109 protein-coding genes and 1 pseudogene (1 of these 110 cut by a window edge) are annotated in these 114,058 nt (G+C 67.3%); 45 read left to right on the top strand and 65 right to left on the bottom strand.

Going from position 1 to position 114,058, the window contains the following annotated elements; all coding sequences use genetic code 11:
• From AC0NZN_RS09485 to AC0NZN_RS09425, 13 genes are all read right to left on the bottom strand, one after another.
• Positions 1-511: the 5' portion of a peptidoglycan-binding domain-containing protein gene (locus AC0NZN_RS09485; protein ID WP_474592048.1), read on the bottom strand. 599 nt of this gene lie to the left of the window's left edge; the window shows 511 of its 1,110 coding nt (coding positions 1-511); its start codon is at positions 509-511; its stop codon lies beyond the left edge, outside the window.
• Positions 512-605: 94 nt separating this feature from the next.
• Entirely contained in the window at positions 606-2,129 is a 1,524-nt protein-coding gene (locus AC0NZN_RS09480; protein ID WP_474592047.1) for a DivIVA domain-containing protein, read from the bottom strand.
• 239 nt (positions 2,130-2,368) lie between these two features.
• Positions 2,369-3,562 (bottom strand): Gfo/Idh/MocA family protein, encoded by a 1,194-nt coding sequence (locus AC0NZN_RS09475; RefSeq protein ID WP_474592046.1) that lies wholly within the window; start codon positions 3,560-3,562, stop codon positions 2,369-2,371.
• Positions 3,563-3,588: 26 nt separating this feature from the next.
• The gene (locus tag AC0NZN_RS09470) at positions 3,589-4,443 is read right to left on the bottom strand and encodes a carbohydrate ABC transporter permease (RefSeq protein ID WP_474592045.1); all 855 of its coding nucleotides are present in this window, start codon (positions 4,441-4,443) and stop codon (positions 3,589-3,591) included.
• A gap of 4 nt (positions 4,444-4,447) precedes the next feature.
• Complete coding sequence (locus tag AC0NZN_RS09465; protein ID WP_474592044.1) at positions 4,448-5,398, bottom strand: carbohydrate ABC transporter permease; 951 nt, start codon at positions 5,396-5,398, stop codon at positions 4,448-4,450.
• A gap of 3 nt (positions 5,399-5,401) precedes the next feature.
• The gene (locus AC0NZN_RS09460; protein WP_474592268.1) at positions 5,402-6,667 is read right to left on the bottom strand and encodes an ABC transporter substrate-binding protein; all 1,266 of its coding nucleotides are present in this window, start codon (positions 6,665-6,667) and stop codon (positions 5,402-5,404) included.
• A 210-nt stretch (positions 6,668-6,877) separates the two neighbouring features.
• Complete coding sequence (locus AC0NZN_RS09455; RefSeq protein WP_474592043.1) at positions 6,878-7,873, bottom strand: LacI family DNA-binding transcriptional regulator; 996 nt, start codon at positions 7,871-7,873, stop codon at positions 6,878-6,880.
• Between the two features lie 227 nt (positions 7,874-8,100).
• Entirely contained in the window at positions 8,101-9,033 is a 933-nt protein-coding gene (locus AC0NZN_RS09450) for an N-acetylglucosamine kinase (protein WP_474592042.1), read from the bottom strand.
• Entirely contained in the window at positions 9,030-9,914 is an 885-nt protein-coding gene (locus tag AC0NZN_RS09445) for an N-acetylmuramic acid 6-phosphate etherase (RefSeq protein ID WP_474592041.1), read from the bottom strand. The genes AC0NZN_RS09450 and AC0NZN_RS09445 overlap by 4 nt, the downstream gene beginning before the upstream one ends.
• A gap of 34 nt (positions 9,915-9,948) precedes the next feature.
• On the bottom strand, positions 9,949-10,833 hold the full coding sequence (locus AC0NZN_RS09440; protein ID WP_474592040.1) for a carbohydrate ABC transporter permease: 885 nt from the start codon (positions 10,831-10,833) through the stop codon (positions 9,949-9,951).
• The gene (locus AC0NZN_RS09435) at positions 10,830-11,705 is read right to left on the bottom strand and encodes a carbohydrate ABC transporter permease (RefSeq protein ID WP_474592039.1); all 876 of its coding nucleotides are present in this window, start codon (positions 11,703-11,705) and stop codon (positions 10,830-10,832) included. Before AC0NZN_RS09435 ends, AC0NZN_RS09440 begins: the two co-directional genes overlap by 4 nt.
• Positions 11,705-13,057 (bottom strand): ABC transporter substrate-binding protein, encoded by a 1,353-nt coding sequence (locus AC0NZN_RS09430; protein WP_474592038.1) that lies wholly within the window; start codon positions 13,055-13,057, stop codon positions 11,705-11,707. The genes AC0NZN_RS09435 and AC0NZN_RS09430 overlap by 1 nt, the downstream gene beginning before the upstream one ends.
• A gap of 42 nt (positions 13,058-13,099) precedes the next feature.
• Positions 13,100-14,209: an enolase C-terminal domain-like protein gene (locus tag AC0NZN_RS09425; protein ID WP_474592037.1), complete on the bottom strand. Its 1,110-nt coding sequence runs from the start codon at positions 14,207-14,209 to the stop codon at positions 13,100-13,102.
• Between the two features lie 134 nt (positions 14,210-14,343).
• On the opposite strand from AC0NZN_RS09425, the gene AC0NZN_RS09420 reads away from it, so the two are divergent.
• Positions 14,344-15,123 carry a FadR/GntR family transcriptional regulator gene (locus tag AC0NZN_RS09420; RefSeq protein WP_474592036.1) on the top strand — a complete coding sequence of 260 codons (780 nt, stop codon included), beginning with the start codon at positions 14,344-14,346 and terminating at the stop codon, positions 15,121-15,123.
• 52 nt (positions 15,124-15,175) lie between these two features.
• Here the strand turns inward: AC0NZN_RS09420 and AC0NZN_RS09415 are convergent, their stop codons facing one another.
• From AC0NZN_RS09415 to AC0NZN_RS09400, 4 genes are all read right to left on the bottom strand, one after another.
• Positions 15,176-16,744, bottom strand: coding sequence for an SLC13 family permease (locus AC0NZN_RS09415; protein WP_474592035.1), 1,569 nt, complete (start codon positions 16,742-16,744; stop codon positions 15,176-15,178).
• Between the two features lie 56 nt (positions 16,745-16,800).
• A complete protein-coding gene (locus AC0NZN_RS09410) occupies positions 16,801-17,175 on the bottom strand; it encodes a hypothetical protein (protein WP_474592034.1) in 375 nt (124 codons plus the stop codon).
• 63 nt (positions 17,176-17,238) lie between these two features.
• On the bottom strand, positions 17,239-17,895 hold the full coding sequence (locus tag AC0NZN_RS09405) for a DUF1254 domain-containing protein (protein ID WP_474592033.1): 657 nt from the start codon (positions 17,893-17,895) through the stop codon (positions 17,239-17,241).
• Positions 17,892-18,500: a DUF1214 domain-containing protein gene (locus tag AC0NZN_RS09400; protein ID WP_474592032.1), complete on the bottom strand. Its 609-nt coding sequence runs from the start codon at positions 18,498-18,500 to the stop codon at positions 17,892-17,894. Before AC0NZN_RS09400 ends, AC0NZN_RS09405 begins: the two co-directional genes overlap by 4 nt.
• A gap of 149 nt (positions 18,501-18,649) precedes the next feature.
• On the opposite strand from AC0NZN_RS09400, the gene AC0NZN_RS09395 reads away from it, so the two are divergent.
• Entirely contained in the window at positions 18,650-19,717 is a 1,068-nt protein-coding gene (locus AC0NZN_RS09395; RefSeq protein ID WP_474592031.1) for a magnesium and cobalt transport protein CorA, read from the top strand.
• A gap of 94 nt (positions 19,718-19,811) precedes the next feature.
• Here AC0NZN_RS09395 and AC0NZN_RS09390 read toward each other — a convergent pair whose 3' ends face one another.
• The 3 genes from AC0NZN_RS09390 to AC0NZN_RS09380 are packed head-to-tail and all read right to left on the bottom strand — an operon-like array spanning position 19,812 to position 28,373.
• The gene (locus AC0NZN_RS09390) at positions 19,812-20,252 is read right to left on the bottom strand and encodes a hypothetical protein (protein WP_474592030.1); all 441 of its coding nucleotides are present in this window, start codon (positions 20,250-20,252) and stop codon (positions 19,812-19,814) included.
• A 32-nt stretch (positions 20,253-20,284) separates the two neighbouring features.
• Positions 20,285-21,187 carry a L,D-transpeptidase gene (locus tag AC0NZN_RS09385; protein ID WP_474592029.1) on the bottom strand — a complete coding sequence of 301 codons (903 nt, stop codon included), beginning with the start codon at positions 21,185-21,187 and terminating at the stop codon, positions 20,285-20,287.
• Between the two features lie 19 nt (positions 21,188-21,206).
• Complete coding sequence (locus AC0NZN_RS09380) at positions 21,207-28,373, bottom strand: DUF7507 domain-containing protein (RefSeq protein ID WP_474592028.1); 7,167 nt, start codon at positions 28,371-28,373, stop codon at positions 21,207-21,209.
• Between the two features lie 229 nt (positions 28,374-28,602).
• Here AC0NZN_RS09380 and AC0NZN_RS09375 point away from each other — a divergent pair, with 229 nt between their 5' ends.
• Together AC0NZN_RS09375 and AC0NZN_RS09370 are read left to right on the top strand one after the other, a co-directional pair.
• The gene (locus AC0NZN_RS09375; RefSeq protein WP_474592027.1) at positions 28,603-30,066 is read left to right on the top strand and encodes a glutamate-cysteine ligase family protein; all 1,464 of its coding nucleotides are present in this window, start codon (positions 28,603-28,605) and stop codon (positions 30,064-30,066) included.
• Between the two features lie 322 nt (positions 30,067-30,388).
• Positions 30,389-31,519 (top strand): ROK family transcriptional regulator, encoded by a 1,131-nt coding sequence (locus AC0NZN_RS09370; RefSeq protein ID WP_474592026.1) that lies wholly within the window; start codon positions 30,389-30,391, stop codon positions 31,517-31,519.
• Positions 31,520-31,577: 58 nt separating this feature from the next.
• On the opposite strand, the gene AC0NZN_RS09365 is transcribed toward AC0NZN_RS09370, so the two are convergent.
• The 12 genes from AC0NZN_RS09365 to manD form a co-directional block, all read right to left on the bottom strand.
• Positions 31,578-33,392 (bottom strand): class I mannose-6-phosphate isomerase, encoded by a 1,815-nt coding sequence (locus AC0NZN_RS09365; protein ID WP_474592025.1) that lies wholly within the window; start codon positions 33,390-33,392, stop codon positions 31,578-31,580.
• On the bottom strand, positions 33,389-34,357 hold the full coding sequence (locus AC0NZN_RS09360) for an ROK family protein (RefSeq protein WP_474592024.1): 969 nt from the start codon (positions 34,355-34,357) through the stop codon (positions 33,389-33,391). Before AC0NZN_RS09360 ends, AC0NZN_RS09365 begins: the two co-directional genes overlap by 4 nt.
• A gap of 31 nt (positions 34,358-34,388) precedes the next feature.
• Positions 34,389-37,514, bottom strand: coding sequence for a glycoside hydrolase family 38 N-terminal domain-containing protein (locus AC0NZN_RS09355; protein WP_474592023.1), 3,126 nt, complete (start codon positions 37,512-37,514; stop codon positions 34,389-34,391).
• A 72-nt stretch (positions 37,515-37,586) separates the two neighbouring features.
• Positions 37,587-38,423 carry a carbohydrate ABC transporter permease gene (locus AC0NZN_RS09350; protein ID WP_474592022.1) on the bottom strand — a complete coding sequence of 279 codons (837 nt, stop codon included), beginning with the start codon at positions 38,421-38,423 and terminating at the stop codon, positions 37,587-37,589.
• Positions 38,420-39,364, bottom strand: coding sequence for a carbohydrate ABC transporter permease (locus AC0NZN_RS09345; RefSeq protein ID WP_474592021.1), 945 nt, complete (start codon positions 39,362-39,364; stop codon positions 38,420-38,422). The genes AC0NZN_RS09350 and AC0NZN_RS09345 overlap by 4 nt, the downstream gene beginning before the upstream one ends.
• A 124-nt stretch (positions 39,365-39,488) precedes the next feature.
• Positions 39,489-40,790: an ABC transporter substrate-binding protein gene (locus AC0NZN_RS09340; protein ID WP_474592020.1), complete on the bottom strand. Its 1,302-nt coding sequence runs from the start codon at positions 40,788-40,790 to the stop codon at positions 39,489-39,491.
• A 105-nt stretch (positions 40,791-40,895) separates the two neighbouring features.
• Positions 40,896-43,052: a DUF5054 domain-containing protein gene (locus tag AC0NZN_RS09335; protein ID WP_474592019.1), complete on the bottom strand. Its 2,157-nt coding sequence runs from the start codon at positions 43,050-43,052 to the stop codon at positions 40,896-40,898.
• A gap of 655 nt (positions 43,053-43,707) precedes the next feature.
• A complete protein-coding gene (locus tag AC0NZN_RS09330) occupies positions 43,708-44,169 on the bottom strand; it encodes a nucleoside deaminase (protein ID WP_474592018.1) in 462 nt (153 codons plus the stop codon).
• A complete protein-coding gene (locus AC0NZN_RS09325) occupies positions 44,166-45,611 on the bottom strand; it encodes a purine-cytosine permease family protein (protein ID WP_474592017.1) in 1,446 nt (481 codons plus the stop codon). The genes AC0NZN_RS09330 and AC0NZN_RS09325 overlap by 4 nt, the downstream gene beginning before the upstream one ends.
• A gap of 172 nt (positions 45,612-45,783) precedes the next feature.
• The gene (locus tag AC0NZN_RS09320) at positions 45,784-47,097 is read right to left on the bottom strand and encodes a mannitol dehydrogenase family protein (RefSeq protein WP_474592016.1); all 1,314 of its coding nucleotides are present in this window, start codon (positions 47,095-47,097) and stop codon (positions 45,784-45,786) included.
• Positions 47,098-47,153: 56 nt separating this feature from the next.
• A complete protein-coding gene (gene uxaC / locus AC0NZN_RS09315; protein ID WP_474592267.1) occupies positions 47,154-48,563 on the bottom strand; it encodes a glucuronate isomerase in 1,410 nt (469 codons plus the stop codon).
• 5 nt (positions 48,564-48,568) lie between these two features.
• Positions 48,569-49,807, bottom strand: coding sequence for a D-mannonate dehydratase ManD (manD, locus tag AC0NZN_RS09310; RefSeq protein ID WP_474592015.1), 1,239 nt, complete (start codon positions 49,805-49,807; stop codon positions 48,569-48,571).
• Positions 49,808-49,887: 80 nt separating this feature from the next.
• Between manD and AC0NZN_RS09305 the strand changes: the two genes are divergently transcribed.
• The 9 genes from AC0NZN_RS09305 to AC0NZN_RS09265 all read left to right on the top strand — a co-directional run bounded on the left by AC0NZN_RS09305 (position 49,888) and on the right by AC0NZN_RS09265 (position 59,276).
• On the top strand, positions 49,888-50,592 hold the full coding sequence (locus AC0NZN_RS09305) for a GntR family transcriptional regulator (RefSeq protein WP_474592014.1): 705 nt from the start codon (positions 49,888-49,890) through the stop codon (positions 50,590-50,592).
• Complete coding sequence (locus tag AC0NZN_RS09300; protein WP_474592013.1) at positions 50,589-51,299, top strand: alpha/beta hydrolase; 711 nt, start codon at positions 50,589-50,591, stop codon at positions 51,297-51,299. Before AC0NZN_RS09305 ends, AC0NZN_RS09300 begins: the two co-directional genes overlap by 4 nt.
• A 307-nt stretch (positions 51,300-51,606) precedes the next feature.
• Positions 51,607-52,875 (top strand): ABC transporter substrate-binding protein, encoded by a 1,269-nt coding sequence (locus AC0NZN_RS09295; RefSeq protein ID WP_474592012.1) that lies wholly within the window; start codon positions 51,607-51,609, stop codon positions 52,873-52,875.
• A 73-nt stretch (positions 52,876-52,948) separates the two neighbouring features.
• Positions 52,949-53,848, top strand: coding sequence for a carbohydrate ABC transporter permease (locus tag AC0NZN_RS09290; protein ID WP_474592011.1), 900 nt, complete (start codon positions 52,949-52,951; stop codon positions 53,846-53,848).
• Complete coding sequence (locus AC0NZN_RS09285; protein ID WP_474592010.1) at positions 53,848-54,792, top strand: carbohydrate ABC transporter permease; 945 nt, start codon at positions 53,848-53,850, stop codon at positions 54,790-54,792. The genes AC0NZN_RS09290 and AC0NZN_RS09285 overlap by 1 nt, the downstream gene beginning before the upstream one ends.
• A 3-nt stretch (positions 54,793-54,795) precedes the next feature.
• On the top strand, positions 54,796-56,736 hold the full coding sequence (locus AC0NZN_RS09280; protein ID WP_474592009.1) for a DUF8034 domain-containing protein: 1,941 nt from the start codon (positions 54,796-54,798) through the stop codon (positions 56,734-56,736).
• Positions 56,733-57,521, top strand: coding sequence for an RraA family protein (locus AC0NZN_RS09275; RefSeq protein WP_474592008.1), 789 nt, complete (start codon positions 56,733-56,735; stop codon positions 57,519-57,521). The genes AC0NZN_RS09280 and AC0NZN_RS09275 overlap by 4 nt, the downstream gene beginning before the upstream one ends.
• Complete coding sequence (locus AC0NZN_RS09270; protein WP_474592007.1) at positions 57,491-58,429, top strand: aldo/keto reductase; 939 nt, start codon at positions 57,491-57,493, stop codon at positions 58,427-58,429. Before AC0NZN_RS09275 ends, AC0NZN_RS09270 begins: the two co-directional genes overlap by 31 nt.
• Complete coding sequence (locus AC0NZN_RS09265) at positions 58,422-59,276, top strand: amidohydrolase family protein (protein WP_474592006.1); 855 nt, start codon at positions 58,422-58,424, stop codon at positions 59,274-59,276. Before AC0NZN_RS09270 ends, AC0NZN_RS09265 begins: the two co-directional genes overlap by 8 nt.
• A gap of 1 nt (position 59,277) precedes the next feature.
• Here AC0NZN_RS09265 and AC0NZN_RS09260 read toward each other — a convergent pair whose 3' ends face one another.
• From AC0NZN_RS09260 to AC0NZN_RS09235, 6 genes are read right to left on the bottom strand one after another with little or no spacing between them, the layout of a single operon-like run.
• Positions 59,278-60,021 (bottom strand): GntR family transcriptional regulator, encoded by a 744-nt coding sequence (locus AC0NZN_RS09260; protein WP_474592005.1) that lies wholly within the window; start codon positions 60,019-60,021, stop codon positions 59,278-59,280.
• A 22-nt stretch (positions 60,022-60,043) separates the two neighbouring features.
• Positions 60,044-60,433, bottom strand: a complete 390-nt coding sequence (locus tag AC0NZN_RS09255; protein ID WP_474592004.1) for an L-rhamnose mutarotase — start codon at positions 60,431-60,433, stop codon at positions 60,044-60,046.
• 5 nt (positions 60,434-60,438) lie between these two features.
• Positions 60,439-61,317: a 2-hydroxy-3-oxopropionate reductase gene (locus AC0NZN_RS09250; protein WP_474592003.1), complete on the bottom strand. Its 879-nt coding sequence runs from the start codon at positions 61,315-61,317 to the stop codon at positions 60,439-60,441.
• A complete protein-coding gene (locus AC0NZN_RS09245; RefSeq protein WP_474592002.1) occupies positions 61,314-61,988 on the bottom strand; it encodes a bifunctional 4-hydroxy-2-oxoglutarate aldolase/2-dehydro-3-deoxy-phosphogluconate aldolase in 675 nt (224 codons plus the stop codon). The genes AC0NZN_RS09250 and AC0NZN_RS09245 overlap by 4 nt, the downstream gene beginning before the upstream one ends.
• A gap of 10 nt (positions 61,989-61,998) precedes the next feature.
• The gene (locus AC0NZN_RS09240; protein ID WP_474592001.1) at positions 61,999-63,150 is read right to left on the bottom strand and encodes a hypothetical protein; all 1,152 of its coding nucleotides are present in this window, start codon (positions 63,148-63,150) and stop codon (positions 61,999-62,001) included.
• A complete protein-coding gene (locus AC0NZN_RS09235; RefSeq protein WP_474592000.1) occupies positions 63,131-64,372 on the bottom strand; it encodes an enolase C-terminal domain-like protein in 1,242 nt (413 codons plus the stop codon). The genes AC0NZN_RS09240 and AC0NZN_RS09235 overlap by 20 nt, the downstream gene beginning before the upstream one ends.
• Positions 64,373-64,500: 128 nt before the next feature.
• Between AC0NZN_RS09235 and AC0NZN_RS09230 the strand changes: the two genes are divergently transcribed.
• On the top strand, positions 64,501-65,289 hold the full coding sequence (locus AC0NZN_RS09230; protein WP_474591999.1) for an NAD-dependent epimerase/dehydratase family protein: 789 nt from the start codon (positions 64,501-64,503) through the stop codon (positions 65,287-65,289).
• Positions 65,290-65,304: 15 nt separating this feature from the next.
• On the opposite strand, the gene AC0NZN_RS09225 is transcribed toward AC0NZN_RS09230, so the two are convergent.
• Positions 65,305-66,258 (bottom strand): phytanoyl-CoA dioxygenase family protein, encoded by a 954-nt coding sequence (locus AC0NZN_RS09225; protein ID WP_474591998.1) that lies wholly within the window; start codon positions 66,256-66,258, stop codon positions 65,305-65,307.
• An 86-nt stretch (positions 66,259-66,344) separates the two neighbouring features.
• Here AC0NZN_RS09225 and AC0NZN_RS09220 point away from each other — a divergent pair, with 86 nt between their 5' ends.
• On the top strand, positions 66,345-67,277 hold the full coding sequence (locus AC0NZN_RS09220; RefSeq protein WP_474591997.1) for a helix-turn-helix domain-containing protein: 933 nt from the start codon (positions 66,345-66,347) through the stop codon (positions 67,275-67,277).
• On the opposite strand, the gene AC0NZN_RS09215 is transcribed toward AC0NZN_RS09220, so the two are convergent.
• Both AC0NZN_RS09215 and AC0NZN_RS09210 read right to left on the bottom strand, forming a co-directional pair.
• Positions 67,197-67,946, bottom strand: a complete 750-nt coding sequence (locus tag AC0NZN_RS09215) for an SDR family NAD(P)-dependent oxidoreductase (RefSeq protein WP_474591996.1) — start codon at positions 67,944-67,946, stop codon at positions 67,197-67,199. The two genes, AC0NZN_RS09220 and AC0NZN_RS09215, sit on opposite strands and share 81 nt — an antisense overlap.
• Entirely contained in the window at positions 67,939-68,802 is an 864-nt protein-coding gene (locus AC0NZN_RS09210; RefSeq protein ID WP_474591995.1) for a fumarylacetoacetate hydrolase family protein, read from the bottom strand. The genes AC0NZN_RS09215 and AC0NZN_RS09210 overlap by 8 nt, the downstream gene beginning before the upstream one ends.
• Positions 68,803-68,959: 157 nt before the next feature.
• On the opposite strand from AC0NZN_RS09210, the gene AC0NZN_RS09205 reads away from it, so the two are divergent.
• Positions 68,960-70,249 carry an enolase C-terminal domain-like protein gene (locus tag AC0NZN_RS09205; protein WP_474591994.1) on the top strand — a complete coding sequence of 430 codons (1,290 nt, stop codon included), beginning with the start codon at positions 68,960-68,962 and terminating at the stop codon, positions 70,247-70,249.
• Positions 70,246-71,205, top strand: coding sequence for an aldo/keto reductase (locus tag AC0NZN_RS09200; protein WP_474591993.1), 960 nt, complete (start codon positions 70,246-70,248; stop codon positions 71,203-71,205). Before AC0NZN_RS09205 ends, AC0NZN_RS09200 begins: the two co-directional genes overlap by 4 nt.
• On the opposite strand, the gene AC0NZN_RS09195 is transcribed toward AC0NZN_RS09200, so the two are convergent.
• The 4 genes from AC0NZN_RS09195 to AC0NZN_RS09180 form a co-directional block, all read right to left on the bottom strand.
• A complete protein-coding gene (locus AC0NZN_RS09195; RefSeq protein WP_474591992.1) occupies positions 71,202-72,056 on the bottom strand; it encodes an amidohydrolase family protein in 855 nt (284 codons plus the stop codon). The two genes, AC0NZN_RS09200 and AC0NZN_RS09195, sit on opposite strands and share 4 nt — an antisense overlap.
• A complete protein-coding gene (locus AC0NZN_RS09190) occupies positions 72,053-72,394 on the bottom strand; it encodes an L-rhamnose mutarotase (protein WP_474591991.1) in 342 nt (113 codons plus the stop codon). The genes AC0NZN_RS09195 and AC0NZN_RS09190 overlap by 4 nt, the downstream gene beginning before the upstream one ends.
• 126 nt (positions 72,395-72,520) lie before the next feature.
• Complete coding sequence (locus AC0NZN_RS09185) at positions 72,521-73,192, bottom strand: FadR/GntR family transcriptional regulator (protein ID WP_474591990.1); 672 nt, start codon at positions 73,190-73,192, stop codon at positions 72,521-72,523.
• Between the two features lie 63 nt (positions 73,193-73,255).
• Positions 73,256-74,974, bottom strand: a complete 1,719-nt coding sequence (locus AC0NZN_RS09180; RefSeq protein WP_474591989.1) for a SulP family inorganic anion transporter — start codon at positions 74,972-74,974, stop codon at positions 73,256-73,258.
• A gap of 786 nt (positions 74,975-75,760) precedes the next feature.
• Here AC0NZN_RS09180 and AC0NZN_RS09175 point away from each other — a divergent pair.
• Genes AC0NZN_RS09175 through AC0NZN_RS09160 form a run of 4 tightly spaced genes read left to right on the top strand, consistent with a single transcriptional unit; the run spans position 75,761 to position 80,447 of the window.
• Positions 75,761-78,412 carry a winged helix-turn-helix domain-containing protein gene (locus AC0NZN_RS09175; RefSeq protein WP_474591988.1) on the top strand — a complete coding sequence of 884 codons (2,652 nt, stop codon included), beginning with the start codon at positions 75,761-75,763 and terminating at the stop codon, positions 78,410-78,412.
• 57 nt (positions 78,413-78,469) lie between these two features.
• The gene (locus AC0NZN_RS09170; RefSeq protein ID WP_474591987.1) at positions 78,470-78,706 is read left to right on the top strand and encodes a hypothetical protein; all 237 of its coding nucleotides are present in this window, start codon (positions 78,470-78,472) and stop codon (positions 78,704-78,706) included.
• Positions 78,703-79,437: a DUF4386 domain-containing protein gene (locus AC0NZN_RS09165; protein ID WP_474591986.1), complete on the top strand. Its 735-nt coding sequence runs from the start codon at positions 78,703-78,705 to the stop codon at positions 79,435-79,437. Before AC0NZN_RS09170 ends, AC0NZN_RS09165 begins: the two co-directional genes overlap by 4 nt.
• The gene (locus tag AC0NZN_RS09160) at positions 79,434-80,447 is read left to right on the top strand and encodes an NAD(P)-dependent alcohol dehydrogenase (RefSeq protein ID WP_474591985.1); all 1,014 of its coding nucleotides are present in this window, start codon (positions 79,434-79,436) and stop codon (positions 80,445-80,447) included. The genes AC0NZN_RS09165 and AC0NZN_RS09160 overlap by 4 nt, the downstream gene beginning before the upstream one ends.
• Before the next feature lie 249 nt (positions 80,448-80,696).
• Here AC0NZN_RS09160 and AC0NZN_RS09155 read toward each other — a convergent pair whose 3' ends face one another.
• The 5 genes from AC0NZN_RS09155 to AC0NZN_RS09135 all read right to left on the bottom strand — a co-directional run bounded on the left by AC0NZN_RS09155 (position 80,697) and on the right by AC0NZN_RS09135 (position 84,414).
• Positions 80,697-80,858 carry a hypothetical protein gene (locus tag AC0NZN_RS09155; protein WP_474591984.1) on the bottom strand — a complete coding sequence of 54 codons (162 nt, stop codon included), beginning with the start codon at positions 80,856-80,858 and terminating at the stop codon, positions 80,697-80,699.
• Between the two features lie 26 nt (positions 80,859-80,884).
• Positions 80,885-81,163, bottom strand: coding sequence for a metal-sensitive transcriptional regulator (locus AC0NZN_RS09150; protein WP_474591983.1), 279 nt, complete (start codon positions 81,161-81,163; stop codon positions 80,885-80,887).
• A gap of 122 nt (positions 81,164-81,285) precedes the next feature.
• The gene (locus AC0NZN_RS09145) at positions 81,286-82,977 is read right to left on the bottom strand and encodes an FAD-dependent oxidoreductase (protein ID WP_474591982.1); all 1,692 of its coding nucleotides are present in this window, start codon (positions 82,975-82,977) and stop codon (positions 81,286-81,288) included.
• Positions 82,974-83,363 (bottom strand): thioredoxin, encoded by a 390-nt coding sequence (gene trxA, locus AC0NZN_RS09140; protein WP_474591981.1) that lies wholly within the window; start codon positions 83,361-83,363, stop codon positions 82,974-82,976. Before trxA ends, AC0NZN_RS09145 begins: the two co-directional genes overlap by 4 nt.
• 187 nt (positions 83,364-83,550) lie before the next feature.
• A complete protein-coding gene (locus AC0NZN_RS09135; RefSeq protein WP_474591980.1) occupies positions 83,551-84,414 on the bottom strand; it encodes an SMP-30/gluconolactonase/LRE family protein in 864 nt (287 codons plus the stop codon).
• A 42-nt stretch (positions 84,415-84,456) separates the two neighbouring features.
• On the opposite strand from AC0NZN_RS09135, the gene AC0NZN_RS09130 reads away from it, so the two are divergent.
• From AC0NZN_RS09130 to AC0NZN_RS09120, 3 genes are all read left to right on the top strand, one after another.
• A complete protein-coding gene (locus AC0NZN_RS09130) occupies positions 84,457-85,224 on the top strand; it encodes an SAM-dependent methyltransferase (RefSeq protein ID WP_474591979.1) in 768 nt (255 codons plus the stop codon).
• Positions 85,225-85,303: 79 nt separating this feature from the next.
• Entirely contained in the window at positions 85,304-85,438 is a 135-nt protein-coding gene (locus AC0NZN_RS09125; RefSeq protein WP_474591978.1) for a hypothetical protein, read from the top strand.
• 79 nt (positions 85,439-85,517) lie between these two features.
• Positions 85,518-85,952, top strand: coding sequence for a YbhB/YbcL family Raf kinase inhibitor-like protein (locus AC0NZN_RS09120; protein ID WP_474591977.1), 435 nt, complete (start codon positions 85,518-85,520; stop codon positions 85,950-85,952).
• A gap of 185 nt (positions 85,953-86,137) precedes the next feature.
• On the opposite strand, the gene AC0NZN_RS09115 is transcribed toward AC0NZN_RS09120, so the two are convergent.
• The 4 genes from AC0NZN_RS09115 to AC0NZN_RS09100 form a co-directional block, all read right to left on the bottom strand.
• A complete protein-coding gene (locus AC0NZN_RS09115; RefSeq protein WP_474591976.1) occupies positions 86,138-86,497 on the bottom strand; it encodes an MmcQ/YjbR family DNA-binding protein in 360 nt (119 codons plus the stop codon).
• 702 nt (positions 86,498-87,199) lie between these two features.
• Entirely contained in the window at positions 87,200-88,522 is a 1,323-nt protein-coding gene (locus AC0NZN_RS09110; RefSeq protein WP_474591975.1) for a type II toxin-antitoxin system HipA family toxin, read from the bottom strand.
• Entirely contained in the window at positions 88,515-88,772 is a 258-nt protein-coding gene (locus AC0NZN_RS09105) for a helix-turn-helix domain-containing protein (protein WP_474591974.1), read from the bottom strand. The genes AC0NZN_RS09110 and AC0NZN_RS09105 overlap by 8 nt, the downstream gene beginning before the upstream one ends.
• Positions 88,773-88,907: 135 nt before the next feature.
• A complete protein-coding gene (locus AC0NZN_RS09100; RefSeq protein WP_474591973.1) occupies positions 88,908-89,063 on the bottom strand; it encodes a hypothetical protein in 156 nt (51 codons plus the stop codon).
• Between the two features lie 119 nt (positions 89,064-89,182).
• Between AC0NZN_RS09100 and AC0NZN_RS09095 the strand changes: the two genes are divergently transcribed.
• Both AC0NZN_RS09095 and AC0NZN_RS09090 read left to right on the top strand, forming a co-directional pair.
• The gene (locus AC0NZN_RS09095) at positions 89,183-89,509 is read left to right on the top strand and encodes a hypothetical protein (RefSeq protein WP_474591972.1); all 327 of its coding nucleotides are present in this window, start codon (positions 89,183-89,185) and stop codon (positions 89,507-89,509) included.
• 481 nt (positions 89,510-89,990) lie between these two features.
• Positions 89,991-90,473, top strand: a complete 483-nt coding sequence (locus AC0NZN_RS09090; RefSeq protein ID WP_474591971.1) for a hypothetical protein — start codon at positions 89,991-89,993, stop codon at positions 90,471-90,473.
• Positions 90,474-91,306: 833 nt separating this feature from the next.
• Here the strand turns inward: AC0NZN_RS09090 and AC0NZN_RS09085 are convergent.
• Positions 91,307-91,969, bottom strand: coding sequence for a 2'-5' RNA ligase family protein (locus AC0NZN_RS09085; RefSeq protein WP_474592276.1), 663 nt, complete (start codon positions 91,967-91,969; stop codon positions 91,307-91,309).
• On the opposite strand from AC0NZN_RS09085, the gene AC0NZN_RS09080 reads away from it, so the two are divergent.
• From AC0NZN_RS09080 to AC0NZN_RS09070, 3 genes are all read left to right on the top strand, one after another.
• A complete protein-coding gene (locus AC0NZN_RS09080) occupies positions 91,942-92,745 on the top strand; it encodes an LD-carboxypeptidase (RefSeq protein ID WP_474591970.1) in 804 nt (267 codons plus the stop codon). The genes AC0NZN_RS09085 and AC0NZN_RS09080 overlap by 28 nt on opposite strands.
• Positions 92,676-93,107, top strand: a complete 432-nt coding sequence (locus tag AC0NZN_RS09075) for a hypothetical protein (protein ID WP_474591969.1) — start codon at positions 92,676-92,678, stop codon at positions 93,105-93,107. The genes AC0NZN_RS09080 and AC0NZN_RS09075 overlap by 70 nt, the downstream gene beginning before the upstream one ends.
• 333 nt (positions 93,108-93,440) lie before the next feature.
• The gene (locus AC0NZN_RS09070) at positions 93,441-94,208 is read left to right on the top strand and encodes an aminoglycoside phosphotransferase family protein (protein ID WP_474591968.1); all 768 of its coding nucleotides are present in this window, start codon (positions 93,441-93,443) and stop codon (positions 94,206-94,208) included.
• Between the two features lie 235 nt (positions 94,209-94,443).
• Here AC0NZN_RS09070 and AC0NZN_RS09065 read toward each other — a convergent pair whose 3' ends face one another.
• Positions 94,444-94,929 (bottom strand): ribonuclease FAU-1 family protein, encoded by a 486-nt coding sequence (locus AC0NZN_RS09065; RefSeq protein WP_474591967.1) that lies wholly within the window; start codon positions 94,927-94,929, stop codon positions 94,444-94,446.
• A gap of 235 nt (positions 94,930-95,164) precedes the next feature.
• On the opposite strand from AC0NZN_RS09065, the gene AC0NZN_RS09060 reads away from it, so the two are divergent.
• Genes AC0NZN_RS09060 through AC0NZN_RS09050 form a run of 3 tightly spaced genes read left to right on the top strand, consistent with a single transcriptional unit; the run spans position 95,165 to position 96,380 of the window.
• Complete coding sequence (locus AC0NZN_RS09060; RefSeq protein ID WP_474591966.1) at positions 95,165-95,353, top strand: hypothetical protein; 189 nt, start codon at positions 95,165-95,167, stop codon at positions 95,351-95,353.
• A gap of 29 nt (positions 95,354-95,382) precedes the next feature.
• Positions 95,383-95,613: a hypothetical protein gene (locus tag AC0NZN_RS09055; RefSeq protein WP_474591965.1), complete on the top strand. Its 231-nt coding sequence runs from the start codon at positions 95,383-95,385 to the stop codon at positions 95,611-95,613.
• Positions 95,610-96,380 carry a methyltransferase domain-containing protein gene (locus AC0NZN_RS09050; RefSeq protein WP_474591964.1) on the top strand — a complete coding sequence of 257 codons (771 nt, stop codon included), beginning with the start codon at positions 95,610-95,612 and terminating at the stop codon, positions 96,378-96,380. The genes AC0NZN_RS09055 and AC0NZN_RS09050 overlap by 4 nt, the downstream gene beginning before the upstream one ends.
• Positions 96,381-96,517: 137 nt before the next feature.
• On the opposite strand, the pseudogene AC0NZN_RS09045 reads toward AC0NZN_RS09050, so the two are convergent.
• Positions 96,518-96,802, bottom strand: a pseudogene (locus AC0NZN_RS09045) (recombinase family protein); the annotation flags it as partial.
• A 52-nt stretch (positions 96,803-96,854) separates the two neighbouring features.
• A complete protein-coding gene (locus AC0NZN_RS09040; RefSeq protein ID WP_474591963.1) occupies positions 96,855-97,067 on the bottom strand; it encodes a hypothetical protein in 213 nt (70 codons plus the stop codon).
• 249 nt (positions 97,068-97,316) lie between these two features.
• Here AC0NZN_RS09040 and AC0NZN_RS09035 point away from each other — a divergent pair, with 249 nt between their 5' ends.
• The 4 genes from AC0NZN_RS09035 to AC0NZN_RS09020 all read left to right on the top strand — a co-directional run bounded on the left by AC0NZN_RS09035 (position 97,317) and on the right by AC0NZN_RS09020 (position 99,628).
• Positions 97,317-98,093, top strand: coding sequence for a hypothetical protein (locus tag AC0NZN_RS09035; RefSeq protein WP_474591962.1), 777 nt, complete (start codon positions 97,317-97,319; stop codon positions 98,091-98,093).
• Positions 98,094-98,165: 72 nt separating this feature from the next.
• Positions 98,166-98,705, top strand: a complete 540-nt coding sequence (locus AC0NZN_RS09030; protein WP_474591961.1) for a DUF2716 domain-containing protein — start codon at positions 98,166-98,168, stop codon at positions 98,703-98,705.
• Between the two features lie 49 nt (positions 98,706-98,754).
• A complete protein-coding gene (locus tag AC0NZN_RS09025) occupies positions 98,755-99,141 on the top strand; it encodes a transposase (RefSeq protein ID WP_474592266.1) in 387 nt (128 codons plus the stop codon).
• Complete coding sequence (locus AC0NZN_RS09020) at positions 99,104-99,628, top strand: IS5 family transposase (protein WP_474592265.1); 525 nt, start codon at positions 99,104-99,106, stop codon at positions 99,626-99,628. Before AC0NZN_RS09025 ends, AC0NZN_RS09020 begins: the two co-directional genes overlap by 38 nt.
• Positions 99,629-99,638: 10 nt before the next feature.
• On the opposite strand, the gene AC0NZN_RS09015 is transcribed toward AC0NZN_RS09020, so the two are convergent.
• Entirely contained in the window at positions 99,639-99,995 is a 357-nt protein-coding gene (locus AC0NZN_RS09015; protein ID WP_474591960.1) for an Imm8 family immunity protein, read from the bottom strand.
• A gap of 474 nt (positions 99,996-100,469) precedes the next feature.
• Positions 100,470-101,129: a hypothetical protein gene (locus tag AC0NZN_RS09010; RefSeq protein ID WP_474591959.1), complete on the bottom strand. Its 660-nt coding sequence runs from the start codon at positions 101,127-101,129 to the stop codon at positions 100,470-100,472.
• Between the two features lie 242 nt (positions 101,130-101,371).
• On the opposite strand from AC0NZN_RS09010, the gene AC0NZN_RS09005 reads away from it, so the two are divergent.
• Positions 101,372-102,127 (top strand): hypothetical protein, encoded by a 756-nt coding sequence (locus AC0NZN_RS09005; protein WP_474591958.1) that lies wholly within the window; start codon positions 101,372-101,374, stop codon positions 102,125-102,127.
• A gap of 90 nt (positions 102,128-102,217) precedes the next feature.
• Here the strand turns inward: AC0NZN_RS09005 and AC0NZN_RS09000 are convergent, their stop codons facing one another.
• Positions 102,218-102,574, bottom strand: a complete 357-nt coding sequence (locus tag AC0NZN_RS09000; RefSeq protein WP_474591957.1) for a hypothetical protein — start codon at positions 102,572-102,574, stop codon at positions 102,218-102,220.
• 586 nt (positions 102,575-103,160) lie between these two features.
• On the opposite strand from AC0NZN_RS09000, the gene AC0NZN_RS08995 reads away from it, so the two are divergent.
• Together AC0NZN_RS08995 and AC0NZN_RS08990 are read left to right on the top strand one after the other, a co-directional pair.
• Positions 103,161-103,481 carry a DUF6176 family protein gene (locus tag AC0NZN_RS08995; protein WP_474592264.1) on the top strand — a complete coding sequence of 107 codons (321 nt, stop codon included), beginning with the start codon at positions 103,161-103,163 and terminating at the stop codon, positions 103,479-103,481.
• 117 nt (positions 103,482-103,598) lie between these two features.
• Positions 103,599-104,528, top strand: a complete 930-nt coding sequence (locus tag AC0NZN_RS08990; protein WP_474591956.1) for a phosphotransferase — start codon at positions 103,599-103,601, stop codon at positions 104,526-104,528.
• 255 nt (positions 104,529-104,783) lie between these two features.
• Here AC0NZN_RS08990 and AC0NZN_RS08985 read toward each other — a convergent pair whose 3' ends face one another.
• Positions 104,784-105,362, bottom strand: coding sequence for a hypothetical protein (locus AC0NZN_RS08985; RefSeq protein ID WP_474591955.1), 579 nt, complete (start codon positions 105,360-105,362; stop codon positions 104,784-104,786).
• A gap of 266 nt (positions 105,363-105,628) precedes the next feature.
• Positions 105,629-105,970: a DUF2834 domain-containing protein gene (locus AC0NZN_RS08980; protein WP_474591954.1), complete on the bottom strand. Its 342-nt coding sequence runs from the start codon at positions 105,968-105,970 to the stop codon at positions 105,629-105,631.
• Positions 105,971-106,294: 324 nt separating this feature from the next.
• On the opposite strand from AC0NZN_RS08980, the gene AC0NZN_RS08975 reads away from it, so the two are divergent.
• The 4 genes from AC0NZN_RS08975 to AC0NZN_RS08960 all read left to right on the top strand — a co-directional run bounded on the left by AC0NZN_RS08975 (position 106,295) and on the right by AC0NZN_RS08960 (position 111,088).
• Positions 106,295-106,825, top strand: coding sequence for an RNA polymerase sigma factor (locus AC0NZN_RS08975; protein ID WP_474591953.1), 531 nt, complete (start codon positions 106,295-106,297; stop codon positions 106,823-106,825).
• Positions 106,822-107,436 carry a hypothetical protein gene (locus AC0NZN_RS08970; protein ID WP_474591952.1) on the top strand — a complete coding sequence of 205 codons (615 nt, stop codon included), beginning with the start codon at positions 106,822-106,824 and terminating at the stop codon, positions 107,434-107,436. The genes AC0NZN_RS08975 and AC0NZN_RS08970 overlap by 4 nt, the downstream gene beginning before the upstream one ends.
• Positions 107,433-110,366 carry a hypothetical protein gene (locus AC0NZN_RS08965; RefSeq protein WP_474591951.1) on the top strand — a complete coding sequence of 978 codons (2,934 nt, stop codon included), beginning with the start codon at positions 107,433-107,435 and terminating at the stop codon, positions 110,364-110,366. Before AC0NZN_RS08970 ends, AC0NZN_RS08965 begins: the two co-directional genes overlap by 4 nt.
• A 140-nt stretch (positions 110,367-110,506) precedes the next feature.
• Positions 110,507-111,088, top strand: a complete 582-nt coding sequence (locus AC0NZN_RS08960; RefSeq protein WP_474591950.1) for an ABC transporter ATP-binding protein — start codon at positions 110,507-110,509, stop codon at positions 111,086-111,088.
• 81 nt (positions 111,089-111,169) lie between these two features.
• Here the strand turns inward: AC0NZN_RS08960 and AC0NZN_RS08955 are convergent, their stop codons facing one another.
• Together AC0NZN_RS08955 and AC0NZN_RS08950 are read right to left on the bottom strand one after the other, a co-directional pair.
• On the bottom strand, positions 111,170-111,523 hold the full coding sequence (locus AC0NZN_RS08955; protein ID WP_474591949.1) for a hypothetical protein: 354 nt from the start codon (positions 111,521-111,523) through the stop codon (positions 111,170-111,172).
• A gap of 155 nt (positions 111,524-111,678) precedes the next feature.
• Positions 111,679-111,924, bottom strand: coding sequence for a hypothetical protein (locus AC0NZN_RS08950; protein WP_474591948.1), 246 nt, complete (start codon positions 111,922-111,924; stop codon positions 111,679-111,681).
• 295 nt (positions 111,925-112,219) lie between these two features.
• Here AC0NZN_RS08950 and AC0NZN_RS08945 point away from each other — a divergent pair, with 295 nt between their 5' ends.
• Both AC0NZN_RS08945 and AC0NZN_RS08940 read left to right on the top strand, forming a co-directional pair.
• The gene (locus tag AC0NZN_RS08945) at positions 112,220-112,891 is read left to right on the top strand and encodes a DUF4241 domain-containing protein (RefSeq protein ID WP_474591947.1); all 672 of its coding nucleotides are present in this window, start codon (positions 112,220-112,222) and stop codon (positions 112,889-112,891) included.
• A 234-nt stretch (positions 112,892-113,125) separates the two neighbouring features.
• Positions 113,126-113,671, top strand: a complete 546-nt coding sequence (locus AC0NZN_RS08940; protein ID WP_474591946.1) for a hypothetical protein — start codon at positions 113,126-113,128, stop codon at positions 113,669-113,671.
• The last annotated feature ends 387 nt before the right edge of the window (positions 113,672-114,058 follow it).

Raw genomic sequence — 114,058 nt, 5'->3', positions numbered from 1 at the left:
AGTACTCCGACTCGGCCTGCTTGACGCGATCGACGGATGCGGGCGGAGCCAGCGGCGCCGGGCTCGTCGGAGACGCGGCCGTCGGCACAGGCGATCCGCTCGCCTCGGCCTCCGCGAGCGCGGTCCGGGCGACGGCGAGCTCCTTCTCGGCGTTCGCCACGTCCTTCTGCGCCTTGACCGCAGCGTCGGCACCGGCGAACGCCTCGTCCTTGGGCTGCGCGAGGTCTTTGCCTGCGACCCGGACGTCGCCGACCGTCGGGGCGGTCGCGTTCAGCACATCGCCGTAGCGGTCGAGCGCGAGGATGTAGTCCTTGCTGGAGGTGCAGAACTTCTGGGAGGCGTCGGAGAACGTGGTCTGGGCCTCTGTGAGAGCCTTCTCCTTCGCGCTGACCTGAGCCTTCGCGCGCTCGACGTCGCTCACGCTGTCCGTGCAGCCGGCGAGCGCGATCGCGGCCAGCGTCGCGCAGACGACGGTCGTCGCCAGTCGCATCCCTCTGCGTCTCGTCTTCACGGACGGCCCCCCGATCATGAACAGGATCTTCGGCTCATGATCCCATCCCGACGGGGGTTCCGCCGCATCCGGCCCTGCCGTGGCGCCCGCGCGCTCAGTGCGCTGCTTCGAGCTCCTCGGTCTCGTCCTCGGCCTCGTCCTCGTGCTCGCCGTCGTGCGACGCCTCATCTACGTCCTCGTGGTGCTCGTGCTCGCCGTGCTCGTGCTGGGCCGCGATGATCTCCTCGGCCTGCTGCACGACCGCGTCCTCGTCGGTCGCCACGCTGTCGAGCACCCCCTCGGGGCGGATGAGCTCGGTGACCTCGGCCATGAAGCTCGTCAGCTGATGCTGCTGCCAGCGCAGCTGGCGGGTGCGGTCCTCGGCGTCTCGGAGCACGGATTGCGCGTGCGTGGTCACGGTCTCGATGATGTGCTGCGCCTTGTCGCGGGCGCGGTCGAGGGTCTCGCGGGCACGGATGCGGGCGTCGGCCTCGATCTGCTGGGCCTGCGCCCGCATGAGCTTCTCGAAGTCGTCGGCCTTGGCCGAGACGCGCTGCGCGTGATCGAGCGATGCGGCGACCTGCTCGTTCGCGTCCTGCGTGATGCGCTCGGCGTGAGCGACGGCTTGGTTGTGCAGGACGAGGAACTCCTGCTGCGCGTCGTCCTGACGACGGGTGAGCGACTCCTCGAACTCGAGGGCGCGCACACGCAGCTCGCGCACGGCCTGCTCGGCCTCGGTGCGGTCGCGCGTGGTCTCGCGCGAGACCATCGAGCGCAGGGCTGCCGCTCCCTTCTCAGCCTCGGAGCGTATCGCCGCGGCCTCCTGCTCGGCCTGAGACACCTTCTCGGCGGCGTGGGCCGACTCACGCGCGAGCTGGGCCTGGTGGGCGGTCAGCTCGGTGTCGACGCGGAGGCGGATCTGCTGGGCGTCGTGCTGGGCCTGCTGCAGGATGGCCTCGGCCTCGGCCTGCACCTCCTTGCGACGCGCGGCGATCTCCTCGCGCGCGGCCTCGAGCAGTCGGTCGCCCTGGACGCTGGCGTTGCGGATGAGGGTGCCCGCCTGCTCCTCGGCGACGCGCAGGATCTCCTCGAACTGGTGGCGGTTCCCAGAGTCGCCGCCGCCGGCGTCGGCGCCCACGAGTTCGTCGGTGAGCACCTGCACCTTCTGCTCCGCAGCGCTCGCGCGGGCGGTGGCGGCGGTCAGCTCGGCCGACAGTCGCTCGACCTCGTCGCGGTCGTCGGCGTTCGCCGCATCCCGCTCGCCCTTCAGCTTCTCGGCCTGCTCGCGAGCGGACGCACCGGCGGCCTGCTCCTCGGCGAGGCGCTTGGCGGTCTCGCGGTTCTTGGTGTTCGCTGCGGCGAGGTCCGCCTCGAGGCGCTCCACCGTTCGGCGGTTCTGCTGCACGGCGGCCTGCGCGGCGCGGCGGAAGCGCTCCTCGAGCTCTGCGGCCTCGTCGTTCTTCGCCTGCAGCTGCGACGTCAGCTTCGACAGGGCCGCGTCGACCTCTTCGCGGTCGTAGCCGCGGAAGACGGTCGCGAATCCAGCGGCGGCCGGCGCACTGGAGTCGTTGACGAGCACGTCGAAGGGGTTGGTCGCCGGGGCGGCGGAGGTGCGGTTCTGTTCGGACTGGTCGGGCATGCCGATGCTCGCTCTCGCGTGAAAGGGGGGTCCGGGTCGTCGGCGGGCGACACCGGGATGCTCGCTCGCGCGGCTCGCTTCGGATCGGGTTCCGGCAACGGGTCGGACGCACCGCAACGTGCTGAGCGGGGGCAGGGTTCAAGAGAGGATACATCCGCTTCCGATGAGGAAGAAACGGGATGCCGCACCCCCTTCCCGCGGCATCCCGACGTCCCTCCGCGGGGCGGCGACCTCCCGCGTCAGAGAACCGTCGCCGGCTCGCGAGGCGACCGCGACCCCGGCTGACCGCGATCGAAGTACTCGATCGTCTCCTCAGGAAGCTCCGGGATGTCGAGGGCCCCCTGGTCGCTGCGCAGCGACTGCGCCGCCAGCACTCCGACAGCGACCGCCTGACGAGCCGCTACGGGGGAGGTCTGCGTCTCTCCTCCTTCGATGACGAAGCGGATGAATTCGTCGATCAGCTTCGGGTCCGCGCCTCCGTGGGATCCGGTGGCCGCGGGAATCGGCAGCACGACGTCGGGCTCCGCGTACCCGTTGTGTCGGCGGGTCCACACGTGGATCTCGCCCTCCGTGTCGCCCCGGTTCTCGAGCCGCCCCTCCGTGCCGATGACGGTGTAGCTCCGCCAGTAGTCCGGCGTGTAATGACACTGCTGATACGTCGCGAGCACGCCATTGTCCAGTTGCATGGTGACCAGCGAGAGGTCCTCGACGTCGACCTTCGGGTTGATGCCCGTCACCGCCCGCGGCGGCCAGTTCTTCGCGTCGATCCAGTCCGTCATGAGCTCTCCGGCCGGCGTGCCGCGCTCGCCCAGGTCGCCGTAGACGGTCAATCCGCCCATGGCCGACACCCGCGTCGTATAGCCGTCGGCGAGCCAGTGGACCACGTCGATGTCGTGCGCGCCCTTCTGCAGCAGAAGGCTCGTCACGTGGGCACGCTCCGCGTGCCAGTCCTTGAAGTAGTAGTCGCCGCCGTTGCCGACGAAGTGTCGCACCCAGATCGACTTCACCTCTCCGATGCGTCCGGAGCGGATGACGTCTCGCATCGTCGTGATCACCGGCAGGTGCCGCATGTTGTGCCCGAGGTACAACCGCGTCCCGGTGCGGCGCGCGGTCTCCAGCATCCGATCCGCGTCCTCCACGGTGACGGCGATCGGCTTCTCGCAGAACACCGCGACCCCCGCCTCGAGACATGCGAGCGTGATCTCCGCGTGCGTATCGTCCGGGGAGAGGACGAAGACCGCTTCGACCCCCGAGGACAGGAGATCGTCGAGGTCAGCGGTGACCAGGGCGTCGGGGAACTGCGCCCGCGCGCGCCGCTGACCGCCCTCCGACGGGTCGCAGACCGCTGCGACCTCGATGTCGGAGCGCTGCAGCAGCTCCTCGGAGATGAGTGCTCGGATTCCGAAACCGACGATACCGACGGGCAACACCATGTCGTGATTTCCTTTCGGGGCCTTCTCTAGCCCTTGACGCCGGAGAAGGCGATCCCTTTGATGAACTGACGTTGGAGGACGAGGAAGACGATGATCATCGGCAGCGAGGCCAGCAAGGCTCCCGCCATGAGAAGGGGGTCGTCCTTGAGGCGCAGGTCGGTCAGGAGCGTCAGTCCGACACTGAGCGGCATGGAGTTCTCATCGCTCGAGACGATGAGCGGCCAGAGGAAGTCGTTCCAGGACCACAGGGAGGTCAAGACGATCAGTGCGATGATGCCCGGCTTGGCCAGGGGAAGCATCACGTACCAGAAGATCTGCCATTCGTTGGCGCCGTCCAGGCGGGCGGCTTCTTCCATGTCCATCGGGAGGGACTGGAAGAACTGGCGCAGCAGGAAGGTCCCGAAGACGCTGAACAGACCGGGCAGGGCGATTCCGAAGATCGTGTTCAGCATCCCGAGGTGCTGGATGATCTCGTACTGCGGAAGGATGAACAGCTGCCCGGGCACCATCAGGATGGCGAGGAATCCGATGAAGAGGATGTTCTTGCCCGGGAAGGTGAAGCGGGCGAAGCCGTAGCCGGCCATCGTGCACAGGGCGACCTGCCCGATGGTGCGGATCACGGTGAGCAGGACCGAGTTGCCGAGTAGGTGCCAGAACGGGATGGTGTTGAGCACCTTGTTGTATGCGCGCGTCGTCGGCGGCAGCGGCAGCACCTGGGGCGGGACGGATGCAGCGACCGAGAGCGTCTTGAACGAGGTCAGAATCTCCCAGATGAACGGGAAGATCATCAGGACGGCGCCCGCGATGAGCAGCGTGTAGACGAGCCACAGACGACGCGATTGACGCTTCCGGCCGCCCGAGCGCGCGAGCGTGATGCTCATCGTCTCACTCATAGTGCACCCACTTCTTCTGCAGCCCGAACTGGATGGCGCTCAGGATCAGGATGATGACGAGCAGGACACACGCGATGGCGGCGGCATAGCCCTGATCGTGAGTCATGAAGCCCTTCTCGAAGAAGAGCGAGACCATGCTCCTCGAGGCCGGATAGGCCGGGTTGGTCGCCGGGTCGACCATGAGGTAGATCAGGTCGAAGACCTGCATCGACGCGATGACGCTCAGAACGCACAACAGGAACGTCGTCGGAGAGATCAGCGGCACCGTGATGGAGAGGAACCTCCGTACCGGCCCGGCGCCATCCAGCTCCGCGGCCTCGTACAAGGACTCGGGCACGCCTTGGAGGCCGGCGATGAAGATGATGATCTGCGTGCCCAGCCCCATCCAGATTCCGACCAGCGCGACGACGACGATGTTCACCGTGGGCGTCGACAGCCAGGCGACGCCCGGCAGACCGATCCCGCGAAGCACGGTGTTGATGATCCCGTTGTCGACGTTGAGGAGGAGGCGCCACACCAGCGACACCGCGACCGGCATCGTCACGACGGGCAGGAAGTAGATCACCCGGAACGTGCCGCGGAATCGGAGACCGGCCGTGTTCAATAGCGCCGCGATCACCAGTGCGATCGGGATGCCGAGCAGGGCGATCCCCGCGTAGAGCAGCGTGTTCAGCAACGCACCGCCCAGTTCGGGCTGGGTGAAGACGGTCACGAAGTTGTCGAGCCCCACCCAGCTGCTTCCGCCGAAAGCGCCGACCTTCTCGAAGGCCATCTCGATTCCGCGAACGATGGGCCAGAAGTAGAACGCCGCCAGCCCGACGAAGGCCGGCCCGATGAACAGCAGCGCCCACCAGTTGGACTTGCGGTTGCGTCTCCGCCGCGTGGGCGCACCGGGAATGGTGCGCCCACGCGTGGTGGAGATCTCTTGTTCGAGAACGGTCACCGACTACTCCTTGGCGAGAGCGTCGTTCATCTGCTTCGCGAGGTCCTGCAGCCCCTGCTCCGGGGTGGTCTTCCCCGAGTAGATGTTGTTGATCTGGGTGCCCTCGAAGGCGTTCCACACCGCCGTGTTCTTGGAGATCGGGTAGGGCGCAGCCACCTTCGCCTCGTCCAGGAAGATCTGTGCGTCCAGGTCGGGCAGCGCCTTCACCCACTCCTGCTGGGTGCCGTTGTACGCGGGGATGACGGTGCCGGTGGTGGCCTGGATCTCGGCGGACTGCTTGCCGCTCAGGAACGCGGCAAGCTTCTCGGCCCAGCCGACGTTCTTGGACTTCGCATTGGCGACGTTCGCGAGGCCGTGGATGACAGAGACGTTGCTGTCGGGACCGGCCGGCAGAGGCGCCACGCCCACGTGACCCTTCAGACCGTCCGCCTTGCTGTAGGTGCCCGCGGCCCAGGAACCGTCCCAGAACATGCCCATCTTGCCCGAGCTGAACGTGTCGCCCGGCCAAGTGTCCGTGATCTGCTGCAGGCTCGGCGAGGAGCCGTTCTTGATCAGGTCGTTCCAGAAGTTGATCCCCTGCAGCGCCTCGGGCGAGTCGTAGCCGGACGTCTTGCCATCGCTGCTGATGATGTGGCCGCCGGCCTGCAGGATCGTGTTGTAGAACGTCATCTGGCCGTACGGGGCGGATGCGGTGCCCCACACGCCCTTGGCCGGATCGGACAGCTTCTTCGCGTCGGCCTGGAACTCCTCCCACGTCCATCCCGCCTTGGGGTAGGCGAGACCGGCGGCATCGAACAGCGCCTTGTTGTAGTAGACACCGATGGTGTCGTAGTCCTTCGGAGCCCCGTACAGCTTGCCGTTGTAGGTGTACAGGTCGACGAGGGACTTCGGGTAGTTGCCTTTGTCTCGGCCCACGGCGTCATCCAGGGGGGCGAGCTGGTTGTTCGAGGCGTACAGCTGGAAGTTCGGACCGTTCAGCCAGAAGACGTCCGGGCCCGCGCCCGCGGTCAGCTGCGTCTGCAGCTTCGTCCAATAGTCCTTCGCGGGAACGACCACGATGTCGACCTTGACATTCGGGTTCGACTTGGTGAACTCATCCGCGGCCTGCTTCAGAGCAGGCTTCTGATTCTGGTCCCAGATCGCGTAGTTCAGCGTCACGGGACTCTTCGACAAGCCGCCGTCGGCCGCGCTCGACGATGCCGAGCAGGCGCTGAGGGCGACCGCGGCGGCGGCGGCGACGCTTGTCGCGACCACGAATCGGTGAGGCATCTTCGCCACGATTCTCCTACTTTCTGTGCTGTGAACTTTCGTTGCTGAAACGTTTAGTCATTGAAGTGGATGACGATTGCTTAAACGTTTCGGGCTGCCATGATCTTGCATGTTACAGACATCGGATGTCAAGGGGTTCGGGACAAGTTGCGTGAAGAACGCGACGAGGGCGCTCCCCTGTCGGATCAGCGCGCCGGCCGTGCAGTGCGATCAGCTGCCCACCGTCGACTGGCGCGCGAACAGCTCCGGCTGAAGGTCCAGCAATCGACCGGTCGGTGCATCCGGGTGGTCGGCCCGTTCGAACAGGAAGTCGGCGATCTGGCGACCGAGCTCCGGCGAGCCGACAGAGCTCAATCCCACGGCCGCGGACTGCGCGGCATCGCCGATGCCGATCACCGCAACGTCTTCGGGAACGCGGAGCCCGAGCTCTCGGGCGACGTTCACGGTCGCGTATCCGGCGAAGTCGGCCGACGCGAACACGGCGGTGGGGCGATCCGGCCTCCGCAGCAGCTCGCGTGCCGCTCGGTAGGGGTCCACGAGATTCCGCTCGTACGGCTGGATGTACCCGTCCGGCACGGGGATGCCGGCATCCGCCATCATCGCCTGATACGCGTTCAGACGCTGGTCCTGCTCACCCCCGTACTGGGAAGCCAGGAAGCCGATGGCACGATGACGCTCGAGCAGGTGCGCCATCGCGATCTCGCTCGCGCGGCGGTCGTCGAAGCGGACGACGTCGAACCCGCGGGGTTCGAGCGTGGATGAGTAGATGGCGACCTTGCCGGCTACCGCCCCGAGCTGCTCCACGCACTCCTCGGGTGTCGAGCCGACTGCCGCGGCGACGAACGCAGCGTCGAATTCCACGCGCTTGAGCGCTGCCGAGTAGTCCGTGTCGACCGCGATCAGCGCGGTCAGTCCGTGCTGGGGGGCGAGGGCGGTGACGGATTCCGCGATGCCGACAGTCCAGGGATCGCCGAGCATGTGCAGCACGAGCTGGAGGACGCCCGTGCGCCCGGTGCGGACGGACCGCGCCATCGAGTTCGGGCTGTACTCGAGTTCACGGGCGGCCGCCTCGACGCGAGCTCTCGTCTCCGACGACACACGCGCCCCGCGGGCACGGGAACCGGTCAGCGCATACGACGCCGTCGCCACCGAGACGTCGGCGAGCGTCGCCACATCGCGGATGGTGACCCGCCGCACTGGTTCCACCGTTCCTCCTCAGCCATCGGACGACGGCGCACGCAGGCCATATCCTAGGCGCCCCGCTGCAGCCGGGATCCGATCGTGCCACCCGTGTCGAGGGCGACGACGGGCGCCGCTGCGGATGGCCACCCTGGCCACACCGAGGAGACGATCCACGTCGCCCCACGCCTGCGGGGTCGGCCTCTCGATCGTTCCGGGGATGAAAGCCGTCGTCGTGTTCCGAGAGCGGTCCGTCAGGCGTAGGACGCGATGAACCGCCGCCGGTCCATCAGGGGGTCATGACGGTGACGTTCCGCGAGGGCAAGGGCACCCGCGGCGGAGTTCCCTCGAGGGGAGACCACGTCCGACGTCGGCAGCTGCTCGCGGACAGCCGCCTGAAAGCTCTCGAGCAGGATTCCGCCGATTCCGAACAGCCCACCGCTCCATGACACCCGCGTGGCCCATCCGTGCGCCGCCGCCGTGAGCGTGCCTGCCAGCTCGCGCCCCGCGACGATCAGGATCTGCTGCGCGCGCTGATCGCCTGCCGCCGCGGCCTCCGCGACGCACGGTGCGAACGCGGCGAGCTCGTGCGCGGTCGCCTCCGCCGCGTAGATGAGCTTGACGACCCGATCGGGCGGACCGAGCTCGCGCTCGAGGAGTGCGAGCAGCGCGGGCGAACCGTCGGCACGCCCGTCCACAGCCCGCAGCGCGGCGCCGATCCCGTGCCGCCCGACCCACGAGCCGCTTCCCGCATCCCCCACGAGATAGCCCCACCCGTCGCCGCGCCGCCAGATCCGGTCGAAGTCGGTTCCGAGGGCGACGGCACCGGTCCCCGCCGCGATGACGGCACCGGGATGGAAGCCGAGTGCGCCGATGTGGCTTGTCAGCGCGTCGGCCGCGAGGATCACGACCGAGGCCCCGGACCGCTCCCGCAGATCGCGCGCGAACGCATCGGTGTCGGGGAAGAGGTCGGGGTAGCCCGTCACGCCGACGGCGAGGACGTCGATGCGGCCTCGATCGGCGGACGCCGAAGCGACAGCGGAGGCGATAGCCTCGGCGAGCCTTCGCGGCTCGATGCTCGAACGCCTGTGAATTGCGCCGGGAAAGGTGTGCTCCCGGACCGGCGCACCATCACGCACCGCAACCCGGATGCCGCCACCCCCGACATCCACGCCTGCGACGGTCACGCGCGGAGGCCGCCTCGCGCGAGCGCGTCGCGCAGGGACCCGTCAGACAGCTCGAGCAGGCGCGCCGCCGCCTCTGAAGGGAGCCCGGTGCGCAGGCTGACAAGTGCGACGTCGATGCGATCGGAGGACGCGGCGAGTGCGTCTTCGATCGCATCGAGGTCGGCAGACGTAGCCTCGGCGAGCACTCTCGTCGCCCGATCGCGCAGCTTCGCGTTGCTGATGGTCATCCCGGCCATCAGATTCGAGCACGTGCGCCCGCGCGAGATCATCAAGGCAGTGGAGAACGCGTTCAGCAGGACCTTGGTCGCGGTGCCGGCCTTCAGACGTGTCGACCCCGTCAGCGCCTCCGGCCCGGTGTCCGCCACGACGACGATGTCGGCCTCGATCGCCGCATCCGGATTGCAGGTGAGCAGGATCCGCCCAGCGCCCAGCTCAGCCGCGCGCTCCAGAGCGCCGGCGACATAGGCGGTCGACCCGGATGAGGTGATCGCGAACGCGAGATCGCCGATGCGCAGGACCTCGGCATCCGCCCGTCCGAGCTCGAACGCGTCCTCGAAGTCGAGCGACGAGTCGACGAGGGCCTCGACGCCGCCCGGAAAGTGGGCCTCGACCGTCGATCTCGCGATCCCGAACGTGGGCGTCAGCTCGGTCGCATCCAGGACGGCGAGCCGCCCCGAGGCGCCGGCCCCGAAGTAGTGGATCCGCCCGCCGCTGCGCAGGACGTCCGACGCCGCATCGACGGCGAGCGCAAGCCGCTCGGCCGCCGCGATCGCCGCGGCGACCGCTGCCGCATCCTCTCTGAGGATCAGCTCTATCGCCTCGAGGGCGGGCACACGATCGATGGCGCGCGTCTCGGGATTCCGCTGTTCCGTCGCGGTCATGGGAGCTCCTTCTCAGCATCGGGTCGGCGTGTCGTCACTCCTTCGTGGCTCCGGCCGTCAGGCCCGCCACCAGGGTGCGCTGGGAGAACAGGAAGATGAACAGCACCGGCAGGATCGAGACGATCGCCGCCAGAGCGAGCTCGGGCCGGAGGATGTGCAGCTGGGCGCCGCCTGCTCCCGGGCTGAACGCCGGCGAGGAGGCGATCATCTGCTTGAGTCCGACCTGCACCGGGAAGTCCTGGTCGTCGCCGAGCATGATGAACGGGAGGAAGTAGTTGTTCCAGTTCGCGACGAAGCCGAAGAACCCGACGAGTCCGATGATCGGGGTCGACAGCGGGACGGCGATGTGACGGAAGACCTGCCAGTCGGTGCACCCGTCGATGCGCGCCGCCTGGATGAGAGCCGGCGGGATGCTCGTCGAGAAGTAGATGAACGCGAGGTACACGCCGAAGGGGAAGAATGCGAACGGCAGGATCACCGACCATGCGGTGCCCACGAGACCGATCGCGCTGAGTTCGAGGAAGGTCGGGAGGACCAGTGCCGACGTCGGCACGAACATGATGATCAGTGTCGAGATCAGGATCGTCTTCCGGCCTCGGAACTCCAGGTGCGCCAGAGCGTAGCCCGCCGGTATGGCGACGACGAGGGTCAGGATCAGCGCGACGCCCGAGTAGACCACGGAGTTCCGGAGCCACGCGAAGATCGCGCCGTTCTCGAACGCGACCACGTTGTTCCATGCCGTCGCGATCGCACCGAAGGACCCGAAGGAGAACGGAGGCTGCGACGTCAGCTGCGCATCCGTCTTCGTCGTCGCGAGCAGCAGCCAGATCACCGGCACGATGAACAGCGCCGCGCCGGCGAGGAGGACTCCGGCCGTACCGACGCCCGCGATCGTCCGACCTGTTGTGGGGCGGGTCATGCCTCTTCAGCCTCCGTGTTGAACAGTCCGGTGCGGAACACCACGATGAGGGCGCCTGCGACTCCGAGGATCAGGATGCAGACCGCGATGGCGGCGGCGCCGTTGAAGTCGTTCTGCTGGAATGCGTACTGGTAGGCGAGCTGGTTCGGCGACCACGAGGGATCCACGCCTCCGCGGGTGGCGGCCCCCACCAACCCCGGTTCGACGAAGAGCTGGATGCCCGCCCCGAACGCGAGGACCACCATGTACACGATCCACTTGCGGATGAGGGGGATCTGGATGCGCCAGGCGATGCTCCACCGCCCCGCGCCGTCGATCTTGGCCGCCTCGATCAGTTCCGCCGGGATGTTGTTGAGCGCGCCGTACATCACGAGGATCCAGCCGCCGGCGCCCGTCCAGAAGGCGATGATCACGAAGATGACCGGCAGGTTCTCCTCGTAGGTGACCTCCTGGATGTTCGAGAAGCCGAGTGCCTGGAGGACTCCTCCGACCGGGGAGGCGGAGGGGTCGAGCATGAACACCCACACGAGGACGCTCGCGACCCCCGCGAGCGCCCCGGGGATGTAGTAGGTGAATCGCAATGCCGAAGACACGCGAGGATGCTGCTGGTGGATGAGCAGTGCGAAGAGCACGGTCAGGATCGTGAGCGAGGTCAGCCAGATCACCGAGTACCAGCCGACGTGCGCGAATGCAGTCGGGAAGCGGTAGTCCTGGAAGACCTTCAGGAACTGACCGAGGCCGGTGAATTGACCGAGCCGGTTGGTGAGGGCGAGGTACAGCGCGTACACCGCAGGGATGATGCCGAACATGAGGAGCAGCACCACGTGAGGCGCGACGAATGCGTATCGCGCGATACCCCGCCCTCCAGACATTACTTCTTCACCTCGTAGCCGCTCGCGGCCGCGCGCTTCTGCGCCGTGTCCTGCCAGGACGGAAGCTGCGACTCGATGCTCTGCCCCTTCAGCACCTGCGGCAGAATCGTGCCCGTCCAGATCTGGTTCTGGTCGACGAGAGCCGACTGCGACCATCCGCTCCAGACCTCGTTCGCCGCCTGCTGGAACACCGCGGCGACGTCGCCGGCGAAGTAGGTCGTGTTGGCCGGGTTCTTCAGCCACGCGACCGCCGCCGGCCCGTACGCCGGGTACGTCGGCGCGTTCGACTGAAGGTCGATGTCCGTCGCGACGTAATCGAGGAACTTCGCGGCCAGCTTGATGTTCTTGCTGTGCGACGACGCGAACCAGGTCCCGCCACCCACGTTGCCCGTGATGCGGTCGCTCGCGCCCTCCCACTGCAGCGGAGCCGCGACCGCCATCTGCGCGGCCGGCACCTTGAGATAGTCGGCGAAGAGGTACTTGCCGTACCAGGACGGTCCGACGGACATCAGGGTCTTCTGCCCGTAGGCGTTCAGGTAGGTGGTCCCTGCGAAGACGGAGTCGGTGGCGAGCGACTTGTCGGCCACCATTCCGTCGAGCAGCTTCGCCATCTTGACGCACTTCTCGTCAGACGTGTTCGACGAGAACAGGTTGCCCTTCAGGACGTTCGCCGGGCAGCCGGCACCCCAGAAGTACTGCATCGGCGCCTGGTCGCCCACCGAGCCCATGACATATCCGGGGTGCTCCGCGGCGAGCTTCTTGCCAAGAGCCGCGAACTCTTCCCACGTCGTCGGGACCGTGTAGCCGAACTGGTCCATGAGCGTCTTGTTGTACCAGAGCATGTTCTGGGCGAGGTCGTTGCGAAGGCAGACGATCTTGCCGTCGATCGTGCACGGATCGAGGGCGGCGCCTTGGAAAGCCGTGAGCTTCTTCTCCGAGATCAGCCCGTTGTTCAGAGTGGCGGCGTACGGCGTCGGTCCCGTGCCGGCCCAGCTCGGGTCGGTCGTCTGCGAACTCCAGATGACATCCGGCCATCCCTTTCCTGCCTTGTCGGCGAGGGCGATCTTCGCCTGCAGGCTGTCTGCTCCCTGCGCGTTCTGATCGATGGTGACGATCTTGATGGCGGGCGACGGGTATTTCTTCGCGAACGCCTCCGCCATCGGCTGGCGGGTTGCGTCGACCCATACCGTGATCGGGGCCTTCGGGTCCTGGGTGACGGGAGCGACGGTGCCGCTCGTGTTCTTCCCCGCGTCGACCGAGGCGCATCCCGCTGCACTGAGCGCGATCGCCCCGGCAATGAGGACGGTGGCTATTCCGCGCCAGGTGAAACGGCGCTGTCTCCTTTGGGACATCGTGATCCTTTCGTGGTGTTCGGATGAGACGGAGTCTCGGGTCTAGCTCTCGACGACAGGTGACGGGTTGACGTACTGCTGGAGCTCCGGCGAATATTCGAGTCCGCGCGGAAGGGAGACGCCCGGTCCGACGGGCGCATGCAGGTTCCCCTGGGTGTCGACACCGTCCCACCGCTCGAATCCGGGGTGGGTGACGAGGACCTCGAAGTAGCTCGCGTTCTGGATCGCCATGCACAGGTGGCGCTCGGGTTCACCCATGCCATGCGGCTCCGCTCGGACACGGAACGCCTCGGCGACGTGAGCCGTGCGCAACGCCCCGGTGATCCCGCCCCGCAGCTCCGCGGAGATCCGGACGCCGAAGGTCGCGGCACCGGCCTTGATGAAGTCCGCGGAGTTCATGAACGACCCATCCGATGTCTCCGCGGACAGCAGCGGCACCCGGACGGCGCGGGCGAGCTCGGCATATGCGGACAGGGAGAACTCGCGCATCGGCTCCTCGTACCAGAGGTAGCCGGCATCCGCGAGCGCGTGGCCCAGGGAGATCGCATCGGGGAGATCGAAGCCTGCGGACCCGTCGTACATGAGCGGGACATCGGGGCCCACGTGGGCGCGAAGCGCGCGACACAGGGCAGCGTCCCGGCGAGCATCGCCCCACGCGTGCAGTTTGATCGCCGGGTAGCCGAGCTCGACCGCACGGTCCGCCACCGAGAGGAACTCGTCCGTCGTATCGAAGGTCGTCGTCGACGCGTAGACCGGGATCTTCGTCCGCGCCCCGCCGAGAAGCTGCCAGAGCGGCATCTCCGCGGAACGGGCCGCGAGATCCCACAGGGCGAGATCCACGAGTCCGAAGTAGGGCAGAGCGAACTCCTCGATCCGGTCCATCTCCCACATCGCGTGGTACAGCAGCTCACGCTGGAGGGGGTCCTGTCCCACGAGCATGTCCCGCCAGACCCGGTCGACGAGGTCGCGCACGACGACAGCGCTGCCGGGACGCCCGGCGAACGCCACGCCCGACGCTCCGGAGTCGGTGCCGATGCGCAACACCGCGCGCTCCCCGCCCGATCCGCTGCCCGGCAGCCCACCGCGCCACTTGAACGATGGGGACGGACTCGGAACGCTCACCGTCGACACCTCGACATGGGTGATCTTCACTCGGGTTCCACTCCTTCGGAGACTCTGCTTTCGCGACATCTGTGTCGTGATTGGGCAGACGTTACACGTTTGACCTTTACGCCGCAAGCTACTATTCTCGACACAAGACGGCGACAGCCCGAGGGGTGTGAATGATGACCGAGCCGCAAACCGCTCCGACGGGACCCGAGGCGGCGCAGGGCGTCGCCCGCGCCGGCGTGGATGCCCCCCGAGCCGCGCGATCGCGCCCTCCGCGCCGGCTCAGCACGTCGATCGCGGAGGAGCTGCTCCGCCGAATCGTCTCCGGCGAATATCCGGTGGGCACCCAGATGCCCCCCGAGCCTCTGCTCATCGACGAGTTCGAGGTGAGCCGTCCGGTCGTCCGCGAGGCGGTCAAGACACTGGAGTCGGCGGGACTGGTCACCATCCGCCAGGGCGATGGGACGATCGTGCGCGAGCGCGCACGGTGGAGCATGCTCGATCCGCGGGTGCTCCGCTTCGCCCTGGTCTATGACACCGGCGATCGGCTCCTCGACGATGCGACTGAACTGCGCGCCGAGCTCGAGCGTGCGCTGATCGCCGAAGCAGCTCCGAAGCTCACCGATGCGGACTTCGCGGTGATGGCGGAGCAGTTGCACGTGATGGACGTCGCGACGGACTACATCGAGCTGGGGCGAGCGGACCTCGCATTCCACCAGACGTATCGGGACCGCTCCGGGAACGAGCTCAAGTCGAGCCTCGTGAGACTGCTGCTCGAGGAGATGCCTCCCCCGGAGCGCCTCGCCCGGCAGCCGCGAGCCATGTACGACGTGGCGAATCGTCAGCACTGGGAGATCTACCGCGCTCTGAAGGACGGACGCACCGACGATGCGATGGATGCCGTCACACGGCACGTTCGCGAGATGTGGACATGGCGCCTGCCTGAGTCGCACTGAGAGTCCGGTCGGCTGCATCGCGCGCCCCGGGCAGCGCGGGCGAGGCAAGCGCTCAGGGCTGGAAGGGCCACACGAGCGGCACATACAGCACAGCCACGGCGAGGTAGAGGGCGACCAGCGGCAGCCCGAGCTTCCAGTAGTCGCCGAATCGGTAGCCTCCCGGCTCCATCACCATGAGGTTCGCCGGTGTCGCGATCGGCGTGAGGAACGCCGCCGCTCCCGCGACCGCGAGCGCCATCATGAACGGCTGCACCGAGAGGTGCAGGTCGGCGGCCATCGACACCGCGATCGGGGCGACGACGAGCACGGTCGCGACGTTGCTGATCAGCTGGCCGAGGACGACCGTCAGGAGGCAGAGCGCCAGCAGCGCGACATACGGGCCGCCCGTGCCGAGGAAGGACAGCAGCCAGCCGGCCACGAGCTCGGACGTGCCGGTCTGAAGGAACGCCGTCGACAGCGGGATCATGCCGGCGATGAGGATGACGGTCGTCCAGGAGATCGAGTGGTAGGCCTGGGTCAGCGAGACCGCGCGCGTGAGGATCAAGGCGCCGGCGGCGAGGAGCGCGGCGACCGCCGGAGGGACGAGTCCGGTCGCGAGCAGCACGACCATCCCGGCGAGGACGATGATCGAGCGCTTCGCGCCGCGCCCCAGGGGGACGGCTCGGCGCAGTGACGCGGGCGGATCGACCGCGAGAACGGCCGGCCCGTCGGCCTGGCGCGCGAGGTCGTCCCAGCTGCCCTGCAGCAGCAGCGCGTCGCCTGCCTGGACGCGGAAGTGCTGGCCTTTCAGCAGGTCGTCGCCGCGCCGTGCGGCGAGGACGACGAGGTCGCCGCTCGGCGTGGACATCCCGGCGCACAGACGCTGGCCGATGAGCGGAGACCGTGGTGCGACCAGCACCTCCGTCACCCCGCTCGCGGGGCCGAGCAGCGCTCCGGTGTCAATGCTCAGCGAGTACTGCTGGCGGAGCATCCGGGCGTGCCGCGCGAGATCGGTCGGCATGAGCGCTCCAGCGCGATCGGGCAGCAGGTGCTTGCCGAAGAGCAGCAGGATGACGACGGTTCCGATGAGCAGCGGGGCGCCCGCGAGCGCGAACTCGAAGAACCCGAAGGCATGACCGCCGCTCTCGGCTGCGATCTCCGAGACGATGATGTTCACAGGCGTCCCGGTCAGCGCCAGCAGCGATCCCGCGTGCGCGGCGAAGGCGAGCGGGATGAGCAGCTGGGACGACGGGATGCCGGCGCGCGCCGCCACGACCACCACCAGAGGCAGGAGCGCCGCCACAGAGGCGTTCACCGTGATGAGAGCGGTCGTGACCGCGACCAGCAGCGAGATCGCGACGAGGAGCGCGACCCGGCCGGTTCCCGCGCGTCCGATCACCTTCTGCGCCACCCACACCGTCACACCCGACGCATCCAGCGATTCGCTGACGACGAAGAGCGCCGCGATGAAGATCACCGTCGGATCGCCGAATCCCGCGAGCGCCTGTTGAAGCGTGAGCACCCCGGTGAAGAACAGTGCGAGCGAGACCCCGACGGCCACGACGGCGAGGGGCACGCGATTGCTCACGAAGGCGACGATCGCCAGCCCCAGGATCAGCAGCGTTGCGACGACGGGGTCCACGCGGCCCAGCGTAGCCACCCGTTCCCCGCCGCGGCGGAGCGGGAGTGCGCCGGGCCCTACCTCCTGGTGAAGAGCCGATGGATGCCGTGACCGGCCAGCGCACTGACGACGCCGCACAGCGCGCCGACGAGCCCGAGCACGGCGAAGAACAGGATCACCGACCCAAGGGGCGCGCTCCCCTCGTAGCCCGCGATGAGGAAGGTCTCCGACAGGACGGCGCCGTACACCGCGCCGGCGACGCAGGCGAACAGCCACCCCGGCGAGAACCAGCCGATCAGCAGCCCGGCGATCGCCCAGGGCAGCAGCGCCCACCAGCTGCCGACGAAGACGACGCGGGCGCAGAGCCATCCGAGGAACAGGCCGACGGCGATGACGATCACGATGGCGGCCGCCCAACTCGACCGCGAGGTCCGCACACGCGAATCCGTCATGGCATCCCCTCCCGCTCCATACCTAGAAGCTCTAGGTATGGGACGAATGTACACCCGCAGTGTCTACGACCCCAGGGGTGCCGCCGTGATCTGCTGGGCGAGCGCGTACGCGGCCGGCTGGTCGCCGGCGTCCGCGACGAACACCCGGCCGATCACGAGAGCTGCCCGGCCCGGCGCCTGGATGCGGGCCATGCCGCTCGGCACCTCGCCGCCCCATCCCGCGGCGCTGATCACGAAGTCGCCGGCGGCGCTCCCCGTCGCCCGGGTGCCGATGTAGGCGAAGGTCGCGCTGCTCGACGGATCGGTGAACTGCAGGCTGTAGTAGCGGCCCGACATGTCCGGGACGTGCACGACCACGGGCCGCTCCCCCAGCTCGAACCAGCCGGCGATGTAGAGCACGTCGTCGGTGCCGGTGCCCATGAGGCTGCCGGTCGACGCGGATGCCGACGACCTGCTCGGCTCGGCATACAGCGTGTTGACCGGGATCGGACCGCCACCGAGGCCGCGGCGGACGATGGCCCGCCGGAAGCCGGCCACCGTGATGCGCGGCCAGAGCCAGATGAACGCCGGAGCGCCGACCGCCCATACGATGACGGCGGCGATGACGAGCGGCGCCAGGGCCGCCCATCCACCGCTCGCCCGTTGCGCGATCACCCACACGAAGATCAGCAGGATGACGGCCGTGATCGGATACCCGTACTTCAGGATCAGCCGGTTCACGCGAGGGTCGCCTCCCGCACCGGCGGCACGCGATAGGCGCCGTCGATGACCGCCGGACCGGGGAGGTAGGCGCGAAGCATGAGCTTGAAGCGCCCGTTCGGGATCGGGAGCCAGTTCTGCTCGCGCCCCGAGGGCGGCGTCGCCGTGAGCACCACCTCGACGGAGCCGTCCGCGTTCGCCCGAAGGCCCGAGCGGTCATCGACGCTGTGGCGGTCGGTCGGGCCGGCCACCATGTACCCGACGGCGTCCGTCGCCGTGAGCGACCAGAACGCGTTGTTCGGCGGCAGCTGTCCCGCAGGGAAGCGCAGAACGTACGTCTTGGTGCCGTCCAGCCGATGGCCGGCGGCATCCCTCGTCGTCGTCCAGTACGCGGCCTCCTCGAAGAGATTGACGACAGGCAGCGCCTTCGCGCACGCGGCCCGGACGAGGACGCCGTTCTCGGGGCGACCGCAGACCGGGATGGATGCCCAGCCGTCGACGGTCCGGGTGATCCGCCGGAGCACGAGATTCATGACGACGATCGCCGTCAGGAACGCCAGAGTAGCGCCGATGATGGCTCCCTGCACAACGCCGGAGTGGACGATCCAGCCGATGATTCCTGCCACATCCCGGACGCTACACCGGCGCGACGCGCACACGGGACGTGCCCTCTTTCACGCCTCGCTGAGGATGGGGCTTCGCCGACAGCTCGCGAGGCCATAATGAGGTCCGGGCAGCGGTCGCCCGGCCGAACACCTCAGGTGAGGGGGCAGTGATGATCATCGATTGCGCGCACTACGTGGACGGCCGGAGGCAGGGCCAAGGCCCCGTGCCTCTCGAGCAGGCCGCGGATCTCTGCAGGCAGGGCGGCTTCGTGTGGCTCGGCCTGTTCGAGCCGGATCCCGCCGAGCTGGCGCAGGTGCGGGAGACGTTCGACCTCCATGAGCTGGCCGTGGAGGATGCGCAGACCTTCCACATGAGGCCGAAGCTCGAGAACTACGACCAGGGCGTGCGGCTCGTCATCCTGCGCACGGCGCGCTACGACGACGAGGCCGAGGAGGTGGACTTCGGGGAGATCAGCGTCTTCCTCGCGCCCACCTTCGTGATCACGGTCCGGCAGGGGGTCGCCAGTGAGCTGCACGAGGCGCGTCTGCGCCTCGAGCAGCGTCCCGAGCTCCTCGCCGCCGGGACATCGGCGGCGCTGTGGGCGATCCTCGACCAGGTCGTGGACGGGTATGCGCCCGTCGTCGCCGGCCTCGAGCACGACATCGACGAGATCGAGGCCACGGTCTTCTCCGGCAGTGCGGCGCCGACGGAGCGGATCTACTCCCTCCGCCGGGAGGCGACCGACTTCTACCGGGCCGTGCATCCGCTGCTCGCCGTCGTCGCGACCGCCGAGCGCGCGACGGGACAGGACGTGCTGCAGCCGTACCTGCGCGACGTGCAGGACCATCTCACGCTGATCAACGAGGAGGTGGCCGCCCAGCGCGACCTGCTCGGGACGGTACTCGAGGCGAACCTCTCGGTGATCTCCGTGGAGCAGACGCGGGTCGGGGTGCGGCAGAACGCGACGATGGAGCGGCTGACGGTGCTCGCCACCGTGTTCCTGCCCCTGACGTTCATCACCGGGTTCTTCGGCCAGAACTTCTCGTGGCTCGTCGACCGGATGACCGGCCCCGTGCCGTTCCTCGTCTGGGGCATCGGCGGGCTTCTCATCCCCCTCGGCCTGCTGCTGTGGTGGCTGCGAAGGGACACCCGTCGCGACGAGCAGCGGGCGAAGACGGAGCTGAACCCCGCCAGACCCGCTGATCGTCCGGTGGAGGCAGCGCCGTCGCGCCGTTGAGCAGCACCGGCCCGACCGACAATGGCGCCGCCCGAGGATGTGGATGCCGGCCAGCGGGGTCGACGATCCCGCGGCCGTCACCCGCCCGCGAGGATCAGCCGACGCCGCGGAGCACGCAGACCGTCTTCGGCGCCGGGGTGAGCTTGGCCGCCACCGTCCAGTCCTCGGTCTTGCCCGGCTCGACCTTGAACTTCGTGTCGCCTGTGCCGATCACCGTGCCATGGTCGGTCGTGAAGAAGACGGTGATCGTGTAGGTCTTCGCCGCATCTCCGGGGTTCTTCGCCGTCCCCTCGGCCTTCCAGCCGCCGTCTGTCGCGCTGCACTCGGTGATCTCGACGTTCGCGCGCAGGTTCGGGGAGTTGACGACGTCGGTCGGCACCTCGGTCGCCTGCTGGACGCCCTTCGGCAGCCCGTTCACGTCGGACGCCGAACCGCTCGGCGTCGGGGTCGGACCCGCCGTGCTGGTGCAGCCGGCGAGGAGTGCGGTGGCGAGCAGGAACCCGCCGAGGACCGTCGCCGACCGGGTGCGCGTCATTCTCATCCCTCCAGGATGCCCTGTGCGGGTGCTCAGCTCACGATCGTGACCGGCGTGCCGAGCGGCAGCCGGTTGACGGCTTCGATGGCCTCCCGCGTCAGGCGGACGCATCCGTGCGATACGGCGCCCGAATTGGCGGGGTTGAAATGGATGCCGATGAGCCCGCCGTCGGATCCGCCGTAGGGCTCGTCCTTCGTCGTCGCGTGGAGGGAGGTCAGCTGAATCGGATAGACGGATTCCCCCTGGCTCGCGTCCAGATACCGCTGCTGGAGGTACCCGGTCACATCGGTGGGGGTCGGGGTCGACGGCGTGCCGACGCCCACACGGAAGGTGGCATCCGGTGCGCCGGGGCGGGAGATCGTCAAGGTCTGCGCACCCACGCTGATGACGACCCGAGCGTCGATGTTCGCGACGCGATGCAGATCGGATGCGCGGACCCACCCCGCGCTCTGTGCGGGCGCCGAGCCGCCGGAGGCGGACGGCAGGCTGATCCGCGCCGGCGTCAGCACGAGGTCCCAGTCGCCTTCGGAGCGCACCACGACCACGGTCGACGGCTCCTCGAGGAAGTCCTTCGCAGGAAATCGGGCGACCGGGGTGCGGCGGTCCGCGCCGTAGATCGCGGCATCCCGATCGAGCGCGTACCGGCCGGCCACGGTCTTCACCGCGCCCGTGAACGGCATCAGACCGCCGATCACGGCGTCGTAGCGCACCGCAGGAAGCGCAGCGACCGCGGCCGCGCTCGGCACGGTCACGGCGGCGGCAGCCGCGGGCGCGCTCGGAGTCGGTGTCGGTCGTGCGGTCGTCTTCGCACCCCCGGGAGCGAGGACGACCATCGCCACGATCGCGACCAGCGCCACGACGCCCACGAGGAGGACGGCCCAGGCGATGCCCCGACGCGATCGGCGCGCCGGGGGTGGAGTCGATGGTGAGGTCACCCGGTCATTGTCTCCCGTCTCAGCCGGAGACGACGGGCAGCTGTGTCGGTGGGTCCGGAGGGATCGAGACGGGGATGGTGAGCCCTGCGGGCTGGCGGGTCAGGATGGGCTTCGGCTCTGGGTCGACGCTGGTCTTGGGTGGCAGGCCGGATGCTGTCGCACTGTCGACCAGGGTGCCGTGGTCGATGTCGGCTGCGGTGGTCGTGTATGTCGCGGTGAACGTCGCGACCTGACCGGGCGCGAGTGTCACGGAGGTGCCCGTGCAGCTCGCCGCCGGACTCGACAGCGAGACGCAGGTGATGGCCGACAGGTTGGCCGGATCGGAGGGGGCGGCCACCACGTCGGCGACCGAGACCGCGGACAGCGTCACGTTGCCGTCGTTCGTGACGGTGAACCTGTAGAGGATTTCCTGCCCGACGCGGGTCACGACCGCCGATGACGAGCTCTTCGAGATCGCAAGGTGGGGACCTTGGGTCACGGCGACGGAGGCGGTGCTTCGCGCGGCTGACACGGGCTGGTCCGCGACGCTGATTCCTGCGGCGGTCGCGAAGTCGTTCACGGACCCGTTGTCCAGGTCGGCCTGGGTGACGGTGTAGGTGGCGGTGAACGTCGCCACCTGGCCCATCGCGAGGCTCACGCTCGTGCCGGAGCAGGCTGCGACCGGGTTCGACAGGGCGACGCACGTGACGCCGGACAGGTGCGCCGGGTCGGACGGGGAGCCCACGGTGTCGGTCACCGCGACCCCCCTGATCGTGACGTTGCCGGTGTTGGTCACCGTGAACGTGTAGGGGATCTGCTGGCCCGCAGTCGTCACCGACGTGGTGGTCGTCGACTTCACGATCTCCAACCCGGGCTTCGCGGGAGCCGGGATTGCGAGGACGCCCGTCCCCGTGACGGGCGCGGCGAGCGGTGTCGTGCCGTTCACCGTGGCCGAGTCCCGCACCCAGCCGTTGTCCATGTCGGCCGGGGTCGTCATGTAGGTGGCGGTGAAGCTCGCGCTCTGACCCGGAGCAAGGTCGGTCGTTGCGCCGGAGCAGGTCCCCACCGGATCAGTCAGCCCGACACATGTCACGGGCGACAGGTTCGCAGGGTCCGAAGGCGACGTCACCGTGTCCGTGACCGAGACCCCGGACAGTGTGACATTGCCGGTGTTCTTCACGGTGAAGGTGTACGGCACGACCTGGCCCGCGGCATCCACCGAGAACGTCGTGCTGCTCTTGTTGACGGTGAGGGAACCGGCCTGCGTCACGGGGATCGTCCACGCGCTGTTTAGGATCTCCGCGGGCTGGCCCCCCGGGCCGGTGCCGGCGGGCGCGGCGGTGTCGCTGACCGGTCCCCCCAGGTCCACCTCGCGCTGCGTGACTGTATACGTCGCGGCGAACGTGGCGACCTGGCCCGCCGCGAGCAGGGGAACGCTCGTCCCCGAGCAGGAGGCGGCCGGGTTCGACAGCTGCTGGCACGTGATCGGCGACAGGTTCGCCGGATCCGAGGGCGGGTTCACCGTGTCCGTCACGGACACGTCCTTCAGCGTCACGTTCCCGTCGTTGGTGACGGTGAACGTGTACGGCACCACCTGGCCCGCTGTCGTCACCGTGCTCGTCGTCGACGTCTTGACCACGGTGAGACGCGCGTCCTGGGTGATCGGGATGCCGAAGACGCGGGAGGTGGCCGGGGTGATCGGGTTCCCCGGCCCGGTGACGACGGCCGTGGCCTGGTCCTGCAGCGTCCCGCCGCCGTTGAGGTCGGCGGCCGTGACGGTGTAGGTCGCGGTGCATTGGGCCTGCGCGCCCGGGGCGAGGGGGCCCTGCGGGCACACCACCGGACTCAGGTTCGCCGGATTCGAGGGCGGGAGCACCGTGTCGGTCACCGAGATCGTGTCCAGCGTCACGTTCCCCGTGTTCGTGACGGTGAACGTGTACGGCACCACCTGCCCGATCTGGTTGATCGTAGCCGTGGTCGACGACTTCGCGATCGCCACGGCACCGGTCCGCGCCACGGGGATCACGACCGAGGATGACGCGACGATCGGCGACGCAGCTCCCACAGGCGTGCCGTGGGCGACCGCAGAGTCGTCCACGGTGCCGGCATCCACCTCCGTCTGTGTCGTCGTGTAGGTCGCGACGAAGGTGGCCACCTGCCCCGCCGCGAGCGACACCGAGGTGCCCGAGCACGTGTCGACGGGGTTCGACAGGGCCTGGCAGGTCACCGGGGTCAGGTTCGCGGGCACCGCCACGGTGTCGGTCACCGAGACGCCCGTCAGCGTCACGTTGCCCGTGTTCGTCACCGTGAACGTGTACGGAACCTGCTGACCCGCGGCAGTCACCGAGGTCGTCGTCGATGCCTTCGCCAGGGTGAACGACGGGTTGGCGACCGTCGGGATGGACAGACGGCTCGCGGTCGAATCCATCACGCGATTCGCAGGAGTCGTCGCCTGGGCGACCGCGACATCGGCCACAGCCGGCGAGTTCACGTCCGCCCCGGTCGTCTTGTACGTCGCCGTGCAGTCCACGAACGCGCCGGGCGCGAGGGTACCCGGCGGGCAGACGATCGCCGACAGGTTGGACTGGATCGACGGCGCGGTCACGGTGTCGGTGACGGTGATGGCGCTGAGGGTCTGGTTCCCCGTGTTGGTCACCCGGAACGTATACGGCACCTGCTGCCCGACGGCCGTCACGACGGTCGCCGACGACGACTTCGTCAGCGTCAGCACCGGCAGGAGCGGATCCACCGGGATCGACCACGCCGACGGCGAGGAACTCACCTGCGTGCCCCCGCTCGTGCCGACCGCGATCGCGCTGTCATCGACCCGCCCATGATCGAAGTCGGGCTGCGTCGTCGTGTAGGTGGCCGTGAACCGTGCGGACTGGCCTGGAGCAAGCGTCACGCTCGTTCCAGAACACGCGCCCAGCGGGCTGGTGAGTGCCTGACACAACACACTGGACAGGTTCGCCTGCACGGCCGGAGGCAGCTGGGTGTCCTGCACCGACACCCCCGTCACCGGCGTCGCCCCATTGTTCGTCACCACGAACGTGTACGGCACCTGCTGGTTCAACGTGACGACACCCGGCAGCGTCGAGCTCTTCACGATCGACAACGTCGGCAATGCGGCCGGAGCGGGAGCGGGGATGCTGAGCACGCTCGGCGCCGACAGCACCACTGCGTTACCCGGCCCCGTGCCCGTCGCCACGGCGGAGTCGGCCACCGACCCGTTGTCGACATCGGCCTGCGTCACCGTGTACGTCGCCGTGCACGTCTCCGACGCACCCGGATCGAGCGTCGGATACGGGCACGACATCGGCGACAGATTCGCCTGGGAGGCCGGCGGCGTCACCGTATCGGTCACCCCGATATCGCCCAGCAGCGTATTGCCCGAGTTCGTGACCACGAACCGATAGGTCACCGACTGCCCCACCGCCGTGATCACCGATGTGCTCGACGACTTCTCCACCGTCAACTCCGGTGTCGGCACCGTCGCGATCGTCGTGCCCGACGGGACCGACGGCGGAAGCGGCAGTCCGCTCGCATCCGTCCCCGACGCGGTCGCCGTGTCGCTGACCGAGCCGTTCGCGATGTCCGTCGCCGTCACCCGATACGTGCCGTGACATGTGGTGGATGCACCTGCCGCCAGCGTCGTCGCATCACAGGTGATCGCCGACATCGCGCCCTGCGAAGCGGGCGCGAGCTGCGTGTCCGTGACCTGCACGTTCGTGACGGTGCTCTGACGGATGTTCGTCACCGTGAACGTGTACGGCACCAGCTGCCCGATCGTCGTGATCTCCGTCGTCGTCGACGCCTTCTGGATCGTGAGGGCCGGGTTCGCGGTGATCGTGAGCACCGCCTGCGGCGACGAGACGGGGCCGCCGGGTGCCGTCGCGCTGGCGACGGCGGTGTCACGGATCGAGCCATGGGTGAGATCGGCCTGGGTCACCGTGTACGTGCCCGTGCACACGAAGCTCGCGTCCGGATCCAGAGACCCCGTCGGGCACTGAACAGCGGTCATTGCCGCCTGCGACGCGGGCGGGGTCTGCGTGTCTGCGACCTGCACGCCCGTGACCGTCACGTTTCCCGAGTTGTGCACCGTGAACGTGTACGGCACCTGCTGCCCCACCGCGGTGATGAGCGTCGTGGTCGACGACTTCGTCACGTCCAGCGCAGCGCTCTGCTGGGCCGGGACGATTGCACTCGACCGGCCGGTCGTGACCGCGTTGTTCGCCACATCCAGCCCGGTGGCGGTCGCGAAATCACTCAATGTGCCGTTCGTGATGTCGGCCGCCGTGACCGTATACGTGGCCGCACATGTCGTCGACTCCCCTGCCGTGAGGGTCGTCGTGGCGCACGACACATTCGACAGATTGCCCTGCGTGGCCGGCGGCACCTGCGTGTCCTGGATCTGGATGCCGTGATAGGTCGTCGATGAATTGTTCGTCACCAGGAACGTGTAGTGCACGGCCTGGCCGATCGTGCGGAATGCGTCCTCGGTCACCGACTTCACCATCGACAGCGGTGTCGTCGATGCGTTGACCGTCGACGACGACTGCGGTGACGTCACGCTCGCATTCGCCGGACCGGTCCCCGCCGCCACTGCGAAGTCGTTGACCGACCCGTTGGTCAAGTCCGCCTGCGTGACCGTGTACGTGCCCGTGAACGTCGCGACCTGGCCGGCGAGCAGCGTGGTGTTCGCACCCGAGCATGCACCCGCGGGGTTGGTCAACGCCTGACACGTCACTGCCGACATGCCGGCCTGGAGCGCCGGGCCCACCTGCGTGTCGTTCACCTGCACGGCGGTCAGCGTCTGATTGCCCGTGTTCGTCACGGTGAACGAGTACGGCACCTGCTGGCCCACCGCCGTCACCGACACCGCCGTCGTCGTCTTCACCACCGTCAACGCCGATATCGCAGTATTCACCCTGAGGGTCGACGGCGCCGACTGGACCGGGTTGTTCGACGGATCCCGGCCCGTGGCTGTGGCGGTGTCCGTCACGTGACCGGCGGTGAGGTCGACGCGGGAGACCGTGTAGGTGCCCGTGCACGTCGTGGATGCGCCGGGAGCCAACGAGGTCGCAAGGCACGAGCCCGCGGTGTAGTTCGCCTGCACAGCAGGGGGCTGCTGAACATCCGATACCGCGACGCTCGTGACCGTGACCGCAGAGTTGTTGGTCACCTGGAAGGTGTACGGCACCTGCTGCCCGATCGTGGTGATGGCAGCCGTGGTCGTCGACTTCACGATCGTCAGCGCACCAGGGGGAACAGCCGGGATGCTCAACGTCGAGGGCACCGAGCTCACCGGCCCCCCGATCTCGGGGGTGCCCGACGCGGTGGCCGTGTCATTGATCGATCCGTTGGAGAGGTCTGCCGCCGTCACCGTGTAGGTGCCCGTGCACGTCTCGTTCTGCCCCGGCGCCAACACCGATTGCGGGCACGAGACCGCGGACATGTTCCCCTGCGAGGCCGGCGGCTGCTGGGTATCCGCCACGGACACCCCGAACAGCGTCACATTCCCGGTGTTCGTGACCGCGAATGCATACGGGATCTGCTGTCCCACAGCGGTGGCCTGCGACACGGTCGAGGACTTCACCACACTGACGTCGGGGCTGGAGGTCTCGATGGTCAACGACGACGGCGGCGAGGTGACCGCGGCTCCGCCTGGCCCTGTTCCGCTGGCGGTCGCCGTGTCCGACAGGCTCCCGTGATCCAGGTCCGCCTGCGTCACCGTGTACGACCCGACACAGGTCGTCGAATCGCCCGCGGCGAGTGTGGTCACGGCGCAGATCAGCCCGGAGAAGTTCGCCTGCGTGGCCGGCGGTGCCTGCACATCCGACACCCCCACACCGGTCAGCGTGGTCGATCCGCGGTTGGTCACGACGAACTTGTACGTCACCACCTGACCGACGGTGCTGATCGCCTCCGTCGACGAGCGCTTGGCGATCACCAACGACGCAGGCTCGGCTACCGTCAACGTGGCCGAACCGGGAGCGTTCACCCCGTCCAACCCGGCGACGCCGGCGGGGAAATTGCCCGGCCCGTTGACATACGAGCCCGGCGCCGACGCTGTGACGCGCACAGAAACGGTGCAGGAGGTCAGCCCCGCTGTGAGAGACCCGCCTGTCACCACGACGGAGCTGCTCCCCGCGTTCGCCGCCACCGCAGCTCCTGCACACGTCGTCGAGTTCACCCCGACCGCCGTCAGCCCGGTCGGCAGGTCATCCCTGAATCCGAACCCGTTCTTCGCAGCCAACTCACTCGTGTTCGTGACCGTGAACGTCAACGTCGAGAACTGGCCAGCGGCAATCGATGCGGGAGAGAACGCCTTGTCCAGCTGCGGCGTGACATCCAGCACCTGAGGATTCGAGAATGCCGCGTCATTCCCGTTCGCAGCGGCGATGCGGGTGTTCTCCAGGACCATGCCGGCGGGATTCGCGTCCGCCCATTTCAACGCGGGCGTCGTGAGGTTCGCCACGACGAGCGGGAAGTCGGACGAGGCCACGGTGATGAGCTGCGCGTCGGGGGCCGTGCACGGATCCAGGCCGCTCGCAAGAGGAATCTTCGTGGCCAGGTTCAAGAGCGAGAAGGTCAGGCTCGGATCGGACGGCACGCCGCCCAGGGTGTCGCAGTTCGGGCCTACCTGACGTGTATAGGCGACCGCGGCGAATTGCGCGACGATCTGATAGAAGTGGCCCTTCTCCATGGGAATGTTGTTGGACAGCGTCCGCAGCATCACCGGGGCGTTGGGGTTGACCCCACCGCCTGTCATCTCCGAGAGCGCGGACGCACTCAGTTCCTGAGCCGGCGTCGCTCCGTTGAACCGCGCCAGCGCCTGCACCATCCCGGTCAGACGCCCCCAGACGCCGACCGAACCGCACGCGGGATTGAAAGGTGCCTGGGCCGTCAGAACGAACCCGTTGCACAGACCGTTGTTCGCCCAGAACGGGTCGGCGGTGTAGCCGACATTCTGGGCGGGAGGGCCTCCGACATACGAGGTGATCGGCACGGTCTGCGTCGCCGTGTGGCCGTTTGCGAAGTCCTCGAGATAGACCTGTGTGCCCGCCTGAGGCGTGCCGGGCGAGCCGGGAACCGTGGCCAGCGCGGGCTCGGCCGCGGCGAGAGGGACAGCCAGCACTGCGAGGACGAGCGCGGCTGATGCCAGCAGACCGCTCGAGACATCGGCATGACGACGTGTGAACCGCACGTGATTCCCCTCCGGGAACTCCCCCCGGAGTTCCGCGGAACCGCCATCAGTCAGCCTGACAGTTCTCTGTGAAAGCTATCGCGCCCTTTCGCGGCGTGGCAAGTGGGGTGCTCGCCGACCGGCTGGTGACACGCCCCGGATCGCGGATCCGCATGCCGGACGGATTGGTCGCCAAGATTGATGCGCTCTGGCGGGTGCGGCCCGAATCCCGGCCCATTAGAGTGCGGTCATGGGCGAGGACGTCCCAGCACAGGAGTTCACCCGCGCCGACCGCACGCGACATCGCGAGAAGGTCAGGCGGAATCTGGACGTGTTCGCGAGGATGCTGCGCGAGGCGCACTTCGACACCGACGATCCGTTCACGGGGCTCGAAGTCGAGCTGAACCTGATCGACGCCGCGGGCGACCCGGCGCTGCGGAATGCGCAGGCGCTCGAGGCGATCGCGGATGCCGCGTTCCAGACCGAGCTCGGGCAGTTCAACATCGAGATCAACGTGCCCCCGGCCCGGCTGCGCGAGGGCGGTCTGACGACCTTCGAGGAGGGCCTGCGGCGCAGCCTCAACAACGCCGAGGAGCGGTCGTCGGCGATCGGCGCGCACCTCGTGACGATCGGCATCCTGCCCACCCTCGCCGAGGGGCATCTGCGCCCGGACAGCATCAGCGCCAACCCGCGCTACCGGCTGCTGAACGAGCAGGTCCTCAATGCGCGCGGTGAGGACATCGCGATCTCCATCCGCGGACCCGAGCAGCTGCGCACGACGGCCGAGTCGATCCTGCCGGAGGCCGCGTGCACCAGCACCCAGCTGCACGTGCAGACCTCGCCCGACGCGTTCGCGGCCTACTGGAACGCCTCGCAGTCGATCGCGGGGGCGCAGGTCGCGGTGTCGGCCAACTCGCCCTACCTCCTGGGCCGCGAGCTCTGGCGCGAGACGCGCATCCCGCTGTTCGAGCAGGCCACCGACACGCGCAGCGAGGAGTTGAAGGCGCAAGGCGTTCGGCCCCGCGTCTGGTTCGGGGAGCGCTGGATCACCTCGGTGTTCGACCTCTTCGAGGAGAACGTCCGATATTTCCCGGCGCTCCTGCCCATCGTCCACGACGAGGACCCGATGAGCGTTCTGGATGCGGGCGGCATCCCCTCGCTGTACGAACTGCGCCTGCACAACGGGACGATCTACCGCTGGAACCGGCCGATCTACGCCGTCGCCGGGGGCGTGCCGCACCTGCGCGTCGAGAATCGGCTGCTCGCTGCGGGCCCGACGGTCGTCGACATCATGGCCAATGCCGCGTTCTACTTCGGGCTCGTGCGCAGGATCGCCGAGGACGATCGCCCGCTCTGGTCGCAGCTGTCGTTCCGGGCCGCGGAGGAGAACTTCCACACCGCGGCGCGCGACGGCATCGACGCGCAGCTGTACTGGCCCGGCGTGGGCCAGGTGCCTGCGACCGAGCTGGTGCTGCGCCGCCTCCTGCCGATGGCGCACGAGGGGCTCCGCGCCTGGGGCGTCGATGAGGCCGTGTGCGATCGCCTGCTCGGCATCATCGAGGGGAGATGCCTGACCGGGGTGACAGGCTCGACTTGGTTCACGACCAGGATGCATGGGCGCGCGCGGATGGACCGCTACGACGCCCTGCGCGCCACACTCCTCGAGTACTGCGAGGCGATGCACACGAACCGGCCCGTGCACACGTGGGACTGACCGGCACCCGCCCGGCCCAGCGCGATCGTCGACCGCTGTGCTCGGCTCGGCCAGGAAATGAGGGACCCCTGCACGGCTCTGGGGAAGTCGTGAGGGGTCCTTGCCGCCTGCATCGGAGCCAGTCGTAGACGACGGGCTTTGGCGCTGCTGGGGACAGCTACAACGCAAAGCGACGCAGTCAGCATACGTAATCGCCGGAGGCCGCCGCGTCCCCTTTTTGGGGGACATTTGAACGTGCCAACGGGCGATGGATCACAGGCACAGAGGGGGCGTTGGCGGCACCCTATATGTGAAGCAGGCCTTTCGATATTCTTGAGAGGTCATGTCTGTCCCCGTTGCCACACCCGCACCCCCGGCGCCGAGCTGGACCCCGGGCGAGCGGTCGGTGCTCCTCGAGCTGCGAGCGCGCACCGAGGCGACCACCCGTGAGCTCGTCGATGCCCTCGATCTCTCCGCGCCGACGGTCCGCGCAGCGGTGCAGGCGCTCTCGCGTCACGGGCTGATCGAGACCATGCCGGTCGAGGCCGGGCGACCCGGGCGGCCATCGCCTCGATTCCGATTTCGAGCCAAGTCGTTCGCATTCGTCGGGGTCAACCTCGACAACAGCGAGACGGTGACTCGCATCGCCGGTCTTGACGGGCGCCAGATCGGCGAGAGCCGCGCCCCGTCGAACGGACGGCCGTGGGATTTCGGCACCTGCGTCAGGGTCATCGCGGACGCCGTGACATCCATGCTGCCGCACGCATCCGTCGCCGCGCTGGCGCTGGCAGTTCCTTCGTGGGTCGAGCGAGACGGCACGATGCGGGAGTCCCCCGCGATGCCGGAGCTCGACGGAGTGCCGCTGCGGCAGCAGCTGGAGGAGCGCTTCAACTGCCCGGTGCTCGTGGAGAACGACGTACAGCTCGCGGCCGTCGGCGAGCATCGGTTCGGCGCGGCCAAGGGCGCGCGCACGTTCGTGTACCTGTGGGCGGGCACCCGTGTCAACGCGGCCGTATACGTGGATGGACATCTGCATCGTGGGATGACGGGCGTCGCGGGAGCGGTCGGCTCGCACAACAGGATGGAATGGGGCGCCGCCCCGCTCCTGCGTCCGACTCGCGCACAGTTCACCTCCGCGTTGACCGACGGCGAGCGCTCCCCCGCCTTCCGCGCGATCCTTCGCTACGTGAACGCCCTCTCGTCGGGACTGTCCGCACTCACTCTCGCGCTCGACCCCGAGTTGATCGTCGTTGCCGGCCATCAGTCCGACGAGGCAGGCCTGCTGGCCGACTGCCTCGAGAAGGCGATCCATCGCGACGCCTACATCGCTCATCCGCACGTGACGCCTGCCACCGTGGGATTCGACGCCCGAGTCATCGGCGCCCTCAGTCTTGCAAGCGAACTCGGCGAGCGCCGGATCCTCGGGTTGAGCGGACGCCCGCAGCCTCCGCTGACCTCTGTCGACCGAGGCTGACCGAGACACCGCCGGTCCACCCCTCCTGCGGATGGGCACGACGAAGAAGTCCGGATCGTCAGTCGTCACTCGACCTGGTTCCTCGCACGTACGCCTTGACGGTGCCGAAGCGTTCACTGCGCGAATTCGCGGTGCGACGGATGATGTACGCGCCGACGGCCGCGGGCACGATGAAGGTCTCCGCATAGTGGACGATGTAGGGCGAGAACGCGCCGGTGGGACTGACGACCTCCACCTCGTCTCCCTCCACGAGATTGAGGACGTTGACCGTGCCGTCGGTGTCGTGGGCCGCCTGCTGCTCGAACCAGTGACGGCGCACCTCGATGAACTCGAGGTGATGCAGACCGGTGCGTTCCTCGACAAGGCCGGGCCCGCTCGCGAGCACCTCGACCTGGTCGACGAGGTTGTCCCGCACCCATTCGGTGTCCCGGTCCCATTGGATGTTCTTCGCACCGTGCTCGAGGTGAACGGGACGCGGGATGCCGTCGAGCCCGACGCGCCCCCAGTCCCACAGCTTGAACGTGAAGATGTACGGCGTCGCCGAGATCTCCAGCACCATCGAGTTCGCGCCCGAGCAGTGCACTGTGCCCGCCGGGATCGCGAAGTGATCGTGCTTTCGCGCCGGGAAGGTGTTCACGTACTTCGCGGCATCGAAGGGGTGCTCGCCATCCGTCGCCGCGCGAAGCGCCTCGAGCATCTCCTGCGGGTCGACGCCCGTCTTCACACCGAGATAGACGACCGCGTCGTCTTCGGCGTCGAGCATGTAGTAGCTCTCATCCTGGGTGTACGCCATCCCGAATGTGTCGCGGATGTACTCGGTCAGCGGATGCACCTGAAGGGAGAGGTTGGCACCGCCCACCGTGTCGAGGAAGTCGAAGCGGATCGGGAACTCCGCGCCGAACCGGGCGAACGTGCGCTCGCCCAGCAACGCGCGCGGCTGGGACAGCACGAGATCCATCGCGGGGACCTCGACGACCCGGCCTCCGGCCTCGAGCAGCAGTGAGTTCTCCTCGGGAACGCAGTCGAAGCACCAGGCGTAATTGGCGGCGGTCGGATCGAGATCCAGCGTCGACTTCATCCACTGGCCGCCCCACACCCCGGGGTCGAAGAACGGGGCGACGCGGAACGGCCGTGTGGTCGCGTTCTTCAGCGCGGCCCGGAAGTGGGCTCCCAGGACCGCACCGGCCACATCGCCGGCGGCATTCCCGTCGACCACGACATCGACCCTGTCGAAGATGTCCCGCTTGTGGCGGTCGGCGGCGCGCCACTCGACGAAGAATCCCCGCTTGTACTTGCGCAGGATGTCCTCGCCGCCGTTGCCCGCGCGCCAGTTGGGAGCGTCGGCCCGGAGGCGCTGCTGGATCTCCCACCGTGCCAGATCGACGAGGACGAGCGCGTCCGCGGGCCGGCTCGCAGCGAGATCGGCGCCCCATCCGACGAGAACCGTGGGCGCCGTGCGCTCGTCGACCCGGCGACGAAGATCAGCGAGCCGGCCGGCGTCGTAGAACTCCTCGACGGCGAAGTGACTCATCACGCCGAAGACGCGGTCGCTCGTCAGACTGCGTGCGATGAGCGATTCGATGACGTCGGAATCCGCCGCGGCCGCCTCCTCCACGTCGATGACGTCGGCCTCGGGGAACACCGCGCGCACACGCGCGACGATGGCCGCGACGTCTCCGCCGGGGTACACATCGACGGCGATGACCGGCTGGTGCGTGCGAGCCGACGCGATCCCCATCGCGGCACGCCAGGCTTCATCACCGACGAGGACCGAGCTTCCGTCGGGCAGGGGCACGGTCGGCATCTTCTCGTAGGTGCTGCCTCCAGCCGGGCGTCCCGCGGGCAGGGTCTCTCGGAAGTCGACGGTCGTCATTGCTGTCCTTCGGGGGTTCTGGTGGTCTCGAGTTCGTGGGCGAGTGCGGCGACGCCGCGCATGACAGAGGTCGAGGGATCGTCCGGCACCACGAATGGCGGTCGATACGACGAGGACCACAGGTCAGCATGGACGCGATCCCGCAGCGCGGGCAGAATCACGTCGGATGCGCGCATGACGCCCCCCGTCACCACGACGACCTCCGGGTCGAAGGCGTGACAATGGGTGACGATGACGGCGGCCCAGACGGCGATGTACCGCTCGAGGAGCGACGCAGATTCCGCTTCGTGAAGGGTCTCCACCAGATCTCGGATGCCGATGCCCTGGGAGGCGGCAACCCGCTGGGACAGGTCTCGCCCGAGCGCGAGGCGCCCGGCGGCGGCATCCGCCGCGAGCACCCATGTGCTGGCGAGAGACTCCGCACAGCCGATGTTGCCGCAGGGGCACTTCGGCTCCTCCAGATCGAGGGTGACGTGTCCGCCGAGGATCGCCGCGTGTCCGTGGCTTCCGCGGACGACGCGACCGTCGACGATCGCCGCGGTCCCGATGCCGGTCCCGAGCACGATCAGCCCCGCATCTCTGACGCCGCTGGCGCTGCCGTCGGTCACCTCTCCGATGAGCGCGGCGCGCGCATCGTTCTCCACGATGGCGGGGCACCCGAAGCGCTCCATCGACCACGCATTGAGGTCGACGTCGTGCAAGTCGGCGTACTTGCCGTGCGCGGCGAGAAGGCGCGTCCCCCCGGGGTCGACGATGCCGGGGACGGCGATGCCGAGGGCCGTGGGAGGCGCCCCCTCGAGGAGGGTCTCCAGGCGCTCCGCGACGGACTCGAGGTCGACCCCGCCATCCGTGATGACGAGCTCGTGCGCCGCGACGATCTCCCCGGATTCGAAGACGCCCATCTTGACGGCGGTGCCGCCGAAGTCGATCGCCGCGATCGGTGGCGACTCATCGTGCGCCCTCATCGTATTGCTCCGAAGCTCATGGAACGCGGCCTCAGCGTGACGAGTTCGGTTGGACGACGAGACCCAGCGTTCCGAAGGGTGCGAGGGAGCACGTCACCGTCGACGCGGTGTGCTCCACGGGCTGCGGGTCCCGGCCCAGCAGGCTGGCCTTCGATGCGGAGCCGACTCCCGACGGGAAGCGGATCTCGCAGGATTCCTCGCTCTCGGCCAGGTTCTGCAGCCCGATCAGGATGCCGCCGGCGGTGCGGCGCGCGAACAGCAGCCGGATCCGCGGGTTGTCGATGGCGAACAACGAGGATGTCGCGGCGGCCGCCGGCGCCATCGAGGAGGCCCGCGACGGGGCTGCGGTGGCGATGAGGGGCCTGGTCAGGGAGGACGCGATGTCGGCTGACTGCGCGGCGAGGTCGTCGAGGTCGGCGACGTCGAAGCCCGCCACCCGATACCGGAACGTGGTGGATATCGCCTCCCCCTGGGGGAAGTTGGTCCCCCAGAGGTTGTTGTGGACCCACGAGACGACAGTGCCGGGTTCGCGAGCGGGCAGTGTTCCGGGGAAGGGAACGAAGGGGAGCGCGATGTCACCGATCTCCACGAGCGGGACATCCCGAGTCACGAGCGTCGCCGCACGCTGTCCCTCGTGGACGGTCACCCAGTCTCGAACCGCGTGGACGTGGGCCGCTCCACCCGGGACGTGCTCGATTCCCGTGCCTGCCACCGCTCCGCTGATCTCGTAGCGCACGAACGGCTCGGACGCCGCGAACGGGAAGGCGAAGTAGCCGCTCTCGTGGTTCACCGTGTACTTCTTCACCAGCTTGTTGGAGATGTCGAGGTACGACGCCCCGTCAGGCAGTCGAAGCGTGGTCTCCACCTGCTCGAACGGAGCACCGAAGACGCGGTACGTGATCCAGCTGCCGAACCCGTCTCGTCCCGCATCCACGAACGACACGTTCTCGGCGGTGCGCCGAGCGTTCAGGAGGACGAGGTCGGGCCCGAAGTCCGGAACGAAGCCCGCCATATGCCCCGTCTCGCCACGAGTCACGAACTCGTCATGGACGTAGGCGTTGAATCCGAACGCCGAGCCCTGATTCACGAGCTCGACGTTCCGTCGCAGATCGAGAATCGACAGGACGTCTCCCGTGAACTGGTCGACCTCCACACGGATCAGGCCGTTGTCGAGCGTCCAGACGGGAGTCCTCGCCGACACCGCCGCGACCGTGCCGTCGGCCCGAGCGGCCCGACCTCGCGGATCGACGACGAACACGTCGACCCGCCGTCGACCGACTGCCGGCACGGCCTCGACCGTGAAGTCGAGCCATCGTCCCGCCGAGCGGTGCACGGGATTGGTCTGATTGCGCTCGCCGAAGGGGATCTCGGCGCCGGTCACGGAGTCGACGAGACGGATGCTCGCCCGCGTGTCCACGACGTGCTCAGGGAGGAAGGCGGTTACCGCCCCGGCTCGGGGCTGCCCCGCCGAGTTGAGCACCCACAAGGCGGCCTCACCGGCTCCGGACCCGAGCGTCTCCGCAACCGCCTGCAGCGTCGACTGTGCGAGCTGCCAGGACGACTGGCGCGCACGGAGGGCGGTCTCCGCCTTCCAGTGCCACTCATCCGTCCCGGTCTCGCCGCCGGTGTCGCCGCTCATCCACGGCGCGGACGCACCCCAGGTGTGCTCGTCCCAGAGTTCGACCGCTTCCCACGCCAGATTCATGCGCTCTGCGAAGTCCGCGGACGGCTGGTCCGCCAGGGTGGCCGCGATCGTCTCGGTCTGCGGAAGCTCCGATTGCGCCTCTCGGTTCAGCTGCATGTACCGGGCAGATGACCCCAGTCCATCCGTCCACCAGTTGTTCCAGTCCCCGGTGAAGGTGGGGACCTCATGCCCGTGGCGCCGCTCCATCTCCGCCAGGTAGTCCTCGGCGCGGCGCATCCTGATCTTCGGATACTCCCACCGTTCGTTCCACTGCTCCACCGTCTCGGAGATGCGGATGTTGGGCGGGCAGTTGTCGCCGATCCGCCCCATCGTGCGGATCATCATCTCGTTCCACGGGTACGGGGATTCCAGACCTCGAATCACCTCATCGGTGCCGGAGAGGAAGCCCATCACGCTTTCGTCGTACGGATAGCCGGTCGCCTGCTCCGAGAGAAGGAACAGCGGAAGCAGGTCGTCCACCTGCGACAGCGACTCATGGAATCCCAGCATCGCGCCCTCTTGATAGGCCATCCCCTGCGCGGAGGTGGTCAACCACACGAGCACGCTGTTGCCGGAGGGTGCGGCCCAGCGGAACAGCCGTGGCACGTCATGTCCGCCCGTGAAGTACGACGCGGAGCGTCCCGCCCAGTTGTGCGACAGGGTGAGGTACTTCACACCGTTCTCGGCGAGCGCGTCGACGAATCCGGCGACGGTCCCCGGAACGTCGGTCTGATAGGCCAGGGGGAACTCGATGTCGTGCTTCTCCGAGATCTCGGCGGCATACCGCATCAGCCCGTGCAGTTCTTCGGTGGAGCACGCCTCGGTGTGGACGTTGAACGGCATCGCGGCGACCTCGATCCGCCCCGCCCTGACCTGCGCGAGGAACCGCTCGACGACCTCGGGCCGGCGCAGCGACATCCATTCCCGCAGCACCCAGATCGACTCGACGCTCCACACGAAAGCCGTGCCCCCGGGCTGCTGCGACTGCTCCGCCAGGTGCAGCGCATGGTCCAGGTACGCGAGATGCTCGGTGAGGACCCGACCTTGGAGGTCCGTGTAGCCGATGTCGAGGTGGGAGTGATGCACGACCGAGATCTCCCAGCGGCGCACCGGTGGGATGCGGATCATCGCGGGCTCATCGCACACTTCCGGAAGGCGGACGGCGACCTCGATCTCTTCGCCCACCTCGGGGATGAAGAGCCGCACGCCCCCCGTCACGCGCTCCGGCTGCGGATGGAGGACCGTCCCGTCGCACAGTGTGATGGATGCTTCGGTGATGGAGTGCTCCGTCGCGATCCGCAGCGGCTGCTCGAGGCCCCGGGAGCCCCGGCGCAGCAGCGGCTCCGCGGCGAACGCGACACCGGGGATCGGGGAGGCGGTGATCTCGAATGCGCGCTCGCGCAACCGCTGGTCGATCCGCTTCGGGTCGGCGGGCGACGTACGACGATTATCGGGACGAGCAGGGCCTGACATGAGAGTGATCCTTCTGGCGAATCGTGCTGTCTGGTGCGGACGTCGGGGCCGTGGGTGGCACAGGGGCGTGATCTACGTGCGCCCCACGTTCAGCCCGGCCGAGAAGACTCGCTGCGATCCGAGGAAGAGGAGAAGGGTGGGGATGGACAGCACGAGGGACATGGCGAGGATGTTCGGCGTTCCCAGGTTCGCTCCCTGACCGTCCTGGCTGTGCAGACCCGCGAGGGCCACCATCACAGGCATGTTCTCGGAGCTCAGCGTGAGGGAGATCGCGAAGAACAGTTCGTTCCACAGAAACATCGCCTGGAACGCGAATGCCGCGAGGAGTGCCGGCTTCATCAACGGGAGGTAGACGCTGAACAGCATCCGCCCCCAGCCCGCGCCGTCGACTTTCGCGGCCTGCGCGAGCTCTGGCGGGAGGGTGATGAGGAAATTCCGCGAAAGGAAGAAGGCGAAGGGGATGCAGATGCCGGTGTACACGATCATCAGGACCCACCGCGTGTCATAGAGATTCGTGGCGAGCGCCCCCTGGTAGAGCGGAAGGATCAGCATCTGGAGCGGAAGGAGAGTCCCCGCGTAGATCGCCCAGAACCAGAAGCGAGGCCGCCGAACCGGCATCACCACGACCGCGAAGCCGGCGAGAGCCGCGAGTATCACCGAGGCCCCTGCGCCGACGACCGCGTAGATGACACTGTTCGTCGCCGCCTGCGTGAAGCTTCCGACCTGCCACGCCGTGGCGATGTTGGAGAAGAGCCCGAAGCCGCTCGGCCACCACACGGGCGAGCCCGTGTATTCCGAGGCGGGTGTGGTCGCGTTGACGAGCACCAGCCAGGTCGGAATCAGCCAGACGATCACGACGAGCGTGACGAAGACTCCGCGGAGGAGGATCGTGGGCCGGAAGGTCTTCATGAGTTCTCCAATTGACGCCGGAGGTAGAGCCAGGAGCAGGCGAACACGATCACGGTGAGCACCACCGCAATGGCCGAGCCGACAGCGGGGTCCAGCATGAGGAAGGACTCCCGGTACATCGACAGCGCGAGGGTCTCGGACGTGCGATTCGGTCCGCCTGCGGTCAGCACCCAGATCAAGTCGAACCCGCGGAGTGCGTTCGTGATCGTCAGCCCGACGACGATCGCGGTGATGGCTTTCAGCTGCGGGAAGGTGATCCGCCAGAAGCGCACCCACCCGCCGGCGCCGTCCAGTTGAGCGGCTTCGAGCGTCTCGCGAGGCACGGTCTGAAGGCCGACCATGAAGAGCACGACGTTGGCGCCTGTGCCGGCCCAGGACGCGATGAGAAGCGCAGACAGGATGTTCAGCGGCCAGTGCAGCAGCCAGCCGATCTGGTCGTTTGCGGAAAGTACACCCAAGAACTGCAGGAGTTGATTCACGGAGCCGTCGGTGGCGAACAGGAAGCTGCCGATCGTCGCGACGACGGTGCCCGCCAACGCGCACGGAATCAGGACCGCCGCGCGCGCCCACGCGCCCAGCCGCATCTCCACCGTCAAAGCGGCAATCGCCAGGCCCAGCCCGACGGGGAGGACCAGAGACCCGATCGCCCAGATGAACGTGTTCAGCAGCGACAGCTGCAGGGCAGGATCCTGGAACATCGCGACGTAGTTGTCGAACCCGACGAACCCGGCCGACCCGTTCCCGAAGAAGGACCGCGCGATCGACCAGACGAAGGGAATCAGCAACAGGAGCAGCACGGCGAGCACCGCGGGACCCAGGAATCGGATCGCACTCCGCGGCGAGCCCAGGATCGCGTCGGGGCGCCGTCGTCTCTGACGTCTAGGGTCGTCCGACAATCTCGGGATGTCGGTCGGTGTGGTTACGCGCACGGATGCGGTCATGGGAATGCCTTCGGTGGGAGTTCACGTTCACTGTCCTGGATCGACGGCTCTTCAGCCACCGATCCAGGTCGGGTGTGCGGGCCTGCACGGAACAGCAGACCCACACACCCCGATCAGACGGTTGTCATCCGCCCAGGTTGGGATCCTTCTTCCACGCTGTCCACGCGGCCTTGGCCTGGCTCGTCATGTCGGTCATGGCCTTCTGCACGTTCGGCTCGACCATGAACCCACCGAGGCTCGAGATCGTCGACTGCACCAGCTTCGGCGGAAGGGACTCGTAGTAGCGGTTGAGGAGCGTGGCGTTGGAATCCTTGATCGCCGCGTCGACTTCCTGGGCGAGGGGGTCCTTCGGCTTCACCTTCGGGTTCGCGGAGAGGGTGGCGAGCGACTGGACCTGCTCGGTCAACGAGGTCGCGAGCCACTTCAGGGCAGCGTCCTTGTGCGCGGCATTCTTCGGAACCACGAACGCGGATGTCTCGACGAATGCCGCCGGGCGTCCGCCCGCGGTGAATGACGGAGCGACGAAGGCGCCGACCTTGTCCGCGGAGTCGTAGTTGACCTGCTGGAAGAGGCTGTTGTTCCACTGCGCACCAGGCAGCATGCCGACCTTGCCGGCCGCCATCTTCGCAGGGCAGTCGAACGTCTTGGTGTCAGGAGCGGTGACCCACTTGTTGTCGATCCACTTCTTCCAGGTCGTGAGCGCCTTCTGCACCTGCGGGTCGCTGAAGTTCGCCTTGCCGGACGTCAGATCCTGATAGAACTTGGGCGAGATGCTGCCCAGCAGAAGCTGGAAGAACACGAACGACGGCCAGCCTTCGGCCTGACCCGTGCACATGGGCTGCCCGATGGCAGCCAGCTTGGCCGCATCGTCTTCGAACTCGGCCCAGGTCGTCGGCGGACCGTCGATGCCGGCCTTCGCGAACGCGTCCTTGCTGTAGAAGACCGTCCAGTACGCCTGGAAGCTCGGAACGGCGTAGACCTTCCCGTTGTACGAGTACGCCGGGCGCAGCGAATCGTCGAGATCACCGGCCTTCACCGCCGCGTCCCAGATAGGAGTGAGGTCTTCGATCTGGCCCGTTGCAGCGAGACCCTGCAGCATCGTCCCGCTCCACCACTTGAGGATGTCGCCGGTCTTCGATGTCGGGAGCGACTGTACGACGTTCTGGATGTAGTTGGTCGTCTCGTTGAGACCGGTCACCTTCACCGGGTAGCCGGACACCTTGTTGGCCTCGTCGTAGACCGGGTTCTTCTCACCCGCCTTGGGCGTTGCTCCGTCGGTGTAGAGGGTGAGCGCGGTCCCCGGCGAGGTGGATGCCTGAGGCTTGGTCGCGCCGCTGCACCCCGACAGCGCGCCGGCGAAGATCGCCCCCGCCGCAGCCACGGCGACCAGACGCCGCAGCGTCTTCGATTCGCTTTTCCTTATCACTGTGATTCTCCTTCTCACTTCATTGTTCGGGTCACGGAAATGAACATGTGTACTTTCGGCCCCTGGTGATCGGCGCGTGACGCTCCACGGGCCGGTGACGCGCCGTCAGTCGAAGACGATGTCGAATTCGGCGCGCTGATCTTCCTCGAACCATTGACGGAAATTCGTGCCCCAGGCGTTGTTCTGCAAACAGAACGCGAACCCGTCTGCCGGATCGGGAAGTGTGTTGTCGAACTCGAACATCCGCGGTCTGCCGATCGCCAGCACTGTGGCGTCGAGCGGCGTGATGACGAGTCGATCGAACTGGTCGGCGTAACGAAGCTCTCGGGCGGAGTGCCACACACGTCCGCCGTCTCGCACGACCTTCGAGGGGTCCACCTCGACGTCGCACTTGACCAGGCGCCAGTTCGTCGGCGTCTCGACCAAGGGGTGCACCCCCAGCCAGGACGCCTCGGGACCGTAGAACGCATCCTTGTTCCGAAGGTATGCAATGACGCGGAGCCCCACCGTCCGGCCGCTCCGCCGAACGCGGTATTCGAGCGTCACGTCTCGCGGCGCACCGAACATCTCGCTCGATCGCTCGGGCATTCTGGCGGTCGCACGGACGACGAACTCTTCGCCGTCGACCCAGCTCTGTGTGAGCGTCGTCGTGGGACGGAAGACCTCGGTCACACGTTCGGGCTCCACGAGCTCGAGTCCCGGCTTTCCGAGATCCGGGAACGCCCACGCCGCCGTGTTCTGCTTGTCGCGGACATACGCACGAATCCAGCGCTGCTCATCGGCCGCGCCGTACGCCCAATACGAATAGGCTCCGATCTCGGCGGGCTTCGCGCTTCGCGTGTAGCGGGCATCGCCCCCGAGCAGCTCGCGCTCCCCGACGGAAAGCGACTGCAACGCGCCGTGCGCATCGAGCTCGATCCTGATGCCGTGGTGCTCGGCCGGGCCGTCGAGTGTCACGGCATCCGCCGGAGCGGGGCTCAGCCGGGGGTCGATCTCGGCGTCGGCCTCCTCCCGCAGGTCGGCCGGCAGGACGTCCAGCGCGACGTCGGAGTGCGCACGCTTCTCGTCGAACGACGCTTCTGTGGCCGCGAATCCGGTCGGACCCGTCGCCCACCCGGCCCACTGACGCGTGTACTCGAGTGTGGCGGGGATCGACTTGTCGAGGTCGATCTGGTCGCGTTCGCGTGCCGCGCTGAACGAGGACTTCTCGAAGATCGCGTAGTCCGGGAGGTATCTCTTGACGTCATAGCCCCACGTGTGCTCGGCGATCAGCGCGAGGCGGTCACCGAGCACCCAGTCGATCTCGTCATGCTCCACAATGGCCCCCTCCTGCAGCCATCGATCGCGCAGGCGCTGCAAGCGGGTGAACCGCGACAGGAGCGTCGGATCGCTCGAGGCGCCGTAGATCCAGGAGTCGCCGATCTCGAGGTCGAAGACGGGCAGGTGGTGGCGAGCGTCCCACGCGATCCGACCGAAGGCGTCGAGGTCCGACCCGCAGACGTCCGCAGCGTCGTACCGCGAGCGGAGTGCGCCCAGGAGTCGCGCCACGGCCTCACGGGTGGGCGGACCGGTGTTGTCGCTCGTGAAAGCGAGGAAGAGTCCTTCGTTGGCACCCGGGATCCGTTTCACATCCAGGGTCACGTCGTTCGACCCGTATGACGAGTCGTAAGAGGTCACCACCTCGCTTCCGTCCGGCGCGACCCACCGGAAGTGGTCCGGGACGTGCGGTACGGGTGACGCGGGGTTGACGCCCACATGGAAATAGCGGATGCCGGCAGCCGCGAGAGCGGGCACCAGTCCGACGGTGTGCCCGGGGACGTCGGTCATCTTGCCCGCGACCGTGTTGCGGCCGTATCGGTCGTCGAGCCGGCGCGTGACCTCGATCCCGTGATCGATCGTCTTCCGCGACTGCATCTCCGTCTGAGTGGAGAACGGCAGTGCATGCCACGCGACGACACCATCTCGGATGGCGGCGTCCAGCTCGGCTCGCTGGGATGGGGTGCCGAACTCCAGCGCGTGCGCGACCAGCCACGATCCCGTGCTCCAGATGAAGTCGCGTCGACCCGTCGTCTCCAGCAGCTCTCTTGCCAGTCGTACCGCCGTGGGGATGAACTCGTCGCGGTAGCGCCGCAGCACGCGGGCCGCCATGTCGGTGTAGCCCAGGTCGAGGTGGGTCTTGTAGACGACGTGGATCTTCGTCAGCGTCGGGTCGGACGCGGTTGCGGGCGAATCACTGACGGATTCCGGGATGTTGTAGAGCAACGATGTTCCTTGGTCTGGGGTGGCTTTCGCATGGCGAATGGGAGTCCGCGATGCGCGAACGAGAGAAATCCGAATGTGCCGCTTTCAGGCGTGTCCGTCCGCCTGATGGCTCACATTCATGACCCGATCCGCGCTCGAGGTCCAGGCGTTCTGGAATCGGGCAGTCTGCGTCGGGCCGCAGCTGCGCGCTGATCGTGTCGATGTTCTGGTTCGCGAGATCGGACCGCCGGATGCTGCCATCGGCGATGCGAAGCGCGAGAAGCCACCGCGTAGGTTATGTGCTGTAGCACGGGTGACGTTATGGGTCTGCTGAAACAATGTCGAGTAAGCGGACATCGTCCACGCCCGAATTCCAGGCAGAGCCTGGGGGGCGATCGCGGCCTCGGGTGCCGCGACATTCGCCCAGACGATTCTGAGGGTCCGCGCTCGCAACTTATCTCCTTCGAAGAGTCGGTGAACCTACGGTAAGCAGCGCCCCAAGCCCGTGAAATGGTTTCGAAGAAACCTCTTCCGCGATCTTCGTAATGGCCGACGGGCCGCACCACGTCCACACGACGAAGGCCCCGTCATCCCGTGAACCGGGATGTCGGGGCCTCGCGCCTGGCGGTGTCTGTGGGGTGATTCCCCGAGGAGTCCGCCCGAGAATGCGCCTCGGTCAGTCCTCGCCGATGTCCTCGTTCCACAACTCCGGGTTATCGCGGATGAACGCGCCCATCAGTTCGATGAGCTCGGAATCGTCGACCACGATCACCTCCACCCCGTTCTCGGAGAGCCAGTCCTGACCGCCGTAGAAGCTCCGATTCTCACCCACGATGACCCGGCCGATCCCGAACTGGCGTACCAGACCCGAGCAGTACCAGCACGGCGACAGGGTCGTCACCATCGTCGTGTCGCGGTAGCTCCGCTGCCTGCCGGCGGCATGGAACGCGGCGGTCTCGGCGTGCATCGCGGCATCCCCGTCCTGTACGCGCCGGTTGTGCCCGCGCCCCAGCAGCCGTCCGGTCGCATCGAACAGCGCGGCGCCGATGGGGATGCCGCCCTCCGCCAGTCCGGCGCGTGCCTCCTCCTTCGCGACCCGCAGCATCGCCTCGACCGTGGGGGCCTCTTCGGCGGTCATGCGACGGTGTCCGCAGCATCCACTCCGATGACGACGTCGGGCTCGTCGGCGAGCGGGCCGCCGACGGCCGGTTTGACGGCACGGAAGAAGGCGTAATAGAGCACCGCGGCGAGCACGAAGCCCACGAGCGGGGTGAGGTCGCCGATCGGCACGGCCTGCGCGACGAGGCCGGTGTAGAAGCTCTGGTTGCTGAACAGCCAGACCGAGATCACCCCCGCGATGAGAATCGACACGATCCCGGCGGGGTTGCGGTACCGGGCGGTGTCGGGCACGAGTTCGGCGATCGACGTGCCGCGGCGCAGGAACCGATCCACCAGGACGATGCCGAGCCACGGTGCGATCCAGTACGCGATCACGAGGAGGAAGTTCTCGTACCATTCGCCGAACGACGCGTTGAGGATGGCGGCGAGGGCGATGAGGAATCCGAGGATGCCGAAGCCCAGCGCCACGATCGCGCGCCGCAGACCGAAGTTGATCTTCACGCCGGCCGCGAGGAACGACATCGCTCCCGAGTAGATGTTCAACGCGTTGGCGGCGACGGCGCCGATGGCGATCGCCACCAGCGTCAGATCGCGGATGACCGGGGGCATCGGCGCGACGAAACCGGCTGTGGGGTCGGCCGGGTCGAATCCCGCCAGCAACGCGACGGCGGCGCCGGCCGCCATGAGGACCGTGCACGAGATGAAGTCACCGAGGCCCGCCGCCCACGCGATCGCCTTCGTGCTCGCATCCTTGGGCAGGTAGCGGCTGTAGTCGGACGCGTACGGATTCCAGCCGGCGGCATAACCGAAGGCGGCCGCGGCCGTGAGCGTGAAGCCCGGGAAGTTGAACGCGTGCCCCTTGACCGGTGCGTTGACGTTGACGTGCAGGAAGATGGTGACGACGGCGACGAGGAAGATCACTCCCAGTACATACGTGGCGTAGCGCTCGAACCACTGCACCAGGTCGTGCCCGACGAACGCGAGCAGCACCTGGACGGCCACGATGATGACGAGCGACAGCCAGGCCGGCATCCCGGTCAGCACGGTCAGCGCGAGCGCGCCGCTGACGGAGTTGGTGGCGAACCAGCCGAGTCCCGCCATGACCGTGTTGAGGCCGGCGGGAAGGATGTTGCCGCGCAGGCCGAACGCCGTGCGGCTGAGGACGAGCTGGGCGAGCCCCTCACGCGGACCCCACGTCGACAGGATGCCCTGGGTGATCGAGCCGAGGGCGTTTCCGAGCACGATCGCGGCCACAGCCGACCAGAAGTCGAGGCCGAAGACCGCGACGCCGATCACCCCCACGAACACCGTCGCGAACTCGAGGTTCGGCGCCGTCCAGGTGGAGAAGAGCTGCCACGGCGACCCGTGTCGACGATCCGGCGGAATGGCCTCGATCCCACCGGGCTCGACGGACAGGGGTCTCGGCGCGGCAGAAGCACCGACAGTGGGGGTTGCTGTCATGTCCGCATCGTAGATCCGCGGCGCCGTCGGGTCGAGAGGCAGAGGAAGAGTTCACACGGCGGAAACAGCCGCGTCCGTGCGGCGGCCCCTACCGAGGGCGGCTCCGCGCCGGATTCGAGCCGGGGGTGCAGCATCGCAACGGGGTGGACGACTCCTCACGAGGGATTCCTCGTCAGCCCAGGCTCTCCGTCAGCGCGGCGAAAGTCCGTTCCACCTCGCGGCAGAATGCACGGTCCCGGCCAAGGCTCTCCTCGAGCACGCCGACGAGGAAGCCGGGGTCGAGGACTCCGTGCCCGCTCACATCCGGATGCGGAGTTCGTCCCTGCGCGATCGAGACGAGCCACGCGGCGATGACCATCACACACCCGGAGGCGGTCAGGCCGGCGGCGCGTTCGCGCAACGCGATCGGGACGATGCGCAAGCGCAGTTTGGTGAGCGAGTCCTGAGCGATCTGGTCGAGACGGTGGGCGATGCGCGGGTTGCGGAACCGCTCGCGAAGCGAAACGCGATAGTCGTCGACCTCGACGGTCGGCAGATGGCGGGCCGCTTCGTCCCAGAGTGCCTCCACTGCGGCGAGCACGTCCGGGTCGCCGAAGGCGTCGGCCACGAAGGCGTGGCCGCGCACTCCACCGACGAGCGCGAGGAGCGTATGCGCGCCGTTGAGCATCCAGAGCTTGCGGTGCTCCCAGGGATCGATGTCCGCGACGAACCGCGCGCCGGCGGACGCCCAGTCCGGGCGCCCGGAGGGGAACTCTCCGCAGAGCACCCAGTCGGCGAACGGCTCGGTGACCACAGGCGCCTGATCGATCCAACCCGTCGCGTCGCGGACTCCCTCGATGTCGGCGTCCGTGAGCCGGGGGGTGATGCGGTCGACGGAGGTCGAGACGACGCGGATGCCGCTGCCCAGCCACTCGGCGAGCTCGGCGTCGACCTGCTCGGCGAGATCGTGCAGCGCGCTCGCGACGAGGAGCCCATTGGCGGGGAGGTTGTCGCACGGCACGATCGCGATCGGCGGCGCGTCCGCCTGCCGCCGGGCCTCGAGGGCCATGAGGATTCGGGCGAGCGGGATGGCCGGATGCGCCTCGAGGGAGAACCCGCGGCGCAGCAAAGCGATGTCGGCTCGCACGTCCGGGTGCTCGACGTCGAGCTTCCCGTCACGGTCGAGCCGGTACCCGGCCTCGGTGATCGTGAGGGTGAGGATGGCGACATCCGGGTTCGCGAGAGCCTTCACGAACGCCGCCACGTCGTCACCGGGTGCAATGTGGACGATGCTGGGCACGACCTCGAACCGGTCGCCGTCGGGGCCGCGCTCGACGAGCGTGAACAGGCCGCCTTGCGGCGCGAGCCGCTCCACCAGGTCACTCGAGCGGCCCGTGAACGCGGCGATGCCCCAGTCCGCGGCATCCGCCGCCCGCGCGGTGTACCACGCCTGGTGAGCGCGATGGAAGGCGCCGAGACCGAGGTGCACGATCCGCACAGGCGGCACCGGCGTCCGTTCATCCGCGACGTCGCGAGTGAGGCGGAGGGGTGAGCCGACGCCGATCACAGCTTGAACGCCCTGCGCGGGATCGCGTCGACCAAGTCGTCCGCGATGCGCTCGGCCACCGGCAGAGCGATGCGGCCTTCGGCGACATAGCGCGCCAGGAACGCAGCATCCGTCCGGCGGGCGGTGTCGTGCCGAGCCGGGATCGAAGCGAACGCACGCGTATCGTCGATGAACCCGGCGCCCCGGTAGAAGCCCGCCGTCTCGGTCACGGCCGAGCGGAACCGCGTGATGGCATCCGGGGCGTCGAGGAACCACCACGGCGCGCCGATGTACAGGCTCGGGTAGAAGCCCGCGAGCGGGGCGATCTCCCGCGAGAAGGTGGTCTCGTCGACCGTGAACAGCACGATGTGCAGGTCGGGTTCGAGTCCGTACTTCTCCAACAGGGGCCGGATGCCGTGCGTGAAGTCTGTCGATACAGGGATGTCGTGCCCGGTGTCGGGGCCGAGGCGGTCCAGCGTCGCGGAGCTGTGGCCGCGCAGCACGCCCGGGTGGATCGTCATGACGAGCCCGTCGTCTACGCTCATGCGCGCCATCTGCATGAGCATGTGCCCGCGGAAGAGAGGCCGCTCCGTGGCGTCCGCGGTCCCGGCGATGACCTGCTGGAAGAGTCGCTCAGCGTCCGCAGGCTCGAGGTCGGCGGTGAACAGCTCCTCCACACCATGATCCGTCGAGACCGCTCCGTGCTGCACGAAGTACTCGCGACGCGCCTCGAGCCCGGCCAGGTACCCCGCGAAAGTCGTGGGCCGCGCGGTGGCCGTGAGCAGCGCCTGCACATTCTCTGCGAAGCCCGCGGCGTCGGGATCGACATAGCGGTCAGGGCGAAAAGTCGGCACCACGCGACCGCCGATGTTCGAGGAACGCAGCGCCGCATGGTGCGCGAGGTCGTCGAGCGGGTCATCAGTCGTGGCGAGCACCTCGATCCCGAATCGGCGGAACAGCGCGCTGGGCCGGTACTCCGGCGACGCCAGCCGAACCCCGATCCGATCGAAGATCCGATCGGCCGTGTCGGCGCCCAGTCGTTCTTCGATGCCGAACACCGAGGCGAGCTCCTCCTCGATCCAGTACCCCGACGCAGTCCCGGCGAACAGATGCCAGTGGGACGCGAGGAGTCGCCAGCTCTCGCGAGGGTCGGCGGAGGTGCCGTCCGGGCCGACGCCGAGCGATCGCAGGGGCACGCCCGCCGCGTGAAGCATCCGCGTGACGTAGTGATCCTTGGTCACCAGGAGCTCGGCCGCATCCGCGAATGGCGTATCCGCGGCGAGCATCTCGGCGGGCACATGCCCGTGGGGCGAGATGATCGGCGCGTCGGCGACGCGCTCGTACAGGTCGCGCGCGATCGCGCGCACTGTGGGGTCGGCGGGCAACAGCCGATCGGGGTCGCGCAGTTGCGCAGCGGGCATGGTCATCGCGCTCACCAGTCGTGTACGGTGCCGTCTGCCAGGCGGTTGTACGGCAGGTAGGCCTGCTCGTACGGGTATTTGCCGGATTCGTCGAGGTCGAGCTCGACGCCCAATCCGGGCTGGTCGCCGGGATGCAGCATCCCGTCGCGCCACGTGAAGGACTGGCGGAACACGCTGTCGGTCTTCGCTCCGTGCTTCATGTACTCCTGGATCCCGAAGTTGTGGATCGCCAGACCCAGGTGCAGTGCGGCGGCCATGCCGACCGGGGAGATGTCGGTAGGCCCGTGCATGCCGGACTTCACCTGGTACAGCGCCGCGTAGTCGAGCGTCTTCTTCAGCGGCGAGATCCCACCCATGTGGGTGACGGCGCCGCGGACGTAGTCGATGAGCTGATCGCGGATGATGTCCTTGAAGTCCCACACGGTGTTGAAGACCTCGCCGATCGCCAACGGGGTCGTCGTGTGCCGGCGGACGAGGGTGAGCGCCTCCTGGTTCTCGGCCGGCGTGCAGTCCTCCAGCCAGAACAGGTCGAACGGCTCGAGCGCCTTGCCCAGCCGGGCAGCCTGGATGGGCGTCATCCGGTGGTGGCCGTCGTGCAGCAGCGGGATGTCGGGCCCGAACTCGTTGCGGACGGCCTCGAACACGCCCGGCAGGTGGTTGAGGTAAGCACGGGTGTCCCAGTCCTCCTCCACTGGCCGGGCTCCGCGCCGGGCGGGCTCGTAGTCGTAGCGAACCTCACCGCCGCCCAGAGCCGCGGCCTGCGAGCCGATCCCGTAGATGGCCTTCAGACCGGGCACGCCGGACTGGATGCGAATCGCCTTGTATCCCTGCGCGAGGTACGCGCGCACCGAGTCGAACAGCTCCGGCAGGTCTCTGCCCGACGCATGACCGTACGCCAGAAGCCCCGTGCGACTCGCGCCGCCGAGCAGCTGGTAGACGGGCATCCCCGCCGCCTTGCCCTTGATGTCCCACAGCGCCATGTCCACGGCGGCGATCGCCGCCATCGTGACCGGGCCGCGCCGCCAGTACGCCGAGCGATACAGGAACTGCCAGGTGTCCTCGATGCGCGACGCGTCGGAGCCGATCAGGAGTGGCACGACATGCTCGGTGAGGTACGCGACCACGGCGAGCTCCCGCCCGTTCAAGGTCGCATCCCCGAGGCCCGTGAGTCCGTCATCCGTCGTGATCCTGAGGGTGACGAAGTTGCGATCCGGGCTCGTGACGATCACGTCGGCCTTGTCGATGATCATGGTGTGTTCCTTGTCCGCTCGTCGTCGAAGCTCTCGCTGCAAGTGATTAGCGATAGTCGATTATCGGCTATTGTTACACCATGTCAGACCTCGTCGCACGCATGCCGGATCTCGACAGGGGTCTGCTTTCCGATCAGATCTACACGATGATCAAGAGCATGATCCGGGACTCGACGCTGCGCCCGGGCGCACAGCTGGTCGAGTCGCAGCTGGCTCGACAACTCCACGTGAGCCAATCCCCCGTGCGCGAAGCGCTCAAGCGCCTCACGCACGACGGTCTCGTCCAGCAGGTGCGCCACCACGGCAGTTTCGTGGCGGACTTCACGCGGGACGAGGCGGAACAGGCGAAGACCGCCCGGGTGATGCTCGAGGAGCTTGCCGGTCGCTTCGCGTGCGGACGATTGGATGCCGCGACCCAACATGCGCTCGACGATCTCATCGGGCGCATGTCGGAGTCGGCGGCTGCCGACGATGTCACCGCTTTTCGCGAACTGGACTTCGAATTCCACCGCGCGGTCATCGTCGCGAGCGGGAACAGTCACCTCCCACGAATGTGGGACATCATCGAGCCGAGCCTTCGATCGCTCCACGTGCTGTCGGACCCCAAGTATCCGGGCGATTGGGGGCGAGTGGCGCAGTCGCATCGAGACTTGCTCAGCGCGCTCGACGGCGGGGATCCTCAACACGCCGCCGACCTCTTCCGTCGCCACGCGAGCGGGAACCTCCACCTCGAGGACGTCGAGCGCCCCGACGCATCCGAAATCGCATCACAGCTCGCCAGGTGATTCACGTCACTCGGCCGGTCGGCGCGAACGGCGCCCACCTCACGGCCTTCCTGCATGACGGGGGTTCGCCGTCGAAACGCCTCCCAGCCGTGCTCGTCGTTCCGGGCGGCGGCTACATGACGCTGAGTCCGGGCGAGGGCGAGCCCGTCGCGCTCGCCTACCTCGCAGAAGGGTTCCATGCGTTCGTCCTGCGCTACAGCGTCGGTCCCGAGGCGACCTTCGCCCAGGCGCTCGACGATGCGGAAGCCGCGGTCGCCGCCATCCGCCTCCATGCCGACGAGTGGGGAGTCGCGCCGCGCCGGCTCGCTGTGATCGGGTTCTCCGCAGGAGGCCACCTCGCAGCCTCGCTGGGAACGATCGGACGGAACCGTCCCGATGCGCTTCTCCTCGGATACGCCATCACGAAGGACCTCACGCTGGCTGCGGGGCGCCCCTACCAGCCCGTGGTCCCGCACGTCGGTCCCGGCAATCCGCCGACCTTCCTCTTCGCGACCCGCGAGGACGCCATCGTTCCCGTCGCGCACACGGTGGCCTTCGCCGCCGCCCTCGAGGAGGCGGGCGTCGATTTCGAGCTTCACGTCTTCGAGGAAGGGCCGCACGGTCTCGGGCTGGGGAGGTCACACGAGTTCGGAAGCATCGCGCCGGCGGCGGCCTTCTCGGAATGGTTCGGATCGAGCGTCCGCTGGCTGCGCCGGCGGTGGCGCTGACGAGAGGTCAGCGTCCTCCTGGCGCGAGGACCTCGGAGTGCCACGGCCTCCTGGGTCGAGCAACCGGGGGCCCTCGGGGAACGGCCCCCAGTTCCGCCACGTACGATATTGCGTCCCCTTCGCGACGCCGTCTCCCCCGAGGCGGAGTCCCGCGCCGCGGCACCCGCACGACGGCAGTTCGTCGTGCGAGCCTCACGACCGGATCACTCCGACGATTATCGATTACTCTCTTGCCAACGATTATCGATTATCGTAATCTGGCGATGTTCCTCACCAAGGGGATCCCGAAACCACGGAAGGTTCAACGATGATCACACGCCGTTTCACTGTGGCGGCGGCCGCCGGCCTCGCCGCTGTCGGCCTCGTCCTCACGGGGTGCAGCTCCTCTGGCAGCGCCCCCGCTGCCAGCGCAGCCCCGCAGGAGAAGGTCGAGCTCAGCATGCTCGTCAACATCACCCCCAACCTGACGCAGGCCTACTGGAACGCGCTCATCACGCCGTTCGAGCTGGCCAACCCCAACATCACGGTCAAGATCGTGCCGCCCGTCAAGTCGGTGAGCGCCACCCTGCCCACGCTTCTCGCCTCGGGCGATGTCCCCGACGTCGTTGAGACGCTGACCCCGAACGCGACCCTGGCGCCGGAGCTCGTCGACCTCTCGAAGTACACGTGGGCGAAGAAGGGCCCCCTCGCCGACCAGTACAAGATGGAGGGCAAGAACCTCGTCGCCGGCGTCGGCTTCCAGCTGCAGGGCACGATCTTCTACAACAAGAAGGCGTTCCAGGATGCGGGGATCACCGCGCCCCCGGCGACGATGGCGGAGTTCGAGGCGGACCTGAAGAAGCTGAAGGATGCCGGGTGGACTCCCATCCAGAGCGGTGGCGAGTGGATGAGCCAGCTCGCCATGCAGTACACCGGCATCCCGACCGTCATCGGCAAAGATCCCGACTGGTACAAGCACATCTCCTCGGGCGACAAGAAGTGGAGCGACACCTACAGCGCGGCGGTCAAGCGCTTCGCGTCGTGGGTCAAAGACGGCTACATCCCCGCCGATGCCGTGGGTGTGAAGTACGCGGACGCCGAGGCGTCGTTCCTCGCAGGCAAGGCCGCGATGTACCCGATGGGCGCCTGGTTCTCCGCGGCCGAGGCGAAGGCGACCAGCAAGCCGGAGATCGGCGTGTTCGCGGCCCCGGCCGAGGACGGCGTGAAGACTCCTGCCCAGATCGCCAACATGGCGAACCCGTACATCATCATGAAGGCGTCGAAGCACCAGGATGCCGCAGCGAAGCTCGTCGAGTACCTGGTGACCGACAGGGCCGCGGTGACCTCGCAGCTCCAGGCGGACGGCAACTTCCGCCAGGGTTACGAGTACAAGACGACGCCGCTCGGTGCCGAGCTGCAGAAGATCATCGCCGACACCCCCGCCAAGGCGTTCACCCCGTCGGGTGACGGGTACGGCGAGCGCACGGTCGCTCCGGGCTACAACAACGAGCTGAACGCGCAGACGCAGGCCCTCATGACCGGCGGGTCGGCCGACGCGATGCTGAAGGCCATGGACGACTGGTTCGCGGCGCAGTAGCGCACATCGGTGGGGGCGTGAGGTCTCCTCACGTCCCCACCGTCACCACACCCCACGAATTGAGAGGTCGAAGATGACCGATGCATCCAAGGTCCTGACCATCTGGAAGCGGCGAATGCCCGGCTTCCTGATGACCGCTCCCGCGGTCGCCCTGTTCACCGCCATCTTCGTGATCCCGATGGGACTCGCGTTCGTGCTGAGTTTCACGAACTGGACCGGCTACAGCCTCAACTTCGACTTCATCGGCTTCGAGAACTACGCCCGCGCCTTCAGGAACCCGCGCAGCATCGACGCTGCCACCTTCACCCTGGCCATCGCCGTCGTCGGCACCCTGGCATGCAATGCCCTCGGACTCCTCACCGCAGCCCTCATCGCCGGCTCGGGTGCGCTCAACTCGACCGCGCGCATGGTCTTCTTCTTCCCCCACATCATCAGCGCCCTCATCATCGGCTTCCTGTGGTCGGCCCTCCTCGCACCGCACGGAGTCGTGAATTCCCTCCTGACCCGAAACGGCCTTCCCGAGGTGCCTTTCCTCACAGAGGCCACATTCGCCAAGGGCACGATCATCGCCACTATCGTGTGGGCGAGCTTCGGGTTCAGCATGATCCTCTACATCGCCGGCCTGAAGTCCATACCCGCCGAACTCTACGAGGCCGCCACGGTCGACGGTGCAGGCAAGTGGGCGCAGTTCCGCAACATCACGCTGCCGATGCTCGCGCCCATCGTGACCGTCAACGTCGTCCTCAGCGTCGTCGGCCTGCTCAAGGTCTACGACATCGTCGTGTCCTTGACGGATGGCGGACCGGCGGGGTCGACGCAGACCATCGTGTACCAGATCTTGAGCGACTCATTTCAGAATGCCCGGCTCGGATTCGGCGCGGCGCAGTCCGTCATCCTTCTCGTCGTCACGGCCGTGCTGGGCATCGCCGTCACGCTCGCTCGCCGCGGCGCCGAGAAGAAGGTGAGCGAGTGATGTCGACCATCGAAGCAAGTCCCCCCGATTCGATCGGTGACGTCGCCGTCGACGTCACCCCCGAGCGCCGCGAGCGCCGGGGGCGCGCAGCCCGGACGACCAAGATCCGAGTTCCCCTCGCTCCGCGCATTCTGAAGTGGCTGTTCATCGCGCTGCTGGCGGTGGTCATGCTCGTGCCGATGTACATCATGGTCATCAGCGCGTTCAAGTCCCAGGCGGACATCTTCGCGAATCCGCTCGGATTCTCCCCCGGCTCGTTCTCGTTGACCTACCTCGTGAAGGCGGCGACCAGCAAGGACTTCAACGTCCTCGGCGCCTACGGCATCACCGTGCTGTTCGTGCTCCTCGTCAACTTCTTCTGCATCGTGATCGCGTCGCCGGCCGCGTATGTGATCGCCCGCGGCAAGAGCAAGTGGCACCTCGCATTGCTGCTGTTCTTCGTATCGGGGCTCTTCATCCCCGGCCAGGTCACGCTCATCCCGGTCGTCTACGTCCTTCGGGTGCTCGGCCTCATCGGCACGATCCCCGGATTCGTGCTCTTCGAGACCGCGCTGACGCTCCCGATCACGATCTTCCTGTTCACGGCCTACATCAGGTCCCTCCCTCGAGAGATCGACGAAGCCGCCGAGCTCGACGGGGCGGGCAAGATCCGGGCGTTCTGGTCGTGCATCTTCCCGATGATGAAGCCCGTGGTGGGGACCATCCTGGTTCTGAACTCCGTCAGCATCTGGAACGACTGGATCAACCCCCAGATCATCCTGGGCCCGAGTTCCGGGATCCACACGGTGACGACCGGTGTCTTCGCCGCCGTCGGCCAGTACCAGACGGACTACACGACGGTCTTCCCGACACTTCTCCTGGCCGTCGCGCCGGTGATGATCTTCTTCGTCATCATGCAGCGGCACATCATCGGCGGCCTGGTCGCCGGGGCGACGAAGGGCTGATCCGTGGCCGATCCCGTACTCGTCGCACCGATGCGCGAGGTTCCCGCGTGGGCCGTGCTTCAGCGCCGGCTGTTCGAGGAGATCGAGCGCGCGTGGCCGCGGTTCGTCGAGCTCTACTGCGAGTCCGATGGTCGACTCCGGTACAGCGGAGCCCTCGAGAGTCGCGACGGCGTCGACGACTTCTATGAGCCGTTCTTCAACTGGCCCGCCTTCTATGCCCTGGGCGGAGCAGGCGACATCCTCGATGCGGCCAAGCACCATTGGCGCGGCGTCACGGCCCAGCTCACCGAGGCCGGCATGCTCACGGACGAATACGAGAACGGGTACGACTGGTTCCACCAGGGCGAGTCGCTCATCTTCTTCTACGCACTGTGCGCGGCAGACCCCGATGACGCCGCGTTCCGGGAGCGCGCACGCCGGTTCGCCGAGCTGTACCTCGATCCCGCGAACGGCAACTACGATCCCGCCGCGAACGTGATCCTGGCGCCGCACAACGGCGCGCTGGGCGCGAGGGAGGGCGTCGGCGACGAATGGACCTCCTATTCCGCCGATCAGGAGAACATGCGGCCGTACGGTCTCCCGATCCAGGGCATCCCCGGCATCGACCGGTGGGACGACCTGGCGGTCCGAGCCAAGGCCGATCTCATGGGTGCCGAGATGCGTCGCCGCGCGCACGGCGACGTGGCGGTGAACCTCGCCGCGACGAGTCTGGTCGCCAATCACTGGCTCTACGACGGCGATGAGCGCGCCGCCGAGTGGATCGAGCGGTACGTCGACGGATGGCGCGATCGCGCCGACGCGAATGGCGGCCTGCTTCCCGACAACGCCGGTCCCGACGGACTCGTCGGAACGCTGCAGGACGGTCGCTGGTATGGCGGGCACTACGGCTGGACCTGGCCCCATGGCCTTCCCTGCGTCGGGATGGCGGCGCTCATCGGGGCGATCAACGCCGCGATCGTCACCGGTGATCGGACGTACCTCGAACTCGCCCGCGCACCCCTCGACACGGTCATCGACCACGCGATCACGGCATCGGTCGCCGAGACACCGATGAGCCTGCAGGCGAACTCGCTGAGCAGACTGGGCGAGGATGCCGAGAATGCGGCGCAGCTCGTGCCCCACCGCTTCGGCACGGACGGCTGGTTCGACTTCGGGCCGATGCCGATGGAGCTGCCGACGTGGCTCTGGTGGTTCTCCCGCGATTCCGCCGACCTCGACCGGCTGCGCCGCCTCCTGCCGGTCCAGTCGGAGTCGCCTACCGCGGTCCGCCCGTTCCGCGACAAGGCCGAGGGCGGTCACGACATGCCATGGCTGAGCTATCTCGCCGGCGAGAATCCCGACTACCCCGAGCGCGCGCTCTCGATGGCGCTCGGTCAGGTCGCTCGCCGAGTCGCGCTCATGGAGACGGAGCATCCCGACCCGGCCACCGTGCACATCCACTTCTGGCAGCGCGTGCAACCCGTCGTCACGGAGGTGCTCGGCCAGCTCATCTCGGGAGCGCCCCAGGTGCTCTACAACGGCGGTCTTCCACTCGTGGCCGTGAGCTACGAGGACGTCGAGCACGCACGGCCGGGTCTCCCCCGAGACGTCGCCGCCCTGGTCACCTCGATCGACGGCGACGAGATCGCCGTCGAACTCGTCAATCTCTCGAATCGCGAGCTGCGGCGGGTGCGGGTCCGTCCGGGCAGGTTCGGGGAGCGCGACATCCGGTCGGTGCGTTCGACCGGGGAATCGGGATCCGTATTCCCGGGCGACCCCGTCGCCTACACATCCGATCCGGGCGAGATCGTCTCGCGCGTGAGCGACGTCGACGCGCCGTCGATCGTCGTCGACCTGCCGTCTGCCCACCATGCGAAGTTCGTGCTGACCACGACCGAAGCCATCCGACAGCCGCGGCACCAGTCCGCCGCTCACGCCACAGCAATCGAAGGGACACCATCATGACCGATCAGCTGACCTCGCCTCACCGCGCCGTCGAGCTTCCGATCCGCGGCGGCGCGTGGAGCCGGCCGGATGCCGATGAGCTCGAGGCCATGCAGGAGATCGGGTCCGCGACCGCGTGCTCGAAGCTCCACAGCCTCGGCGTCCGGCGGACATTCGTGGAGGGCCCGCGACCGCTCGTTCCCGGCCAGAAGGTGGTGGGCTCCGCGCTCACGCTGCAGTTCATGCCTCAGCGAGAGGACCTCGCGTCGGGGCTGTCGCAGGAGTACGTCGAGCGCCACACGGCCCTCTGGGCCGTCATGGAGACCGTGCAGCCCGGTGACGTGCTCGTCATCCAGGCATACGGGAGCGCGTTCTCCGGATGCATCGGCGACATCCTCGCCCGCTACTTCCAGCGCAAGGGCGGCGCGGGCATCGTCGTCGACGGTCGGATCCGCGACGCGGGCCGGATCCGCGCACTGGGCATCCCGGTCTGGTGCACCGGCGCCACCCCCCACTACGCCTCGCAGTCGGAGCTGTTCCCGTGGGCCTACGACGTGCCGGTCGCCGTCGGCGGCGTGCTGTGCATGCCGGGCGACTTCGTCGTCGCGGATGACGACGGCCCGGTCGTCGTGCCCCAGGCGCTCGCGCCTCAGGTGCGCGACGCCGCCAAGGACCACCAGGACTGGGAGGTCTTCAGCCGCGAGCGTCTCGACGCCGGTGCCCGGCTCAGCGACTACTACCCGCTGACGCCGGCGAGCCGCGAGGAGTACGAGGCATGGCGCTCGACCACGTCCTTGCCCCGCTGAGGCCGACTGCGCACCGGCTGAGCGACTTCGGCCTGGGTTGCGCGCCGATCGGCGATCTGTTCACGAGCGTCACCGAGGCGGACGCCGCCGGCACCGTCGCGCAGGCGTTGATGTCGGGCATCCGGTTCTTCGACACCGCTCCGCATTACGGCGCCGGCCTGAGCGAGCGTCGGCTGGGCGCTGCTCTGGGCGATGTCGAGCGGGACACCGTCTCGATCGCGACGAAGGTCGGACGGCAGATCCTCGATGCGGACGGCGATGTCGTCCCGCCCGGTGGCGTCGGCGTCCGCACCGTCATGGATCCCTCCGCCGACGGCGTGATCCGCAGTCTCGAGTCGAGCCTTGCCCGGCTCGGCGTCGATCGCATCGATGTCCTGTATCTGCATGACCCGGACGACGTGGACCTCGCGCTTCGGCAGGCCATCCCCGCGATGGTGCGGCTGCGCGACGAGGGTGTCGTCCGGGCGATCGGCGTCGGCATGAACTTCGCGGCGCCGCTCGCGAGGTTCGCTGCGGAAGCGGATGTCGACCTCGTCATGATCGCCGGGCGATACACGCTGCTCGATCGTTCCGCCGAGCACGAGTTGCTCCCCACGGCTGCGGCGAACGACGTCGTGGTCGTCGCCGCAGGAGTGTTCAACACGGGCATCCTCGCGAACCCTCGAGACGACGCGATGTACGACTATCGGCCGGCGACCGCCGCGGAGCTGGCGCGGGCACGTGCCCTGCAACGACGCTGCGTCGCGCACGGCTGCGCGCTCTCCGCGGCTGCCATCCGCTTTCCGCTTCGGCATCCTGCCGTCGGCGGTGTCGTCGTAGGCGCCCGGACCGCCGACGAGGTCCGCCATTTCGTTGCGGATGTCGAGGCGACGATTCCGTCCGCGCTCTGGGCGGAGCTGGATGCCTGACCCATCGGACCCGATCCTCGACGCCCACGTCCACCTGTGGGACACGAGCAGCTACGAGCTTGCGTGGCTCGCGAACGTTCCGCGCCTCGCACAGCGCTACGGGGTGGCCGACCTCAGGGCGGCGATCGCCGAGCTGCCGGTGACGGGCGCCGTCGCGGTTCAGGCAGGCGACTCCGCAGCAGAGGCGGAATGGCTGTTCGATGTTGCCGCGCGGTCCGCCGGCATTCCGTCGCACGTGGTGCTGCAGTACGCACCGGCTGCCGGCGCAGGGATGGGTGCGGTGCAGGCGGCCGTCGACCGCGCCGGCACGCTGCCCGCCGGCGTACGCCTTGCGCTTCAGAGCCGCTCGGCGGAGTGGACCGACCTCGAGGGGCTCCACACCCTGCTGGCCGGACTCGAAGAGCACGGCATCGTGCTGGAGCTGCTGCTGCGACCGGACCAGCTCGCCGCCGTCCGCGATTTAGCGGCGAGGCATCCGCGGCTGCAGATCGTGCTCTGCCACCTCGGACTCGGCTCGCACGAACCGACCACGCAGTGGCGGGCAGCGTTGACGAACCTCGCGGGGAGTGCCGCCGTCTCAGCGAAGATCTCCGGCCTCTTCGCCCGCCCCGGAACGAGGTCAGACGGCGACGCTGCTGTCCGGGGCGCCGTCGCAGCGGCGATGGAGGCACTCGGACCTCGTCGCCTCATGTTCGGCAGCGACTGGCCGATGTCGACCCTTGTCGGCGACTACGCGGCGATCGTCGACCGCACCGCAGGCGCCTTGCCCGACCTGACTGCGGACGAGTCGCGTTCGATCTGGCGTCGCACCGCCGAACGAATCTACGGGCCGACGCCTCCGCGCTGACTCAGCGGTCGGATTCCGGTGAGTCGGAAGACAACTCCTCGGACTGCAGCTGCTCGATGTAGCGATTGATGGCAGGCCCCATCGGCCTCTCGGGCGTGCTGCCCATGCCGAGAGCGTGTGCGCTGAAAAGATCCTCGGCGGCCCCCGGGTCGTCGCCTTGCAGGGAATCGAGGAGCGCGCGGTGCATGTCGGCGACGACGTGCCAGTCGCCGTCGAACCCGGGGTCGGACAGCACGTGCATCGACCGGAGGCTCGGCTCGACGATGTCCCACATCTTCGGGAGATAGGGGTTCCCGCAGGCGGCGACCACCGTCTTGTGGAAGTCGAAGTCGAGCTCACGGAAGGCGGAGAGATCGCCGCGGTCCGCCGCGGCATGCATCTGGTCGATGATCGACACCAGCCGCGCTTCGGTCGCCGAGTCGATGCGGCCGAACGCGAGGCGGGCGGCCAGCCCTTCGAGTGCCACCCGTGCGATACGCGCCTGCTCGGCTTCTCTGGGGGAGAATTCCGCGACGAAGGTGCCGTGGTGTCGGACGTGCGTCACCAGGCCTTCGTGTGCCAGCCGTTTGAGCGCCTCTCGCACAGGCGCCTGACTGACGCCGAGGCGACGTGCGAGCTGGGACTCCACGACCTGCTCACCGGGTTCGAGGGTCGCGTCTTTGATCATCGCCTTCACGAGCTCGTAGATGCGATCCGACAGCAGGCCGCGATCGAGGTCGAGGGACATCTCATCGAGGTCGGACACGGGGGGAGTCTATCGAGAATCGCTAGCCATGATCCGCCGGGCGGCACGTTTCATCGGATCCTCCCTCCTCCAGATCCTCGCGCGTCGGCCAGTCGAGGTCCCAGATGAGCCGCCCCAGCGGCCTCTCGACCGGCGGAGAGGCACCGTCCACGAGGAACGGATCGACCAGCGTGCGCCACCACGCGGTCGTCGCGAGGTCCTCGGGGCTCGGAGGCGCGGGTTCGCGATCCTCCCTCGTGACGCAGTGGGTGAGCACGTCGCCTCGGAGGTAGATCTGCCACGCCAGAACCCCGCCCCGGCGGAGCTGCTCATCGATCCGGCGCGGGACCGCGCGATGGAACTCCTCATAATCGTGGGCTGTCCCCGGCACCAACCGGGTGCAGCTCTCCGCGTAGCGAAGCCGACCGGTCATCGCTCTCATCGCTCTCGACCCGCCAGCTGCTCGACGCCCCGCAGAAGGGCGGTGTGGTCCAGCGCACCGTCGCCGCGCGCGAGGGCGGACTCCATCAATTGGCTCACCAGCGCTCCGACGGGAAGGGGGACGCGCGCACGCCGCGCTGCGTCGAGCAGGATCCCGAGATCCTTGTGGTGGAGTTCCACGCGGAATCCGGGTCGGAAGTCGCGAGCGAGCATCGAGGCGGACTTCCGGTCCAGGATGCGGTTTCCCGCCAGTCCCCCTGCCAGGACAGTGACGGCGCGCTCGAGATCGACGGCCGATGCATCGAGGAAGGTGAGCGCCTCCGCGACAGCCTGGATGGTCGCGGCGACCAGCAGCTGGTTCGCCGCCTTCACGGTCTGCCCGGCACCGGGACCGCCGACATGGACGACGGTCGTGCCCATGGCCCCGAGAAGCTCTCTCCGGTCCTCGACGACGTCGGCATCGCCGCCGACCATGATCGACAGCGTGCCTTCGACGGCACCCGCCTCTCCCCCGCTCACCGGGGCGTCGAGGGCCGTGATGCCCCGGTCGGCAGCGGCCTCCGCCACCTCCATCGCGAGCGCCGGTGTGACGGTGCTCATGTCGATGACGGTCGATCCCGGGCGTGCACGCAGCAGGATCCCGTCCGGCCCGAGCAGCACCGCCTGGACGTCGGGGGAATCGGGGAGCATCGTGATGATCACGTCGGCGTGCTCGACGTCGGAGGCGAGGTCGCTTCCGCCGATCCCGCCTGCCGCGACGAGGGCGGCCACCCTGGCACTGCTGCGATTGAACCCGTGCACGTCGTGCCCGGCTCGCACGAGGTTGACCGCCATGGGCAGGCCCATCGTGCCCAGTCCGATGAAGACGACGTTCATCGCACCACCTCCGCTTCGGGAGACCTCGACGCGAGCGATCGCACCGACACCGCGCGGACCGCTGCCCACGCACGTTCGGAGAGTCCGGCGAGATCACCCCCTGGGTCGAGCGCGTCCCCGAGCAGATCTCGACTGAGGCCCACCATCGCCGCCCCGGCATCGAAATACCCGGCGACGTCATCGACATTCACTCCACCCGTCACGAAGAGCCGCGCGTCGGGCATGGGCGCCAGAAGTTCGCCGACATAGGCGACGCCACCCACCGGGGTCACCGGGGAGATCTTGACGACCGCCGCACCGGCCGCGCGGCACGTGGCCACTTCCGTCGGTGTCAGTGCGCCCGGGATGTACTCCACTGCCAGGGCGTCCGCGGCATCCCGCAGTTCGATCGAAGCGAACTGGCTCACGAAGAACTGGGCGCCCGCTTGCTGGGCCGCCCGCAGGTCGCTCGAAGACCTGAGCGAGCCCGCACCGACGAGCAGGTCGGACGGCATCGCCGCCCGCAGCTCACGGATGCACTCCACCGCGCCCGCGGTCGTGAGGGTGATCTCCACCGCCCGGAATCCGCAGCGGTACAGCACCTCGACGACGGGGCGGAATCGAGCCGCGTCGGGCGCCCGAAGAATCGCGACGAGCGGCACATCGCGGAGGCGTTCGCCGATATCTGTCATGCCGTTCTCCTCAGTGCATCCCTGCGTGGATCGCCGCGCGTGCGGCGATGGTCGCCGCGATCCGGTCCGCCGACGCCAGCCCGAAGTGATAGAGGTGCAGGGATCCAGCCCCGGCGGCGCGCAGCGCTTCCCAGAACTTCGCGAGGTTCTCCGCCGGCTCCGTGCCGAGAATGCTCACGTAGGCGGCGACGTCGTGGTGGCTCTGCGACAGTCGGCGGACCCGTTCGACCGAGGCCGCCCCGGGAGTCCACGCGGGTGCGACAACGGCTGCGACATCGTTCTCGGGGCCGACCGGCCCGGACGGACCCGTCTCCCACGGGTCGTCGTCGACATGCAGTTCGACGTGCGCCGCGCCCGCCTCGTGCGCTGCCGGAACAACGGCGGACAGCATCCGGCGTCGCGAGCGGGCGCGGGCGGCCAGCACGACTGCGCCCCACTCGTCGCGGACGGACTCCGCACGAGCGGTCCCGACCGAGGCTCGCACCGCCGCGCGCATCGCGTCGACATCGCCTCCGTGTTCGAGGTAGCGCACCCGGCACGCGAAGCAGAAGCAGATCGAGAGAAGCTGGAGATCAGCGGCCGTCCAGCCCGCGGTGGATGTCTTGTCGTGCTGGGACACGTGCGCCACGCCGAGCTGACTCCAGGCCTCGACCACGATCGATGAGAGCTCCCCCGCGTCGACGGTCTCACGAACGACCGTCGACGCGTACTCGATGACCGCGTCGTGGGACGGGCACAGCGCGTACGCGTACACGTCGCCGAACGCGTTGACGACGCGGAACTCGTCGGATTCGCTCTCGCCGTCGACGTGCGTGAGGGCGAGCCAACCGGCGACGTCGATCCCCGCCTCGGCGATCGACCGATGCGCCTGTGCGAACGAACCCTCGGTCACCCAGCGTCCCGGGGCGTGCGGCGCGATCGGCAGCGCGGCGAACGCCTCGGGCCGGAGCGGCGAGTAGATCGCCGACCAGCGCGCATCGACGACCTTGTGCAGCGGATGCCGGGGGGTCGCGGCCCGCACCGAGTGGTAGGCGGCGGCGAGAACGACGCGCTCCGCGCCCATCGACCCCAGCACATCGAGAGCCGCCGGATCGCCGACGACGTCCCAGGGGTAGGCGTAGACGCTCAGAGCGCCCGGCGCGCTAGAACCGCGGCCGGACATCGACGAAGTCGGGGTATGCGGCCCGCATGTAGGCCTCGTCGTCGCGGTGTGTTCTGCCCGCCGCTGTGTAGACGGCGTGCAGATCGCCCATCCTGCCCTCGTCCAGGGCGACGCCGAGCCCGGGACCGGTGGGCACCTGCACCGCTCCGTCGCGGATCTCGATCGCCCCCGGCTTGAGGATGTCGTGCTCGCCGTTCCAGGGGTAGTGCGTGTCGCACGCGTAATCGATGCGCGGCATGGCCGCCGCGACGTGCGTCATCGCTGCGAGCGAGATCCCGAGGTGCGAGTTGGAGTGCATCGAGAGCCCGAGCCCGAGGGTCTCGCAGATGGCCCCCAGCTCGCGGGTGCGCCGCAGTCCGCCCCAGAAGTGGTGGTCCGAGAGGACGATCTGGACGGCGTCGGTGCGCACCGCCTCGGCGATCTGCTCGAAGTGCACCACGCACATGTTGGTCGCGAGCGGGATGCCGGCGTCCTGGGCGACGGCGGACATGCCATCCATGCCCGTCGTGGGGTCTTCGAGGTACTGCAGGGTTCCGCGCAGTCGATCGGCGATGCGCAGCGAGGTCTCCACGGACCACACGCCATTGGGATCGATCCGCAGCGGTGCGCCGGGGAACGCCTCGGCGAGCGCCTCGATCGCCGAGGCCTCCTCGTCGGGGCTGAACACCCCGCCTTTGAGCTTGAGCGAGCGGAACCCGAACTCGTCGATCATGGTGCGTGCCTGATCCACGATGCCGGCAGGGTCGAGCGCGGCTCCCCAGCGATCCGGCGCGGCAGTCGTCTCGAGATGCCGATCCCACTTGTAGAAGAGGTACCCGCTGAAGTCGACGCTCTGGCGGACGGCACCGCCGAGGAGCGTGCTGACCGGAACTCCCAGGATCTTTCCCTGCGCATCGTGGCACGCGACCTCGATCGGCGCGAAGGCGACCCTCGGGAGGTCGTCGTTCGGCTGCTCGTGGTCGCCAACGGCGATCGCTCGACCGATCGCTGCCTCGATGGCGGCGAGATCGAACACGTTGAGTCCGACCAACTCATCCCGCGCCTGCGTCATCGCATCGACGACATCCTGCTCTCCCCAGCCCTCACCCAGCCCGACGATGCCGCCGGAGACGACGAGTTGAACGATGCTGCGCAACGCGAGCGGCTCGTGCACGCCCGACGCGTTGAGCAAGGGCGGATCGGGGAACGCGATCGGCGTCACGATCAGGTCCTGGATGATCACGAGATTCCTTTCAGTCCCCTCGCCGGAGCCGGGAAGACAACTCAACGAAGGGCCTTCAGATGCGAACGTACTCGTCTATTATCGATTATCGCAAGTGTGTCACGGATCGGATCATTCCAAGGAGCGGCATGTCCTCGTCGATCGTCCTCACCGGTGCAGCGGGCAGCGTCGGCACGCGTCTCCGACCGCATCTGCGCGCCGAGGGCCGCCGTCTCACGCTCGTGGACATCGTTCCCCCGCGCGATGAGGGACCGTCCGAGCGAACGGTGGTGACATCGGTCACCGACCTCCACGGTCTGACTGCGGCCGTCACCGGGGCCGACACCGTCGTGCATCTCGCCGGCTATGCCTCGGAGATGCCGTGGGATGACATCCTGCGTGTGAACATCGACGGCGGGCGCGTGGTTCTGGAGGCCGCCCGGCAGGCCGGCGTGCCTCGCGTTCTGCTTGCAAGCTCGATCCACGCCGTGGGATTCCACACGTCGCGGTCCGTGGAAGGGATGCGGTCGCCCTCGGCCCGACCTGACACCTACTACGGGGTGAGCAAGGTGGTGCTGGAGACGCTCGGACAGCTTTATGCGGATCGCTTCGGCATGTCCGTCGTCGCCGCGCGACTCGGGACGGTGGAGCCCGAGCCTTCCAGCATCCGCTCCCTGTCGACATGGCTGTCGATCGCAGACCTCGCCCGTCTGGTCGAGGCGGTGAATCGCCTCGAGCAGCCCGGATTCCACACCGTGTGGGGACTCTCCGCGAACCAGCGAGGCTTCGCCGACCTTTCGGCCGGAGCCGAGATCGGCTTCGCACCGCTCGACGACGCAGAGGTGTACGCGCCTCGCTTCGGGTCGACCGGACCGCTCGATTTCGACGAGCCGCTCGGATCCGGATGGGTGCACCATCCACTCGGAACGCCCCGATGAGCGCGGGAGAGGCTCTCAGACCGGCCGGCCGATGGGCTTGGCCGCGACGCTCCCCGCGCTGCAGTACGAACCTGGGGTGTGGACTCCGTGGGCGACCCTGAGCTCTGCCTCGGAGTCGTCGGAGATGTGGGGAGCGAAGCGATCGGAGACGTTCCAGGAGAACGGCACGGCTGAGGGGTTCCGCATCCGCCATTCCCGCTGGCCGAGCGCGATGAGTCGAAGGCGCTGATCGATGAAGGCCTCGTCCCACGGGCCCTCGGCGAGGATCTGCTCGGCGGGGCGGAACTCGTAGTAGATGGTGCGACGCAGCTTGTTGGCGAGCGTCGCTTCCGAGCCGTGTACGAGCATGACATCGTGCACGAGCACGTCGCCGGGATTCAACTCGGTCTGCACCACGCCCGGCGCATCCCAGCCGTACTCCTCCTGGAGCTGGCACACATCGACGACGTGTCGCTGGGATCCCGGAGCAACCCTCAGGGAACCGCTCCCCTTTCGGCTCGCGTCCAGGTACACGTCGACATTGAAGATCCTGAAAGTGCGGGGATGCACGGCATCCTGATGCCAATCGATCGGCGCACCGTCCCCCGTGTTCTTGAAGACCAGGGACTCATAGGTCGGGACGAAGTCCGGCCCGGCGAGGCTCTCCGCGATGCCGAGCATCTCGGGGCTGCCGAGAAGCTCGAGCGACGCGGCCTCGCCCTTGTTGTGGAGGTAGTTGATGCGGAACAGCACCCTCCCGGACGGCCGGGTCGCGAAGTTGTAGTCGCCGTCGCCGTCGGACTCGTTCTGGAGGGCGTGGCCGTCCTCGATCCACCGCAGCGATGCGCGCTGGAGCTTCTCGAGCATCGGTCCCGAGATCCGGTTTCGCAGGATGACGTAGCCCTGGTCGTCGAAGTGGGCGATCTCGTCCGGTGTCAGGTGGTAATCGCGAGTCGTCGCGGAGTCGCTCTGCAGAGCCGTGTCGGTCATGTCGGCCTCCCTTATGCTGGACGACGATAGCCGCTGTATTTTTCCCAAGGTTCCCCAAATTGAGCATCGGATTCCAGAAATCCACCATGTCTGTCGCCCCTGAGCCCCGACTGCACGGGAACAGCTTCGGATTCGCCGCCTGGCGCGGCGTCTCCCCCGTCATGGCGGCGCCGCACTCCCACAACGACATCGAGGTCAACTACAGCTCGGGTGAGCTCGTCTACAGCTCCGCGGGCAAGGTGACGACCCTGCCGGCGGACACTCTGTGCGCCTTCTGGGGCGCGAAGCCGCACCAGCTCATCCAGATCGACGAAGGCCACCTGATGGCTTTCGTCACCATTCCCCTGGCGGTGTTCATGTCGTGGGGACTTCCGGAGGCGGTGAAGGATGGTCTGCTGCGTGGCTCCGTGCTTGTAGGCCCGACCGATACCCGCTCCGACGAGTGGGCACCGCACTTCGACCGATGGACCCGAGATCTCTTCCGCGCCCAGCTGCTCACGCGACGCGCCGCCGAGCTGGAGGTGGAGGCGCTGATGTACCGCATGTCGCAGGGCAGATGGCTGGAGACGGCTGCGGCGAGCGCCCGCTCGTCGATCGACCTGGACCGCGCCGCCCGGATGGCCACCTTCATCGCGGAGCACTCGGCGCAGGACATCCGCGTCGCCGATGTCGCCCGAGTCGTCCACCTCCACCCCAACCGAGCGGCGAGCATCTTCCGCGGTGTGTTCGGTGCGAGCGTCAACACCTACCTCGGCCAGTTCCGGGTCGCGGAGGCGCAACGCTACCTGCTCACCACCGACCTGAACTCCTCCGCCATCGCAACGAAGGCCGGCTTCCAGTCGCTCAGCTCCTTCCACGAGACCTTCGCCAAGATCTGCGGAACGACACCGATCCGATGGCGAAGGCTCCACGCCGAGCCTGCGGTTGCGCAGCCGGGCCTACTGCGGGCGAAGGCGGAGTCCGCTCATCCCCCCGTCGACCTCGAGCATCGCGGCCGTCGTCGAGCCGGCGTCGGGTGACACGAGGTAGGCGACGGCCGCGGCGACCTCGTCGGCGCTCACGAGGCGGCCGTGCGGCTGACGAGCTTCGAGGGCGGCGCGCTCGGCCGCCGGGTCGTCCGCGCTTTCGAGCAGCCGCTGCACCCAGGGCGTGTCGGCTGTCCCCGGGCTCACGCAGTTGACGCGGATGCCCTCCCGCAGATGATCAGCGGCCATGGCGCGGGTGAGGGCGAGCACCGCCCCCTTGGATGCGCTGTACAGGGCGCGCTGGGGCAGGCCGGCAGTCGCTGCGATCGACGACGTGTTGCACACCGCGGCGGCCGGAGACCGGCGGAGCCAGGGCAGCGCGGCCGCGGTGACACGGGCGATGCCTGTCACGTTGATCGAGAGCACGCGCGCCCACTCGGCGTCCCCGTTGGCGGCGACGTCGCCTTGCGCTCCGATGCCCGCGTTGTTGACGACGATGTCGATGCGTCCGAAGTGCTCCGCGACGCTCGCGATCGCGGCATCCACGGATGCACGATCCGACACGTCCGCGCCGACGGCGAACACGCCCGGCGCCGCGTGCGCGGGATTCAGATCGAGCACGGCGACGTCGGCCCCGGCAGCGCCCAGGCGGGCGGCGATCGCCGCACCGATCCCGGATGCCCCGCCGGTGACGACCGCCACGAGTCCGGCCAGATCAGTCATGGTTCTCCTTCCACGCCGTGAACTCCTGCCGCTGCCGGCCGAGCCCGTCGATCTCGATCTCGACCACGTCGCCCGCGGCGAGGTAGGGGAAGCGCCCCGACAGCGCCACCCCTTCGGGGGTGCCCGTGAGCACCAGGTCGCCAGGCTCGAGCACAAGATACTGCGAGAGGTCGAGGACGATCTCCGCGGCCGAGAAGATCATGTCCGCCGTGCTCGAGTTCTGGCGAGGGTCGCCGTTCACCCACGACCGCATGCCGAGGGCGCCGGCATCCATCTCATCCGCCGTGACGAGCCACGGCCCGGTGGGCGTGAAGCCGGGGGCGCACTTGCCCTTCGACCACTGGCCTCCCGACCGCTCCAGCTGGAACGTCCGCTCGGACAGGTCGTTCACAGCGACGTAGCCGGCGATGCAGGATGCCGCCTCCTCGAGACTGTCGAGGTACGAGGCGGTGCGGCCGATGACGATGCCGAGCTCGACCTCCCAGTCCGTCTTCTCGCTGCCGCGCGGGATGGTGACGACGTCGTGAGGACCGGCGACGGTGTTGGGGGTCTTCAGGAAGACGACCGGCTGGGCGGGCGGCGCCGAGCCCGATTCCGCCGCGTGCGCCGCATAGTTCATGCCGATGCAGATCACGGCGCCCGGTCGTGCGATGGGCGCACCGACGCGCAGGCCCGGGGCGCCGTCGAGAGGCGCGAGGGCGTCACGGGCCCGCGCAGCCTCGATTCGCGCGATCGGATCGTCGGCAAGGAAGGCTCCGTGGATGTCGTCGACGACAGGCCGCAGATCCAGCCAGATGCCGTCGACATCGACGACCGGGATCTCGTGCCCGGCGGGACCCAGACGGGCGAACTTCATGCGTGCTCCTCAGCTCAGAGGGGCGTGAACCCTCACACCCGACCAGCACAGTATAGACATCCGATATTTCTCGCGCTCCCACTCCGCATTTCCTGAGTGTACGAGAAATTGACCGCTGATTCATCCGATCTATACGCTGGGACGCGGAAAGGCAGACATGACGACCATCACCGCAGTCGACACGTGCGACATCCGCTTCCCGACGTCGCGCACACTCGACGGATCGGATGCCATGAACCCCGACCCGGACTACTCCGCGGCGTATGTGGTCATCCGCACGGATGCGGCTGACCGGCTCGAGGGTCACGGCTTCGTGTTCACGATCGGCCGCGGCAACGACGTCGAGGTGGCTGCCCTGGATGCACTGCGCCCGTACCTGCTCGGGGAGGACGTCGACGAGCTCCTCGCCGATATGGGCGCCGCATCCCGACGCCTCGTCTACGACTCGCAGCTGCGCTGGCTCGGCCCCGAGAAGGGGATCATGCACATGGCGATCGGCGGTGTGATGAACGCGCTGTGGGATCTGCGCGCCAAGCGCGCGGGCGAGCCGCTGTGGCTGCACCTGGCGCGCATGTCGCCGGAGGAGCTGGTCTCGGTCGTCGACTTCCGCTATCTGACCGACGCGCTCACCGAGAACGAGGCCCTCGACATCCTCCGCCGGGCGGAGCCGCAGCGGGCGGAACGGATCGAACGTCTGCTCGCCGAGGGCTACCCGGCGTACACGACGACGCCGGGGTGGCTCGGCTACTCGGACGAGAAGCTCGATCGGCTGAGCCGTGAGGCGGTCGCCGCGGGGTTCCGGCAGATCAAGCTCAAGGTCGGCGGCGATCCCGCCGACGACGTGCGACGGCTCGGCATCGCGCGGGCCGCGGTCGGTCCCGACATCCGCATCGCCGTCGACGCCAACCAGCGCTGGGACGTCCCCGTCGCGATCGACCGCATCCGCGAGCTGGCCGAGTTCGACCTGGCGTGGATCGAGGAGCCCACGAGCCCCGACGACATCCTCGGCCACGCGGCCATCGCACGGGCCATCGCCCCGCTCCCCGTCGCGACCGGCGAGCATGTCCAGAACCGCGTGGTCTTCAAGCAGCTGCTGCAGGCAGGCGGGGCAGCCGTCATCCAGATCGATGCCACGCGCGTGGGCGGGGTTCAGGAGAACATCGCGAACCTCCTGCTGGCCGCGAAGTTCGGGGTGCCCGTGTGCCCGCACGCCGGCGGAGTGGGGCTGTGCGAGGTCGTGCAGCACCTTGCGATGTTCGACTTCGTCGCCGTCACCGGAACCATGGACGATCGGATGATCGAGTACGTCGATCACCTCCACGAGCACTTCGTGACGCCGGTCAGGGTCGAGCACGGCCGCTACGCGGCCCCGACCGCCGCCGGCGCCGGCACGGAGATGCTCGCGGCCTCGATGGCCGAGCACACCTGGACGGGAGCCGCATCGTGACATTGGACTTCGGCCGGCTCGCCTTCGGGGCCGCATCCATCGGCAATCTCTACCGCGCCGTGTCGGACGAGCGCGCGTTCGAGGCTCTGGATGCCGCGTGGGATGCCGGCATCCGCTACTTCGACACGGCACCGCACTACGGCATCGGCCTGTCCGAGCGACGGCTCGGGGCATTCCTGCGCGAGAAGCCGAGAGACGAGTACGTCGTGTCGACGAAGGTCGGGCGGCTTCTCGTTCCGAACCCCGACTTCCACGGCGGCAGCGACCTGCCCAACGGCTTCGACGTGCCGGACGAGGTCGTGCGGCGCTTCGATCCGAGCGCCGACGGAGTGCGGCGCAGCCTGGAGGACTCGCTCGAGCGGATGGGTCTCGACCGCATCGACGTGCTCTACCTGCACGACCCGGACGTGTACGACCTCGACCGGGGACTGCGCGAGGGTCTGCCGGCCCTTGCCGCACTGCGCGAGGAGGGCCTCGTGACCGAGATCGGCGTCGGAGTCAACGACCCCGCCGTGGCGGCACGGGCCGTGCGCGAGGGAGACCTCGACCTCGTGATGATCGCGGGCCGCTACACGCTGCTGGAACAGCCGGCGCTCGCCGAGCTGTTCCCGGTGTGCGCCGAGCGCGGTGTGCGTGTGGTCGATGCGGCGGTCTTCAACTCCGGCCTGCTGGCGACCTCCGATCCGGGGGCCGACGCGCGCTACAACTACGGCGCGGTGCCCGAGGCGGTCCTCGACCGCGCCCGCAGGCTGGCCGCGGTCTGCCGTGGTTTCGGGGTCGAGCTGCCGGCGGCGGCCCTGCAGTACCCGCTGCGCCATCCCCTTGTCGCGACCGTCGTCGTGGGCACCGCGCATGCCGAATCGGTGCGCGAGAACGCCGAGCGGATGGATGCCGACATCCCCGAAGCCCTGTGGGACGCGCTCCAGGACGAGGGGCTCATCGCACCGGAGTCCTAGGGTCGGGCCTCCGGGAGGCCGTAGAAGCGCGTCGCCGTGGCGAAGGCGACCGCATCCCACGCGTCGTCATCGGAGATCTGCGCGTGCACGAGGTCCGCCCACGAGCCGAACCCGATGTCGGGTCCCCAGAGGCCGCTGACCGGCCAGTCGCTGCCGATCATGGCCCGATCCGGGCCGAACGCCTCGAGGGCGCGGGCGACGAACATCGCACCGTGCGCGCGCAGGGAGTCCTCGTCGGGCGCCTCCGGGATGAGCCCGGACAGCTTCACGTGCGAGTTCGGCAATTGCGCGATCCGGTCGATCGCGGCCTGCCATGCACGCCCCTCGACGCTCTCGAGGCCGGCCGCCACAGAAGGCTTGCCCAGGTGGTCCAGCACGACCCGCAGCTGCGGCACCCGTTCCAGAAGGTCCGCGAGGCCGTCGAGCTGGTGACGCGTCACGCACGCGTCGAAGGGCAGGTCACGGGCGGCCAGCACCTCGAGCCCGCGACGCAGCGCCGGCTCGCCGAGCCGTTCCACCGGCTCCCCCTGCAGATTGTGGCGGATGCCGCACACCGGTCCGGCCGCCGCCAGCTCGTCCAGCTGCGCATCCAGCTGTGGATCGCGCAGATCGGCGGCCGCCACGATCCCGCGCAGCTCGGGCCAGTCGAGCCCGGCAACCCAGCGCACCTCGGCGACGCTCTGCGCCGGCAGGCACTCGGCCTGCACGAACACCATCCCGGTCGTGCGTCCGCCGGCGCGATCCACCTCGCCCGGCAGATGCGCCGCTTCAGCCGCTCCGGTTCCCGCGAGCCACGGATAGGCCAGGACGTCCGGATCCCACACGTGGACGTGCGCGTCGAGGAGGGTCATGCCTCCCTCGGAACGGACAGCTGCGCGGTCAGAGACCAGACCCGCTCCAGCGGCGAGAAGCCCACCTCGCCGTCGGCGCCGAAGAACTCCGCGACGAACCTGCCGATGTCGGTCTGCCAGGCGTCGTTCGCGGGATCGCCCTCGACCACGGTCATCGCCGCCTCGAAGTCGTCGCAGTCCACGAGGTGGAACAGCCGGTCGCCGGAACGCCAGATCGCCCAATCATGGATCCCGGCGCGTTCGAACAGCGCCACGAGGTCGTCGGGGATCACGGCGTGATGCGCACGGTAGTCGCCTACCGCCCCGTTGCGGATGGTGGAATGCAGGGCGACTCTCATGTGTCCTCCGCGGTCGTGGCAGGGCTCATCGTGGACTCGGCGATCGCCGACCCGCCCATCAGGATGCGGCTCCGACAGCGAGTATGACCTGGACATCCGATGTCTGTCCAGGCTGCGAGAGGAGGGTCACGCGGCCGAGCGCAGCCACTGCTCGATCCCCGCGATGTGTGCGAGCGCCAGGGCCGCCGCCAACTCCGTGTCGTGCAGGCGCATCGCGGCGAGGATCGCCGAATGCTCGGCGATGGTGCGCTCGCTCGCGCCATGCTGGGTGATGCCGCGCCAGACCCGCGCACGAATCGTGCCACTGGACATCGATTCCAGCAACCCGCTCAGATACGCATTGCCCGAGAGCTCCGCGATCGCCTGATGGAACGCGAGATCGTGCGCGACCAGGTCTTCGATGGACCCGTCGGGCTCGACCGACTGGATCTCGTCGGCGAGGCGATCCGCATCCTCCTCTGTCATTGCACGCGCGGCCAGTGAGGTCGCGGCCGGTTCGAGGATGCGGCGCACCCCGAAGATCTCGAGCACCGACCGATCGGTGTGGAGGTCGACGACGAACGACAATGCCTCGAGCAGGAGCCGGGGCTCGAGGCTCGTGACGTACGTGCCGTCCCCCCGACGCACATGCAGCACGCGGATCACCTCGAGCGCCTTCACCGCCTCGCGCAGCGAATTGCGCGAGAGGCCGAGGCGCTCGCTGAGCTCCTTCTCGGGGGGCAGCCGGTCGCCGGGCCCGAGCTCGCCGGAGGTGATCATCGCGCGGATCTTGAGGATCGCTTCGTCCGTGACGGCCATGGCGAGAGTCTATCGATGGATCACGCCTATACATCGGGTGTCTTGGCATCCAAGACCGCTGTGTCAGCTGCCGTCGTCGCGTCCGTTCTCGGCATCGTTCTGCTCCGCCTCGACGGCGCGATGGATATTGCCGTGGATGTGGTCCGCCCCGATGAGCTCGATCACCCCGTCGCGTTCGAGAACGGCTCGCGGCCCGGGTTTCAGTCGCGTGAAGCGGAGATGGATGCCGGCGTCACGGGCGAGGGTCACGACATCCGCGACCGTGGCAGCGCCCTGCGAGTCGATGAAGTTGATCCCGCCGCAGTCGAGGACGATCCCGGTCAGTTGCGGGTTGGCTTGGATGACCTCGCGCAGGTGGTCCTCCAGAGCGTCCGCGGTCGCGAAGAACAGGCCGCCGTCGAACCGGACGACGGCCACACCGGGCAGGATCTCGTCGCCCGGGTTCGTGTCGATCTCGCGGAAGACCTGTGTGCCCCGCTCTCGGCCGAGGGTCGGCATCTGCGGGTGGGTGGCTACTGCGACCAGCCAGACCAGGGAGAGCCCGATCCCGATGATCACGCCGGCGAGCACACCGAAGACGAGGGTTCCGAGGAGCGCGACGACCGCGATCCAGAAGTCCGCCCTCTTCACCCGGAAGAGCCGCCTCATCTCGGGAAGGTCCATCATTCCGCTGACGACGGCCTCGATGATCAGCGCGCCGAGCACAGCCGTGGGCAGGCTCGAGAAGAGCGGCGCGAGAAGCAGGAGCGTCAGCAGCACCGTGCCGCCGGAGATGAGCGACGCCACACCGGACTTGGCACCCGAGCGGTCGTTCAGCGAGCTCGCCGACAGGCTCGTGGAGACGGGCATCCCCTGGAACAGCCCGGCGCCGATATTGGCCATGGACTGGGCGATGGATTCCTGGTTGATGTCGATCTGGTAGCGGTGCTTGGCCGCGAAAGTGCGCGCGTCGGCCGCCGTCTGGGAGAAGCCGATCATGACCAGCGCGACAGCGGCCAGCGCGACGGTCCCCGCGTGGTCCCACAACAGCTGACCGTTCGGCACCTGCAGCGCGGGCAGGCCGCGCGGCACCTCTCCGACCACGGCCACGCCCTTGGCCCCGAGGTCGAACAGCGCCGACGCCAGCAGCCCGCCCACAACAAGAACCAGGGCGCCGGGAACCCCGGGAGCGATCGCCCGGAGTCCGAAGACGACGACCAGTGAGATCACCCCGACGAGCACCGTCGCCATGTGGGCTTCGCCCAAGGTCCCGAACCACGACCAGAGTTCCTGGATCGGGTTGGCGCCGGTCGCCTCGGTTCCGGTGAGCTTGGGCAGCTCCCCGATCACGACATCGAGCGCCGCGCCGAAGAGGAAGCCGGTGACCACCGCTCGCGAGAGGAACTGGGCGATCCAGCCCATCCTGAAGACGGCGAGCAGCAGGAACAGGATGCCTGACGCGAGCGTGATGCCGGCGACGAAAGAGGCGACATCCTGCTCGCCGGTGATGCTCGCTGCAAGCACGGCGCTGGCCGCAACCGCTGCGAGACCTGAGCTCGGACCCATCGAGATCTGCCGGCTCGTCCCGAAGATCGCGTAGAGGATCGCGCCCGCAGCAGCTGCGTAGAGGCCGTTCTGCAGCGGCACGCCTGCGATACCGGCATACCCGAGGTTCTTCGGCACGATCAGAGCGGCGACGGTGACCCCGGCGATCACGTCACCGCGCAGCCAGGCGCGTCGATAAGAGCGGAGCTGGCCGACGATCGGAACCAGAATCGCACGTCGACCACCTGTCCTGGGCATGGGCATGTCTTACCGCAAAGTCCGGCCGCTGAACAAGGCAGTCGCGCGATGACGGGATGCTGCGGCTTCGGCCACGCCCCGAGCCGATAACCGTCACACGATCAGCGAACCTCAGGATCTGCTCAAGCATGGCCCGTGTCCCCCATTTGGGGGACACGGGTGCGCTATGGTGAACTCAACATCACCCGCTGGGGGCACGTGATGTTTGAGGGCACCGGTTGCCGGCAGTGCGTCTGGGGCGCACTCCGGTCGGTGCCTGACCATCCGTCTTCGCTGTGCGAACGACCGTGGGTGGGTGCCGCAAGTTGGCTGCGTTTGGGAACGAGTCTCACGGCACCCACCGGGAGCTCCGCACCGTGCGACGCGACACCATCTGGGGAATGGGCCATCGCTCGAGCTGGGGACCCGATGCGAACGCGGGTGCAAGAGCTGCTCACACTGTATCCGGCGTGCCCGCGGCGGGCTGTGCGAACGCGCCTGCCAACTTTTGGGTCTTGACTCCTCGGTCCCGTCGCGTGGGGTAGTGCCCTCGATGACGCGCGTGATGACAACGAGCGGCCGCGATCGCTACGCGCACTTCTCCTCATCGTGGCGCTCCGCGCACAGCCCTCACGGGGGGCGTCGGCCACATAGCAACCCCTGGATGCGGGAACCTGCCGATCCGAGTGCGCAGGAAGCCCTCGCGGCGTGATACTCGACAGATGGACAACACGGGACACGCCCGGTCGTCTGGACCCGCCGTCCCCGAATCGAGGGCGCGAGTATGCGTGCCGCGCAGGGGTCGCGATGGATGACGTGCCCGTCGCTCCCCTTCTCAACACCAAGATGCACATTCCGCGTCGGCGCGACAACGCAGTCCCCCGGCCGGGGCTCATAGAGCGGCTGTCGACTGCCCGCCTTGTTCTCATCACGGCACCGCCAGGATTCGGAAAGACAACCGTCCTCACCGAATGGCTCGAGACGGTGGACGCGTCCCGATCGGCTGCATGGGTGTCGCTGGATCCCGGGGACAACAACCCGCGCAGGTTCTGGCGCTACGTCCTGACAGCGCTCTCCCGCGCAACCCCCAGCGCGGGTCAGGCGCTTTCCTCGCTCGATAACACCGACTCGACCACCGAGGCCATGCTGTCGGTCCTGGTCAACGATCTCGATATGGGCGGTGACGGCGTCGTCCTTGTGCTCGACGACTTCCATGTCATCGAAGACGAGAGCGTTCTGGAAGGAGTGCGGTTCCTGGTCGACAATGCTCCGGCGAACCTGCGGATCGCCATCGCCAGCCGCGCCGACCCCGCTCTGCCACTCGGTCGGCTCCGCGCCTCCGGAGAGTTGGTCGAGCTGCGCGCGGCCGACCTTCGCTTCAGCGACGGCGAGGTCTGGCGCTACTTCCGCGACCTCCACAAGACGCCCCTCTCACTCGCGGACGCCGGGACCCTCGCGCAGCGGACGGAAGGCTGGATCGCCGCGATCCAGCTCGCAGGGATCTCACTGCACGGCCGCGCCGACGTATCCGGGTTCGTGGAGTCGTTCGCGGGCGACGACAGACACATCGTCGACTACCTCATCGAGGAGGTGCTGCAACGCCAGCCCGACGACCTGCGAGCGATCCTGTTGGAGACGAGCATTCTTCCGCGTTTCAACGCCGACCTCATCGAGTCACTGACCGGGGTGACGGACGCCGGCACAGTTCTGGCGACGATGGAGCGGGAGAACCTCTTCCTGGTTCCACTCGACGACCGACGCCGTTGGTTTCGCTACCATCACCTGTTCGCCCAGATGCTGCAGGCCCGGTTGCTCTCCGGATCAGCTGATCGTGTCGCCGAGCTGCACCGAAGAGCCAGCGAATGGTTCGAGCACGCCGGGTTCGTCGAGGATGCGATCGCGCACGCCCTCGAGGCGCCGGAGTCTGCTCGGGCAGCGGCACTGATCCTCGCGGAGGCGCCGGCGCTCAGGCGCCGACGCGAGGAAGAGACCCTCGTACGCTGGCTCGAGCTGCTGCCCGAGTCGACTCTGCGCGCAGATCCCGCACTCAGCGTCGAACTCGCCGGAGCGCTCCTTTCCGTCGGCCGAGTGGACCGAGTCGACCAGTTGCTCCTTGATGCCGCCGACGCCGGAGCTGGCGAGGATGCCCGGTCGCTGCAAAGCGGCGTCGCACTGTATCGCGCCGCCCAGGCGCTGGCAGCCGGGGACGTCGACGCGGCCGCGAGCTCGGCCGAACTCGCCCTCCAACTCTCCGTCCCCGAGAATCACCTCGGACGCGGATCGGCACTCGGCTTGACCGCCCTGATCCGTTGGCACCGCGGCGCCCTGGAGGACGCGCGCGTGCTCTGGACCGAAGCGGTCGAGGAGCTTCGGCTCGCCGGGCATCTCTCCGACACGCTCGGCGGAACGATCGCCCTGATCGACATCGCGGCGGCCCAGGGGCGCCTGAGCGATGCGATCGCACTTGCGCGAGAAGCACTGCACACCGCTCGAGCCACCGACCCCCCACTGCGCGGAACCGCGGACATGCTGGTCGCCGCAGCAGACGCGCTCCGTGAACGCAACGACCTCGAAGGCGCACGCAAGCTCCTTGCAGAGGCGGAGGAGCTCGGCGCGTCGTTCGGCCTCCCACAGAACCCGCACCGCCTGCTCGCTGCGAAGGCGAGACTGCATCTCGCAACGGGAGACGCAGCGTCGGCAATCACAGCGTTCGACGAGGCCGACCGTGCGTTCACTCCCGACTTCTTCCCCGATCACCGTCCGATCGCCGCGCAGCGGATCACCGCCTACCTGGCGGCCGGCCGGTACCAAGACGCCGAGGACTGGGTCCTACGCCGCGGACTCGCCGCTGACGACGAACTCTCCTACCTGACCGAGTACGAACACCTCGCCCTGGTTCGAACGCTGCTCGCCCGCACCGACCAGTCCTCAGCCGCTCAACCCGCGGCAAGACTTCTGGAGAGAATGCTCGTCGCCGCCGACTCGGGCAGCCGCCGTGGGAGCGCCATCGAGATCGGCGTGCTGCTCGCCGCGGCGCTCGAGAAGTCCGGGCGCCGGCAGGATGCTCTCGCCACGCTCTCCCGCACGGTGGGGACAGCCAAGCGAGAGGCATACATCCAGGTCTTCGCGGACGAGGGGGAGCCGGTCGCCGGTCTGCTCAGGGCACTGGCGAGGACCGCACCACACGACGTGTACCTGCGCCGACTGGTCGACGCGACGACGACCTCGCCACCGCACGACCGCCGGCAGGTACCCGCGGCTCTGACGACACCGCTGAGCGACCGTGAAATCGACGTGCTCCGCCTGCTTCGTTCCGACCTCGGGGGCGCGGATATCGCACGGCACCTGTCCGTCTCGCTGAACACCATGCGCAGCCACACCAAGAGCATCTACACCAAGCTCGGCGTCACCTCCCGCCGCGCGGCCGTGACGCGCGCCACCGAACTCGGGCTGCTCTAGCAAAGATCACCATTTCTGGTGATGCCCGGTCACCACATCCGTTCGTACCGTGCCGGTGTGAGATCAGCCGACGAACCCGACACCCGCTACGTCATCCGCGTAGAAGGACATCTCGACGCCCACTGGGCGGTGTGGTTCAACGGCATGACTCTCGTCACCGAGGCCGGCGGAACCACGCTCATCCACGGTGGACTTCCCGACCAGGCCGCCCTCCACGGCGTCCTGAACAGGCTCCGCGACAGCGGACTGTCCCTCATCTCGGTCACCATCGACGAACCAAGGAGCACCTCATGACCACCACCGCAACCACCCGCGCATCCCTGACCCCGGGTACGACACCACGACGGGCCGCCGCCCTCGCCGGCGCGATGTATCTCGTCACCTTCCTGAGCTCCATCCCGGCCTACCTGCTGATCACCCCGATCCTCACCGACCCGGACTACATCGTCAGCGCCGGTGCCGACATCCAGGTCCTCACCGGCAGCGTCCTCGACCTGGTCAACGCCCTCGCATGCATCGGCACGGCTGTCGCCCTGTTCCCCCTTCTCCGGCGCGTCCACGAGTCCGCCGCCCTCGGCTTCGTCACCACCCGTCTCTTCGAAGCGGCGATCATCATGGTCGGGGTGATGTCCCTGTTCACCGTGGTCTCGCTCCGCCAGCCCGCCGCGACGGGGACGGAAGCCGAAACCCTCACGCTGATCGGCACCGCTCTGGTCACGCTGCGCGACTGGACGTTCGCCTTCGGGCCGGGATTCGTTCCCGCGCTCAACGCGCTGCTTCTCGGCTACGTCCTGTACCGGTCCCGGCTCGTGCCTCGAATCATCCCGATCGTCGGTCTGATCGGCGCTCCCCTGCTCGCGTCTTCGACCATCGGCATCATGCTCGGCGTCAACCACGAAGGATCCCTCTGGCAGGGCCTCGCCACGGTGCCCATCTTCCTGTGGGAACTCTCGGTCGGACTGTGGATGCTGTTCAAGGGCTTCAACGCCGCCGCTGTCTCGGCGATTGCCGAGGACGCATCATGAAGGCCGCGGTCCATCGTCGATTCGGCGACCCCGACGTGATCACCCTTGAGGACGTCCCTGCACCGGAACCCGCCGCCGATGAGATCCTCGTCCGCGTCCATGCCAGCACGGTCAGCGCCGCCGACCATCGAGCTCGCGCCAAGGATGTCCCCGCCGGTCTCACCCTCCCCAGCTCCCTCGCCCTGGGGTTCGTCCGTCCCCGCCGACCCGTGCTGGGCATGGACATCGCGGGTGTCGTGGTTGCGGTCGGCGCGCAGGCGAGCGGGTTCGCTCTCGGTGATGAGGTGATCGCCATGCTCGGCAGCCGGTTCGGCGGACACGCCGAGTACGCCATCGTCAAAGCGACCGACGCGGTCACGCCGAAGCCCCGAGACCTGAGTTTCTGCGAGGCGGTCGCGATCGTCTTCGGCGGGATCACCGCCCGGGCCTTCCTCAATCAGACCGACGTCGGGCGAGGATCTCAGGTGCTCGTGAACGGTGCCGCGGGCGCCGTCGGCACCGCAGTCGTCCAAATCGCACACTCCGTCGGCGCACGCGTCACCGCCGTCACCAGTGCCGTCAACCGGCACCTCGTCACCGACTTGGGCGCCGACGAGGTCATCGACTACACCGCCGAGGACTTCGCCACCAACGGGCGCCGCTACGACGTGGTCGTCGACTGCGTCGGAAACGCACCCGTACGCCGCATATCCGCAAGCATCGCGCCCGGAGGCACCGCGCTGCTCATCGCCGCAGATCTGCGCTCCGTCCTGACCGCCAGGCGAGACAGCCGTCGCTATGGCATCACGATCGTCACCGGCCTAGGCCCTTACCGCACCGACGACCTGCGCTCCGTCGCAGAACTCGCTGAAGACGGATCACTCCGACCCGTCATCGACCGCACGTATGCACTCGAAGAGATCGCCGCAGCACACCACTACGTGGACACCGGCCGAAAGCGCGGCAGCGTCGTTGTCTCCATCGCCACCGAAGACCACCCGACGGGCAGGAAGTTCAGCCCATGGAACTGACCTGGACCGTCCCGGTCGTCCTCATCACCGCCGCGCCCAGCTCGTGGAATGTGGCGACGACCGCGTCCACTCACGACTGATCGCAGCGCATCCGGTGTCGCCTTGGGGGCCCGCCCATCGTAAGCACAGGGAAACGGATGTGAGCGTCCGGGAACGTCTCGCCAAGGGCGTGCGCCGCGTCCACTGCCCGACCGAGGTCCGCCGGGGCGTCGCTGACGTGCACGACGACCCGGCGAGGCGGAGGTGCGGTCAGCGGCCGAAGAGCTTGGCGAAGAAGCTGTCGCTCTTCTCGCCCTCGTGACCGGCGCACCGCTGCGAGACGGGCACACCGCGCATGACCTGGTCGACGTGCTGGCCGCATCCGGACCAGGTGGTCTTGCCGCATTTACGGCAGGTGACTGCGGAACACATGGGTTTCCTCCTTCTGTTTGTGGGGGTCAGGCGAGCATGAGGAAGAGCTTCTCGAGCTCTTCCGTGGTCAGTCCCTGCTCGTCGCGGGCCGCATCCGGGTCGGCGATGCAGTCCTTCATCGCCGTCGACACGATCGCGAATCCGGCACGGTCCAGCGCGCTGGAGACCGCGGAGAGCTGAGTGACGATGTCGCGGCAGGATCGGCCGTCCTCGACGGCGGCGATCACTCCGTCGAGCTGACCGCGCGCGCGGCGCAGGCGGTTGAGGATGCGCTTCTGCGCCTCGGGGTCAGTGGTGTTGGTCATGATTCGTCCTTTCGGGGAGCGGAATGGATGTCGATGGGCTGGCGGGCCTCGTCGCAGCCGAGCGTGTTCGGTGGAGCGAGAGCCGGCGGCGTCAGCAGCTGCCTGTGCAGACGGCACGGGAGCTACGCATACTCCAGCGCTTCGCCGTATTCGAGGACGTCCAGCTCGCTCTCGCCCAGCCAGGCACGGAGGGTGAGCATTCCGCCGGAGAGGGATGCCGAGTCGAAGCCGGCCTGGGCGAGCACGCGGTGCGCGATGGCCGAGCGCACGCCCGACTGGCACATCACGCGCACCGGCCGTCCGGCCGCGGCCTCGCGCACTTCGTCGAGCCGCTCACGCAGCTCGGTGTGCGGGATGTGCAGCGAACCGGGCACGTAGCCCGTGACGTATTCTGCGCGCGTGCGCACGTCGAGGATGAGCGCGGAGGCGGCAACCTGCTCGAGCTGCTCCGGGTACCACAGGGAGAGCGTGCCGTTGCGCACGTTCTCCCCCACCATGCCGGTGAGGTTGACCGCATCCTTCGCCTGCCCGTAGGGCGGAGAGTAAGCGAGGTCGAGGTCGATCAGGTCGTCGACCCGCAGTCCGGCGCGGATGGCCGTGGCCAGCACGTCGATGCGCTTGTCGACGCCCTCGGTGCCGACCGCCTGCGCCCCGAGCACGAGGCCGTCCGACGTGCGGATGTGCACGACGAGATGGATCTGCGCCGCACCCGGGAAGTAGCCCGCGTGCTGGTTGGGGTGCAGGTGCAGCGTGCGGTACTCGATCCCCGCGGCGTCCAAGGCGGCACGGTTGGCGCCGGTCAGCGCCGCGGCCAGCTCCCCGACGCGCACAATGGCGGTCCCGACCGGCTGCGGCACCGCACGGGCGTCGCCGGGCCGGAGGATATCGTCGGCGATCAGCCGTCCCGCCCGGTTGGCGGGCCCGGCCAGGGCGACGGGCCTGCGGATGCCGGTGACCGCGTCGACCGACACGGTCGCGTCTCCCGCCGCCCACACGTGCGGGGCCGAGGTGCGCCCGTGCGCGTCGACGACGATCGCGCCACGCTCGCACACGATGCCCGCGGCCTCGAACGGCGCGGTGTCGGGGCGGACCCCCACAGAGAGGACGACGATGTCGGCAGGCAGACGTCGGCCGTCGGCCAGGACGACGGTGTCTGCGTCATCGCCGCGCTCGACGCTCGCCGCTCCGATCCCGGTGCGCACGTCGATGCCGAGCTCTCCGAGCTCCTGCGTCACCAGCCACGCGAGCTCCCGCTCCAGGGGAGGCAGGGGATGCGGCGCAAGCTCGACGATCGACACATCCAGGCCCTGCTGGGCGAGCGCTTCGGCGGCTTCGAGGCCGATGAAACCGGCGCCGAGCACGACGGCGCGACGCGCGCCGTCCAGCACGGCCTCGCGCAGGGCGACCGCATCCTCGACCGTGCGCAGCGTCCGCACGCGCGGCGAGTCCAGACCGGGCAGCGGCGGGCGCAGCGCCGACGCGCCCGGGGACAGCACCAGCGCGTCGTAGGAGAGGTCGCACGACCCCTCGTCGGTCCGCACCGTGACCGTCTTGGCGGCGGTGTCCACCGCCGTCACCTCGCTGCCGATGCGCACGTCCAGGGCCAGCGCGGAGCGCAGCGACTGCGGTGTCTGCACCAGCAGTGAACGCTCATCGGCGATCTCGCCGCCCACGAAGTAGGGCAGGCCGCAGTTCGCGAACGAGACGTGCGCGCCCCGCTCCAACACGACGATCTCCGCCGTCTCATCCAGGCGACGCGCCCGCGCCGCGGCACTCATGCCGCCCGCGACGCCGCCGACGATCACGATCCTCATCGCACGGCCTCCTGCTTCTCCTGCTCCGCCTTGGCCGCGGCGACCTGGGCGTGCACGCTCGCCATGTCCAGGCCGCGCACGCCGGTGATCAGTTGATCGAGCTGCGCGCCGGCCAGCGCGCCCGGCTGCGAGAAGACGAGCACGCCCTCGCGGAACACCATCAGCGTCGGGATGGAGCTGATCTGGAAGCCGGCAGCGAGCTCACGCTGCTCCTCGGTGTCGATCTTGCCGAAGACGATGTCCGGGTGCTGCTCCGAGGCCTTCTCGAAGATCGGCGCGAACATCCGGCAGGGACCGCACCAGGCGGCCCAGAAGTCGAGGAACACGATGTCGTTCTGCTCGATGACATCGGTGAACCCCTCGATGGTGATGGTTCGAGTAGCCATGTGGCCCTTTCGTATCTAGCGTCAGAGGACGGCGGACGCCGTCGTCGGGGGATGCGGCTCACCTCGCTCTTCGGAACCATTTACCCCCGGGGGTATTTCCACTATACACCCCCGGGGGTATCTGGCTGCACGAGCGGTGTCGTTCCCGCGCCGGAGGTCCGTGTACGACGGGCCCCATCCCTCGGCGTCAGACGTTGATGCGGATGCGGTAGAGGCTGGTGGATGCGGTGATGTAGAGCGTCGCCCCGTCCTCGTCTCCGAAACAGACGTTGGACACGATCTCCGGAACGGGGATGGCGCCGACACGCGCACCCTCCGCATCGAAGACGACGACGCCGGTGGCGCTGGATGCCCAGACGCGCCCCCGGGCGTCGACGCGCAGGCCGTCGCATACCCCGTCCCGGATCAGCGCGAAGGTCTCTCCCTGATCACATGCGCCGTCGCGGACGCGGTAGCGGCGGATGTGGCGTGGGACTCCCGGTTGCGTGGTCCCTGCCGTGTCCGACACGTAGAGGATGGTCTCATCGGGTGAGAACGCGAGTCCGTTCGGATGCACCATGTCGGTGATGACCGGCCGCAGCTCTCCCGTGCGTTCGTCGAAGCGGAAGACGAAGCATCCTTCGTACTCGGGCGCCGCGGCGTGTCCTTCATTGTCGGAGAGGATGCCGTAGGGCGGATCGGTGAACCAGATCGCGCCGTCCGACGCGACCACCACGTCGTTCGGCGAGTTGAAGCGCACGCCGTCCCACCGATCGACGATCGGCGTCACGATCCCGTCGACGTCGCGCTCGATCCGCCGCAGTCCGTGCGAGCACTGCACGACGCGACCCTCGAGATCGAGCGTCCGACCGTTCGTGTACTCGACTCCGGCTCGATACACGTCCACACGCCGGGTCGCGGCGTCGAACTGCAGGATCCTGTCGTTCGGGATGTCGCTCCAGCGCACGGCTCCGGCATCCGGGAGCCAGACCGGTCCCTCGGCCCAGGCCATGCCGGTGCGCAGGCGCTCCAGGTGTGCACCCGGCTGAATCAGAGGCGTGCTCTCGCTCATTCCAGGGTCAACTCTGTCATGTTGCTACTACGGTGGACGAGCATGAGCGGTCAACGTGTCCTCGGCGAGGACGAACCGCCTCGGGCAGGCAGCGGGGCTCTGCTGCGGTACAACTCACCGCTGTCCGTCGAGCGGGCACGGCTGCTGGTCGAGGTGATCGGAGAACGTCCCGTCGACGAGGTCCTCGACGTCGGCTGCGGCTGGGGCACTCTCCTGCTGGACGTGCTGGAGGATCAGCCTGCTGCGCGCGGGACGGGTATCGATCTTCATGAGCCCGATATTCAGCGCGCGCGACGCGAGGCCGACGAGCGCGGTCTGGGCGACCGAGCGACCTTCCTCGCGCAGGATGCGGCGCAGGAGACAACCGACGCCGACCTCGTGCTGAACATCGGCGCGTTCCACGTGTTCGGCACGATCCCCGAGGCGTTCTCACGCCTCCACACACTCACCCGCCCAGGTGGGCGGCTCCTGTTCGGCGCCGAATACGCGCGCCATGTGCCGACGGACGACGAACTCGCACGGGTCTGGGAGGGTGCGCGCAGCGACGACTTCCAACTCCTGAGCGACCTGCTCGATCACGCCATCGACGCCGGCTTCCGCCCCCTCGCGACGAGCTCGGTCACGGACCAGGAATGGGAGGAGTACGAGTCCGGCCACATGCGAGAGCGCGAGCAGTGGCTCGCCGACCACCCGACCCACCCCGCGGCGGATGCGGTCCGACGAGAACTCGACGCGCAGCGCTCGATCTGGCTGAGAGGACATCGCAGCTTCCTCGGCTTCGCCTACGTGCTGTTCGCGCGCTCCCGCTGAATCGTCGTCTCGACGAAGCCCGGCCGCCGCGCAGGCGGCGTCGTCGCAGTCGTCGCTGAAGGGGGCGCTCGCCCAGCTCGTGCCGCTTCTCAGGGACCCCGGCCTCACGCCGGGCTCAGCGCTGTCCGTCGCACAGCCGATCGAGACCCAGGTGGGCGCCGCCTGCACGGCGAACCAGACGGTGTTCGTCATCCGAGCCCACTTCGGTGGCTGAACGCCCGCGACGCCACGCCCTCGCCCCGTGCCGATTAGCCTCAACTTGTGCTGCAACCATCACAACGAGGAGCGATGGAATGAACATCACAAGCACGGACTTCGAACCCGAAGCACGTCTGGCCGATCGGCACACCGCATCCGGTGCGAACCGGCCACCCGTTCTCGCGGTGACCGATATCCCCGACGGAACCATGGAGCTGGCTCTGATCGTGCATGACCCGGACGCTCCGCTTCCGCACGGATTCACACATTGGCTCCGATACGGACTCCCGCCGCGGGATGGCGTCATCACCGGGAGAGACGTGCCCCACCACGACGGTGTCAACGACTTCGGCAACCGCCGATACGACGGGCCGAAACCGCCCCCGGGGCATGGCCTGCACCACTACTACTTCTGGGTGTACGCACTCGCGGACGTGGTCGACGGCGAACCTACTCGGGATGAGTTCTTGCGGCGCTATGCCCACAGCATCATCGGCCAGCAACGGATCGTCGCAACCTATTCGCGCTGAGCGGCAAAGCGATTTCGACGCCGACAGCCTGTCGAGGCAGTGAGGACGATCGGCAGGCTGCTGATGGCCGGCGCCGCGGGGATGAACGGCAGCAGCGGGGGACCGCCGAGGCCGAGGGCCAGAACGACGAGGCCCCCACTACTGACCTCAAACCCATCACTCCACGCGACGTTCCTGCCGGTTCCTCAGCCCGGGCCGTGGGGATGGGCGAGATCGTAGGCGCGAGAAAGCTTCTTGGGGACGACCATCCGCCACGCGTCGACGACGAGCTCGCGAGCCTCAGACGGGTCCAGCGACGCAAGATCTGCGTGGACCCAGTTGAAGCGCAAGTCTGACGCCGATGGCATCTGGAACTTGCGTGGGTCGCCGCCGACCAGCGCCGCTCGCTCCTCCTTCGGGAAGGCGAAGCCCATCACGCTCTCGTCGAGGGAGAACGCCACGTAGACCATCTGACCGACGCGGAACTTCAACCTCCCGCGCACATACACCTGGTACGAGCGCTCCAACTCGCCGCCCAGCGACCGAACATCCTCGATCACAGCCATCCCACAACCCGTCCTATATGCGCGCGGCAGTATGCCTGTTCGTGTGCAGCTGAGGCCGCGAAGTCGAGGTCTTCTTGGCGACCCGGGTGGCCGGAGGATGGCCACTCGACCTCAGGCGCATGGCATCCGCAATACATCTTCTTGTCGACGCTCATCGCGCGCAACGTGGCAACGAACATCGACTCCCGCATCCGTCGTATCCGCGACCGACGACGAGCCCTCCCCTCAATCGGAATATGCGTATCCGAGCCCCACCTCAGCGCTGCGGCGCTATACATAGGCACGCGTACGATGATGCAGATTCCCACCGTAGGGGCGCCCGTTCGTCGCAGAGATCCGCAGAATCTCGCGGATGTGGGAGCCCACGAATCTCGAGATGGGAGCGTCGTGGGCTAGGCCGAGCGCGCATTTCGGAGCTCAGGCGCGAATTCTTCGCCCATTCTGACGCACAACGCAGATCAGCGCCCCGAAAAGGAGCGCTGATCTGGTGTTTAGATGGTGGTGACGGTGGGATTTGGACTCTTCTGCTGGGCGATCAGCTTGCTCTCATTGGATGCTGTTGCCTTGATTCCACGCGGATTCGGTGAGCGGCGAAGCCAGGTGGATCTTGTTCTTGAGCTGGACGGGGCTCGGCGCGCTTCGTTGTTACCCACGGCTTTACCCGCAGCCAGCAATCCATCGTGCTCGGGTTGATCCGACCGCTCAGGTGGTCGTCTTGCCTCGCGCTGGTGCGTTATTCCAGGTCCACGCGCTGCCACGGGCGCCAGCCGTACTGTTCTGCCGGCTCTGCATATCCTCGCCGGAAGCACCTGAGGTGGTGAGGCCCTCGAGCAGGTTGCGAGTGACACGCAGGACCTCTGCCTGAAGCCCGACATGGGCCGCCGGATGGGGTTTTTCTGCCTTGGCGATCTCTTGGATCGTGGCCAGGGTCGAGTTGACCACGATGTCGGCGTTTCTGACCCAGCTGCTGCCCTCGGCAATGATGCGGCGCGCAGACAGAGCCGCGAAGTCGAATTCGCCATCGATTGACAGCGCGACCTCACCGTCGTTGTCGTACTCAGGGAAGTTCTGCGGCACCACGTCATACATCGGCGCCAGACTAGTGCCGCCGACCTCGTCGTGGATCACCGAAACGTTCTTTAGGTGCAGGTCGAGGTTCCCGAGTGCAACGGAGAGTGTGACCATCTTCAGCAGCGCGACACCGTCCGGACCATCAAGGAACCGTGCGATGTCACGCAGCCCGCGTTTCCCGTAGATCTCGTACTTGTTGTTGCGGGACTGGCCGAGGACCTGGTTGAAGTCCTCCTGGTGGATGCGACCTTCGGTGGCCTCCGGCGACCGGTCATAGCGTTCGATGATGAGCGCAGGTACGCCCGCGAATGTGTGCAGCTCAGTCTGGAAGTCCGCAAGGCCTAGCGCGCGGGCGAAACGGGAGCCATACTCCTCATCGAAGATCATGGTCGGGTACTTCGAGACGATGGGCTTCACGATGTGCGTCGACGGATAGCCGTCCAGGGCGCGCGCCCAGCCGTCCTGGATACGCACGAGGACGATCTTGTCCTGCACGCCGTTAAGCGAAGTCTTGCCGCGGCGCGGCTTATTTCCGAGAGGTGCAGCCGAGACAGTCTTGAGCATCTCCGCGACACCGGCCTCGTCGAGCGGCTCGATTGCCGGGGGACGGGGTTCCCCCGGGACGGTGGGGTCCCAAATCTGAATGGAGCCGGCGACGTCGCGGCCGTAGACGCGAAGCATCGCGATGACGTCATCCTTATCGCGGATGCCGGCTTCCAGCGCGAGACGCTCGCGAGCGTCGCCTTCTGGCAGGAGCTCTGAGAAGAAGTTCTGGCGGATGGCGCGCTGCCTGGCCGGCGGGCGGGGTGCGAGGGGGATCGCGAGGGACAGCGCCCGACTGTTGAGACCAAGCCGTCGGATCGCGTCAGGTTCGGGCATGAAGTCGAACGCGTGACCGGCATCCGTTAGTCGGCCGATGACCTGCCCGTGCAGGGTGACGGTGAGGTCACCCATCGGCGGACTGACGCTTGAGGACGTCGGAATCATCGGGGACGCGGACGACGACTTCGGCGCCGACGATGCTGAGCGCCTCGAAGATGCGCACAAGAGGCAGGAACGGTTTACCGCTCTCGAGCTCCCAGATGTAACGCTGGGATGCGCCAATGGCATCGGCAAGCTGCTGCTGAGTCATGCCGTTCGCCATGCGCGCCTGCTGCAGCGCAAGCCCGAGGTCAGCACCGTTCGTCACGGCACCTTCGTACATGTCGCCTCCCCTACTACTTTAGGGTAGTAGGGTACCGAAACTACCGTACAGTAGTCAATGGGGGATGACTACTGTACGGTAGTAACCGTCCGCTACTACTACCCGGTAGTCAGTACGGCTCTGCGCGTGAGGGCGTCAGCTCGGCGAATCGGTGTGCAAAGCGTCCGTGTTGACCTCACCGGCGTCGTTCTCCCCCGCACAAACCCTGAACTCGGAGTGGCCGAGCCGGAGATCGTTCCAGTTGGTCGTCGTGTCGTAGGCGACGCCGTGCTTGGTTCTGAGGAATGTCATCTCTTGGCGCTCCCCTTCTCGAGCTCCGAAGAGCTCTGTGATACGGCTATGCGCCTCTGAACCGCGCAAAGATAAGTCGGCGCTTGGACTGCTTACGATGGCGAGGAGCGGCACTGGCAATGGCGCGGGGCGGCGTCGGCGGCGGCAGCAGCAGCGTCGGCGTCCGCGTCGGTGGCAGCGTCGACGGCAGCAGCGACGGCGTCGGCCTCGGCGTCGACGTCGACGTCGACGTCGACGTCAGCAACAGCGTCAGCGACAGCGACAGTCCCGGGTCAACGCGCGCCCGATTACACTGCCCACAAGGTAAAGGGTTCTCCATTCACGACGACAACGGCGCGACGGGCCTGCCATCGTCCGGCCCGGACAATCTCCGCGCCGTGTTGCGCGTAGGCGGCACCTATTTCGGCGAGTTCCTCACAGGCGTCCACCAGGCCCGCCCCCTCTGAGTCCTCGTCGATATAGGTATGACCAAGACCGATATCGCACCGCAAGAATGGCTGGTTCAGGTCCCGGATGCCCACTTCGGCCGAACGCCCGTCAGCCGAGATCGAGAATGACAGGACGCGACCGTGTCTCGGATCGCGCCAGCTAGCGGACCCAGGCGCTCTCGAACGGAGCGAAGGGCGCGCAAGAGCTGAGAGCGAGATCGAGTTTCACTCACTGAAGGACCCTTCTGCCTCGAACTGATCAACGGGCATGCGCTAATGGCGAGGACTCAGTCCAAGCCTGGCGGAGCGGCGGGAAGAGTGCGAGGACGGTCACGGTTCAGGCGCCGTCGCGGAATTGTCATGTTGAACGGACGCCGGGGATCGCGCCAGGGCATGACTGGCATCCCACATTGGAGTGGCCCGGCATGGCTGCGTCCGAGCGGATGCGCCGGCCGGCCGGACCTTAGGTCCTTTCTCGCCGCCAACTATGCTCGCGAGCATGTACCGCCCTCACGACCTGTCCCGTTCAGTGGCGCGCGGGCTGCTCTCCGCACTGATGGTGGCCGTTCTGAGCGTCGTCGCTACCGGGTGCTGGCAGTCGGAGATCTACCAGTACGTCGGGACGTCACCGGTCGATGGGCAGATTCGGCTGCCCAGCACTTGGGAGGGCCCGGAGGGGTCAGTGCGGCTGAGCCCGGATGGCAACGCTCGGGTCACCGCGGTGCCGCAGGGCACTGCAAAACTGCAGAAGGGATTGCTCTGCCTTGCCGATGCGGACGCCACGTCATACACGGGGAAAGCCCGATGGACAGCGGACGACTACGGTCACATCCGCATGACGCTGGGCAACGGCCGCGAGACGATCTTTCTCTCGAATATCTCCCAGGTCGGCGACGTCGATTGGACGGGGATGCTTGTGCGGTTCTGCGACAGTGCCCCGGATGTCGGGTTCAACACCGACTACAGCAACCTGCGCCATTAAGTCGGACAACCAGCTCCGCAGGGCTCCCTCCTCAAACAACATCACAGAGCGCTCCCCGAGCCACACAGTCGGGCGGCATCCGTCCCGCACACGCTCCGTTGCGCATAGGCACCGGCTTGGGTGCGTGAACAGCGACGCCTGGCTGGTGAGGTTAGCGGGAGATCAGGGACCTGTGGGTGGACCTCAGGATAGGTGTTGTCGCCCCCATGCCAGGGCGGCTTCTTCGGTGCTGAATGCTCCGTCGTCTTGGGCTTGCAGGAGAGGCCTGGCGCAACAGTGTCCCAATTCTGTCCCACGAGGTACTTGGGCCGCACGACGAAGGCCCCGCTATCCCTTGAAACGACTGGGATGTCGGGGCCCCGCACGGTGGCGGTGACGGTGGGATTTGAACCCATACGCCCGACCACGGTGGTGAAGCAAACCCCCGGATTCACGCGGATTCGATCAGGCCGACATCGCGCATCGATCAGCCGGATCGGGGTCGATCTCGTTTCAGTTGTTGCCACACTGTTGCCACGACCAACGGGCTTTCGGAGTCCGGGTCGCCCGCGGTTGTGTATTGAGATAAGTCTCTCAGGCGGCGCGACTGAGCGACAGGTCGCGATGAACGACTGCTGCAGTTGGCGTACCTCCACCGAACACTTGACCGCGCGGGTCCTGCGGGCGGAGCAGCCCATCGAATCGATTTCGCTTCTCCGGAGCAGCCGACGCGTACGGCTGAGGACCCGCAATCGCACGGTGAGCCACCCGCATCTCAAGTGGTCACGCCCGCTGGCGACCATCCCCATGTCGGCCTGCCTCGCACCGGTCGGGAACGAGCGGGCTCCCCTTCGTCAGTTGCTGAGGGTTCTTTGCGCAACTACGCGCCATGTGTAGACGCGATCGTCGCGCCCGAGCTCGAGTAGTGACAGGCGAGGAGATGGAACAGCGACCGGGCCCAATTCCGCGCGTTCGAGCGCGTCGTGCAGGGCTTTCTCACTGATCTCTGTGGAGAAGTAGGCAAGGCTCACATGCGGGTAGAAGGTCTCATCCCCTGTTGGCGCAGATCCGCCGGCTTTCCGGACAAGCTCGCGTTGAAGAACCTTCAGCTCCTGCAGCCACGGCGCGGTCGCTGACAGACAGATACCTTCCTGGTACAGGAAGAGGCGGTCAAAGAGCAGCGGCTCGACGTTGATGCGCAATGCCAAGTCCAGACCCGCGTCGGCGAAAGCCTGCACTGCTGATCGGTCGAAGTCTTCGGCGAACCCCATGCCCGTCATGGTCAGGTGAAGCCATGGTACCGGGACGACATCGATGCCTTGCACGTCACGCAGCGCCCTGCCAGCACGCCTTGCGGCATCGTGGAGTTCGGCCGCGTCTTCGAAGGTGAGGTGCCAGGTGAGATACCGCGTACCTGGACTCCAGCCATCCCTCCACCACCAGTGGTCCTGCGTGCGTTCGAATACGCCGCGCTGCCGCGGCAGTTGATGTGGAGGCATCCGATCATTCTCCGACATCCCCCTCGCACCTCCAACGGGCCACATCGTCGCCACTGCGGGTTCTGAGCCCTGGCCTGTCGGCACCTGCGGCCGCCCCGACATACGCCAACAGTGAAAGAGCGCGTCGATCTCGGTGGCCGGTGCGGCAAAGGATCTCCGAAATCGAGAACCGTGAGCATACTAGTCACGGCGTCACCGTCGCCCGCCAAGCGACACCAACGCGGGGCGGGCTGAGGGCGTGGTTTGATGAGCGAGTGGCTCTCCCGACCAACTTGCCGCTTCCAAAGCTGGTCAGCGGTGACCGCGTGGCGGTACTGTCACCGTCGTTCACAGCGCCGGCGTTCGCGCCAGATGTTCATGAGCAGGCGATGGGGCGCATCCGCGACGAGCTCGCTCTGGTACCCGTCGAGTTCCCGACGACCCGTGAGCTCGATGCCAGTCCGAAGGCGCGTGCGGCGGATATCAACGCTGCATTCGCCGATCCCGCGATTCGGGCGATCTTCGCGACAATCGGAGGCGACGACCAGATCACGGTGATTCCGCACCTCGATGCGGATCTGGTTCTTGCGGATCCGAAACCGTTCTTCGGCTGCAGCGACAACACGAACATTCTCAACTGGCTCTGGCGGTTCGGGTGCCGGCGTTCTACGGCGGATCGACGCAGGTCCACCTCGGTCCTGGGCCCAGGATCGACGACATCCACCTCGCTTCGCTGCGGGCGGCCTTGTTCGACGGCGGTCACCTCGAGCTCTTCGAACCTGGCCAGTCAGAGGACTTCGGCCCCGACTGGCTAACGGACGCGGCGCTGGTCGAGTTCGGTGAGCGCGAGGCCACCGAGGCCCGGGCATGGCACGGGCCGGCACGAATCATCCAGGGCGCTACCTGGGGCGGATGCTTCGAGGTCGTTGATCAGATCGCATTGGCGGGGCGGATGCCGTCGCTCGAGGAGCTGCGCGGCGTCGTCCTGATTCTCGAATCGAGCGAAGAGTCGCCACCGGCGACACTCATCAGCCGTTGGCTGCGAGCTCTCGGTGAACGAGGCCTGCTTGGCGTGGCGGCAGGAGTACTCGTCGCTCGGCCGCCGGTGAGCAGCCACGAGTTCATCCCCGACCGGGGGAGCGTGCCCGCCTTCGGGCAGAGCAACGAGACGCGGTGATCGCGGAGGTGACGCGTTACAACCCGGAAGCAGTCATTTGCATCGGAGTCCCGTTCGGTAATACTCGACCCCAATGGATCCTCCCCTACGGCGGGAACGTGACGCTCGACGGTCGCCGGAGGACAGTGACGGCCATGTTCGACTAACACCGGTCAAATCCACCTCCCTCACCTCACACCGCCCGAAACTCAATCCACGGGCAACGCGCGCGCACCTTCTGCCCGTTCGGCGAGCGACCGAGAAGGGCGGTTGCCTGCGCGGCGGTAGGTTCGACGGGTGCAGAGACACACACATCAACTCACCGTCGATGCAGAGCGCGTGCGGAAGACTTTCGTGAGCTGGGACGATGCGGAGGCGGATCGCGAGTGGAAGTGTCTGTCGCTGTTGGCGGTCCACGCCCCCGGTGTTGCTCCACGCCCGCTCAGCCGTGAGTTCGACGGCGACGCTCCGGTGGTGGTGATGGAACGCCTCATCGGGGCTCCGTTGCCGCTCGAACCGGCGACTACCGAACAGATACAGGCACTCGGTCGGACGTTGCGGCGCGTCTACGCCGTCCCTCTGGCAGAGATCGAGGACGCCGGTCTTCCCGAGCGACGCTTCGGGCCGAGCATGATCGCGGACGCACTCCGCACCGCGCTCCACAAACCCACAGACCTGCGCGCGTGCGAAGACCCTGAGCTGGTGCGACGCGCGCTGGATCGTGCAAGCGCACATCTGGCAACCGCTCGCGCAGTCCCACCGCCGCGGCTGACCACGATGGGAATCGCCGATCTCAACCCAGCCAACGTGCTGTGGGACGGCCAGAACTGCCGATTGGTGGACTTCGAAGACGGCGGACTCACCGAACCCGCATTCGAGCTTGCGGATCACGTCGAACACATCGCTAGCCGCCTCGCATCGGTCTACGACGCGCAAGGCCTGGTAGGCGCGGTCGGATTAACAGACAATGAGCAGAACCGATTCGACGACTACCGCCTGCTCTGGGCGATCTTCTGGCTGACCATGCTCCTGCCGGGAAACGGCGCTTTCGCACGGAACCCGCGAGGCACGACCGAGGCACAAGCGGCCCACGTGCGCGAACTGCTTCTGCTTCGCGCATAGGAGCGTGAGGGGTCGCTCTTCCAGTGCTGGTGAATCAGCTAGCTCGCTCCTGCTGGCTCTTCGCCCTGCCAGTTGCTGACCACACACGGACCCTGTTGCTGGCGGGTGGTGCCCCGACTGCTTTGTACTGGCGGGAGCCCGTCATGCGGGCGCTCGTGTCTCTGAGACTGCGGGGAGCTGCCCGGCGTCGTCAGGTGAGCGCGAGCGCCCCAGACTCCGGGTCGGGCTTCTAGTCTCACCAGTCGCCGATGCGATTGATGAAGTCGCGAGGATTGGCCGCGATGGTTTCACCGGTGGCGCGCGCACGCTGCAAGTCCTCGATGGGCAAGTACCGGGTGCCCGCGGCGGCCTTGGCTTCCTCCTCGTCCTTCCACGTGACCACGAAGTCCGGCGAAATGAGCAGATCCAGATGCCAGTCGACCGCGTCTATCGACGAATCGTGGCGAGTCTTCTCGGATTCGAGATTCACATACCAGCCGAGAAGTTCGCCGGTCTGCTGGTCCCAGAAGTGCAGCGCCTGCCAGCACTCGCCTAACGGCACCACGCGGAGCATTCCTCCGCCGGTCCACGTCCGGCGAGCGGTCGTCAGCGTTCCCGTGAACCTCGTGCTGAGAGGGACCGTGCGCGGGTCGGCTCCGTGCCCCGTTGCCCAATAGGAAATCTCGGTGCCCGGGCTGGTCCAGCCCACAACCACGTCCAACTGGTCACTGACCACATGCATCGGAATCGCGGCTTGCAGCCGGCCATCGGGATAGAAGTAGCGCTACTGCAACGTTGCGTGAGCCATCACCCGCAAGTGTAAGTCGCCGCCGGCAACCGGCTAAGACCATGCGCACGATGAGCGACCCCCATTGGGGCATGCTCGAGGTTGCCCGCGGAATGTGTGTCGCAAGATCGGCGCATATCCTGGATGCGACAAGCCGGCACAATGTCGCCGGCGCAAGCAGGAGCAACGGGTGATCGACGACGACGGGCTGGGTCTCGGAGCCCAGCCGCCGTGCCCGGACGATGGCGTGCTCATGCGCGACGACGGCGATGCCGGCTGGGTGTGCCCGGCATGCGGGAGCAGGCTTCCCGTTCCACCGGTTCGCTATCCAGATGACGAACGCACGGTCGAGTTCATGATTCGCCCCCCAGGCATGTGAGCGACTGTCGAACGCTGACCTACCGGCTTGTGGCCAGTGAGTCCGTGCCGATGCGAGCATGGCTGAGTGAGCTGGCGAAGCCGCCGCAGTGCCGCGAAGGCTATTCGCCGCTTGCCGCCTCGACGGTGGTCACTGATCGCGACAAGCGCACCGGAAACGATCGTTTCCGGGCGCGGGTGATCATGAAGGTCATGTTTGGCGCAGGCCACAACACGGTCACCTCCGATGTAAAGATGGGCGCTGGAGAGGACAAAGGATGAGCGCGAGGTACGACACAATCGGGTTCGGATACGCGGGCACGAGACGCGAAGACCCCCGGCTGCGGGCCCGGATAGCCGATGCACTCGGCGCGGCGCGCAGCGTCGTGAATGTGGGGGCCGGCGCCGGTTCTTATGAACCGCTCGACCGGCACGTGATCGCGATCGAACCCAGCTCGGTCATGGCAGCTCAACGCGAGTTGGATATTCCGCCAGCGATTCGGGCCTCGGCTGGTTCGCTGCCTCTGCACGATAAGTCGGTGGACGCCTCGATGGCGATCCTCTCCGTCCACCACTGGGACGAAGAGCGTCAGCGGGGGGTCGCGGAACTGCGCCGCGTGGCGCGCGATTCAGTCGTGATTCTGACGGTTGATCCGCGAGTGAGCAGCGAGATGTGGCTCATGCGGGACTACCTTCCCGAGGTCGCCGATCTCGACGGTGCAACCTTCCCGCTCCCAGAGCAAGTAGCGGAATGGCTCGGTGGCGACGTCACGATTGAAGCCGTGCCGATCGCGAGAGACACCCCCGACTGGACGCTGGTGTCCTTTTGGGCTCATCCCGAAAGGCTCATGGACGCTGGAGCCCGAGCCGCGACCTCGGGCTTAGCCCGGATGAAGCCAGAGGTCATTGATCGCGCTGTGGCGCAGGTCACCGATGATCTTGCGAGTGGTGAGTGGCATCGCAGGAACGGCCACCTCGCAGACCTTGACGAGTTCGACGCGGGTCTGCGCCTCGTCGTGGCACGAGGGCCGCACGCAGACCCCCTCTGACCCAGCCGAAGACCCATACCGAAACACCCTTCGGGAATCGTTGCGTTGCGACATGCCAGCCAGTCTTCGGGCAGCGCCGGAAACGATGGTGGTCTCAACCGATCAACGCACCACCCGCGCTGTCGAGCGTATCCACCTCAGTTCGTCGCCCGGCGCAGCTCCCGGTAGATCGTCGTGTGGGACACATCGAACAGCTCTGCCAGTTCGGTCTGCGTGTGTTTCCCGGCGGCTGCAAGGTCGAGAAGGTGCTTCCGCTTCGTCTTGCTAAATGTGGGCTGCAGGCCGCGGAGCTTCCCGGCGGCCGTGGCGATCTGCATGCCCTCCCGCGTTCGGGCCCGGATGAGGTCGGCTTCGAACTCGGCGACCATGCCGAGCACGTTGAACAGCAGTCGGCCCACGGGGTCGTTCGGGTCGTAGACGGACCGGCTTCCGCACGCGATCACTCGATCGCCTGCGGCAGCATCCGTGCTTCTTTCAAACGCGGCGCTGCTCGGCGATTCGTCGTGCGAATTCGGCGTCGGCGGCCATAGCCCTGCGGTGCGACGTCAGAGCCGCGCGCACTGCACTGTAGATGATGAGCCACATTACGAGCAGCCAGATCGCGATGATCGCGATCGTGTAGGCGATCGACAGAAGTGTGAAGTCCGGGAGGGCTGGGTTGACCGCCTCACTGATCAGCAGGTGCATGGCGCTCACCGTACTGAATTGCCCGTATTCGGACTACGGCGGAGTATCAAGCTTGACCGTCACGCCGGTGGCGCTTCAAGGTCGTATCCGGCTCAGCAGAGGTCCCGGCCCAACCTCAGGGCGTTGGCTTTCCGGGGCCAACGGTCACGTTGGTCACGGACGGGTCATCGAGTAGCGAGAGCTGCGAGCGGGTAACGGCATGATTGCTGGGTGGAGATTCAGACCCTGGGTGCGGAGCGCGTGCGGTTGATGGTCGCGGGGCTGGAGTGGGCCGCTGTATACGTCCCGGTGATCAGGTCGAACGATCGCCCGTACCCACGGTCCGAGCCGCGGCACGGGTTGCCGCGCTGGCGGGGAAAGGGAGCCGCAGGCAGAGGCGACCTCATCGCACAGATCCGACAACACTGGGAGGACCAAGGTCAGCGGAACCAGCAACTCCGGCACAAAACCGTGGAGGTGGTCTTCCCGCGCCGCCATCTCGCCGCCCTCATTGAGATCCTCGAGCAGAACAAGCGGGTCGAGGGCAAGGTGCCGGTGGTGCCGCGCGAACTCGTCGCGCTGATGATTGCTGCACTCCGAGCATGGGCCGCCGGCCTTCCCGATCCCGTTGTCGAGACCGCTCGGATCACGCGTGAGTTCGAGGCGCAGCAGGACGCGAAATGGAGCGAGCGGTGGTGGAGTGTCTCGACGCACAACATGACCAAGCGCAAAGCAACAGTCGCAGCGTTCGTTCTTCGCATCCTGCGACTCGGGATCGTCTACCTGACTGACCCCCACGAGCAGATGCGTCTGACGATCGACGTCGAAACCGCGGCGTGGTGGAGGGCAGCCCTGGGCACCGATGACGAGACCGCAATCGTCTACGACCACGAGACCCACATGCCGTTCGAGGTCACATCCGCCCGGGCACGGGGCGAGGTTGAGAACCTCATCGAGGAACTCGACGACTTCCTGTCCCACGCTCGAGCCCCGGAACAACGAGAATCCACAGACGGCGACGACCACATCGACAACGCCGCCCCATAGACGACTCTTGAGGGGAAGCGTCCGGAAGTCGGAGGTGTCGAGGTGGAGCGCTCCTCAACTAGCTTGAACAACGTGGATGAATGGCCTCCGATCAAGCGGGACGCATGGCGAATGCTCAGCGACACTGAAGCAGACGCAGCCCACGACCAATTCGTCGTGCGTCTGAAGTTCTCCCGGCAAGGCGCACTATGGGACCCAGTCATCGAGGATCCGGAGCCATCGATCACGTTCGACCTCAGCACCATAGATGCCGGTCCCTCTCGTGCCGCCTCCGTGGAATCAATCAACGCGGAAGCACTGCGATGCTTTGTCACCGCCCTCACCGACATCGACGAACTGATCGTCATCGATTGGAACCATGCAAGCTATCGGTTCAAACCACGAGTCGAAGCTCTCGACGCTTCGCCGCGTGACCGGATCAACGGCTACCCCACCGTGTACCCGGATGGCGACTACTACGCGTTTCTCACCCCTGACATGCGCGAAGGGACATTCGGTCACCCCTGGGAGCCGAGCATCTGCGTAATCGGACAGCGACTCGTAGACACCCTCGGCGCCTCGCTAGCAACGTGGCTGCCGATCAAGCGAAGCACGCTGACGGCAGACGACTAGGGCGTGTTGCTAAACATGCTTGGACCACTTGTTCGCGAGTGTTGATGTCGTGTCGCGGGACGTGATCTCTGATGAGGCCTGGGCTGTGATCGGGCCGTTGTCCCCGGCGGTGAGGGCAACGGGCCGGCCGCCGGTAGGTCGTCGCGCGGCGGTGGAAGCGACCGCGTGGCGGTTCCGCACGGGTGCGCCGTGGCGGGACGTCCCGGAGCGGTTCGGCAACTGGAACACGATCTACAAGAACTTCAACCGGTGGGCGGAGCAGGGCGTCTGGTCGCGAGTCCTCGAGAGAGTCCAGTCCCTCGCGGATCAGCGGGGAGACTTGGATTGGGTCGCGTCAATTGACTCAACGATGTGCGTGTACACCAGCATGGTGACCCTTCCTCGGGTCGCGGGGGGCTCTGTCGAACTACAAGAAGTTCGGGCCCGAGCCTCCTGATCACGCGATCGGAAGGTCTCGCGGCGGCCTGACAACGAAGAACCATCTGGTCTGCGACGGTCGCGGGCGCGCCCTGGCGTTCATCCTGACGCCCGGCCAGGCGGCCGACACGCGGATGCTGTCGACGACGCTGGAGCAGATTCGTGTTCCCGGTGCGGTCGGTAGGCCGAGATCCCGGACCGATCGGGTGCTCGCGGATAAGGGCTACCCGTCGCGGGCGAATCGGGCATGGCTGCGTGAACGCGGCATCGCCGCGACGATCCCGGAACGGGATGATCAGATCATCAGCCGGCGCAAACGGCCTGGCAGGCCGATCGACTTCTTCAACGAACAGCGGGTCCGCTACCGCGCGCGGAACGTCGTCGAGCGTTGCTTCAACAAGCTCAAGCAGTGGCGGGGGATCGCAATGAGCTCAGACAAGACCGCCCGGAACTACCATGCCGGACTCTGCCTCGCCGCCACCCTCCACTGGGTCTCCAGCAGCTAGCGATCGCACCCTAGGGCGTATAGTCCTCGAATTCCCAAAAGCCGAGCCGGCCAAGGCGGTTGCCGATCTCGCTCCACTCGTCGCCCTCGACACGTCGCACTCTGGCCTCGAACCAGTCGTGGAGGACTCGCTCGTCGAACTGCTCAATGGTGACAACCACGTGGTGTCGTGCGTCGAAGATGCCTCCCGTCTCCCGGCAGGCCTGAGCGAGCCATTCGGCTGTGCAGACGGTGACGTCGAACGTCTCGTCACCAGGGCCGCCGGCGGGGCCTACTGTCAACCGAGCGTTGAATCTGAAAGCCGACGCATCGCCAGCCAGGTCGCTGGGATCCGGGTCGAAGACGAGACTCCTCAACGTCGCACGCATGCCACCGATACTGCCGGATGACAGTGTCACCGACCGATCACGTCACCTGACCCGTCGACAAGACTGGGCACACCTGAGCCGCCGATCGGGTTTGGCAACATGCCCTAACAGCCAACGGAATGATCACCCATCACCCGCTCAAGGACCGCGATCGTGCGCCCGTCCCCGGAGAATGAACCCTGGTACGGCCGTGTCGCGACATTCAGTAAGGGGGACACCTGATGGGGATCAGTACCGGAGCCTTGGTCGCGGTTCTCGTTACTCTGTTCGTGGTCCTAGTGGTGGTATTCCTCATCGTTCGACGCAGGCGGTAGTTTCCCGCCCGCCCGGAAAGCGACCGGCGTGCGCGCGCTGGAGGACCCTCAATCGCGCACGGCTGCAAGGGGCAGAGCCCTCCGAGTCGCTCGTGGTCAAGGGCATACGCGTCTTGCAGGCGATAGCGGCCGCCATCGGCAAGCTGTGATGACCCGATGGCTACTGGCAAACCTGAGACGCCGCTTGATCAGACATAGGCGGTTCCAACAGGGCGAGCGATCGATCCGGCGTCCAGTTGTCCGGATCCTCGTCTATCGGAAAACACATGCTGACGGTACCGTCGTGGGATCTCGTAAAGAACGCATCGGGAGTGTGGCCACATGTGTCTGGAGCGTTTAGCGACAGCGTCGCGAGGCTGCCACCTTCGGTGTTGTTGCCTTCTCCGCCAAAGAACGTCCATGTGCCGGTGAAGTCGATGGCGGGCGACGTCCTTAGCTGCTCCATGCCCTCGGCTGTTGCGCCCGCACAGCTGAGATTCTTCGGCCAGGATGTGGCATGAAATGATCCGTCTTCGAACAAGACGAGTTTTGTGCCGGTCGGTCCGAGTGCTTGCCATGTTCCCACGACATCCGCGTCTCGAAGATTCCACGCGAAATTGAAGGAGCTACAGGCTGAGAGCGCGAAGCAGCCTGCCACGAGGAGACATCCGAGAATCAATCGCGCCGTCGCAGAGTGGCGGACCTGCTCCGTGTGGTTGCAAGTGCCTGTCCGTGAAAGCGGCGCCGAGCTGCGGCGCCGCGCCGATTCTGTCGCTCTCGGCGTAACAATAATCGACCCGTCCTGGGGTGGATTCCGAACGACCAGGTCGAGGATGTCCATAGCTTTCACATTAGCCAGCGGTCACGGCAGGTGTGCGGAAGCGTAGACCTCCAGGACGACACGAGCCGCGACCACGACGCCACCCAGATACGCAGGCGGATGACGGACACGAAGTAGTACGACGTACGCACGACGATCGTCGAGTCAGAGCTTCATGGGGTCAGCCGATCGTAAGACCGCGTCCGCGACGCCCCCTCGCGTACCCCCGCCACCGGCTCGGTAGGGCCCTTAGACTGCGCCAGGTGAGAGACGAGACACCCAGCCGCGGCGGGAGCCGCCTACACCCTGCCCTGTCCGACCAACAGGCCTATGCCCTGATCGCTGAGTCCATGTCGGCGCAGAACCTACTGCGCGATTCGGTCGATGCGATCCGCGGGCTGATCGAGCCCACCGTGCATGCCGATGCGGTCCTCACCCTCGGCAGCATCGGCGTCGAGAAGACGATGAAGATCATGTTGGGCTGCGCAGAGGTCAATCGATCTGGCAGGTGGCCGAGCATGCAGACGCTCATACGCGAGTGGGGTCACGACATTGACATGCTGTCGCGGAACATCGTGGAGACTGCCAAAGATGGATCCGTCAACGCCGTCGCACCCGGATACGTGCGAGCACTGATCGATCGCATCGAGTCGAGCACGATCCTGCCTGACCTCTTCGCCACCCTCTCGCGTTATGGCAGATCGGGTCGGTTCCACTACCTCGACATTCTCGCGACGAACCAGCCGGGCGAATACGACTCTCCGCAGCACTACTGGACGACGATGGAGAACAACATCACGCAGACGTTTCCCGACATGGTGGTGCCGTCTGCGGCGGTCACGTCGAACGAAGAGTTCGATGCGTTCCTGGCGCGCGTAAGCAACAAGATCGCAACCGAACTCGACGTGTGGTGGTTCGCCATGCACCGGCTCGGGATGCAGGGATGCTTCGGCGCGCTCGGCAAACAGATCGGCGCGAGCATCTGGCCCCTGTCACGACCCGATCCAACAGGAATATGAGCAGCACATCCCATGCGGCCATCTGTGGCGTGCTCCTTCTACGTGCAATTCGCGCGCATAGAGACCCGATACGTACAGAGACCCCGTGGCCTATACGCGGTTGCCGAAGAGGGGAAGGTCCAAGGCTGCTCGCCCCCAGGCGTAGGTCGCAGTAAGCAGAGCGATCGTGAAGATAATCCCGAGGATCGGAGACCACATCGCAGCTCCCTTTCGACGTCGAAAGACGTAGATACCCGTGGCCGCGACGACGAGAAGGAAGACCGCGCCGACATGGAATGTGTTGATCGAGCTCGCGAACAGTGAGTAGTTGCACGAGGTCGCAGTGCAACTGTCGACGCTGAACTCCGACAGGAACACTTCGATGGACAAGATCAACACCAGGACCAGCTGCACAACCCACCACGACCACGCGGCAGCAACTCTGGTCCCTGGTGCCGTGTGATTCATACTCGCAATCTAGTCGGCAGCCGCGTCTCGTTCGCCAGAATTGGCGCAGTGTCGGGTGGTCGACTCGCCGACCGGCTTGCGTGACTTTCCATTGACGCGCCGGCTTAAGTCTCGGCGAGCGAAACGCCAGTGGCCAGTCGCACCGTGCTTGAGTGGGCGTCATGCAGGACGAGCAAGATGCCCAACCGGAGGCTGAGGTGCCAAGTTCTGGATCCGACGAGGTTCGCTCTTCGTCTGCTCGTCCGACTCGAGGACGCCTCGCCGCGACTGCGACGGGCGTCCTCGAGATTCTGGCGGCCCTGTGCTTCACGATCGCTATCGTCATCGTGCTGAGCGATGAACATCTGATCAGGCACCGGCTGCTTCTCTGGATCGGAGTCGCTTTCACGCTAACTTCAGCGATTCTGCTTGCTGTGTCCCTGATCGGGAGGGGCCTGGGCATGCCTCTTCCAGATGAGCGACCCACACAAAGCGAACCGGTCTCAACGACCCGCTGACCCTCCTGCCGAGCGGCGCACCCGGGTGCACGCTCGAGGACCGTCATCTGACCCGAGGCAAGGAGGCCGTCCGCTAGCTTCTTTTCAGAATCCACCTCACCGTTCGCCGGCTGAAAGACGATCACGTCGACGCGGTTTCTAACTGGCTCATGGAGGTTGACACCTCGCGCCGCGGGGAGGCAATCGAAACGCTGCTGGCCGAGGGAGTCCGACACGAGACGGCCTCCATCCTTCGAACGGCAGACGGCACCTTCCTCATCTACGCCCTAGAAACGGACGACATCGAGCGGGCGCGTCAGGTGGGTGCCGCGTCGACCGCAGAGATCGACAATCGTCACCACGAGATCGTGCGGGCCGCCGACGGCGGTCGGCCAGACGTCGCGGAAGTGCTGTCCATTTCAGCCGAGTAGGCCGGCCGCTCATAGCGCTCGCGCTGACCGGGTGAGGACCACCGACCGCGCACCCGGCAGCGGCGGGAGGACTATGCGTGCGTCTTGTTGTCGTGTTGTCCCGGGATAGGGTCGAGCATGCCTGTCCGCGTGCAATGGTCCTCGCTTCCTCGGAGTGTGACGGGGTGGGTGGAGCAGGAGCTCGGGGGTCGGGTTGTGCGGGCGGAGACTCAAGCGAACGGGTTCTCATCTGGTTCCGCCGATCGTGTGCAAACGAACGATGGTCGTCGCGCTTTCGTTAAGGCGGTGTCGCGCGAGCGCAATGTCGGCGCTTTCACGCTGCACCGTTCGGAGGCCGCGGTCATGCAGATGCTGCCGGCACAGGTGCGCACACCACCGCTGCTCGGCGTCTTCGATGATGGCGAGTGGGTGGCTCTGCTGCTCGGCGACGTCGACGGCGAGCATCCGGGCACCCGGGGCGGGGCTGATATCCCCACCGTGCTGGACGCGTTGACGCACCTGCCGGCCGCCGACGGCCGGTTGAAATCGCTCCCGCAGGTGCGAGATGAGCTCGCGGATGACTTCGACGGCTGGCACCGACTCGCCGCCGATGGCGCAGAGCTCACGCTGCCGCCGCTCGCCCTCCGGTTGCGGGACCGGATGGTCCACGCGGCCGAGGGAGCTGCTCCGGCCGTCGACGGAAGCCATCTGGTACACCTCGATTGCCGTGCGGACAACGTCCTGATCGACCAGGCCGGCACGGCGTGGATCATCGACTGGCCCTGGGCGTCGGTGGGCGCGCGGTGGCTGGACGGGCTCACCTACCTGCTCGATGTCGTGATGCGCGGCGAACCGGTCAATGTGGACCGTTACCTGGATCATCCGCTCTTCGCAGAAATGTCGCCCGAGCAGGCAGATGCCGTGCTCGCGGGCCTGGCAGGCGCCTGGTATGACAAGGCCCGACAGCCAGCACCCCCAGACATGCCGACGATCCGAGCATTCCAGAAAGCAGAAGCAGACGCGGCGGTCGCCTGGCTCGCCCGCCGCTGGTCACGCGCAGCTGAGTAGTCATCTTCAGACCGCGTCGCCCCCAGAACTCTCAGAGTGCGTCGCTGCCCACTGTCCTCCTCCTGACGACCCTTCCAACGGGAGTCCCGTTCGGAGGTCGCGTCCTCCTATGGCCGAGTCCTGGTGCACGAATGTAGCGGACGCCTTGGCGAGGGTCGCAATCCCCTAAGCCCCGCTGCGCCATACAAGCTCAGCTCAAGTCACCACTTTCTGCACGCTGAGCGACCGGCTTGCGGGCATCGATGCTTCCCGGAGTCAATCCGGGTCGAAGCGGTAGCCGGCCTGTTCCATTGCACGGGCCATCTCCCCGATACGCCAGTCGGAGACAGTCGCCGCGCCATCACCACCGTCCCAGATCACCCGGATCTCTCCCGGCATGCGATACAGCCCGGTGATGCGGTCGCGGGGAACCCAGGCCCGGCTGAAGAGAATGCGCATCTCCAGACCCTCGGGACGGATCGTGAATCGCTGCAACCAGGGAACGTTCGAGCTGATCGGGAGAACGTCCTTGCGGACTTCCAGCGCCATCGGACGGAACTGCGCCGTCGGGGGCCCGGCAAACGACACCGCCGGGTCCGCCGAATTGAGAATCCCCGTGAACACGGGCTGGGATCGAGGCGGGTTCCCCGATTGTCGGACCTTGATCGCCGCGGTAAACGCAAGGATCCCGATATTGCCTGCCATGAGTACGGCAAAGGGGGCCCACATCGCTGAATCCAGCTGATGACAGCCGTCGGAACACCCGAGACTCGCCGTGAACGCCGCCGCGAAGCCCAGGAATCCGAGCGCGCTCAGCGCCTTCGATACCCGAAGCCCATTACGCAGCACACGCACCGGCCAAATGTATCCGCCGTCGCGGAGGCGCCGGGTTTGAGTGCCTGACGGCACCCATGATCGCCTCCGCGGCCGTGGGGCGGACGTCATGCGCGGTCCATGGGCACGGGTTGGCAACGCAACGCTGCCGACCGAACGCAAGCGGACCCCATCCGTTCTTCCGGGTTGCCGTCTCATCCTCCCTGCCTCGATTCACATCCCAGAACCCCACCGGCGGCGGCGCCTGATCAGCTGCGGGCCCCGCATCGCCCCGCGGTACGGCGGCATCATTCTTCGACCCTGGCGAGCTCCGTAGTGCGTCGCTGCCGTATGGCGAGGAACAGCGGGAAAGTGAAGGCGAACGCGGTAAGCGCCGCGCCGACGACATACAGCCAGCCGAATCGCATACCCAGGCGCCGAGCCTCGACGATGATGAAAATGCTCCCCGCGACAGCTACCACGAGCAGGTCGATCCCGAACGACGACACGGCAGGGCCGCTGGTCGCCAGGTCACGGAGGTAGTCCCGCATCTGGATGATCGCGAGGACGTTGAAGTACCAGGTGCCGATGAGGCCGGCGATCGCGAGCCCAAGGTAGGTGAAGGCGAGCGGTGTCCAGTGACGTCTCATGACTCGATCATCCCCGGGTTCGGGGGTTCGACGCGGCACTCAGCCGGTCGGGATCCAGACACGCATCATTGGAGGACCCGCTTTCGCGCGGATGAGGATCCCTGCGGGCGGTCGAGGACGGGCGCCGACATCGCGCACCGGCGGCGCCTCACCCTGCCATGGTGTGACCGATTCGCGGATCGAAGATGGACCGTGGTGTCGAACCGCCCGCCCACAGATTTGACAATCACAGGGCCCGATGCAGAGATTTCGTGGACAGATGTCATGATTCTCGTCCGGGCGACAGTGAGAGTGTGAGGGGTTCTTCCACGACGGCGAGGTTGCATGTACGACACGGATTCCGATAGCGAGCTGATCCGGCTCGCGCGGCGTGGCGACCGGGGCGCATTCAGTGCCATGTATGGGCGGCATGGCAAGGCCATCTACCTCTACGCATGGGGAATGACCCGTGATAACCGGGACGCGGAGGACGTCGTGCAGGAGGTGTTCGTAATCGCGTGGCGGCGACTGGCCGACATCCGGATCGTGGAGTCATCCGCGCTCCCCTGGCTGCTGGTCGTGTGCCGGAACACCGCCCGGAATACGTTGCGCGCGCGCCGACCGCATCTTGAGCTGGACGAGGCTCTGTTGCCCGGGGATCGGACACGGCAGGAGCGGGTGGAGGAGATCAGCTGGGTGCGGCAGGCGATCGGCCGGCTCGGCGGGATGGATCAGCGGGTAGTACATCTGTGCCTGATCGAGGGGTACTCGTACACGGAGGCTGCGGAGCATCTGGGCCTGTCGACGTCGGCGGTCGCGAAGCGGGTGGAGCGGGTGCGAGCGAGTCTGCGCAAGACGGTGCGGGGGGAAGCATGAACGACCGGCCGAAAGAAGGCGTCTATCTGGACGCCGCACTCGCTGTGATCGGTGAGCAAATCGACGAGCGCATCGACGCGCTCTCCCGCCGCAGACGCATCCGTACCCGCATCGGGGTGGCCGCGCTGGCGCTGGTCACCGTGGCCAGCGCGTCGGCAGCCGCCTACGCCCTCACTGTCAACCCGACCCAGCCGCCCGCAGCCGTCACCCCCGTAACAACCACCATCGCTGGAGAGCTCCGCTGCATCGACGCGCCCGACCCGCAACAGGCGGCCTACTTCACCACGTCATACCGCCTGGCGGTGAACGAGCAGGTGGATGCGGCGGCGGTGTGCCAGCGCGCGCACGATGCGATCGCCGCCTCCCCACTGCAGTACGAACAGGTCACCCCCGCGCAGGCGGTCGCCGCCGCCGGCACCCTGATCGGCGGCGTCAGCGACAGTGTCACGGTGGAGCGCGCATCGTTCGGCGCAGTCGTAGACGCGGGCTCCTGGCATGGCGTATGCCACGCCGGTGCCACCCAGCTGGTGCTCACTAGCCCGACCCGGTTGCCGGCGTCAGCCTGGACGTCGCGCTGCGCGGTCGTCGGGATGACCGGAGCCGACCAGTGACTCGCGGCAGCGGGGTGCCGGGACCGTTCCACCGGCTCGCTCGACAGCCGCTGCAGCTCGTCGCGATCGGCCTGCTCGGGGCGACCGCGATCGCCGCCGCCGGGGTGCAATCGGTCGCCGCCTCGGTGCTCGCCCAGACCGTATCGGAGAACTGGCGAGGCGCATACGACATCCTCGTAACCCCCAAAGACGCGCTGCAGCCGATCGACGGAATGCTGCCCCCCAACACACTCACGAGCACCGCGACCGGCATGTCGCTTGCCGATCTCGCGGCGGTGCGGAAGGTGGATGGCGTGGAGGTGGCGGCACCGATCGGCGAGATCCTGGTGCCCGGGCTCCGGCCAGGTGCTCAAGCCCGCCTACTGATCCCTAAGGACGCGGTGCCGGCCGCGAAGCACTCGCCGCAGGCGTACGGAGTGACCGCGACCTACACAACCGACGACGGGCTGGGCGAGCGCATCGTCAGCCGGTCCCGGTATGCGCTCGTCCTCGACCAACGCACACCTGACACGCCGACCACGGACCTCGCCTCCTGCATCAACAGCAGCGGGACGGCCACAATCCAAGGATCGAGCAACAGGTCCTACACGATCGATTACGCGAAGTACCCCGCCCTCGCCAAGCAGGCATGCGAGTACCGGAACGGGCCCGCGCCCTACGAGATCGCGCCGCTGACCGACACGACGCAATGGCTGATCGGTGACTATGACCCCGACGGAACAGCGATCGACGTTCCGGTGGGCTTCGACATCGCACCGCAGGCCGTCACCCGGATCACCCTGATCGACCCCTCCGCTGAGCGCAAGCTGCTCGGAGCGAAAGGCGCGTTCCTCGACCCGCTGGCGGCGGCAAAGCCGACACCGACCACAGACGTGACGGCGATGAAGGCTTGGGCGGCCGTTCACCACGGGCGGTTCGCCGAGCAACTCGACGACGAGATCGCCCATCTCGCCGCGCCGACCTCCGGGCCGCCGGAAGTGCTCGCGGCTTATCGACAACTATTCAAGGACAACGGCGACGACTACGACGTATACCTGCGCTCGCAGCAGAACAGCGCCCGATACGCTCCGATCCTCGTGGCGAACAATCCCGTCGCGAAACTCACCCTCAAACTCGACATTGAAGACTTCGGAACCGTCACTGCAGCCCCACTGGACAGCACCCTCGCATCCAGCCCGCAGCAGACCTTCCAGGTTCCCGAAAGCATGAGTGACGGGACCGCGCATGGCAGCGGGACCTCCTCTGTCGTCGGGGACCTCTCGAGCGTGCTCAACCCGTTCATCGACCTGCAAGCCGCTCTCTCCTGGCCGGGAACATCCGCGCCGGACACCTCCACCGCCACATACGACCTCCGCCAGATCATGACTGTGGCCAGGCCTGTCAGCGGCTCATACGACACCACGACCGACGGAATCACATTGGCCGCGTCCGGGTACCGGTCCGCGTTCCTGGGCGCCGACAGGCCGGGGGATTCATTGTCTCTGACGGGGGACCCGACGAAGGCCGGCGAGGAGGCTGCTTATACAAGCATCGCCCGGCTGGCCTCACGCCAACCGACCCAGGCGGTCATCGCAGCGCCCGTCGGAGCATTCGACGCCTCGACCGTCACCGACGAGGATGCCGCATCCTTCGTGCCACTCGGCGCATACGACCAGGTGGCGTCGACCATCACCGCGGGCAAGAACGCTGGGCGGACCATCCAGCCGTCCGCCATGGGCCTCGGACTCGTGTCCTCGCGGACGGCGGCGATCGGCGCCATCCAGAGCGCCGCGACCTGGGGAGACACCAAACCCATCGACGCCATCCGTGTCCGCGTGGCCGGCATCACCGGGTACACGGCCGACGCCCAGCACAAAGTCCTCCACGTCGCCGGACAGATCCAACGACTCGGGTTCTCAGTCAGCGTCGTCGCCGGGTCTTCCTCTGCCCCGGTCGGAGTCCACGTGGCCGGGTACGCGTTCGGCACGACCGATCCGACGGGGCCACAGACTGTCGGCCCGCTGGGTACGATCGCTCAGAATTGGTCCGAGCTCGGCGCCGCATCCCGCGTCACCCTGTCAATGTCCACCGCCACCTACCTGGTCCTCTCGATGGGGCTGGCAGCGGCGATCCTGCTGCTGGCCGCGGCGAAACTCGCCGGCATCCCCGCCCGTCGCGAACAGGCGACCACAATGCGCGAGCTCGGCTTCACCCGAGCACGGGTGGCTGGCTGGTACGCCGGAGAAGAGGTGCCAGGACTGGTACTGACCGCCGCATTCAGCGCGATGGCGCTTTACCTCAGCCAGGGCAGCACGCCCGCGATCATTGTGGCGGGCGTCGGCTTCGCGGCAATCGTTATCACCTCGCTGATCGCGGTGGCCGCCGGAGCGCACGCTCGCAGCATCCATCGTCCCCGGGATGCGCGGTCCGGTAGCCTAGGCGCCCGCTCTGTGCGTGGGTTCGGCGCCCGCCAGACGCTCATCCACCCGCTCAGCTCCGCCATGCACATCGCCGCGATCCTCGTCGTCGCCCTCGCCACCGCCGGCCTGTGCGAGGCCATCCAATCCTCGATCGCCGCCGCGGGGCACTCGACGCTCGCTACCATCACCATCGGTCGGATGCTGCTTCCCGAAATCATCCTCGGCGCCGTCGGCATAGCAGGAGGTTTGCTGCTCGCCCTCCTGGTCCGCCGCGTCGACCTCGCCCGCCGCGCCGACGAATGGGCCACCCTCCGCGCCTGCGGGTGGACCGCCGCGGAGCTCAGCCAAGCCCAACGCGCGGAAGGTCTGACCCTGCTCATCCCCGCCCTGGCCCTCGCCGCCGCGACGTCTTGGGCGCTCGCCCACGCGATCAGTGTCGCACCATGGATTTTCGTGAGCATCGCCAGCGTCGCCGGTCTGCTTGCCGGACTCGTGACCGTCACCGCCCGCCGAAAGGGAGCGATCGCATGATCGTCAAAGAACAAGACGCTCTGACCCCCCGCGCCGCAACCGACACTGCCACTGGTGCCGTTGATCTCGGCGGCCCCCCGGTCGAACTCCGCGGTGTAAGAATCCAATACGAACGGCCCGGGGACGAGCCGCTGCGGATCGTGGAGGATTACGACCTCGCCCTCGAACGCGGGAAGATGCACTGCCTCGCCGGCCGCAGCGGATCCGGCAAGACGAGCATCCTCCGCGTCGCCGCAGGCCTCATGCCCCCCGCCGCCGGCACCGTTCACTGGGAAGGTCTGGAGATCACAGGCCTGGCCGATGACGTCATCACCGCCCGCCGACGCACCCACATCGGCTACCTCGACCAACGCGGCAGCCTCGTCAACGGGCTCACCGCTCTCGAGAACGTGCTCCTGCCCGCCGTGCCCGACAAGAACACCAGGAAGATGTCACGCCCCGCGCGGGACATCCTCCACCGGCTCGGCGTCGGACCCCGCGCAACGCACTACCCCGACCGACTCTCCGGCGGGGAACGTCAACGCGTCGCCTTCGCCCGTGCTCTGCTCCTCAGCCCCGCCGTCATCATGGCCGACGAGCCCACCGCGAGCCTCGACCGGGCCACCGCGGACGAACTCATCGAGTTGCTGCGCACGCTCGCCGACGACGGAATCGCGGTCCTTGTCGCGTCCCACGACCAACACCTCATCGCCGCCGCCGACAGCCGCACGACCCTCGCCTAAGGTCTCCAAACTCACGATTGAGGACCGGCTTCCGCATGATGCGCCGCCGGTCGTGCGCGCGTGCGGACTCTCCAAGAGCCGTTACGCGCTCAATGAATCACGCTGCGCTGCTTCCTGAAGCCGGTCAACAATCGGCGAGAGCGAGACAACCAGCAGATAGATCGACATACCCGCCAGCGCCATCAGGGCAGCCAGCCCAAGGGTCTGGCAGGCCAGTTCCAGTGCTTGTAGATCCGTGGGTACGGCCTTACCTGCGTCCGCGTAGTCGAAGGCCTGTCCCCAAGCGCTCCAATAGATGATGCCGATCATGAGAATGATCGCCGAGAGTGTTGTCGACACAGTCACAATGGCCCATCGGTGCATTCTTGCGCCCACAGCGAGAACGAATCCTGCCAACAGCAAGAGCCCCAGTGGTGCCATGAAGAACAGCGCCATGCTGCCTGACGCCATCAGGATTAGCAGTCCACCGATCGGGACTAGGATCGCGCGCACAGGTGGCCGCATCGCAGAGTCATGGCGCAAGAGTAGCGAGAGCGCGCGCGTGGGATCGGCAACAAACTAGGAGTGCCCCGGGCACGGCGTCCCGCCGATCAGGTGCGACGCGCCGAGTCGCCACCCGATGCGTCACGAACACGGCCGACGTGCCGAACAGTGACACCGAGGAGGCCTACGAGGAATCCGAGGGCAACGCCGGCGATCGCCCCCCGGATGCTGAGCTCAATCACCGCATAGCCGACGGTCGGTGGGTATGCGATCAGACCGAGCACCAACCCGGCCGCGGCGCCGACCACCGCCCCGGCAGCCAAACCCCTTAGAACCACCCGGCCGATCGCCATGAGTGGAGTATTCACCTCAAACGCCCGGAACGGGACCCACTTTCGCACGGTCGAAGACGATCGGCCTCCGATATCCCGCGCCTCGCGTGCACTGACGAGCAGCGCGATGTTTTCGCCGCTGGTCGCCGCGGGAGGAGCTCCACGCACACATAGTCCGCACTATGCAGATTCCCCCTCGACGCAATGCGCGCGCCCAGTCTGGGCTAGGCCCCGATGTCGGCATAATCAGGCCGTGGATATTCGAGATCACTATGCCTTGGCTACTGGTGTGGCTCCGATGCCCGACGGACGTCCCGTGAAGCTGACTGTCGTGGACCTCGGTGAGCTGCATCTCGAGTCCGGGCTGCTGGGAGCGTGCGACCCATTCGTGAACCTCGACCAGCCGCTGGTGACCCCTGTGCCGCCCGGCCGCTACCCGGTACGCGTGACGATCGCTGATGTTTCCGACGCGCAAGACGGTTCCCACCTGCGGGAAGCGTACCTCTCTGTGGTGCTATCCGACGCGGAAGCTACATCCATCGAGCCGGCTCCCAACCGCGACGAAGCGCCCGAGCCCGGCTTGTTCTGGGGTGTGCCTGTTGATGCCGGCACAGTGGGTTTCGTGGACGCCCACGCCGCAACTCGGTGCATGCCGCGAGAGAGCGCCAGCTGGTACCTCGAGATCTTCGATTCAGGCCGGCCGGACTCCTGGTTCGCGCAGATGGATAGCGACATACCCCAACCCGCGGGCACCGCGAACATTACGCTGCCGCTCGCTACACGCGACGAGAATCTGATCCTCGCCCATTCGGGCTGGGGCGACGGGTTCTACCCGTTGACGCGGACGCTTGCCGCCGATGGCACGATCACCGGTATCCACATCGATCTTCAAATTGTCGGACCAGATGACGAAGAAGACCCCCCGGACATCAAGACTCCTCCGTCCCCAAAGCGCGGTCTGGCGCGACTGTTCCGGCGGAAAGGCTAGTTCGATCGCGCTTCCAAGGGGCTAATCCGCCGTTCTATCACCAGCCTCGGTGCGTCTACATCCGGCTGGGTCCCCTGGGCCACGAACCCTTCGAGCCAACGCCCCGAAGACACATGGCCCTCGGGCGTGGCCGAGCATCGCGGACGCTCGTTGGAGGACCGGCCGGCGAACGCCCCAGCCTCCACGCTGGCGGCGCAGTCGCGTTCATCCACGGTTCGCCCTAATCTGCTCCTGATGAGCAAACTCGCCGCCGTGGCCGCCGCCGCGGCATTCGCCGCCACCCTCACTGGCTGTACCGGGCCGACGGCGGCGACAAAGCCCGAGCCGACTATCACAGTGGTCGCCGCAACACCGTTACCGACGTGGTCGTCGCCGCCTCTTCGCGACAGGTGCAACCCCGACCAGGGCTTCCACGTGGGCGGTGACGGGGTCTCCTCATCGGGCGTGCTGCAGCCGCAGGACTTCGCGAACATGCGGGACCTCGGCCCCCGCCCAGGTGCCACGGGCACAGCGCAACTGCATCCGAACGGACGCCCGGCGTCCTACACCGTCGCCCCGCACGACGACCTGTACGCGGTCGAGGCACGATTCTGTCTTACCTATCCCGAGCTGATCGCGCTCAACGCGGTCAGACGCGAACCGCCGGCGCCGGTCAACGGCGAGTACATCATCCATCGGGGCGACACGCTCAACCTCGACCCGTGCACGGTCAGAACAGTCGGCGAAGACAACGGGCAGGTGTACGACAACACCCTGAAGGTCTACGTCCCGACCTGCTGAGCCGACCGTGCGGAACTGAACTGAAGGCGCACGCTCGAGGACCGGCTTGCACTCGCAACCTCGGCAGGAAACCATCCTGTTGTGGCGACTATGCGGCTTTCGGAACGATGGTGGGGGCTCAACGACATGTCCGAACGCGCGGAAGCGAAACGTGCGGCGGCCGCTGCGGAACTCAAGAAAAGTAGTGTCAGCAGGTCATCCGCTCCGCGGGCGAATCAACCGAGAGTCACAGAATCGATCACTCTTCTGGTCTGCGGACTCACGGTCAAGCCCCGGGGCGTGGTGTAGCGGTCGGTGATCCTTCTTCGTTTGATGGTTAGGCGCTGAGTTCGAGGAGGGTGTCGGTGTTCACCTCGATTCCGGTGTCGGCGACGAGAGTGAGCCTGG

The sequence above is a fragment of the Microbacterium sp. sgz311019 genome (genome assembly GCF_056135325.1).
Note: the sequence above shows the minus strand (reverse complement) of the source record. Positions and strands in the feature narration are given on the sequence as shown.

Bases quoted from the DNA above. Each gene is read 5' to 3' on its own strand.
- AC0NZN_RS09480 (WP_474592047.1), bottom strand. From the start codon at position 2,129: ATGCCCGACCAGTCCGAACAGAACCGCACCTCCGCCGCCCCGGCGACC.
- AC0NZN_RS09475 (WP_474592046.1), bottom strand. From the start codon at position 3,562: ATGGTGTTGCCCGTCGGTATCGTCGGTTTCGGAATCCGAGCACTCATC.
- AC0NZN_RS09470 (WP_474592045.1), bottom strand. From the start codon at position 4,443: ATGAGCATCACGCTCGCGCGCTCGGGCGGCCGGAAGCGTCAATCGCGT.
- AC0NZN_RS09460 (WP_474592268.1), bottom strand. From the start codon at position 6,667: ATGCCTCACCGATTCGTGGTCGCGACAAGCGTCGCCGCCGCCGCCGCG.
- AC0NZN_RS09445 (WP_474592041.1), bottom strand. From the start codon at position 9,914: ATGACCGCGACGGAACAGCGGAATCCCGAGACGCGCGCCATCGATCGT.
- AC0NZN_RS09440 (WP_474592040.1), bottom strand. From the start codon at position 10,833: ATGACCCGCCCCACAACAGGTCGGACGATCGCGGGCGTCGGTACGGCC.
- AC0NZN_RS09435 (WP_474592039.1), bottom strand. From the start codon at position 11,705: ATGTCTGGAGGGCGGGGTATCGCGCGATACGCATTCGTCGCGCCTCAC.
- AC0NZN_RS09430 (WP_474592038.1), bottom strand. From the start codon at position 13,057: ATGTCCCAAAGGAGACAGCGCCGTTTCACCTGGCGCGGAATAGCCACC.
- AC0NZN_RS09420 (WP_474592036.1), top strand. From the start codon at position 14,344: ATGACCGAGCCGCAAACCGCTCCGACGGGACCCGAGGCGGCGCAGGGC.
- AC0NZN_RS09410 (WP_474592034.1), bottom strand. From the start codon at position 17,175: ATGACGGATTCGCGTGTGCGGACCTCGCGGTCGAGTTGGGCGGCCGCC.
- AC0NZN_RS09395 (WP_474592031.1), top strand. From the start codon at position 18,650: ATGATCATCGATTGCGCGCACTACGTGGACGGCCGGAGGCAGGGCCAA.
- AC0NZN_RS09390 (WP_474592030.1), bottom strand. From the start codon at position 20,252: ATGACGCGCACCCGGTCGGCGACGGTCCTCGGCGGGTTCCTGCTCGCC.
- AC0NZN_RS09375 (WP_474592027.1), top strand. From the start codon at position 28,603: ATGGGCGAGGACGTCCCAGCACAGGAGTTCACCCGCGCCGACCGCACG.
- AC0NZN_RS09370 (WP_474592026.1), top strand. From the start codon at position 30,389: ATGTCTGTCCCCGTTGCCACACCCGCACCCCCGGCGCCGAGCTGGACC.
- AC0NZN_RS09365 (WP_474592025.1), bottom strand. From the start codon at position 33,392: ATGACGACCGTCGACTTCCGAGAGACCCTGCCCGCGGGACGCCCGGCT.
- AC0NZN_RS09360 (WP_474592024.1), bottom strand. From the start codon at position 34,357: ATGAGGGCGCACGATGAGTCGCCACCGATCGCGGCGATCGACTTCGGC.
- AC0NZN_RS09355 (WP_474592023.1), bottom strand. From the start codon at position 37,514: ATGTCAGGCCCTGCTCGTCCCGATAATCGTCGTACGTCGCCCGCCGAC.
- AC0NZN_RS09350 (WP_474592022.1), bottom strand. From the start codon at position 38,423: ATGAAGACCTTCCGGCCCACGATCCTCCTCCGCGGAGTCTTCGTCACG.
- AC0NZN_RS09345 (WP_474592021.1), bottom strand. From the start codon at position 39,364: ATGACCGCATCCGTGCGCGTAACCACACCGACCGACATCCCGAGATTG.
- AC0NZN_RS09330 (WP_474592018.1), bottom strand. From the start codon at position 44,169: ATGACCGCCGAAGAGGCCCCCACGGTCGAGGCGATGCTGCGGGTCGCG.
- AC0NZN_RS09325 (WP_474592017.1), bottom strand. From the start codon at position 45,611: ATGACAGCAACCCCCACTGTCGGTGCTTCTGCCGCGCCGAGACCCCTG.
- uxaC (WP_474592267.1), bottom strand. From the start codon at position 48,563: ATGACCATGCCCGCTGCGCAACTGCGCGACCCCGATCGGCTGTTGCCC.
- manD (WP_474592015.1), bottom strand. From the start codon at position 49,807: ATGATCATCGACAAGGCCGACGTGATCGTCACGAGCCCGGATCGCAAC.
- AC0NZN_RS09305 (WP_474592014.1), top strand. From the start codon at position 49,888: ATGTCAGACCTCGTCGCACGCATGCCGGATCTCGACAGGGGTCTGCTT.
- AC0NZN_RS09295 (WP_474592012.1), top strand. From the start codon at position 51,607: ATGATCACACGCCGTTTCACTGTGGCGGCGGCCGCCGGCCTCGCCGCT.
- AC0NZN_RS09290 (WP_474592011.1), top strand. From the start codon at position 52,949: ATGACCGATGCATCCAAGGTCCTGACCATCTGGAAGCGGCGAATGCCC.
- AC0NZN_RS09285 (WP_474592010.1), top strand. From the start codon at position 53,848: ATGTCGACCATCGAAGCAAGTCCCCCCGATTCGATCGGTGACGTCGCC.
- AC0NZN_RS09275 (WP_474592008.1), top strand. From the start codon at position 56,733: ATGACCGATCAGCTGACCTCGCCTCACCGCGCCGTCGAGCTTCCGATC.
- AC0NZN_RS09270 (WP_474592007.1), top strand. From the start codon at position 57,491: ATGGCGCTCGACCACGTCCTTGCCCCGCTGAGGCCGACTGCGCACCGG.
- AC0NZN_RS09265 (WP_474592006.1), top strand. From the start codon at position 58,422: ATGCCTGACCCATCGGACCCGATCCTCGACGCCCACGTCCACCTGTGG.
- AC0NZN_RS09255 (WP_474592004.1), bottom strand. From the start codon at position 60,433: ATGACCGGTCGGCTTCGCTACGCGGAGAGCTGCACCCGGTTGGTGCCG.
- AC0NZN_RS09250 (WP_474592003.1), bottom strand. From the start codon at position 61,317: ATGAACGTCGTCTTCATCGGACTGGGCACGATGGGCCTGCCCATGGCG.
- AC0NZN_RS09245 (WP_474592002.1), bottom strand. From the start codon at position 61,988: ATGACAGATATCGGCGAACGCCTCCGCGATGTGCCGCTCGTCGCGATT.
- AC0NZN_RS09240 (WP_474592001.1), bottom strand. From the start codon at position 63,150: ATGTCCGGCCGCGGTTCTAGCGCGCCGGGCGCTCTGAGCGTCTACGCC.
- AC0NZN_RS09230 (WP_474591999.1), top strand. From the start codon at position 64,501: ATGTCCTCGTCGATCGTCCTCACCGGTGCAGCGGGCAGCGTCGGCACG.
- AC0NZN_RS09225 (WP_474591998.1), bottom strand. From the start codon at position 66,258: ATGACCGACACGGCTCTGCAGAGCGACTCCGCGACGACTCGCGATTAC.
- AC0NZN_RS09220 (WP_474591997.1), top strand. From the start codon at position 66,345: ATGTCTGTCGCCCCTGAGCCCCGACTGCACGGGAACAGCTTCGGATTC.
- AC0NZN_RS09215 (WP_474591996.1), bottom strand. From the start codon at position 67,946: ATGACTGATCTGGCCGGACTCGTGGCGGTCGTCACCGGCGGGGCATCC.
- AC0NZN_RS09210 (WP_474591995.1), bottom strand. From the start codon at position 68,802: ATGAAGTTCGCCCGTCTGGGTCCCGCCGGGCACGAGATCCCGGTCGTC.
- AC0NZN_RS09205 (WP_474591994.1), top strand. From the start codon at position 68,960: ATGACGACCATCACCGCAGTCGACACGTGCGACATCCGCTTCCCGACG.
- AC0NZN_RS09195 (WP_474591992.1), bottom strand. From the start codon at position 72,056: ATGACCCTCCTCGACGCGCACGTCCACGTGTGGGATCCGGACGTCCTG.
- AC0NZN_RS09190 (WP_474591991.1), bottom strand. From the start codon at position 72,394: ATGAGAGTCGCCCTGCATTCCACCATCCGCAACGGGGCGGTAGGCGAC.
- AC0NZN_RS09185 (WP_474591990.1), bottom strand. From the start codon at position 73,192: ATGGCCGTCACGGACGAAGCGATCCTCAAGATCCGCGCGATGATCACC.
- AC0NZN_RS09180 (WP_474591989.1), bottom strand. From the start codon at position 74,974: ATGCCCAGGACAGGTGGTCGACGTGCGATTCTGGTTCCGATCGTCGGC.
- AC0NZN_RS09175 (WP_474591988.1), top strand. From the start codon at position 75,761: ATGGATGACGTGCCCGTCGCTCCCCTTCTCAACACCAAGATGCACATT.
- AC0NZN_RS09165 (WP_474591986.1), top strand. From the start codon at position 78,703: ATGACCACCACCGCAACCACCCGCGCATCCCTGACCCCGGGTACGACA.
- AC0NZN_RS09160 (WP_474591985.1), top strand. From the start codon at position 79,434: ATGAAGGCCGCGGTCCATCGTCGATTCGGCGACCCCGACGTGATCACC.
- AC0NZN_RS09155 (WP_474591984.1), bottom strand. From the start codon at position 80,858: ATGTGTTCCGCAGTCACCTGCCGTAAATGCGGCAAGACCACCTGGTCC.
- AC0NZN_RS09150 (WP_474591983.1), bottom strand. From the start codon at position 81,163: ATGACCAACACCACTGACCCCGAGGCGCAGAAGCGCATCCTCAACCGC.
- AC0NZN_RS09145 (WP_474591982.1), bottom strand. From the start codon at position 82,977: ATGAGGATCGTGATCGTCGGCGGCGTCGCGGGCGGCATGAGTGCCGCG.
- trxA (WP_474591981.1), bottom strand. From the start codon at position 83,363: ATGGCTACTCGAACCATCACCATCGAGGGGTTCACCGATGTCATCGAG.
- AC0NZN_RS09135 (WP_474591980.1), bottom strand. From the start codon at position 84,414: ATGAGCGAGAGCACGCCTCTGATTCAGCCGGGTGCACACCTGGAGCGC.
- AC0NZN_RS09130 (WP_474591979.1), top strand. From the start codon at position 84,457: ATGAGCGGTCAACGTGTCCTCGGCGAGGACGAACCGCCTCGGGCAGGC.
- AC0NZN_RS09120 (WP_474591977.1), top strand. From the start codon at position 85,518: ATGAACATCACAAGCACGGACTTCGAACCCGAAGCACGTCTGGCCGAT.
- AC0NZN_RS09115 (WP_474591976.1), bottom strand. From the start codon at position 86,497: ATGGCTGTGATCGAGGATGTTCGGTCGCTGGGCGGCGAGTTGGAGCGC.
- AC0NZN_RS09110 (WP_474591975.1), bottom strand. From the start codon at position 88,522: ATGGGTGACCTCACCGTCACCCTGCACGGGCAGGTCATCGGCCGACTA.
- AC0NZN_RS09105 (WP_474591974.1), bottom strand. From the start codon at position 88,772: ATGTACGAAGGTGCCGTGACGAACGGTGCTGACCTCGGGCTTGCGCTG.
- AC0NZN_RS09100 (WP_474591973.1), bottom strand. From the start codon at position 89,063: ATGACATTCCTCAGAACCAAGCACGGCGTCGCCTACGACACGACGACC.
- AC0NZN_RS09095 (WP_474591972.1), top strand. From the start codon at position 89,183: ATGGCGCGGGGCGGCGTCGGCGGCGGCAGCAGCAGCGTCGGCGTCCGC.
- AC0NZN_RS09090 (WP_474591971.1), top strand. From the start codon at position 89,991: ATGTACCGCCCTCACGACCTGTCCCGTTCAGTGGCGCGCGGGCTGCTC.
- AC0NZN_RS09085 (WP_474592276.1), bottom strand. From the start codon at position 91,969: ATGTCGGAGAATGATCGGATGCCTCCACATCAACTGCCGCGGCAGCGC.
- AC0NZN_RS09065 (WP_474591967.1), bottom strand. From the start codon at position 94,929: ATGCATGTGGTCAGTGACCAGTTGGACGTGGTTGTGGGCTGGACCAGC.
- AC0NZN_RS09050 (WP_474591964.1), top strand. From the start codon at position 95,610: ATGAGCGCGAGGTACGACACAATCGGGTTCGGATACGCGGGCACGAGA.
- AC0NZN_RS09040 (WP_474591963.1), bottom strand. From the start codon at position 97,067: ATGCACCTGCTGATCAGTGAGGCGGTCAACCCAGCCCTCCCGGACTTC.
- AC0NZN_RS09035 (WP_474591962.1), top strand. From the start codon at position 97,317: ATGGTCGCGGGGCTGGAGTGGGCCGCTGTATACGTCCCGGTGATCAGG.
- AC0NZN_RS09015 (WP_474591960.1), bottom strand. From the start codon at position 99,995: ATGCGTGCGACGTTGAGGAGTCTCGTCTTCGACCCGGATCCCAGCGAC.
- AC0NZN_RS09010 (WP_474591959.1), bottom strand. From the start codon at position 101,129: ATGGACATCCTCGACCTGGTCGTTCGGAATCCACCCCAGGACGGGTCG.
- AC0NZN_RS09000 (WP_474591957.1), bottom strand. From the start codon at position 102,574: ATGAATCACACGGCACCAGGGACCAGAGTTGCTGCCGCGTGGTCGTGG.
- AC0NZN_RS08990 (WP_474591956.1), top strand. From the start codon at position 103,599: ATGCCTGTCCGCGTGCAATGGTCCTCGCTTCCTCGGAGTGTGACGGGG.
- AC0NZN_RS08980 (WP_474591954.1), bottom strand. From the start codon at position 105,970: ATGAGACGTCACTGGACACCGCTCGCCTTCACCTACCTTGGGCTCGCG.
- AC0NZN_RS08975 (WP_474591953.1), top strand. From the start codon at position 106,295: ATGTACGACACGGATTCCGATAGCGAGCTGATCCGGCTCGCGCGGCGT.
- AC0NZN_RS08970 (WP_474591952.1), top strand. From the start codon at position 106,822: ATGAACGACCGGCCGAAAGAAGGCGTCTATCTGGACGCCGCACTCGCT.
- AC0NZN_RS08955 (WP_474591949.1), bottom strand. From the start codon at position 111,523: ATGGCGCTGTTCTTCATGGCACCACTGGGGCTCTTGCTGTTGGCAGGA.
- AC0NZN_RS08950 (WP_474591948.1), bottom strand. From the start codon at position 111,924: ATGGCGATCGGCCGGGTGGTTCTAAGGGGTTTGGCTGCCGGGGCGGTG.
- AC0NZN_RS08940 (WP_474591946.1), top strand. From the start codon at position 113,126: ATGAGCAAACTCGCCGCCGTGGCCGCCGCCGCGGCATTCGCCGCCACC.